This window comes from Microbulbifer maximicatervae (SeqCode), assembly GCF_052467305.1.
In genome coordinates this window covers 1,499,649-1,614,991 of the sequence record NZ_CP174306.1, presented here as the reverse complement: position 1 = coordinate 1,614,991, position 115,343 = coordinate 1,499,649, and the positions used below count along the sequence as shown (strand labels likewise).

General features: G+C 47.9%; 74 protein-coding genes and 1 pseudogene (2 of these 75 cut by a window edge). 20 read left to right on the top strand and 55 right to left on the bottom strand.

Translation table 11 applies throughout. The features are described 5' to 3' along the window. A protein-coding gene (locus ACJJI4_RS07275) for an aconitase family protein (protein WP_444927578.1) crosses the window boundary here: on the bottom strand, positions 1-459 show its 5' portion. 261 nt of this gene lie to the left of the window's left edge; only the first 459 of its 720 coding nucleotides appear in the window; the start codon lies at positions 457-459; its stop codon lies beyond the left edge, outside the window. Between the two features lie 708 nt (positions 460-1,167). Between ACJJI4_RS07275 and ACJJI4_RS07270 the strand changes: the two genes are divergently transcribed. Together ACJJI4_RS07270 and ACJJI4_RS07265 are read left to right on the top strand one after the other, a co-directional pair. After that, the gene (locus ACJJI4_RS07270; protein WP_444927577.1) at positions 1,168-1,854 is read left to right on the top strand and encodes an alpha/beta fold hydrolase; all 687 of its coding nucleotides are present in this window, start codon (positions 1,168-1,170) and stop codon (positions 1,852-1,854) included. 129 nt (positions 1,855-1,983) lie between these two features. After that, on the top strand, positions 1,984-3,552 hold the full coding sequence (locus ACJJI4_RS07265; protein WP_444927576.1) for a multicopper oxidase family protein: 1,569 nt from the start codon (positions 1,984-1,986) through the stop codon (positions 3,550-3,552). A gap of 53 nt (positions 3,553-3,605) precedes the next feature. Here the strand turns inward: ACJJI4_RS07265 and gad are convergent, their stop codons facing one another. The 11 genes and pseudogenes from gad to ACJJI4_RS07210 all read right to left on the bottom strand — a co-directional run bounded on the left by gad (position 3,606) and on the right by ACJJI4_RS07210 (position 39,025). After that, a complete protein-coding gene (gene gad / locus ACJJI4_RS07260) occupies positions 3,606-4,979 on the bottom strand; it encodes a glutamate decarboxylase (protein WP_444927575.1) in 1,374 nt (457 codons plus the stop codon). Between the two features lie 14 nt (positions 4,980-4,993). Further along, positions 4,994-6,514, bottom strand: a complete 1,521-nt coding sequence (locus ACJJI4_RS07255) for an amino acid permease (RefSeq protein WP_413665489.1) — start codon at positions 6,512-6,514, stop codon at positions 4,994-4,996. Positions 6,515-6,734: 220 nt separating this feature from the next. After that, positions 6,735-7,538 (bottom strand): class I SAM-dependent methyltransferase, encoded by an 804-nt coding sequence (locus ACJJI4_RS07250; protein WP_444905541.1) that lies wholly within the window; start codon positions 7,536-7,538, stop codon positions 6,735-6,737. 36 nt (positions 7,539-7,574) lie between these two features. Then, entirely contained in the window at positions 7,575-7,943 is a 369-nt protein-coding gene (locus ACJJI4_RS07245; RefSeq protein WP_413665487.1) for a SpoIIAA family protein, read from the bottom strand. Between the two features lie 81 nt (positions 7,944-8,024). After that, on the bottom strand, positions 8,025-8,591 hold the full coding sequence (locus ACJJI4_RS07240) for a hypothetical protein (RefSeq protein ID WP_444897586.1): 567 nt from the start codon (positions 8,589-8,591) through the stop codon (positions 8,025-8,027). Positions 8,592-8,900: 309 nt separating this feature from the next. After that, positions 8,901-9,365 carry a netrin-like domain-containing protein gene (locus ACJJI4_RS07235; protein ID WP_444927574.1) on the bottom strand — a complete coding sequence of 155 codons (465 nt, stop codon included), beginning with the start codon at positions 9,363-9,365 and terminating at the stop codon, positions 8,901-8,903. Between the two features lie 199 nt (positions 9,366-9,564). After that, a complete protein-coding gene (locus tag ACJJI4_RS07230) occupies positions 9,565-10,650 on the bottom strand; it encodes a PQQ-dependent sugar dehydrogenase (RefSeq protein WP_444927573.1) in 1,086 nt (361 codons plus the stop codon). 150 nt (positions 10,651-10,800) lie between these two features. Next, positions 10,801-11,814: a GlxA family transcriptional regulator gene (locus tag ACJJI4_RS07225; protein ID WP_444927572.1), complete on the bottom strand. Its 1,014-nt coding sequence runs from the start codon at positions 11,812-11,814 to the stop codon at positions 10,801-10,803. Between the two features lie 1,049 nt (positions 11,815-12,863). After that, the gene (locus tag ACJJI4_RS07220) at positions 12,864-14,606 is read right to left on the bottom strand and encodes a hypothetical protein (RefSeq protein ID WP_444927571.1); all 1,743 of its coding nucleotides are present in this window, start codon (positions 14,604-14,606) and stop codon (positions 12,864-12,866) included. A gap of 1,056 nt (positions 14,607-15,662) precedes the next feature. Continuing rightward, positions 15,663-16,061 (bottom strand): annotated as a pseudogene (gene tnpA / locus ACJJI4_RS07215) (IS200/IS605 family transposase). 485 nt (positions 16,062-16,546) lie between these two features. Beyond that, positions 16,547-39,025 (bottom strand): hypothetical protein, encoded by a 22,479-nt coding sequence (locus ACJJI4_RS07210; RefSeq protein ID WP_444927570.1) that lies wholly within the window; start codon positions 39,023-39,025, stop codon positions 16,547-16,549. A gap of 357 nt (positions 39,026-39,382) precedes the next feature. Between ACJJI4_RS07210 and ACJJI4_RS07205 the strand changes: the two genes are divergently transcribed. Then, a complete protein-coding gene (locus tag ACJJI4_RS07205; protein ID WP_444927569.1) occupies positions 39,383-39,958 on the top strand; it encodes a tetratricopeptide repeat protein in 576 nt (191 codons plus the stop codon). Next, on the top strand, positions 39,955-40,308 hold the full coding sequence (locus tag ACJJI4_RS07200; protein WP_444927568.1) for a hypothetical protein: 354 nt from the start codon (positions 39,955-39,957) through the stop codon (positions 40,306-40,308). Before ACJJI4_RS07205 ends, ACJJI4_RS07200 begins: the two co-directional genes overlap by 4 nt. A 172-nt stretch (positions 40,309-40,480) precedes the next feature. On the opposite strand, the gene ACJJI4_RS07195 is transcribed toward ACJJI4_RS07200, so the two are convergent. The 3 genes from ACJJI4_RS07195 to ACJJI4_RS07185 form a co-directional block, all read right to left on the bottom strand. After that, complete coding sequence (locus ACJJI4_RS07195) at positions 40,481-41,128, bottom strand: YiaD family glycine zipper/OmpA-like lipoprotein (protein ID WP_444927567.1); 648 nt, start codon at positions 41,126-41,128, stop codon at positions 40,481-40,483. 615 nt (positions 41,129-41,743) lie between these two features. After that, positions 41,744-41,971 (bottom strand): SlyX family protein, encoded by a 228-nt coding sequence (locus ACJJI4_RS07190; protein ID WP_282933169.1) that lies wholly within the window; start codon positions 41,969-41,971, stop codon positions 41,744-41,746. After that, entirely contained in the window at positions 41,971-43,113 is a 1,143-nt protein-coding gene (locus ACJJI4_RS07185) for a serine hydrolase domain-containing protein (RefSeq protein WP_413665481.1), read from the bottom strand. The genes ACJJI4_RS07190 and ACJJI4_RS07185 overlap by 1 nt, the downstream gene beginning before the upstream one ends. Before the next feature lie 110 nt (positions 43,114-43,223). On the opposite strand from ACJJI4_RS07185, the gene ACJJI4_RS07180 reads away from it, so the two are divergent. Beyond that, the gene (locus ACJJI4_RS07180) at positions 43,224-43,688 is read left to right on the top strand and encodes a PaaI family thioesterase (RefSeq protein WP_282933171.1); all 465 of its coding nucleotides are present in this window, start codon (positions 43,224-43,226) and stop codon (positions 43,686-43,688) included. A 63-nt stretch (positions 43,689-43,751) separates the two neighbouring features. Here the strand turns inward: ACJJI4_RS07180 and ACJJI4_RS07175 are convergent, their stop codons facing one another. Then, positions 43,752-44,585 (bottom strand): ion transporter, encoded by an 834-nt coding sequence (locus tag ACJJI4_RS07175; protein WP_413665480.1) that lies wholly within the window; start codon positions 44,583-44,585, stop codon positions 43,752-43,754. Between the two features lie 166 nt (positions 44,586-44,751). Between ACJJI4_RS07175 and yciH the strand changes: the two genes are divergently transcribed. After that, complete coding sequence (gene yciH, locus ACJJI4_RS07170; RefSeq protein ID WP_413665479.1) at positions 44,752-45,075, top strand: stress response translation initiation inhibitor YciH; 324 nt, start codon at positions 44,752-44,754, stop codon at positions 45,073-45,075. On the opposite strand, the gene ACJJI4_RS07165 is transcribed toward yciH, so the two are convergent. Together ACJJI4_RS07165 and ACJJI4_RS07160 are read right to left on the bottom strand one after the other, a co-directional pair. Continuing rightward, positions 45,072-47,615, bottom strand: a complete 2,544-nt coding sequence (locus ACJJI4_RS07165; protein ID WP_444927566.1) for a mevalonate kinase — start codon at positions 47,613-47,615, stop codon at positions 45,072-45,074. The two genes, yciH and ACJJI4_RS07165, sit on opposite strands and share 4 nt — an antisense overlap. A 183-nt stretch (positions 47,616-47,798) precedes the next feature. Then, complete coding sequence (locus ACJJI4_RS07160) at positions 47,799-48,443, bottom strand: TetR/AcrR family transcriptional regulator (RefSeq protein WP_444897600.1); 645 nt, start codon at positions 48,441-48,443, stop codon at positions 47,799-47,801. Between the two features lie 202 nt (positions 48,444-48,645). Here ACJJI4_RS07160 and ACJJI4_RS07155 point away from each other — a divergent pair, with 202 nt between their 5' ends. From ACJJI4_RS07155 to ACJJI4_RS07130, 6 genes are all read left to right on the top strand, one after another. After that, on the top strand, positions 48,646-49,539 hold the full coding sequence (locus ACJJI4_RS07155) for an SDR family oxidoreductase (RefSeq protein ID WP_444897601.1): 894 nt from the start codon (positions 48,646-48,648) through the stop codon (positions 49,537-49,539). Further along, on the top strand, positions 49,539-51,146 hold the full coding sequence (locus ACJJI4_RS07150) for an acyl-CoA carboxylase subunit beta (protein ID WP_444927565.1): 1,608 nt from the start codon (positions 49,539-49,541) through the stop codon (positions 51,144-51,146). The genes ACJJI4_RS07155 and ACJJI4_RS07150 overlap by 1 nt, the downstream gene beginning before the upstream one ends. Before the next feature lie 81 nt (positions 51,147-51,227). Beyond that, positions 51,228-52,394, top strand: coding sequence for an acyl-CoA dehydrogenase family protein (locus tag ACJJI4_RS07145; protein ID WP_444897603.1), 1,167 nt, complete (start codon positions 51,228-51,230; stop codon positions 52,392-52,394). Between the two features lie 9 nt (positions 52,395-52,403). Then, entirely contained in the window at positions 52,404-53,207 is an 804-nt protein-coding gene (locus ACJJI4_RS07140) for an enoyl-CoA hydratase/isomerase family protein (protein WP_444927564.1), read from the top strand. After that, positions 53,207-55,231, top strand: a complete 2,025-nt coding sequence (locus ACJJI4_RS07135) for an acetyl/propionyl/methylcrotonyl-CoA carboxylase subunit alpha (RefSeq protein WP_444927563.1) — start codon at positions 53,207-53,209, stop codon at positions 55,229-55,231. Before ACJJI4_RS07140 ends, ACJJI4_RS07135 begins: the two co-directional genes overlap by 1 nt. 11 nt (positions 55,232-55,242) lie before the next feature. Continuing rightward, entirely contained in the window at positions 55,243-56,406 is a 1,164-nt protein-coding gene (locus ACJJI4_RS07130; protein ID WP_444927562.1) for an acyl-CoA dehydrogenase family protein, read from the top strand. A 581-nt stretch (positions 56,407-56,987) separates the two neighbouring features. Here ACJJI4_RS07130 and ACJJI4_RS07125 read toward each other — a convergent pair. Next, a complete protein-coding gene (locus tag ACJJI4_RS07125; protein ID WP_444927561.1) occupies positions 56,988-58,757 on the bottom strand; it encodes a DUF885 domain-containing protein in 1,770 nt (589 codons plus the stop codon). A gap of 533 nt (positions 58,758-59,290) precedes the next feature. Between ACJJI4_RS07125 and ACJJI4_RS07120 the strand changes: the two genes are divergently transcribed. Then, positions 59,291-60,442, top strand: coding sequence for an IS30 family transposase (locus tag ACJJI4_RS07120; RefSeq protein WP_444927560.1), 1,152 nt, complete (start codon positions 59,291-59,293; stop codon positions 60,440-60,442). 291 nt (positions 60,443-60,733) lie between these two features. Here the strand turns inward: ACJJI4_RS07120 and ACJJI4_RS07115 are convergent, their stop codons facing one another. Further along, complete coding sequence (locus ACJJI4_RS07115; RefSeq protein WP_444927559.1) at positions 60,734-62,503, bottom strand: DUF885 domain-containing protein; 1,770 nt, start codon at positions 62,501-62,503, stop codon at positions 60,734-60,736. A 350-nt stretch (positions 62,504-62,853) separates the two neighbouring features. Next, positions 62,854-64,671, bottom strand: a complete 1,818-nt coding sequence (locus ACJJI4_RS07110; protein ID WP_444913523.1) for a haloalkane dehalogenase — start codon at positions 64,669-64,671, stop codon at positions 62,854-62,856. A gap of 394 nt (positions 64,672-65,065) precedes the next feature. Here ACJJI4_RS07110 and ACJJI4_RS07105 point away from each other — a divergent pair, with 394 nt between their 5' ends. After that, entirely contained in the window at positions 65,066-66,091 is a 1,026-nt protein-coding gene (locus ACJJI4_RS07105) for a sensor histidine kinase (RefSeq protein WP_444913522.1), read from the top strand. 7 nt (positions 66,092-66,098) lie between these two features. Further along, positions 66,099-66,875 (top strand): LytR/AlgR family response regulator transcription factor, encoded by a 777-nt coding sequence (locus tag ACJJI4_RS07100; RefSeq protein WP_444905556.1) that lies wholly within the window; start codon positions 66,099-66,101, stop codon positions 66,873-66,875. Between the two features lie 68 nt (positions 66,876-66,943). On the opposite strand, the gene ACJJI4_RS07095 is transcribed toward ACJJI4_RS07100, so the two are convergent. Both ACJJI4_RS07095 and ACJJI4_RS07090 read right to left on the bottom strand, forming a co-directional pair. Next, on the bottom strand, positions 66,944-68,914 hold the full coding sequence (locus tag ACJJI4_RS07095) for an alpha/beta hydrolase family protein (protein ID WP_444927558.1): 1,971 nt from the start codon (positions 68,912-68,914) through the stop codon (positions 66,944-66,946). Continuing rightward, positions 68,911-69,573, bottom strand: coding sequence for a hypothetical protein (locus ACJJI4_RS07090; RefSeq protein ID WP_444927557.1), 663 nt, complete (start codon positions 69,571-69,573; stop codon positions 68,911-68,913). Before ACJJI4_RS07090 ends, ACJJI4_RS07095 begins: the two co-directional genes overlap by 4 nt. Before the next feature lie 110 nt (positions 69,574-69,683). Between ACJJI4_RS07090 and ACJJI4_RS07085 the strand changes: the two genes are divergently transcribed. Beyond that, positions 69,684-71,423 carry a WD40/YVTN/BNR-like repeat-containing protein gene (locus ACJJI4_RS07085; protein ID WP_444927556.1) on the top strand — a complete coding sequence of 580 codons (1,740 nt, stop codon included), beginning with the start codon at positions 69,684-69,686 and terminating at the stop codon, positions 71,421-71,423. A gap of 104 nt (positions 71,424-71,527) precedes the next feature. Here the strand turns inward: ACJJI4_RS07085 and ACJJI4_RS07080 are convergent, their stop codons facing one another. The 8 genes from ACJJI4_RS07080 to ACJJI4_RS07045 form a co-directional block, all read right to left on the bottom strand. Beyond that, positions 71,528-72,925: a tryptophanase gene (locus tag ACJJI4_RS07080; protein ID WP_444927555.1), complete on the bottom strand. Its 1,398-nt coding sequence runs from the start codon at positions 72,923-72,925 to the stop codon at positions 71,528-71,530. Between the two features lie 498 nt (positions 72,926-73,423). Then, positions 73,424-74,923, bottom strand: coding sequence for a vanadium-dependent haloperoxidase (locus ACJJI4_RS07075; protein ID WP_444927554.1), 1,500 nt, complete (start codon positions 74,921-74,923; stop codon positions 73,424-73,426). Between the two features lie 1,068 nt (positions 74,924-75,991). Next, on the bottom strand, positions 75,992-76,237 hold the full coding sequence (locus ACJJI4_RS07070; RefSeq protein WP_444913515.1) for a hypothetical protein: 246 nt from the start codon (positions 76,235-76,237) through the stop codon (positions 75,992-75,994). A gap of 389 nt (positions 76,238-76,626) precedes the next feature. After that, the gene (locus ACJJI4_RS07065; RefSeq protein WP_444927553.1) at positions 76,627-79,098 is read right to left on the bottom strand and encodes an ABC transporter permease; all 2,472 of its coding nucleotides are present in this window, start codon (positions 79,096-79,098) and stop codon (positions 76,627-76,629) included. Then, the gene (locus tag ACJJI4_RS07060) at positions 79,092-79,787 is read right to left on the bottom strand and encodes an ABC transporter ATP-binding protein (protein WP_444927552.1); all 696 of its coding nucleotides are present in this window, start codon (positions 79,785-79,787) and stop codon (positions 79,092-79,094) included. Before ACJJI4_RS07060 ends, ACJJI4_RS07065 begins: the two co-directional genes overlap by 7 nt. Before the next feature lie 272 nt (positions 79,788-80,059). Then, the gene (locus ACJJI4_RS07055; protein ID WP_444927551.1) at positions 80,060-80,419 is read right to left on the bottom strand and encodes a hypothetical protein; all 360 of its coding nucleotides are present in this window, start codon (positions 80,417-80,419) and stop codon (positions 80,060-80,062) included. A 123-nt stretch (positions 80,420-80,542) separates the two neighbouring features. Next, a complete protein-coding gene (ltrA, locus tag ACJJI4_RS07050; RefSeq protein ID WP_444927550.1) occupies positions 80,543-81,805 on the bottom strand; it encodes a group II intron reverse transcriptase/maturase in 1,263 nt (420 codons plus the stop codon). A gap of 1,008 nt (positions 81,806-82,813) precedes the next feature. Next, positions 82,814-83,083: a hypothetical protein gene (locus tag ACJJI4_RS07045; protein ID WP_444913281.1), complete on the bottom strand. Its 270-nt coding sequence runs from the start codon at positions 83,081-83,083 to the stop codon at positions 82,814-82,816. A 338-nt stretch (positions 83,084-83,421) separates the two neighbouring features. On the opposite strand from ACJJI4_RS07045, the gene ACJJI4_RS07040 reads away from it, so the two are divergent. Next, a complete protein-coding gene (locus tag ACJJI4_RS07040) occupies positions 83,422-84,402 on the top strand; it encodes an integron integrase (RefSeq protein ID WP_444927549.1) in 981 nt (326 codons plus the stop codon). A gap of 16 nt (positions 84,403-84,418) precedes the next feature. On the opposite strand, the gene ACJJI4_RS07035 is transcribed toward ACJJI4_RS07040, so the two are convergent. Genes ACJJI4_RS07035 through ACJJI4_RS07025 form a run of 3 tightly spaced genes read right to left on the bottom strand, consistent with a single transcriptional unit; the run spans position 84,419 to position 87,442 of the window. Further along, on the bottom strand, positions 84,419-84,745 hold the full coding sequence (locus ACJJI4_RS07035) for a VOC family protein (RefSeq protein ID WP_444912810.1): 327 nt from the start codon (positions 84,743-84,745) through the stop codon (positions 84,419-84,421). Between the two features lie 42 nt (positions 84,746-84,787). Beyond that, entirely contained in the window at positions 84,788-86,350 is a 1,563-nt protein-coding gene (locus ACJJI4_RS07030; protein ID WP_444927548.1) for an arylsulfatase, read from the bottom strand. Between the two features lie 42 nt (positions 86,351-86,392). Beyond that, positions 86,393-87,442 carry an HAD family hydrolase gene (locus ACJJI4_RS07025; protein ID WP_444927547.1) on the bottom strand — a complete coding sequence of 350 codons (1,050 nt, stop codon included), beginning with the start codon at positions 87,440-87,442 and terminating at the stop codon, positions 86,393-86,395. A 106-nt stretch (positions 87,443-87,548) separates the two neighbouring features. On the opposite strand from ACJJI4_RS07025, the gene ACJJI4_RS07020 reads away from it, so the two are divergent. Then, positions 87,549-89,813 carry a tetratricopeptide repeat protein gene (locus tag ACJJI4_RS07020; RefSeq protein WP_444927546.1) on the top strand — a complete coding sequence of 755 codons (2,265 nt, stop codon included), beginning with the start codon at positions 87,549-87,551 and terminating at the stop codon, positions 89,811-89,813. Here ACJJI4_RS07020 and ACJJI4_RS07015 read toward each other — a convergent pair. The 17 genes from ACJJI4_RS07015 to ACJJI4_RS06935 form a co-directional block, all read right to left on the bottom strand. Beyond that, the gene (locus ACJJI4_RS07015; protein WP_444927545.1) at positions 89,810-91,153 is read right to left on the bottom strand and encodes a hypothetical protein; all 1,344 of its coding nucleotides are present in this window, start codon (positions 91,151-91,153) and stop codon (positions 89,810-89,812) included. The two genes, ACJJI4_RS07020 and ACJJI4_RS07015, sit on opposite strands and share 4 nt — an antisense overlap. A 12-nt stretch (positions 91,154-91,165) precedes the next feature. Further along, positions 91,166-91,918, bottom strand: a complete 753-nt coding sequence (locus ACJJI4_RS07010) for an outer membrane lipoprotein-sorting protein (protein ID WP_444927544.1) — start codon at positions 91,916-91,918, stop codon at positions 91,166-91,168. Between the two features lie 12 nt (positions 91,919-91,930). Further along, entirely contained in the window at positions 91,931-93,160 is a 1,230-nt protein-coding gene (locus tag ACJJI4_RS07005) for an ABC transporter permease (RefSeq protein WP_413665420.1), read from the bottom strand. A 2-nt stretch (positions 93,161-93,162) separates the two neighbouring features. Continuing rightward, entirely contained in the window at positions 93,163-93,882 is a 720-nt protein-coding gene (locus tag ACJJI4_RS07000; protein WP_444927543.1) for a hypothetical protein, read from the bottom strand. Then, complete coding sequence (locus ACJJI4_RS06995) at positions 93,879-94,583, bottom strand: ABC transporter ATP-binding protein (protein WP_444927542.1); 705 nt, start codon at positions 94,581-94,583, stop codon at positions 93,879-93,881. The genes ACJJI4_RS07000 and ACJJI4_RS06995 overlap by 4 nt, the downstream gene beginning before the upstream one ends. Beyond that, complete coding sequence (locus ACJJI4_RS06990; protein ID WP_444927541.1) at positions 94,583-95,317, bottom strand: tetratricopeptide repeat protein; 735 nt, start codon at positions 95,315-95,317, stop codon at positions 94,583-94,585. The genes ACJJI4_RS06995 and ACJJI4_RS06990 overlap by 1 nt, the downstream gene beginning before the upstream one ends. A gap of 19 nt (positions 95,318-95,336) precedes the next feature. Then, positions 95,337-95,591 (bottom strand): acyl carrier protein, encoded by a 255-nt coding sequence (locus ACJJI4_RS06985; protein ID WP_413665416.1) that lies wholly within the window; start codon positions 95,589-95,591, stop codon positions 95,337-95,339. 2 nt (positions 95,592-95,593) lie between these two features. Continuing rightward, positions 95,594-96,724, bottom strand: coding sequence for a hypothetical protein (locus ACJJI4_RS06980; protein ID WP_444927540.1), 1,131 nt, complete (start codon positions 96,722-96,724; stop codon positions 95,594-95,596). Then, positions 96,721-97,635, bottom strand: a complete 915-nt coding sequence (locus ACJJI4_RS06975) for an alpha/beta fold hydrolase (protein ID WP_444916835.1) — start codon at positions 97,633-97,635, stop codon at positions 96,721-96,723. The genes ACJJI4_RS06980 and ACJJI4_RS06975 overlap by 4 nt, the downstream gene beginning before the upstream one ends. Then, a complete protein-coding gene (locus ACJJI4_RS06970) occupies positions 97,632-99,599 on the bottom strand; it encodes an NAD(P)/FAD-dependent oxidoreductase (protein WP_444927539.1) in 1,968 nt (655 codons plus the stop codon). The genes ACJJI4_RS06975 and ACJJI4_RS06970 overlap by 4 nt, the downstream gene beginning before the upstream one ends. Beyond that, a complete protein-coding gene (locus ACJJI4_RS06965; protein ID WP_444927538.1) occupies positions 99,596-101,458 on the bottom strand; it encodes an acyl-CoA dehydrogenase family protein in 1,863 nt (620 codons plus the stop codon). Before ACJJI4_RS06965 ends, ACJJI4_RS06970 begins: the two co-directional genes overlap by 4 nt. Beyond that, positions 101,451-102,470 carry a hypothetical protein gene (locus ACJJI4_RS06960; RefSeq protein WP_444927537.1) on the bottom strand — a complete coding sequence of 340 codons (1,020 nt, stop codon included), beginning with the start codon at positions 102,468-102,470 and terminating at the stop codon, positions 101,451-101,453. The genes ACJJI4_RS06965 and ACJJI4_RS06960 overlap by 8 nt, the downstream gene beginning before the upstream one ends. Before the next feature lie 2 nt (positions 102,471-102,472). Further along, positions 102,473-103,003, bottom strand: coding sequence for a hypothetical protein (locus ACJJI4_RS06955; protein ID WP_444927536.1), 531 nt, complete (start codon positions 103,001-103,003; stop codon positions 102,473-102,475). Then, positions 103,000-103,833, bottom strand: coding sequence for a hypothetical protein (locus ACJJI4_RS06950; protein WP_444927535.1), 834 nt, complete (start codon positions 103,831-103,833; stop codon positions 103,000-103,002). Before ACJJI4_RS06950 ends, ACJJI4_RS06955 begins: the two co-directional genes overlap by 4 nt. Then, positions 103,830-104,870 (bottom strand): hypothetical protein, encoded by a 1,041-nt coding sequence (locus ACJJI4_RS06945; protein ID WP_444927534.1) that lies wholly within the window; start codon positions 104,868-104,870, stop codon positions 103,830-103,832. The genes ACJJI4_RS06950 and ACJJI4_RS06945 overlap by 4 nt, the downstream gene beginning before the upstream one ends. Before the next feature lie 3 nt (positions 104,871-104,873). After that, positions 104,874-106,022 (bottom strand): type III PLP-dependent enzyme domain-containing protein, encoded by a 1,149-nt coding sequence (locus tag ACJJI4_RS06940; protein WP_444927533.1) that lies wholly within the window; start codon positions 106,020-106,022, stop codon positions 104,874-104,876. 92 nt (positions 106,023-106,114) lie between these two features. Then, complete coding sequence (locus ACJJI4_RS06935) at positions 106,115-107,590, bottom strand: class I adenylate-forming enzyme family protein (protein ID WP_444927532.1); 1,476 nt, start codon at positions 107,588-107,590, stop codon at positions 106,115-106,117. A gap of 882 nt (positions 107,591-108,472) precedes the next feature. On the opposite strand from ACJJI4_RS06935, the gene ACJJI4_RS06930 reads away from it, so the two are divergent. Beyond that, positions 108,473-110,005 carry a DUF1254 domain-containing protein gene (locus tag ACJJI4_RS06930; protein ID WP_444927531.1) on the top strand — a complete coding sequence of 511 codons (1,533 nt, stop codon included), beginning with the start codon at positions 108,473-108,475 and terminating at the stop codon, positions 110,003-110,005. A 22-nt stretch (positions 110,006-110,027) separates the two neighbouring features. On the opposite strand, the gene ACJJI4_RS06925 is transcribed toward ACJJI4_RS06930, so the two are convergent. Beyond that, positions 110,028-111,065 carry an AraC family transcriptional regulator gene (locus ACJJI4_RS06925; RefSeq protein ID WP_444927530.1) on the bottom strand — a complete coding sequence of 346 codons (1,038 nt, stop codon included), beginning with the start codon at positions 111,063-111,065 and terminating at the stop codon, positions 110,028-110,030. A gap of 115 nt (positions 111,066-111,180) precedes the next feature. Here ACJJI4_RS06925 and ACJJI4_RS06920 point away from each other — a divergent pair, with 115 nt between their 5' ends. Further along, the gene (locus ACJJI4_RS06920) at positions 111,181-112,710 is read left to right on the top strand and encodes a flavin-containing monooxygenase (RefSeq protein WP_444927529.1); all 1,530 of its coding nucleotides are present in this window, start codon (positions 111,181-111,183) and stop codon (positions 112,708-112,710) included. Between the two features lie 643 nt (positions 112,711-113,353). Here the strand turns inward: ACJJI4_RS06920 and ACJJI4_RS06915 are convergent. The 3 genes from ACJJI4_RS06915 to ACJJI4_RS06905 form a co-directional block, all read right to left on the bottom strand. Next, a complete protein-coding gene (locus ACJJI4_RS06915) occupies positions 113,354-114,328 on the bottom strand; it encodes a DJ-1/PfpI family protein (RefSeq protein WP_444916824.1) in 975 nt (324 codons plus the stop codon). 592 nt (positions 114,329-114,920) lie between these two features. Then, on the bottom strand, positions 114,921-115,304 hold the full coding sequence (locus tag ACJJI4_RS06910; protein WP_444916823.1) for a hypothetical protein: 384 nt from the start codon (positions 115,302-115,304) through the stop codon (positions 114,921-114,923). Continuing rightward, positions 115,305-115,343, bottom strand: the 3' end of a protein-coding gene (locus ACJJI4_RS06905; protein ID WP_444927528.1) for an RHS repeat-associated core domain-containing protein. The gene runs 4,884 nt beyond the window's last position; the window shows 39 of its 4,923 coding nt (coding positions 4,885-4,923); its start codon lies beyond the right edge, outside the window; the stop codon is at positions 115,305-115,307. It abuts the gene before it with no gap.

Here is a 115,343-nt window from a genome sequence, read left to right as displayed (position 1 = left end):
CAAAATAACATCTTTAGCGCTTACCCATGGCTGTAGCTCCCCCTCTAAACGCACCCCCAAAATAGTTGGCATTACCAGAGAAAGCGGAAATCCCATCATTGCAAGCGCAACCTCAATTCCTCCGGCTCCTATTCCTAACATACCTAACGAGCCAGCAGCACATGAGTGGCTATCCCCACCTAAAAGGGTTTTACCGGGGATACCAAAACAAGCCATATGGACAGGATGACTAATACCATTTCCTGGTCGCGAGTACCATATCCCGTAGTTTCGACAGGAACTTTGCAGGAACACGTGGTCATCACCATTCTTATGGTCTGCCCTCAATACATTGTGATCAACATACTGAGCGCATATTTCTGCTTTCACCTGCCTCGCCCCCAAAGCTTCAAGCTCCAACATCACTAACGTGCCGGTGGCATCCTCACTGAGGACTTGGGAGCCTCTGAATAACTCCATGATACCTCTGGCATGCAGAGCGGTTCACAATCAAGGCGCGGCTTCGCAGGAATGTCTAGACCTTTCAAGAAGTCGCAACGCGGAGTGTGAATCGCTCTGCAAGCCCCGAAGGGCGGGCCTTGAAGGCCACAGCTGCTGCGTTGCAGCTCTTGCAAAGGGCTACGGCCATTCGCGGCGAGCTGCGCCTAACATCTGCAGCCTTCAAGACCCGCAGAGGCATTACGGAGTTATTCAGAGGCTCCCTTGGTCAATTTTAAGCTCGATAACACTTTGGGGAGCCATATTCCCTTTGACCAAATGACTTTCAATTAACTTTCTAGCTACGTTTAGGCCTGTCATTAAGTTACACTAACGAACTCTAATACTCACCCACCTAGACAACTTATTGGCCTAGCAATTCTGTTTTCGTTATCGACATAACTAGAAATAACGTATTAGTATAAATAAATATCCATTAGAATAATTAAATATATTTAGAAGCTTAAATCAAAGAAACTATTTTTATCTAAAACATGCACACCCAACAGCCTTCACAGCAACTCAAACCGCCTCATACGATAGAAAACTTCACCTTTCGGCACTACCAGATTGCTTGTCCCGTACAAACATCAAGAAGAATTACCCTGGCTGAATGTCATATATAGAGAAATACTCAGCATAAGCATGTTAATATTCAATTAATAGGAAATTCCAGCAGGATATTCGGAATTGAAAGTTTTACTTCTACCAGGACTTGATGGAACAGGAACACTGTTTTCAGGTTTGATTAAGGCACTACCAAAACAATGGACAACCGAAACTATCTGCCTTTCCAAGCTCCCAGGGGATAGTTACCTGGCTCAAGCTCAATCAATCGCCAAGAGCTATCTCAATGAGAAGACTTACATTATTGCTGAATCCTATTCAGGAAGAGTTGCATATGAGCTATCCCTTTTAGCTCCCGAGAAAATTTTAGGCATTACCTTTATAGCTAGCTTTATAAGCTCTCCTTCGCTGCTATCCAAGGCAGCACAACTAGCTCCAATCTCGCTTATAGACTGCCCATCTTTAACCAAAATCACACTAAATTTCTTTGGTTTCAATGGCAAAGGCAGTGACATACTCATTGACAGCACCTATAACGCCTTACTAAATACCAACAGAGGCAAACTAAAGCAAAGGCTTCATAATATCGCCTCTATCTCCAAACCATCCCAAAAATTGGAAATCCCTGCCGTCTATATCCGCCCGGATAGAGATCGACTTGTAAGTAAAAAAGCTGTCATCGATATATCTGCGATATACATCAACCTCAATGTCATTGATATTCCAGGTGGGCACTTTATTGCTCAGGCACACCCCAACAAAGTCGCGGGAATTATTATAAATTTTGCAGAAGGATTATTGCCACCCTAACTTACCTCTCAATTAACGATTATATGGCGAGAAATTCCACAGATAATCTCGCCTTAGAATCTAAACTGATATTCGTTCATAAAGTACCTCTTACCAATCTCGCTTCCCACAAAGTCCTCGGAGTTAATAGTGAGCAATAGAGAGCATATTTCCTTTCTAGAACCAATAAAAAATCCACCCGCTTACTCAATGGATAAAGAAAATAGAAAACTAGAACTTAAACTTGATGTACAGTACGAAAAGAATAACATTTTCAGTTTTTACAAAACCCATGACACACCAACCTGGACCCGTGTATTTTCATCATCAATCACTCAAGAAGCAGGTTTCACACTGACAGGCCCTACCATTGAAATTCGCGCTGATAGCCACCTTACTATCCAGACAAACAACCTGCTGCCAGAGGAAGACCCCCTCAATACACCCGCTACAATAAACTTCCCCCATGAATTCAATACCTACAACTTACATACTCACGGGCTCCACGTCTCCCCAGAATCTCCGGCCGACAATGTCTGCATGAAGATCAAACCAGGGGAAAGTTATACCTACGAATACGACATTCCCAAGGACCAACCCCCAGGACTCTACTGGTACCACCCCCATAAGCACGGCTCTGTCGCTATACAAGTCGGCAGCGGGATGGCAGGCGCCCTAATCGTAAGGGATGAATTTGACGATGAACTTGAGGCAATGGGAGTTAAGGAACATATTCTTGTCTTCCAGAATATTGCCGTAGATGAGCACGGAAAAGTAGAGGATCAACACCAGGTCGCTAAGTTCCCAGATAGTGAATACTGTATTACCGTTAACGGACAATACTGCCCTATCATTCATGCAACGGTGGGTGAGCTTCTCAACCTGAGACTTCTCAATGCTACCACCAGGACATCGATAGATATCGATTGCCCTTGGTTCGCGCAAATGTACATCTACGGGTTTGATGGAAACCCTACTGATGACTACCGCCTACAAGACGGCGTAAGCCTGGGCCCCGCTAATCGAGCCTCCCTTTTCTTAAAAATCAGTGAAGCCGCCACTCCGGGAGCTCATTTTTACATTTACAATAATGCGATTGAGTTCCAACAAATGCCGCATTATAAGTACCATAACAACAGTCCACTTTTTGTTATCGCCATTGCCCAGGGGGAGGAAATCGGAACGGCAATCTATGCCCCCAGCAAACCACCCGCCCGATGTGCACCCCCACCCTTCCCCAGCAGTTTTAAAGTGGACTTACTGAAACCTATTACAGATGATGAGATCACCAATACACGTCGACTCACTTTCCAGGCCAACACGCTTGATGACCCCCAAAAATATTATCGCGGGCTGAATGTCAGTATTGACCATTCACCATTCGAAGGGTGTGAAGTGGTTAATCATTACGTAGAGCTTGATGCAGTAGAGGAGTGGACCTTGGTTAATGAAAGTGAATTCCCCCACCCAATCCATATTCATGTTAATCCGTATTATGTTATCGAGGTGGTTGGAGAAGACCCCATGCACCACACACTCAAACTACCGTTTTGGTGCGACACCTTTCAAGTACCGCCCCATGGACATGTAAAATTCCGTACTCGTTTCAAAGATTTTACCGGAAAGTATCCTCTGCATTGCCACTTACTTTATCATGAGGATGGGGGCATGATGCAGCATGTTAGAGTTGTCAAAGATGCCTCTGAGATTCCAAAATAGCCCACTTATCTATCCAGTCATTGAATGCAAGGATCGTTAAAGCCCCGTAAGAGCTAACACTTACTGGGGGCCACTTTTTGCGGGTCATGTAACTTGGGCGGAGTTGCATTACCACAATGCTTACTCAACCAATCGCAAGCATGGATAATATCCTTTGCAAGGCCACTGATTGCATTCTGATTGAGATGAGGGCGAACAACAATTCTCAGAGAGTTTACAGACTGAGCGTTTGGCGGCATCGAATAGGCAGAAAGAACCCATCCCCGCTCACGTACTTTATTGGATATATCATATTCATTAAAATTCTTATATTTTTTATTCAGGGTCATGGCAACAACTGGGATTCTCTGGGTTTTATTCATTATTTCAAAGTACCCACTGGCCACCAGAAGTTGACGAAGAGTCTGCGCATTCTCCAAGGTGTGCTGCATAATCTGCCTGTAACCCTCATAGCCTAGACGTATAAAGTTGTAATACTGGTAGGCAACCGGCGATGCATTTCGGCTAAAGTTCAATGTGGCTGTAGGCATCTCCCCACCCAGGTAATTAACATAGAACATCAAGTCTTCATCAAAAACTGCTCTTTCACGAAAAATTATCCACCCCAATCCCGGCGGCACCAAGCCAAACTTGTGCCCGGAGGCATTGATAGATTTCACTCTTGGCAAACGAAAATCCCATTTGTAATTCGGATAGAGAAATGGATTAACAAATCCTCCCGACGCCCCATCAATATGCATAGGGATATCGTTTCCTGTTCTCTCTTCATACTTATCCAACCAGTTTTGAATCGCCCTAAATGCATCATCCTCACCGGTAAAGGTTTGCCCGGCGATAGCGACAACAGCGATGGTATTCTCATCGACCAATTCATCCAGATGTTCACTGGTAAAGCGGTAATGACCAGGCTTTAACGGTGCTATGCGCGGCTCCACATCAAAGTAGCGCATAAATTTTTCCCAAACGATCTGCACATTGGCTCCGGTAACCAGGTTAGGTTTTGAGCCGTCTTTGCCGGCTTGCTGCCTCTTCTTACGCCAATTCCACTTGTGCGCCAAACCAGCCAACATGCAGGCCTCTGACGAGCCTATGGTCGCTGCGCCGTATGGCTCTACTCCCTTAGGTCCATTCCAGAGGTTGTGTAACCAGCGAACCATTCGCGCTTCCATCGCAAACAGCTGTGGATACATGTCATGATCAATATAGTTCTTCAGATAATGTTTCTTAGCGACCTCAAATGCTTCTGACTCAGTAAAAGTTGTGACAAACGAAGATAAGTTCATCGCAGGCTTTGCGTCAGCCCAGGTTTCACTGGTTACAATAGCCTCGGCAGCCTCTGCTGAAATACTACACCGGGGAAAGTGCTTTTCTGGAATATCTTCATTGTATTCGTCAAAGAACCTATCAAATGGAGATTGCTCTTTCACTACCTACCTCCGGCTCACTCATCAATATCAGAAAATGACTGCTGTTGATGGCCACCCTCCCCCCGCCAGGAGGGATTGTGAAAATAGAAAATTAACAAGGGAACGGTGATCGCTATAGCAATTCCACCCAGGTTGAGAGCAACATAAGTTACAGGATTTTTTATCGTGAGCTGTTCTGGCGGGAAAAATGAAACTACCAAGGCAAAAACAACGGAAATTAAGCCTATTCCGGCAACAATACAAACCCCTGGCAGCCCTCCCGGGATACGAAAACTTCTGGGTAAGTCTGGTTGCGTGATCCGCAATCGAATAACCGCAGCAAACATCATTATGTACATAATGATGTATAAGCTAATAGCCATCACTGAAATTAAAACAAAAGCTGTAGATACATTATCCATTAAAATGTAAATGGACGAGATTGCTGCTACCACTACAAACTGTGCGAGGAGAATATTTTTTTGTACACCCACCCGGTTTTCTCGCTGAAACCAAGGCGGCAACATCCCATCCTGGGCCGTAGCCAGTAGCCCTCGACTGGGGCCAGCCAACCATGCCAAGGCACCACTTAGTGCACCATAGCCAATTAGCCAGGAAAGTGCTTGCACGGGCCATTGAATCCCAAGTAGCTGCCCAAAAGCTCTTTCGTAAGCTGTAAATAAGCCAGTTTCTACAGATATCTCTTTATAGGGCAAAATTGCAGCAATAGAGAGTGCGCCGAGAGTGAACACCAGGATGGAAATAACGGCGGCGATGGCAATTACAGCTGGATATCCTCGACGGGTATCACGTAGTTCCGACACATGCGTGGCCTGTGCTTCCACTCCAGCAAAGGCAAGTAAAATACCCCCGAGAAAAGCAATTGCCCCCAAACCGTTAATATGGGGAAACCAGCGCGGGTGATCATAACCATCCCGACGCACTGCTACTTCCGGGTCGGTCAAGGTCTCCCAGCCAATAGGATTACCACTCACCACCCACCAAACAGCCAGGACAATCAAAATCAAACAGGGAAATACGATACCCACCAGAAATCCAAACTGTGCCACTTTTACCAGAAAGCGGGTTCCGGTAAGGGCAATCAGTGTCGCTAGCAAATAGGCAAGAATGCAAAACCCACCGATATAGTAGGTATTCTGGGCGATGGTATTATCGCCCACCGCATAAGCCACCGCCGCAGCGGCAAAACCCAACTCCGTGGGATACCAAACAATGCACTCGATCCACTGCAACCATATAGCGACAAAACCCACCTTCGGGGTAAAAGCCTCACCAACCCAGGTATAGACACCCCCAGTGCGCTCTGAAAAGGCGCTGCCAAGTTCTGCCGACACGAGCCCTGCAGGAATCAAGAACAGCAATGCCGCAAAGCCGATATAGAAAAACATCGTCAGCTCTTCTTGCGCCATCATCGGCAGGGTACGCAAGCTGGTAACAACCGTTGCGGCAGTTAGGAGCCCGAGAGCAGCCACAGAAAACATCTTTCTGTTGGCAATATCCGGGGTGCTCGATGCACTGCTCCCTTTTGGTCGCACTGATGGGACCTCCCTGGAGTGCAATATTTTTGCGGCAGTACAAAGAAGCAAAGCCTATCGTGGGAGTCTGCGGGATAGATGGGATAACAGAGGTGCCGCTACCAAGGCATAAGCCGCCCTTTTAGCAACGGACTTATGGAAACATAGAATTCATAGCAAGTCGGTGCCCACACCATCTTTCACCCAAGGAGAAATCGGCTAGGGCAGTGGTATGTGGCAGTTAGCCTGGAACCCCATGTTTGGTGTAGATATCGAAGCGTCCGGATTTCCCCTCCAAGGAAAGGTTGGGCTTCATATCAGCCAAATAGGGGGCAAGCTTAGGGCGCTTAACTACTGTGCGGTAGTAGCAGGCCGCCAAGGCAGGGCTCAATAAGCTATCCGCATCCTCATCAGTCCCAACCAAATGATGGAAGGCAGCCATTTCCTTTTTGACCTTGGCAGCTTTCCCCCGCGCAGGGAACATTGGATCCAGATAAATAACAGGGATGGATTCCTCCGATTGCAGCGCGAGCCACTCTGACGCCGCCGTACAGCAATCCACCAAGCTCATTCGCTCAGAAATTGCAGCCAACTCAGCATCCCCGATAGACGCCTGTCGCAGCCGGCGTATTCCATCTTTCAGCAATTGGAAAACAACCGGGTTGCGCTCCAGCATCTGCACCTCACATCCCAGCGCCGCCAGAACAAAGGCATCTCTACCCAAACCAGCGGTGGCATCGAGGACTTTGGGGTGGAAGCCAGAACGCAGACCAACAGCTTTTGCTACCGGTTGAGCTTTACCGCCGCCATACTTGCGGCGATGAGCAAGTGTTCCAGCAACAAAATCCACCCATACTGGCCCGGCTGCTTTGCGCCCGGTCGCACATAACTGCAGTTGCTCTCCGAGACACAACACTTGGGGAAAGTCGACCACATCAGCAGGAGAAATAGCTCCAAGGAGGGGGTAATCTAACTGAGCGGATAGTTCTTCCGCTGCGGAAACATATTCTGGCGCCGCAGCGACAATAGCCAACGATGGACTCACCTGCCCTCCAGGTAACATTGAAAAAGGGAGGCGATGCTAACCCGGTTTTTGTAACCATTCCAGAGCTTGAGCGGACTCCTCTTCGGGAAAGGGACGCACCTCAGCACTGATGAAGTGACAGGCAAGGTTGGGCATAAAGCGGAGGATAGGATTATCGGTAACCACGGCTATCCGGCGGATATGCCGTTGATGCTCTCGAATAAAGCGAAAATGAGAGATCATTGCGACGAAGCTCTCCCAGCCAGCGAAATCCCCCGCATTGACTAGCAACCCTTCTATACGTCCCCGCTTGCTGATGATCGGATCAACTTGCGCGGCTAGCAACTGGAAGTCCTCAACGGTTAACTTCCCAACTGGTCTAACCTCGAGTATTCGATCACCCTGATGCCAGATATGCTCAATCATATTTTGAGAATGCGGCAGGGCCACACTTCTGTGCGGCCCTGCTTTTCGCTTAGCTCGATGTAGCTGAGTCATTATTATTGGTCAGTTATCATTACTTTCCATTCCCTCATCCTGACCGGTATCTGCCTCTGTATCTGTTTCAGTGCCATCGGCAGAGGCATCCATATCGTTAGTCGCGCCCTCTACAGCATCATTGGCTTCCTTCGTAGCATCATCTACGACCTTATCCGCTTGCTGATTTAGGTCGCCACCCGAGTTATTGCTCGCGTCTGGCATGGCGCTAGAATCATTAGCATCCGGGCTCATGTTGCCATCTGCACCCATATTGTCTGACCCAGACATAGTAGCGTCAGGTGAGCTCCCGTTATCTGAAGACCCCGGAGGAGCGGGATCGGTTGAGTCAGAGTCCTGGGGCATTTGGGAATCGGGATTGCCCATACCATCAGGGGAATCCGAGGTATCTGCTGGGGCCATTGAGCCACCGCTACTTCCTCCACTAGAGGGGGTAGAGGATCCCCTCATCTGTTCACTCTTCTGCTCCTGCTCCATCGAGTTATAGGCTTCTTTAGCCTTATGCTCGCCGCTGCGCGACATAAAATAACCGATGATCAGTAATAAAATGATCAGGGGAATCAGTAACTTCTTCATATCTGGACCTCTCGACCCCAGGCAAACTCAAAAGAAGACATTAATCATTAAAATCGAGCCGGTTACACAGTGCTGGTCGGTGTACTTTCTCGATAACAATCCCAAACCCTGACACTCCAGCCTGTTTACAACGGTGCGCAACTTAATGAGATGCAGCGCCTGTAAAAGAAGGTCGCGCCAATACTGATAAGAATAACCCTCCTTTGGGGTTCTTCAAGGGGGAGAGCCACTTCGTAGCAGGTTGGATTGCTGTAAAGAAAGAACCAGTTACAACTGATAGTTCTAACAGGTCTGCAAGAAAGCAACTTATTAGCCCTGTTTAATAAACTTATTAAGTTGGGCAAGTATCGCGGTGGCGTCTGACTCAGCAATAACCGCCTCACAACTCCTCAGGTGTAACCTTCCGTAGCTATCCAAATTCGCAAAAATCAGATAGTTTTCACCTTGCTCCAGCTTTAAATCGCAGGATTCAAATCCCAGGCGGAAGGTGATCTCTCCACCCATTGGCCCCTTCCAAACCTGGCTGGGAACGGCAGAGTAGATATAGCCTGATATGGCTGTAATTCCCTCCTCAGACAGTGCGCTATCCACATCCCTGTGAACATCAATAATTTCTACTTGCGCCACAACCTCAGCTTGGGCAAAACGTATTTCCAAATGAGCAGTAGATGCCGAAGCTATGTCCTCAGCAGCATGCGCCATGCTACTCACTAGGAGATATAAAATAACACTCACGATTTTGGAAAATGTCTCACAAGATATTTTTTGCGTCACAACCCTCTCCTTACTTATGCTCTTATCGCAGTAGACATAGCACAAGTAATTAGGATCGGCTTACTCTTTTTTACAGAGTCTGAAGGATAGCTAAGAGGTAAGGAAATTTGGCAGAAATTCCTCTAGCGTGAAAATCAATACAGTAGATAACCAAGCGGGCTGCTCGATGAGCAGCCCTGATAGCTATAAAATCGGCCATTTAAATACCGGTATAGGTTAAGCGATAGATTTTATGGGCAAAATCATCAGAAATTAATACGCTGCCATCAGGCATTTCTAAAAATGCAACAGGGCGCCCATAGGTGGTTTCATCCCGCATAAAACCAGTGACCAGCGGCTTGTAATCCGTGACCTCACCATCTTTAACTGTCGCCATCATTACTCGGTAACCTGATTTTTTGCTTCGATTCCAGGACCCGTGCTCAGCAACCAACAAGTTCTGTTGGTATTCCTTGGGAAACTGCCCACCGCGATAAAAGTGAATTCCGAGAGGCGCCACATGGGCATCTAAATTTAATACCGGCTTGGAATAATCAGCGGCCTTCTTACCCTGACCAAATTCCGGATCAGCAATATCGTCACCGTGGAAATAAGGATAGCCAAAATGCTCTCCTGCAAAGCTTACCTTATTGATTTCACAGGGTGGGATATCATCACCCATCATGTCCCGACCATTGTCTGAAAACCACAATTCATTGGTTTGCGGATGAAAATCAAAGCCAACGGAGTTTCTCACTCCATTTGCAATCACTTTTGTTTTCTTAGATTGCAAGTCCAGCGAAAATATTTTTGAGTAATTTTCGTTGGCATCACAGATATTACAGGGCGCGCCGACGGGCACTATCAGCTGCCCTTCACTATCAAAACGCAAAAATTTCCAACCATGATGCCTGTCCGCTGGAAACTGATCGTAAACAACCTCAGACTTCGGTTTGTCAAGATTTTTATCAATCTGGGGAAAGCGAATAATCTTATTGACATCAGCCAGATATAAATCGCCATTTTTATAGGCAATACCTGTCGGCGCTTTTAAATCATCCATCAATAGCCAACGCTGATCACCTACACCATCTTTATCTGTGTCCTTGAAAGCATAAACTTTTTTCGCGCTGAAAGAACCAGAAAATACTGTACCCGACTCAGAACGTGCCAATTGACGAGCCGTCTCAACATCTTCTGCAAAGTAGCTGAGCTTAAAGCCCTCGGGTACCTTGAGGTAATCAAGGTCTATCTCGGCACTTGCAGAAGCTGCAAATAGCAAACTGGCCAAAAGTAAGTATTTCATATTTATATTCTTGCAAAATATAAATATTAACTAAAAGTGAAGATGTTGATCAACTCAGAGGTTCAGACATACATGAGCATTCATGCTTAAACCCTAAAAAGCCGCCCCTCATGTCGAAGATAAGCCAAAAATCAACGAAATCCAGTATTTTCAAGCGAACTGTTTGCGGTATTTACTGGGAAGAATACCTTTCTGCCGAAGAAACGCCCTTCTCATTTGTTCCTGCGACGAAAAGCCACACTGGGTTGCCACTACATCCTGACTAATCCCTGCCTCCAATATTAACTGACAGGCCTTCTCAACTCTAACCTGCTCCAAATACCGAGCCGGAGTTACACCTATTTCGCTTGTGAAGCAGCGAGAAAAATTTCGGGGGCTCATTGCTTGTTTTTTGGCCAAAAAATCAACGCTGAGAGGCTGCTCTAAGTTTAGGTTTATCCATTCCAACAACGGGGAGAACCTATTATTTTTTAATTGTGCCTGTAAATAACTACTGTACTGACTCTGATCACCATCACGCTTCAGGTACAAAATCATTTCCCGAGCAACTAAAAGGGCCAGTTTTCGACCGAAGTCCTCCTCAACCATAGCCAAGGCCAAGTCTATCCCTGCACTTCGCCCTACAGAACTGTAGATTTTCTTATCTCTCACAAAAATCGCTTTGTTATCTACTTCAATATCTTTATATTTTTTTAGATCACCGATGTATTTTTCATGGGTTGTAGCCCGATGCCCTGATAAAACTCCAGCCTTAGCAAGTACCAGTGTACCACTTCCGCTAACCCCTATCCTCTCAACTTCCTTTGCCTTAACTTTCAACCACTCAAGAAACTGACTGTCATCCGTTAAGTCAAGGCAACTTTTCGCAGTACCACCTCCAACTAAAAGAGTATGGATGGAGCCTGCCTCTTCAAAAGACTTATCAGGATGTACTTTTAGACCTGTTGATATTTCCTTGGGCTCTTTGGATGCAGCCAAAAATTCGATATTGTAAAGCTGATTTTCACCGTACCCGAAATCCGCCATTTGCTTATTTGCAAATGAAAAAACCTCTGCTGGGCCAGAAATATCCAAGCATTGAGCGCCGGAGCAAATAACAATGGATACCGTTCTTTTATTTCTTTCCATAAGACCCAGATAGGGCGATGGGGTACTACTTTTCACTGCGAACACCTAAAACTAACTTATCAAACTTAAAGGATTTTTTATGTTGTCTTGCAAAGTTAACCTGACGCAAAAAGACAAAATGACTATTTTGAATTCAGTGACTTTAAGTGAGAATGTACCAGTATTCTATATTCTGTAAAGTATTATTATTATTGCTTTTCGGAATAACGGGTCATCTATTATTTGGGGCCCCTTAACTGGTCAAATTCCACCCTTTTTATCTTCACAAGCCGCCGAAATATTTTTTATCTCCTTATTTGGCACCATTGAACCAACAATTATCTTATTAGGCGGCAAGAGGGGACATTTTTCACCCTCATTAATTTGGCGCTTTTTGCATGCTAATTAGCAGAAAATAGAAGGCTTTCTCTTAGAAGACCATTATTTGAAGCAACATGCTTTGTACCAATTAGCCCCACCAAATAATTTCAATAGTAAAATAAACTCACTACACCTCACGCAATGGCATTACGGAAAAGTAATTATTTGGAATGAGGCAACAATTAGATTTTTCAGGGCATTGTCTTTTTTCTGTAATATTTGACATCGCACCCAAGGGTAGCAGGTTGTATCTCTTCGAAATTAATTGACCTTTAGTGCTTTTGTCCTCACAGCTAACCGAGATTTACTAGCCCCAATATCGTCAAACAAGGATCACAATAAAAACCTAATGAAAGAGAATCAAGTAAAACACATGTAGGGCAATTAAATGATACTTTGGATTAAAATTTTACACACATTAAGAACAACTTCTGCCCATTTTCCCACGTATAGCTTTGGCCTTGTAGTTCGCGACAAGCCGTAAGAACTATATATCAGGCTGCTATTATGTAAACATGGTGTAGAGTGAGACCATATCTACGCACTTATCCCCCGTATAGCTCACTACCTTAACTTCAATAGAATTAAACAGGCAGCCTTTAAGCAATAGAAGGGAATCGACCTCTTGTAGGCACCTTCTTGTAAGAGCCCCCAACCAAAGAGTAGAAAGGGGCTCTATACAGTACTCAATTAGGCGGTACCGGCCATATTACACTTAATGGCAGTTACAGCTTTTCCAGTTTATGGATAAGGCCTCCAGATGAAATACTGCTAACCCCATTCCCAGCCCAGATCTGGCTTTGACTAGGGCTGGTAAATGACTCCACCAAATTCACACCGCCATCGCGACTAAAAGACCCAGAGGTTAATGCAGCAATATCCCAGTAAGTGCTACTATAGAACTGACTGTCCATTGCCGTATTCATACCATCGCCACTAAAGAGGGAAACATCACCTGCTGTTTTACGTTTGAAGGCTGTAACTAATGAAGGGAGTGAAGATCCACTAAAGTCATTAGCTTCCATTGCAGTAATTGTAAAATCAGGGCTTGAATAAAAGTATCCGTACCCGGTTGCTGAAGTAATACCATCTCCACGATAAATTCGGGTTTCATCATCCGACTGGAAGGCCACTGTTAGCTGATCGTGTCCTGCCCCCAAGAAATCACCAGATGCCAACGCGGGGACTTCCCAGTAATCACTGCGGTGTAGAACCCCCATATTTGTCAAGCCTTCAATACCGTCTCCACGATAGATGATCGTTTCACCTGATGGAGCGGTCATAGCCGTGACAATTTCAGAGGCGCCATCGCCATCAAAGTCACCCGATACCATTGCGTCAATGCTCATATCAACGCTATTAAAAAGTTGCCCTTGATCAAATAAGCTTCTAGTGCCGTTACCACGGTAAACTATTGTCTCATTACTCTCTCTATTTGAAAGTACAGTAATAGCCTGGTCCGACTCACCACCACCGTAATTACCGCTCTCTAAATTAGAGACTTTATAATCCGAACTGATATAGACAACGTCCTTAAGGTATTTCCCTTCACCACCAGTAGCCAAAACAACTTTTGTAAAGTCGTTATAGTTTAATGCTACCAATATTTCATCCAGGCCATCTCCATTAAAGTCACCAGCGATGGTGCCCCCAATGCTTTCCTTTACTATTTGATCTCCATGATAGAACTTTTGTTCTCTTTCAATAAAAGTACCAACATCGTCAGACGCAAGAGTAGCTGTAACTTCTATTTTACTACGATCACGATAGGGGAAGGTAATTATGTTGTTTTTCACTAAATTACCAAACGAAGGCTGCTCCCCACCGGCTACATTACGCCAGCTAGAAAGGAAGGCTATCTTTCCAGAGCGATCTGAATAGTTACTGTGTATATTGTTAAAATTACTAGCATCCCTTACCCGAACAGGGTCACCTGATATAGTGTAAAAGTAATTCCCATACACCTCATTCTCACTGCTATTATGAGCAAGATATACTGCATGCATTAACGATGATTGCTCAGGGATATTCTCCGCCTTATGAAAAACATTATTGTAAATCACGTTATATTTTGAATTTACAACGTCAACCACACCATACCCAGCGCAACCTTCTGGGCAGTTACTAACATCAAATAATGTGCCCATTTCCACAAACTTATTATCGTGGATTTTATTACAGCCATTCCAGCTCGATGCTCTATTCTGCCTACCGCCATTAAAAATTATTCCGTAGGTGGCATAGTTGCGCAATGTTAAGCCACTGATCTCAACATTGGTGCACTGACCATCTTGAGCGCTCAGATTAAAAAATGACTTGCTTCCCTGCCCCTCAAATACCGGCTCCTCATCAGCGTAAGGCTTAATAATTAACCGATATACCTTATCAGTCTCAGTCCATTTCACACTTTCAGCGTAATAAGTGCCGCCACGAATAGCAATCGTGGTATCACCATCGCTAAAATCCACTAGCTCCTGTGCCCGGGATAAAGTCTTTACCGGCTCCTCAATATTGATACCGGTATTGGAGTCATCTCCCTCAGAGGACATATAAATTGTCTTTGAAAATCCAGCCGCCGGAAGCATCATCAACATCCAGGCAAAACATTTAAAATTAGACCCAAGTCTCATTTAAAACCTCACAGATAAGTTAGGTGACAAAAATGGGTAATTGTCACGAGGCTTCATCTTAGATTTCCTGACTTTTTTTACAAAGGACAAGCTTCCTGCAAAAGCTCCACTTTTTAGTGTTTGGCGCCACCTTAGTTCACAGTCATAAGAAATTAACACCACACCATACCTGAGATAAAGTATGTAAATATTTACTTCAAAAAATATCCGACAATTAAACCTTAGATTGCCAAACTGAACACTGGGCAACAAATTAATTCACTCTTCATCGAAATCCAGTTTAATTTTATATATCTGCAATTAAATTAATGCAACACTAAGTTAAAGCTATTAAATGTATCGCGCCACGATCTTTATTTGAATCAAAAACACCAAGAAAATAGATACAATTAGAGCTTCACAAAACATTAATTATTATATCTTGGGCTTACCTGAATCCACGAGTATATTTTAGCTTTACCCTATTTATTTTATCGTGGCTGAATACTGTAACAGGAAGGATTGCACAGCTGGAACGCAAAGCACTCTACCGGGTGACTTTTCCAGTATGAGGGGGCTGAAAGATAAAATTAAGGCGTCCATTAAGGTCCACAATTGAGCACCGACGAAACCTTTCAATTGGACCAAAAGCGCCACGAAAATTACTACTTCAATTGAGCCTGTATAAAAAGTGTTAGCGAATTAACCCCATACACCACTATTTGACTGGAATGGCCGGTAACTGCACCTTGAAAAAGCAGCGCTATTGCCGAAGGTATCCCACAAATTCTAGAATGGCAAAATATATCTTCAAGGTACCGGCTCTATTTCAACCATGCCTTTGAAAGCCACTTTAAACGCTCGGAGGAACCCATTGAGAAAGCAGCCAGTTGCATCTGCTCTTGCTGGCTTTCTTCAATCAACCTCTTGATTCTTGATGTACTCTCGAATCATCTGCTCATCAAGACCTACTGTACTCACGCAGTAGTCCCGAGCCTAAAAGTGCCTTCCTGTGAAATTTCTCTGCACATGCTTGTACTTCCGAAATATCTGGATCGCAGATTTCCCTTTCAGAAACCCAACCGTATTGGAAACACTTAACCTTGGAGGAATCATTAACTACATATGAATGTGATCCCTCATTGCGTACCCCTCGACCAACTCAATGTCTTTTTGATGACATAAGTCTCGGAATATTGCTCCAATCTCACGTCTCAATGCTCCAAATAACGTTTTCTTTCGATACTTGGGAACAAATACCACATGGTACCTGCAATAATGTTTCACGTGAGCTTGGCACTGCCAATCTCGCACATGGCCTCCTTAAAGAACTTGCCGGTTCATGGAGGTCATATTTTTACTCTGCACGCCGGAACAGCAGAGCCTTATCAAGTCTCACCGCCTGAGGCGGTGGTTTACCTATTTGTTAATTAAATGGTCCCACGGCATACGCCGTAGAACCATCAACCATTCATTAATTTTACAGCCAAACTCAATAGCGATTTTTACTCTAAGGTTCATTCTTTATCACTCTCAAACTCAACCATAAAATCAACTAACTCAAGACCACTAACAGGGGCTTTGACGTTTGCAACTGATTTAAGGCCGTATGCCTTAAGATCGCCATATTCTCTGGTGTATTTCCTGACCCTACTGGGTAAAGGACTTGCACCTCCAATATTTTACCAATTTATCTCTACGTACTGGGCCCCTCAGAATGTGGACCCAGTGATAGTAAGCAGCAAAAACATAAAACTTTCACATTGCTTCATAAATACGAGTATATAAATAATAAACTATTAATCATCACTCCCTCGTGCCCACATGAATTTATATAATCCAGCAGGCGGTTCACCTCCGAATGGGAGTGGATTGTGAGTCCCTCCAAATAGTCGCTTAGGTATGTTATACCTACCAAATACTTCATGGTGGTAATCAGCCGCCTCTTGAACGCTCAATAACGCATTAGTATCAGCTTTTACTGCTTTCACATGGGCTCGAGCAATATCCAATCCTATTTGCTCCATACTTACTGGAATATTATTCTCAGATATATAGCCTTCCAAACTACTCCAAGTATATTCAGCTCCCCATTTATCGACTACCCCCATAATTCCTGGCGGATTATAGTCGGGGTCCCACCCAAGTCTCCCTACCCTTGACAGCCAATCCCCTGCTGCATATCGTGATTCCCAGAATCCAATCAAATCACGATCATCTAATAAAGCTTCATCTTGCTCAGTAATCACAGAGCACTTCAGGAGTGGGCCTTCCAGCCCTATAATTTCATTCACCCCACCGCCTACAACTTCTACTAGACCTTCAGCAGCCCCTCCAATTATTTCGAGAAACTCAAATCCGGGTTTTTCATACTCTACTTTCTCCCAGCTCGTATCAAGCGGCTTAGTCCACTCAATAACCATATCTAAGTCACCTTCTTGAGTATCTATAAAGTAACCCAACCCAATTTCTGATAACTGCCTACCAAAAAATAAAGAGCTCAATCCCATTGTATTTTCAGCTCTAAATTTAACTTCGTCACCAATTCTCACCGCGTACCCTTTCCATGAGCCAACAGCATGTTCTGCAGAATTCAATGTTCGCGGCGCCCTATCCAACCAAGTAAAAGTGTAATCTACTTTATCCATTCGATCTAAATAGTTTGGAGCTCCATCAAATTTATTATAAAACCGCCACTCAAGTAACTCAGCCCCATGTCCTTCGCTAAAGACCTTAGACATCTCACTATCAGGTCCAAAATAAAGACTGTCTCCGCCCTCACTACTCAACCAGTAATTAACCGTATCAACAAGCGGGCTCAAATCATTTATTTCCTTGAGAGTCATTCCATTCTCGTATACGTAAGCAGATGTCAAACCGTGGCCTTCCTTCCACCAATCGCTTACATCAAAGCCTGTGAGTATCGTATATTCACCACTAAAACCTGTAATTGCTTGTAAATAATCAAAATCCGGCGTCGGAGCAGACGTAAAACCTATCTCCACACGCTGACGGTTTAAAGTCTCTGCAACTACCTCAGCGCTACTTTCGGCCTCAGCCGTATGGACGGCGGCAGTTTGGGCCCGCGAGACGAGTTGCGTTTCGGTTTTAGTTTGCTGGGCCGTTTGAGCTACTTCGACAGCGTGCTGAGGCGCAGGCTCTGTTGCTTGGCCGACAGCCCTATCAGCAACGGGCTCAACGGCGATCGGCGATTGGCGCACCGGGGCAGACAGGGCGTAACTCAGGTGGGAAACCGCAGCATTTTGTGCCACTGACGCGAAGCTGAATTTCTGATTCCATACGCTTGCATTCATCGCTTCAGTAATAGAAGTGGACAGGAGTGTTTTAGTCATCTTCCAGCCATCGGCAGCCTGGATGAAGAAGTCTTCGGCACTATTCAAGTTTGCTGCGCCGTAGTTGCGTGCTGCATAGCTCATCTCATACTCAAAATTGCCATCCATTCCCCCTTGAATTGCACCACTAACCCCTGCCACGGCTACCGCGCCCCAGTTAAAGCTATGCTGGTCATCGAAGGCCATATTGATGCCTTGGCCAATCACATTCTCTGTAATTGCGGCACCCACCTTATTGCCGGAGAGGAATCCTGATGTGCTGCCAATACTGCCCTCCGCACCCGATAAACTCCCCAGGCCCTCCATCACACCAAAAGTCACCATACTGGTCACACCGGCTTTGGCCACCCCACTCCAGTCGAAGCCGCTCTGTAAGCCCACGGCCATACTGGCCACCTGCGTGGTAGCGGCAACGGCGGCTCCAGCGGCAAAGGCACCCGCCGCACCGGCAGCGACAGCACCTGCACCGGCAAGTGCGCCCGATACCGCACCATACACCCAAGGCCCCAAATACATCGAGGCCACCACAGCAACTGCCAGCACAATTACCTGGGCCAAACCACAACCATCGGAATCAACCGGTGGTGGTGGCGGTACATCGGGCAGGGTTGGACTGATATCGCCCAGCTGTAGGCTGCCGTCTACAGGACGGAAGGTGTCGGCATTGTTATGGATATTGGTGACTACGTTGGGCAGTTCCAGGCGCTGTCCCCGGGTCAGTACTTCATCCCCACGCAGACCGTTGGCATCCGCCAGCAGGTACCACAGGCTGGAGTCTCCCCAGATCGTGGCCGCAATAGTTTGCAGGCTTTCACCGCCCTGGGCCTCGTAACTGGTATAGCTGGCGGCCGGGTAACTGGGGTTGATCGGCTGGAAGTTCTGGTCAAAGTCTGCCGATTGCACCGCCTGTACATGGTCGCCGTTGTCGTTTAGGTGGCGGTTGCCGCTACCGTCAGTTTCCGCCAGCGCTTTCACATAGTCATAGCGGCTCGGTACCCGGTCATTACCCACATCCCCCACGGCATGGCCGTTAAAATAGTAGAAGTGGCGCATCTCTCGGCCGAAGGGATTCTCTCCGCTATCGCGAATCTCCTCGCGCACCAAGGTGCGCCCCTCTTTATCGGTGACATAGGCCATGGCGCGCTCACCTTCCACATCGTAGACCCGGCGTATATGGCCGTTGCTGTCATAGGTGTAGTAGGCCTCACCGCTCTCCCACTGGGCGCGCTGCTCCGGGGTGAGATCAGCGTTATCGGCGTTGATCACTACCGACTTAGTTTTGTAGGTGTCCCACTTCTCGTAACTGTTGTGCAAGGTGGTGACCGTGGGCGCTGCACCATCTTCGGGATATGCCCTGGTAATCGAGGTATCCACTGTTGCGCCATCACCGAGGAAGGTGTTGCGCATCCGCGTAACCTCATCGGTCGCCCGACCGCTGTCGTCATAGCGGGTCGTCTGGTAACCCAGTAGGGTGCCATCGGCATTGTGATGATTCTCGGTCACACTAAACAGGGTGCCATCTGAGTCGTACTCGTAAGAGGCGGTCACCTGCCCTGCATGGTTATTGACTCGTTGGGCGCGCAAGACAAAGCCGCTGCCCTGGTCGATATGTACGGTGGTGACACGGCCATTGGCATCATAGGCGTACTGCTCGCGAATGCTGCCATCACTGGCGCGCACAGCTTGATAACGCTGATCCAGGCCGTTGTAACTGATCGCGGTTCCACTCTCTCCCATCACTATCTGGCCGTCCTGGAATTCGCCCAGGGTCAGGGTAAAGCGGTTGTTCTTGTCGTAGGTGTAATAGAACGATTGGGTTTCCCCTTCGATAGTGCCGTCTAAGTTATCCACATAGCGGCCGTTGTAAACACTGCTGACACTGCGGCGATTACTAAAGGCATCGAAGGTGTAGTCGATCTGGTAGGCATTTCCGTATTCGTCGTAGCCCTCAATGCTGACAATACGGCCCTGCTCATCGTATTCAGCGTTGCTGTGCTGATACACCATGCGGTTATTGTTGTTATACAAGTCGTTAGAGCGGTAATAGAGCTCACCGATGCGGTTGCCCGCCTTGTCATAGCGATACTCGGTCACCGCCGGCGCCACCGTATCCCCGACTGCGGCCTGGTCCCCATCGACCAGGCCGTTGTTGCCGTAGTCGAAGGTGCGGAACAGGTTGCCGTTGTGGTAATAGGTGTAGCGAATATCCTGGCTGTTCCGGTCCTCCCACAGGGCGTCGCCGCTCATACCGGTATTGCCTGTCTGACGCGACAGCCAGCCGGCATAGTTATAGGAGTATTCGATGCGGTGACCACCTAAGTCGTCGTGCCAGACCGCTTTGCCAAAGTAGTCGCTGACATCAGTAATCACGTCTTCGCGGGAGCTCTGGCTCCAATTGACCGCGACGGTACCGCCCATACCGGCTCTGGCCACCGAGGTGATATAGCCCCCCAGGCGCACCTGGATGGCGCCGCCCTGGGCCTGCTCGCCGCTGGCGGCGAGCACACTGCGCGTGACATAGTCACTCCAGGCGTAGGCGTAATCCGTCACCTGGCCGCTGTAACTTGTGTACTCCAATACCCGGCCGAGACCGTCGTAGCGATAGGTCTCCTGTCCAACTGTGCCGCTGGCACTGGCATCGCCCGTATTGTCAAAGCTGGAATTGAGCACATAGCGGGTGTCGCCGTAGAGGGCGTTGCGATGGCGAATGCGATTGCCAAACTCGTCGTAGTCCCACTCATCGTAGTAGGCGGAGGCGCCGTAGTTGTAGTCGATCGCCCGGCTGCTGTCCTGGAAGCGGTTCATCCGCACCAGCTGGTTGTTGGCGTCGTAGTGGTAGGCCACCTGATAGTAGAGCGCACCGGTACCGCTGCCGCGCTCGCCGGCCCGGTAGGCCAGCTGGCTGGTCCCCTTGAGGTTGCCGGCCTGGTCGAAGGCCTGGGTATCGTAGTCTCCCACCGCGTCCTGGCTGGCAACCAACAAGCCCGCAGCATAGTCCTGCAAGCTCACCTGCTCGTGCTTGATGTTGTAGTTGTCTACAGCGGTGCGAGTGGCGCTGCTGGCGCCTGCGGCGGCTTGCGCGGCCACTTTTTCCATCACCGTCTCGCCGTAAGCGTTAACGCCGTACACAGTGGCGGTGTGGGCGCGGAAATGGGTCATCTGCTCCGTGTAGACATCCGCCTCTGGTTTCAACTCCTGCACCACATTGCCGCGCTTGTCGTACTGGTACAGGGTGGCATTGCCATTGTTGTCGATAGAGGCCACGGTTTCGCCAAAGGCGTTATAACTGGCGTGGTGGGCAATCAGTGTCTCGTCATTGGCGGCACCAGTCAGTTGCAAGGCAATATTGCGGACTGCCTGGCGGTTATACATGCCCACCTGGGAGTAGAACACCGAGCTATTCGCGTCACCATCGGAACTGGCACTGCGGGAGTAGGTGTTGGAATCTACCTCTTTAATAACACGATTTGTCAGGTCGGAGACCGTGCCTGGTTTACTGTTGTCAAAAGTCCCCTTGGCCTCATTGATCACGGTGCCACTACTATCTTTGACCGTCATGGTGAATGCCAGGCTACTGTCCGCTAACTCTGAAGTATCGATATTGGCCATACCGTTGACGACCTCAGCCACCAACGTAGTAGCTCCAACAGTAAACTCAACGGTTTTAGCCTCATTGGAGAGGTCGAATATCCTCACATATTCATCGGAAGTTAGAGTCGGACCCTCATGCCTAGACGGGATACTGACACTGCCCCACTCCCGGCCAAAGGTATTGATCGACACCTCAATGTCACCACTGGGTTGTTCATACCCACCGGTAGTTTTAACATCGCCATAGAAGGTATAAGTGCCATTGCCGGTAATTTCACTGGTTACCCCATCGACAGTAATCGTCGCTCCCTCAATCACCGGGTAGTTGGAAATCGTGACAGTTACCTGTTCTTGGTAGGTATATCTATAGAGTTGCCCATAATCATCGGGATCCCCCACAGGTTCACTACTTATTATCCCTACAACCGCAACACCGTATTCAACGGTCATCGCCTTGGAATCCACCTCGCCCGGATGGTCGATCGTATCCTGGCCGCCCACGGCCGTATAGCGGGTCTCTTTGGTTTTAAGCGAATCGGAATAACTTAAATCAATACTCTGGCCACTGCCCTGCTTGGACGCCTTATAACCTGCTGAAAGCCAGAAGGTATTCACCTCCGGCAGGTGCTCCAGGCCTACCCCTTCGCCCGGCAGGCCGACACTGCCGTCCTGGGTAGTCGCGCCGCTGCTGTAGAGATCAACGGCATGCAGCACCAGGCCATCTGGGGACAGGAAAGTCAGCGACAGCGAGTGCACTCCGGGTGCCAGGGCAATTTCCATGCCGTCGCTCCAGTCGTACTGGGTGTTATCCATTACCACTGCGCCCTCGGCATTCTTTGCCAGCACCTGCACCTTGGCGGTGCTGCCAAAAACATCGGCCACATCCGCACTGGTGAGACTGAGGGTGTTATCTGCCAGGGCCCAATCCAGGCTGGGCATCAGCGCCAGGGGGTTATTCTGAGCGTCATCCAGGATATCAGCGGCCTCATCATCGCCGGCCTGAAGGAAATTACTGGTGACGTCGTAGTTATAACTCTGGGTGGTCACTACCACTTCGCGCCAGCCGTACTCGACGCCGTCGTGGGACAGGGGTACAAAAACATGCAACTGTTCAATAACCGCTATATGGTCCGTTTCCACGGTGATTGTACGGCCGCTATCCAGAGTCACCTGGCGGCTGGTAACGTACTCCAGAGTATCCCGCTCGATATAACCGCGGCGGGACTGTGTACTACTGCCCTCTAAAAGCCACTCATTGTTACCGAGTAACTCGTCAAGTCCCTGCCGCTGCTCGGCAGTAAGGCCCAGCTCCTCAAAACGAAGCCTGTCATCATTTTCATCCAGGTAAAGAAGCTCATCACTGTTGTCCAACCAGGAGTTGGCACTGTCCACCGCCTCGGCATCGCCGGGGTTGCTGGTATAACCGCGCCCCTCATCGTCGACAAAGTAAATACTGCTGCGCTCGGTTGTTTTACTGCGCGCCGCAGGTAAAGTGAGTACATGACTGGCAGCCACACTAGTGCTTGCCGGCATGTCCCCGCTGCCCAGGTCCACCCACACGGAGCTACTACTGGAGTGGGTGGTCTCCCGATTGCGGGCACCTACGGTCGGTACACTGCCACTGCTCTCGCCATAGCTAACCTCGTTTTGGGTTTCGCTGTCGTCGTTGTCGACATTCCACCCCACATCCAAATCTGGATTGTCATCCGGTGTCGCCAGTGGGGCTTCCACCACGGTGATCAGTTGATCTTCCTGGTCGTAAAGGCTGTATTTCCACTGGGTCTCACTCTGGGTGGTCTCGTTCAGCGCCTGCTGCACGGTGGTGACATCTTCCAGGCCATCGTTATTGATGGCGGAGATTTCCAGCGTGGTGTTGCCGTTTTGGTCATACAAGTAGATGCGCGGGGTGCCATTGCCGCTGTTGGTTTTAAACAGGCGACCCAGCTCGTCGTAGACAAAGTACTCCTGGTACTGGTGCTCTGCGAGGCCCGTGCGGCTGGCGGTGTTGATGCCCTTGCCAACAATCTGCCCGTGGGTGTTGTAGGCGATATCGTGCTGCACCCGGTCACCACTATCGGTCTGATCGGCACTGCTGACGCGGGCGGTCTCGCGGCCCTGGGCGTCGTATTGCAGCCAGGTCACCACCTGGGTCTGCTGGTTGTCGATATCGGTTTGGTAGCTGGTCTGGTAGACCGCATTGCCGAAGGCATCGAAGACAAATTCCGTGGTGCCTTGGTAGTTGGCATCGCCGCGATTCTCCCGCGCATCGCGAGTCTCGGTGCGCACGCCCAGGGCGTTGTAGCGGTGGCTGGTCACCTGGTCGCTGTCGTTGTGCACTGTCTCTGCGGTGCGGTTGCCATACAGGTCGTAGTGATAACTCACCGTGGCGCGCACGCGGTCGCCGCTGTAGTCGGTGTACTCCGCGCCCTGGGTTTGTGCCTGCTGGCCGAGGGCGTTGTAAGACACGCTCTCCGTGCGGCTGTCGCTGGCATTTTCATCCCCGTCGTAGCGCACCGCGGTGTCTTGCAGGCCGGTTTCGCTATAGCCGTAGCGGGTCACCAAATCGCTGCTTACCTGGCTGCGACTCAGGGCGGTGCCCGAGTTGCTGATACGGGAGAAGGATTCGCCTTTGAGGCGCTCCTCCAATAGCAAGCCGCGGCCGCTGTAGACATACTCGGTGGTGCGCAGCTCTTCGTCATATTCCTCAGAAGTGAGGTTGGCAATCAAACCATCGCGATTGTCATTGTAAAGAGACTCCAGCCAGGCGTGGCGCGCCTCATTGTCGGCGGGGGCCCCGAGGCCATCAAAGTTGAGGGCCATGGCATAGCGGGTTTGCGCGATTACTTGGCCGAGACCATCGTAAACAGATTCAGTGACATAGCCGAGGCGGTCTACCATCAGCACTTGGTTGCCGGCGGCATCAAAGAGGGCAAAGCTGGGTTGGTCTTTGCCGTCGATCTGGATAATGCTGTTGCCATTGGCATCGTAACTTACCTGATACCCCTGGGTGCTGCCGTGGCTGAAGCCCTCTTGCAGCTCGCCCTGGTCGCCGCTGGTGGAATCCGGGTCGACCAGGTTGTTGAGGTCAAAGAAGATGCCCTCGTCGCTTTCCGTTCTCACCAACAGGTTGTTGGCGTTGTAGTAGAAGTGCGTGCTGCGCCCGGTGGTAAGTTCGCGATCCTGTAGCGCCAGGGCATCGTGGCGCCAGTGCCCGGAGGCACTGTCGAGATCCAGTGCGGCTGCGCTGCCGTCCCAGGTGCTGCCGTCGATGTGCAGGCGCTGGTCGTAGCGGACTTCCGTGGTGAGGTTCCCGGCGGCGGTATACACGTTAAACGTGAGGCCGCCATCGGCATCCAAAACCAGTACCTGCTGATCCAGGCGATTGTAAACCGAGGCGACAGCTTGGATCTGGCCGTGCTGGGTGCCGGAGACACTGCCGTCGCTGTTGAGTGCGGCTCCACTCAGGCCGCGCTGGCCTTCGTAGACCTGGCGGCCCAGGGCGTCGTAGCGCACTTCGGTAACCTGGCGCAGGGTGACCTGGCCGATCGCGCCATCAAAGTCCGGCGTGTTCAATGCACTGTTGCTGGCGGCGGCAAACTCCGGTCCGATAGAGGTGATCATCCGGCCGCGGTGGTCGTAAGCCATCTCGGTGGTGCGCAGGCCCTGGGAATCGGTTTTCTCACTGGCGGCACTCACATCCCAGTAGCGCCCCTGAGTCATCTCCACCCGGTCAAAGGCGTTGTAGACATATTCGGTAATGGCGCGCACTTCTCTTGTCGCGGTGCTGTGGGCGCTCAGCGCTGCGGCAAACTGCGGTCCAGTTTCCTGGGTAATGCGCCCCTGGGCATCAAACTGGTAGTCGGTGCGGGCGCCGAGGGCGTCGATGGCCGCAGTGCGGTTGCCGGCGGCGTCGTATTCATAGCGGGTCTCACTGGCGATTGCCTGGGACGCAATCAAGTCGTAACCGTATTGCGTCGTCGAGAGTAGCTGACCCCGGTTGTCATAACTGTTGGTGGTGTAGCGGTCGCGCACCACATCCTGTTTGCCACTGAGCAGTGCGTCGAGTGCGGCGGCATCCAGTGCGGCAATATCCACATCGTCAGCAAGCTTCTCGGCGTAGCTGCGCACCGCCGCGGCCTGGCCAAAGGCGTCGTATTCATAGGTCGTTACAGCGCCATTGGGCAATACCTGGTGGGTGAGACGATTGTTGGCATCGTAGATAAAGATGCCGGTATTGCCGTTGGGGTCGGTGGTGGCGACGATATTGCCAAAGGCATCGAGCACCGAGTGGGTGCTGCCACCGCGGGCATCCACCTCAGCCACTTTGCGCCCCAGTTGGTCGTGCTCCTGGGCGCTGACATAGATCTCACCTCTCGGGCTGACCAGGGTCGCCAGCTCATCGAAGTGGTTGTAGCTGAAGTAGGTCGTGGCGATGCGCTCGTGCCGACCGAGGTCAGCTTCACCGAGGGCGGCGCGATTGGCAATGGTGTCACTCTCGGCGTCTGGCAGACCCGCAGTCTCCTCTACCAACCGCCCCAGGGCGTCGAAGCCACGGTAGGTCACCCGCTGCTCGGGCAGCCCCTTGGCCTCGATCGTGAGCCAGGTTTCACCGAAGGCGGTGTAGCGCTGTTCAGTAATCACTCCGGCGCTGTCAATGGTGAGGACCACTTCACCACGGGCCGAATAGGTGTAGCGGGTCGAGCGATCCTGGGCGTGTGCCAGGGCACCGGTATCGATACTACTGGGTTCGCTATTCAGCGGGATCGCCTGGCTGTAATGGGTCTCGGTCAGCACCTGGCCCAGGGCGTCGTAGTTCCAGGTGGACAGGTAGCCCTGAGAGCTATTGCGCGGTACCAGCTGATGGGTCAGTCGACCGGCGGCATCGTAGCTGAGATAGGACTTGTAGCCGAGCTGATCGGTGATCTCAGTGCGGTTGCCCAGAGCGTCGTAGCCGTAGTACTCGGTAAAGCTGCTGAGTCCGCTGCCATTCCAAACTTGCTCAGTGATGCTGGTTTTGCGTCCAGCGCTGTCGTACTGGGTAACGAACACTTGGTCGGTGGCGCTGCTGCTGCCAATAGACAGGTCTCCAGCGCGCAAGCTACCCCAATCGGCGACAGCGGGTACGCTAATTCGGTTGGCATAGCGGATAACCGTCTCGCGGTTATCGCTGTCGCTATAGCGAGTCTCGGTCACATAACCGAGGCTGTCGACACTGTGGGTGCGGCGCCCGCTGGCATCGTAAATAAAGAGGCTGCGGCGATTGTTGGCGGCATTGGGGTCCAGGTCTGCGGTGGTCTCACTGGCCAGGGCAATGGCCCGGGCGTAGGTGATCTCTCCGGCCACTTCGCCACGGGCGGTGTACAGGGTCTCGGTCACATAAGCGTACTGGGCCCCATCCCGCTCAAAGACCTGCAAGCGGTGGGTCTGGCGACCGGCGGCGTCGTATTGGTAGCGGGTCTCCCGATCCAGGCTGGTATCGCGCACCAGGTCGTCGACACTCTCGGTAGACGGATTGATTTTGTGCGCATAGCGGATCTCCGCACTGACGCGCCCGGCAACATCGTAACGGGTCTCGCTCACCTGACCCAGTGAGTCAATGGTGTAGGTGAGCTGGCCGTCGCCATTGTAGATATAGCGGGTGCTGCGCTGGGCCACGCCACTGTCGAGCAGTGCGGCAATCGCCTCGGGGGCGGCGCCACTGGCGATGTTCGCCGGCAGGTCTGCGCTGTCTAGGAACGCACCGTACTGCACCTTGCCAACCAATTCGCTGGCCGCGTTGTACTGGCTCTGCACCAGGGTGTACTGCGGGTTGTCTGGGTTGCCACTGGCGGAGAGGGTGTATACCGCGCGGCCTTCGGCGTCGTATACCGTATAGCTGGTATGGCCGAGGGCATTGGTCACGGCGGTGCGATTGCCATCCCGGTCGTACTGGTAGTGAGTTGCGATGGCCAGCCCATCCGGGTCGACCGTTTCACTTTGCACCCGTCCCAGTTCGTCGTAACTGTACACTCGGGTGCGGGTGTAACTGGCGGTGCCCGCCACGCCGCCACTGAGATAACCCTCGCGCATCTGCAGCAGGTTGCCCTGGCCGTCGTAGTCAAACTCAGTGAGCAGGTTGAGGCCCGAGTTATCGCTGCTGGCATCCACGATCACCCGCACCACGCGGCCGTTGTGATCGAATTCCGTGCGAGTCACGCTGCCACTGGCATCCACCGTCTCTTCAAAGCGGTGGCCGTAGCGTTGGGTCGTGGTGAGGTTGAGTCCACCCACATCCTCGGTGCGGGTCAATACCCGCCCCTGGGGGTCGTAACGCATCTCGGTGCGCACACCGCGCTCATCCAAAGTGGCGGTGAGCTGACCTGCGGCGTTGTATTCACTGCGACGCATCTCACCCAGTCCATCCTCGGTACTGACCAGGTTGCCCTGGGTGTCGTACTCATAGCGCGCCTGGCGGTGCCAGCTGCCATTGGCGTAAAGGGAGACCTCGAAGGTCTCACCGTGAATGGTAAACAGGGTTTCGGTGTGCACCCCCTGTGGGGTGGTCATTTTCTGTGAACGACGCACATCGTCATAGCTATAGATAGTGGTGCGATTGAGCGCGTCGGTGCGGGTCAGGACGCGGCCGTAGGCGTCATAGCTCAGCTGGATGCTCTGCCCCAGCGCATCGCGCTCCTCGACCACCTGCCCCAGGCGATCATAGAAATACGCGCGCTGGTTGCCCCGCGCATCCGCAGTCGCCTGTACTTGGCCGAAGGCGTTGTACTCACTGCTCGTGGTCACCGCTGTATAGGCGCCGTAACTCAGGTGCGTACTACTGGTCAGCACTTCACCGCGGCGGCTATAACTGAAGTCCGTCTGCGCAAAGCGGCTGTTGGCCCGGTCGATGGCCTGGCTGAGGTGGGTGCGCTCGCCGAAGGCGTTGTAGGTAGAGGTGCTGGTAAAACCCTCGCCGTCTGTGCTGCTCATCAGCAGACCGCGCTGGTTGTACTCGCTGCTGGTGACGGTGTCCCCATCGCTGGCGATACCCTCGACCAAGCTGTCCAACTGCGCCGCATTGCCATTCAGGTTCAAGCTGTGCAGCAGGCTGTCGCTGAGGCGATTGGCGTACTGGCGGCTGCGGATCAGTTCGCCGAACACGCTGTAGGCCAGCTGGCTGACCTGCCACTCCAGGGTCTCCGAGCCCGGTTTGAACACCGGCGCAATGGTATATTTCAGTTGCCCGTCTTCGGTGTAGGCATAATAGGTGGTGTAACCGTTGGCATCGGTGCTGGACAAACGCCGCCCGGCGGCATCGTAGCGGTACCCTTTGACCTGCCGCCCCAGGTGATCCCACTCACCGGTCACCCGCCCGTGTACATCGTACTCCCAGTGGGCGTCGCGAGTGGCGCTGTCATTGGCGCTAAAGGTCGCATCGCCCTGGTAGTTGTCCAGGTAATTATCCAGGATCGAGCCGGAAGTTATCGCGAGACCACTGCGGCTGCTCTGCAGCTGGCCGTCGGCGGTATAGGTGAAGTGACTGGTATTGCCGTAGGCATCGGTGCTGTAGGTCACCTGGTTGCGGCTGTCGTAGCGCCACTCAGTCACCTGATCATCATCACTGCTCAGCAACTGCCCGGTGGTCTCTGTAGTGACCTCCAGGGTGCCGATACGACCGCTGCCGCGTACCAGGAACATGCCGATATTGAGCAGTTCCACATCCGGGTCCAGGGAGGCCAGGTCCGCCTGTAAGTCCCGCTCGAAGGCGTGCCAGTTACCATCCAGATAACTGGCATCCAGGGGGAACTTGTAGTAGGTGGTCCCACCAGAAGAAGTATATTTTCTTGGACTGGGCTCTGTAGAGCTGTATTCGATATAGGCTCTGCCCTCAGTAGTCTCCACCCAGAAGAAAATCCGGCTGGGGGCACTGAGGTTCATTTCAACGCGAACTTCAGCCGTGTCCTCAATTCCCCACCAGCTCTGGCCCGCACTCTTTTTCAGCTTGAAGCCGTCTCTGGTGCCCGAGCCGGAAAGCTCAACCACTTCCCGCTGCATACGAACATCGTATACCTTCTCTATCGTGGCACTGCCGGAGATCTGGGCGTAGATACTCCAGCTGTCCAGTCCCTGATCTTCTTCGTTAAAGCGGTGCTGGATAAAATTGAGGCCCTTGAGGGTGAGGCGCGAAGCGTCGCCGTTCACCACATCGAGTGCGTTGTCGAGGCCGTTGAGTGCGCTGGCGTAACGAATGGTTTTCACCCGGTTGCCGGCGACATCGTACTGGTGCTCGGAGAGGTAACCCTCTGCATCAATCTCGGCGACTTCGCGACCCTGGGCGTCGTAAATCCAGTAACTGGTGCGGTCGTTCTGCGCGTCCACCACCGGGCGCAGGGTCTTCAGGGTACCGCTGTTCAGCCTGTGTGCGCTCTCGCTATAGCTGGCCACCCGGTTGGCATAGCGGGTGGTTGCCACCAGTTGGCCGGCGCGATTGTAGCGATACTCAGTGAGATAACCCTCCTGGTCCAGTGTGCCGCTGACCCGTCCCGCCTCATCGTAAAAAGTGCGGCTGATACGGGCATCGGCCAGGTCCACTCCGCTGGCCGTGGCGCTGAGATATTGGGTATAGCTGTCGCCGGGGGCGAGGGTAAAGCGGCCCTCGCCGCTCTTGCTCACAGCGACACCATCCACATCCAGGGTATAAGACAGGCGGTATTCATAGACACCGCTGCCATAGAAGTCCTTGTCCAGCTCCACCGTGCCATTTTCTGCATCCACCGGCAGAGTAACCCACTCACCCTCGGGCAGTGAGCGAATGGATAGCTCCACCCCACTGGCGCTGTAGGACGGGTCCAGGGCCAGGGTTAAACGGGGGTTTTCCACCATTTGCAGCTGCCGCCCCACCTGATGTTGGAAGGGGTCATCCACCAGACTGGTGCCATCGTTGTAGTGGCGGGTCACCTGCACGGTGTAATCGCCGTCGGGCAGCGTGGCGCCCATCAGCAGGTTGAGGCGGCCGGCAAAGGAGCCATCGCGCAGGGTGGCGGGATCGATCCAGGTCTGCACGGGGGCGCCGATGGCCGTGCCGGTGGCATTGTCGATCACCACCGCCTCCATATAGGCGATCGCCGCCGCCTCCTCGGCACTCAGGTAGCCCTCAACGGCATAGCCCTCCGCAGTGCTGCGGTGATAGGTGGGCATTTCCCAGGTGGCCGGGGTAATACCGCTGTCGTTGGCGGCGAAAGCCCCAGACAAACTGCGCAGCAGGCGATCGTTGTCTCCGTAGCGATTGCTGTCCAGGCGATGGGTGCCAATCTCAATGGTGCCGATACGGCCGCTGCCGCGCACCAGGAATCCATGTATTTTTTCTACCTGAACATCGGAATCCAGCAGGGCTACATCGGCAAGAATGTTCCGCTCGAAAGTATGCCAGTTACCGTCTAGATACTTTGCTTCTAGAGGAAACTTGTAATAGCGAGTGACACCATCAGGGGCAAGGTAAACTCCCGGAGCGGAAATCTCTGAACCATACTCCACATAAGCCCACCCAATAGAGGTCTCTATGTGGTAATAGAGTTTAATAGGGCCGGTTAGATTAATCTGCGCGCGCGCGACCACCCCATCACCGATATTCAAGTAATCATGGTCACTGTCGTTATAGATTCTAACGCCGGCATCAATCCCCTCCCCGGAAAACTCGATGACTTCCCTCTGCAAAATGGTGTCATAGACTTTCCCTAAAGACGCATTATCAGAATCGTCTTTATAAATTTTCCAGTGATCCAGATTGAAGTTGTCGGCGCTGTTATAGGTATAACCGGCATAGTCGGTAACACCGTCCCGGTAAGTGACAACCCGATATTCGTAATCGCCGTTGAGGTCATTCCCCAAATTAGCGCTGAAGTGGTCGCCGTTTTGCTGCACCGCAACCCGCTGCCAGGGATTCTCGCCACTGACAGGGGTATCGGTCGTAATTTCTACGGTGCCGATACGGCCGCTGCCACGCAGAATAAATTTGCGGAAAGCCTGTATTTCTTCAGTGGGGTCCAAATAGGCAATATCGGCGAGGATATCCCGCTCGAAGGTATGCCAGTTGCCATCCAGGTATTTATCATCAAGGGGGAAGGTATAATAAATATGGCCGGAAGCCACTAGAATATAGGGCTCTGTGGCCTCTGAATCGTACTTGGCATAGGCGATACCGCTGGCGGCCTTACTGCTGTCCAACTGGTAGTAAATTCGATATTCACCTTCACCAGCATATTGCATCTCAACGCTGGCCTTGACCCCATCGGCAATATCCCAAGAATCCCTATCGGCATTTTTACTGAGCGTAAAGGCATTATTGGCACTATCACCGGAAGTCTCCACCACCTTGCGCTGTAACTGGGTGTCGTACACCTCCGTCACGGTGGCTCCCGCCGGGCTAGAGTCAGAAACCCGCCACTGCTTCATATCTAGGTTATCGCCGTTGTTATAAGAGTGACGTACAACATCACTCCCCCCAACCCGGCGGTACTCCAGATAGGTGACTTCATCGGCTTCACCGAGGGTAATCGCACCGATACGGCCACTGCCGCGCACCAGGAAACGATCGATCTCTAACAACTCAACATCCGGGGCCAGAGTAGCGAGATCCTGGCGCAAGTCACGCTCGAAAGCATGCCAGTTGCCATCCAGGTATTCGGCCTCCAGAGGAAACTGATAGTAGGTAGTCCCCGAACCAGTGACATTCACCCTGGGGCTGGATATTCCAGAGCTGTACTGGATATAAGCACTGCCCGCAGAAGTCTCCACCCAGAAAAAAAGATTTGTTGGCGCACTCAAATTAATTTCGGCGCGGACCTGGGCACTATCGCTGATATTCCATGAGTATTGGTGGGCGCTCTTGTTGAGTTTAAAGCCATCGTCGGCACCCAAACCGGAAAGCTCGACCACATCCCGCTGCAAGAATTCATCGTAAACCTGGGCGACAGTGGCAGTACCAGATGACTGCCTATAAATTTGCCAGTTATTAATATCCAGGTTTTCGCCGCTGTTAAGGACATGGCGTGGAATATTGAGCCCACCTGACTGAGTGGAAAAAACCGAGTCAATTTCTACAGTGCCGATACGGCCACTGCCGCGCACAACCAGCTCTCTAATGCTCTGTATTTTTTCACTGGGGTCAAGGGAGGCGACATCTGCAAGAATATCCCGCTCAAAGGTATGCCAGTTACCGTCCCGATAGCGAGACTCCATAGGGAAGGTGTAATAAATATTGCCACTGGACAAAACCTGAATATAAGGCTCTGTAACTGACGGGCTGGAGCTGTATTTAACATAAGCTGTCCCCGTAGATGCATTGCTACTGGCCAGCTTGTAATACAAGTTAACCGGATCATCAGCGGAAAACTGAACCTGAGCGCGGGCAATACTGCCATCGGTAATATTCCAGGAGGCAAAACCTTCCTGCCTCAGGGTAAAAGCATTATCCGTGCCGCTACCCGAGACTTCTATTACAGAGCGCTGTAGTTGAGGGTCGTAGACTTCCGCAAGCGTTGCCCCGGCAGGGCCGGAGCTGGAAATTTTCCAGTGCTCAGAATCCAAATTATCAGCCGTGTTATAACGATAACGGGAAAAATTCTGTGCACTCAGACCCGCATCGGACCAATTGACAATATCTACTCGACCAATACGACCACTGCCACGCACAAGAAGATTATTAATACTCTGTATTTGTTCATCGGGGTCCAGAGAGGCTACATCCGCAATAATATCCCGCTCAAAGACATGCCAGTTGCCATCCCGGTACTGGGCCTCCAAAGGGAAGTTATAATAGATTGAACCGCTGGTAGCGCTTATGGATATAGAGGGACTGCTAATGCTTGAGGAATAGCAGACATAGGCAACCCCGTTACTTGCCTTACTACTGGTCACTGTATAATAGAGCCGCGTATGCTCTTCACTGGAAAACTGAATTTCAGTGCGAACCACGCGGCCATCGGTGATATTCCAGGAATTCCCGGCTTCATTTATTCCCAGTTTAAATCCATTATCTGTGCCAGTGCCGGATACCTCCACCACTGAACGCTGCAACTGCGAGTCATAAACTTGTGCAACAGTCGCCCCTGCAGGACTAGCGTCATAGATACGCCAGTGATTGATATTAAAACTATCTTCACTGTTAAAGGTATGACGGGAGTAGCTGTGGGAACTCAGATTGGGATCAGACCAGTGTATCACCCGGTCTTGGGCCGGTTGCTCACCGATCTCGACGGTAAAGGGCTCTTTGCCGACGGTGCTGTCATCGTCGTAATACAGGGTTAAGGTGACACGATAAGCCTGGCCCGGGGGCAAGTCACTGCCGACCGATAAATTTACTTCGCCATTATAACTGCCATACAACTGCGGCCAGGTCTCTGCGCTGGAGATCAACTGGTTATTTTGATCGCGCACTTCGGCAACGATTTTTTGCAGGGCTGGGCTGGAACCGATTGTCACCGGGTAACCAATAATCCCCACTCCAGTGTCTTCCTGTAGAGAGACAGTGGTGTACTGGAAATCAAAATTACTGGTTTTCGCGACCCCTTTATCTACGGTGAGTGACGGATCGCCAATCGTTTGCTTTACTGTTTGTCCGTCTTTCTCGTAGCGAATTCGGAAATGGTAGCTCCCCTCAGTGATACTGCCCTCATCCACATCGCCGAGTACGACTTTTAAATCACTCCCTTCGTCATTGACCAAGACACTGCGCCAGTCACCGGGACTATGTTCATACTCAAAAATAACACTGGTGCCTTCGGGGCGCGAGCTGGCAGGCCAGCGGAATTCAGTAGGGTGATACTCGGTTTGGTTACCTACTTCATAGTCAAAGCGATTGGTGCCCGAGGAACGGCCACTCAAATCATAGGTAGTCACCTCCACTTCATAGCGGCCATTGGCCAGCGCGGCACTGCCGGCCAGATTGAGATTACCGTTATAATCACTACCACTGGCATCCAACCAGCTTAAATAATCCGCAGGGTAACTGGAACTGGTTGCCACAAGACTGCCGGTGACCTTATCCAGTACTTTAACATCGGCACGGGAAACTGCGGCGGCCTGGGTACGGTTAAAATAACCGGTGACACTAGAGGAATTTGCTACAGTATTATAGCGAACGGCATCAAACTCGAAGACGCTGGTGAAGTTACTGTTATTGTCGGAAGTACCGCTTTTATTAACCGTAAATTCGCCACTAGAGCGTTTCACTATTTGCCCAGCATCACGGTACTCTATTCGAAATTCATAATCACCATTTTCCAGCACATCGAGAGTCGCCTGGTGATTTTCGCCACTCACTACCGGAGATACACCGGTCCAGCCTCCACTACTTCCCACCAAACGATATTTAAACACTACCGCCGCACCATCGGGCTGGGTTTCCTTGCTCCATTTAACTACGGTTCTATCATAAGAGTGCTGGGTGCCCTGTTCGTAGGTAAATATATAAGGGTCATCATCAGGTGTATTATCTGTTTTAGTAATTGTTAACGTCACCGTATAAACCCCATCGGGGAGTTTATTACCAATACGCAAATTTACCCTACCGTTCCACGACGACATATCCTGTGGGTAGGTATAGGTCGTATACTCAACACCCGTTACATCGTTCACAGACACTGCTTTTATTTGCTTAATGTCTGTCCTGGTCGAATAGCCCGTTAACGCTGAAGAATTGGATACAGATTCCGTCTTCGCCTTAAAATTGGTCGATATTTCCTGACTGGTGCCACCGATCGCAGTAAAGGTATTAGTCCCTTCCTGTTTAGGTGTGCTGCCCGAGAAATACTGTACTTTATATGTGAGACTGCTACTGGGGGGATTATCAATTGCAACGGTATTGCTGTTGCCACTCATGGAGATATTTTGGCTTACCCAGGAGCCACTGCCGTTCCGATAATAGAATTTAGTAGTTTCCCCTATTCCTGTATCGGGGTCATCCCATTTGATGCGGGTGCCAACATTAAAGGATTTTGTTGACATATAACGCGTTAAATACGCTATCGCATCGATACCAATTTCATCATTACTACTAAGCTCAGGGTCTTCAATACTGTCATATCCACCTGGTGGAGGAGTAGGCTGGTATTTGTACACCTCTTCAAGCTTAACTTTAACTTTATAACTTCCTGTTGGTAAATTATCACCATAGTGATCTGTGAGCTTAATACTACCGTCGAAATTACGGCTAGTGGAAGTATAACTAAAAGTATCGGTATAGCCACCGGGGAGGCTCCCACCGTCATTGCGACTAACCTCCACAGTAACCTTAAAATATTGGAAAATTTGAGGATAAGTCGTTCCAGTCAAAGCACTCACACTTGAAAAAGCATCTGCTTTTAATTTGGTGCTACTAGAAGCAGAGTCAACTTTACTACTTTCAGGATAGACCGTGACTTTTTTACTTTGTGTCTCTGCGCCGTCGACATTGCGCACCGCAGTGCCGGAGAGATCCATCCCGGTCGGGGGTTCAGCCGCGCGGCTTGTGTGATTGTTGTAAATATCAATCCTGCGGTTTTCGACCGCCGTATATTCCTCGGCAACAATGGTACTGCTGGCATAGGTATAGGGCTGTACCGGTGCACGGGTATAGGCGGTGGTAATTGCGCTGCCACTGACCGATTCTGTCTGGGTATTTTCCACTCGCTGGTAAACAGTGCCGTACAACGTGTAATCGTTACGGGCCGTGCGTGTGCTGGGACTGCTATCCAGATCGACACTGCCTATATAACTGGCGGTGTCGCGCTGGTTAAACCCTGGGCTATCTGCCTGGGCATAGCTCTGCACCGGCTCCACCCAGTGAGTGGCACTGCGGCTGGCAACCGTGAGACTGGCATCGTTGGAGGCATATTTTGCCTCTAACGAATCCGTCGTTTCTGCGGCGGGATCTTCAATATAAAGATTATATCGGGTGCTGCTCAGCACCTCGCCCTGGGCGGTGTACAGGGTTTCACTCAGGTAGCCCTCTGCATCGACAAAGAAGCGCACCCGGTCGGCATCATCATAGTATTGATAAGTGGCGCGGTCGGCGCTGCTATTGGCCGCCGGACGCAAATCCTCCAGGCTGACACTCTCCTCAATACCGACCAGGGCATCGCCGTCTTTAATCAGCAGGCTCTGCAACTGGGTGCCACTCACCGGGGTGCTATAGTGCGTGGTTTGTATTTGCCGCCCCTCGGCATCGTAGTGGAATTCCGTAATTGCGCCCGAGGCACTGATCACCGCCACCATCTGTCCTTTATCATCGTAAAGGCTGTGGCTGACGGCTCCGGCGGCATCCTGAGTGGCCCGAATGCGCCCGAGGTGATCGTAGAAATACTGGACCTGCCCGCGAGCACTGAGGCCGTCGCGGGTATCGTGATAGACCTCACTAATCAGACTGCCGTTGGTGGCGTAGGTGCGGGTTACCTGTAAACCATTGGCATCGGTACTGATAATCTGCGACTGAGCGTCATTGTAAATACTGGTGCTGGTGTAACCCTTGGCATCGGTACTACTGAGCAAACGACCGAGCCCGTCATAGACATAGCTGGTTTTATAACTGGAGGAATCTGCACCTGTGCCGCGGGGGTCCACGGTGTGCAGCAGTTGGCCACGGGCATCATAAACGGTATAGCTGGTGGATTCAGTACCATCGAGAACGCCGTCCCCATTCACATCCACGGTACTGTAATCAGTAACGCTATAGACCTGACCGCGGAAGTCCAAACGGGTATCACTTCTGCGCGTGGCATTTTCTAGTTCGCTACTGAGTATGTCCGCCTGGGTTTCCTGCGCCCAGGTATTCAGGGCACTGAGACTAAAATCAATATCGTAACTGACGCTTGCCTGGGTGTAGGTATCCACCAAGAACTGATCAAAGTAGCCGTGGTGCAAGTAGGTGATACTGCTGATAGTGCGCGCGGTAGCGGTTGCGTCGTCGTAGCGGGTCTCTTGTACCGTGCCGTCGTGGCCTACCACATAGCGCAGGCGCTGCATGTCGTCGTAAACATAGTGGGTTACCCGGGGGTCTGCTGGCATTTCCTCGCCATCGCCATCGGGGTCCGGTTGCAAGTAGACCGTTTCCTTAATCAGCTGGTTATAACTGTCGTATTCCCGCTCGAGCGTATTGCCCTGCCCGTCGCGCAGCAGGATTTGATTGCCGCGACTGTCATATTCGTAAACCGTGGTATTGCCGCTGTGATCAGTTTTTGAGGTTAAATTACCTTCATCGTCATAACTGTACTGGGTACTCTCGCGCACGCCATTTTGGTCTGCGGGGGCTTTTAATTCGATAACCCGTCCGGCGCCATCAAAAACCAATTCCGTTTGCGGCCCGATCCAGCTGCTGGCATCGGATTCGGGGTTAACCACTTGAGTAATTTTGGTGGTGTTATTTTCCAGGTCATAGCTATAGGTGGTGATACGCCGATCGCTGCCATCCAACTCTTCTGCAAGACCGGAATTAGAGTGGCGACCACTGCGCACTTCACTGACCCGATAATCTCCCAGGCCGTCGACATCGACGTACATAAACACCATGTAGTTGCCATCGCTTTGCTCAATCGTGTGAACGCGATTACTGCTGCCGTCATAGGTGTATTCGGTACGGTATACATTGCCATCGGCAATGCTGTTATCTTGTGGGGTTAAGTCAACGGTTACTGAGTCCAGCCGCCCCTGACTGTCGTAGCTGTAATACAGCCGCTGCTGAGCAGCGCCATCGGTGCTAACACTAACACCGGTAACTTTACTGCCGCTGTAGCTAATGGTGAAACTCTGCCCAGCCGCATCGGTGATGCTATCGACCAAGCCGCTGCTGTTATGACCAAAAACCAGTTGCCGGCCCTCGGCATCCACGCGGGCCACCATTTTCCATTCGCCATTAACCTGACCGTATACTTCTTCACTGCGACTTGAGCCCTCACGCCAGACCCATTGATTGCTGCCACTGTCATAAATGATTTGGTCGTGGGCACCGGCGCCGTCACTTGAAACATAGGCCTGTTGATGGGCATCAAACTGGTAAATTGTTTCTGAGCCATCACCACCGATACGGGTAACCTGGCTACCCGTCTGCCCGGGACTGCCAATCAGGTTGATCAGCTGGTTGGAAAAATTGAAGCGAAAACCGTCGTTGTTATCACCATCAATCTGCCCTTGGCTGTTGTAGGTGCGCAGCATGGACAAGTCGAGGCCAGCTGCCGCTACAAATTCATCTTGTTGGCGCAAAACCAGGTTGCCGGTTGAGGCGTTCACATAAACAGACTCACGCCCTTGACCAAAACTCGCTGAACCGATACCGGTCTTTGTACTATTGAAAAGACCCAGTACGTCTCCGCTGATAATAGCAACCATAGAGATTCCCCAAAAACTATTCCATTTGACTCTGTCGCGGCATCTACCACTGTGGGCCACTTTATCCGCGTCGCTTTAAATACATATCCATCAGATTGGGGGAATCGTGCAGATATTTTTTTATTTTATTCCTAAAAGCTCAAAATACATTGATTTCATGACTTACTAGCTAACTTAACGGACAACCTCCACAAGCAGTGATTTTAATCACATACATCTCAAAGAATGGAACTAATAGGAAGCATAAAAAAAGGGGGATTTAAGACAAAATTGCATACCTAATTGCCATTCAGATAATGCTCCCAGAATATTTTTATGTGAACATGTAAGATAGGCTTGAAAGTGAGGAATCGAGACATGCGACAAGAGATCCATAGCCACTTAGATACTGCCGAGCTCTTACACTGCGCCTTGGAAGCAAGTCGTACAAAAGACCATGACAAAGCTATTGAGCTACTTAAGCGCTGCCTTTTGCTCGAGAAGCAACCGGCAACACATTTACTCCTTGCCGCAGAATATGCTCAGATAAAATTTTTTGATCGCGCCATCGAAGAAATGCAGATGAGTATAGAAATGGCCCCCACTTTATGGGTAGCCCATTTTCAACTGAGCCAAGTTTATTTAGTCACTCAGCAAATTGAGAAAGCTAAGAACATCTGGCAACACTTGGTTATCACGCCGAATACTCCTAAGTACTTTCAACTATTTTCCAATGGATTACTGGCAATAATAGAAGAGCAAACTCAAAGTGGTCTTGATCTGCTAAGGCAAGGAATACAGTCCAACACAGAGAACCCGGCCCTAAATTCTGATATCGAACAAATTATCCAGGTAGTAACGGAAACAGCCAAAGAAGAAAAAAGTGTTGCCGAGAATAGCGATGCAATAAATAAAATGCTCCTATCACAATATGGAGCCGGCCAACCAATATGAAGCTTGACAACAGGTTCAACTACCGAGCTTACCTCGCGGGGAGATCTTCGACACCCAGCAGGCCGGCACCACAAAAAGCAAGCATAGAAAACGTTAGTGACAACCCCACTGAAGCCCCTCAGGGAGTAAAAGCATTTACAACGCAAGAAATTATTGAGCTTCAGCGATTGGGGGGAGACTTGCAAAAGCAAAAAGAGACCATGATCAGTATCATTTTAACTAGAGAGTTTTCCCACAGGGTACCGTCAGAAGTTTTGCAAGAAATGATCCACTCTGCATTTAACAAAGCCGGGGAAAATGAAGCCTATCAATATAAGCTAGAGAAGCTCATATTTGAAATTACACAGTAATTTGTCGCCTCTAATTAAAGCCACATTAAATTTTAAGATACGGTCAGTAAGTCGTGGCCAAGATACAGAAAATTGAGGCCACAAATAGCCCCCCGAAAAATAATCAAGCTGTATAGCACCCAAGATCAGTACCTTGAGCACTAACAGCGGCTTAATTTACAAAACCGACTAATTAAAGCGGTAGCAACTCCAACTCAACCCGGCGGTTAGCCTGACGGCCTGACTCGGAGTCGTTGCTCGCGATAGGATAACGCTCACCATAACCTACAGCTTGAACACGACCAGCGGAAACACCCTGGCCGCTGAAAAAGCTGGCCACAGAGTTAGCACGTTGTTCACTCAAGCTCTGGTTGTACACATCGGAGCCCGTACTATCGGTGTGGCCGCTAACTCGAATTGCAGTTTGGTCGAATTCCTGCAGGACAATAGTGACTGATTCCAGGGTGTCATAGAAGTCTGTACGAATATCTGCGCGGTTAGTACCGAAGGTAATGTTACCCGGCATGATCAGACGAATATTATCACCTTCACGCTCAACACGTACGCCGGTACCTTCCAGGCGCTGACGCAACAACATTTCCTGACGATCCATATAGTAACCAATGCCACCACCGATCGCCGCGCCACCCAGGGCACCGGTCAAGGCTCCCTTACCACGGTCTTTCTTACTGGCAGTAGCGACGCCAACGATCGCTCCAGTTACAGCTCCAATTCCAGCCCCTTTGGCGGCATTACTGGTCTTACTTTCACCTGTGTAAGGGTCCAATGTGGAACAACCAACCATCGAGCCCAGTGCCAGGGCTGCTACCCAATATTTCATTATTGGCTCTCCTAACGCATTTTTAAGTAACGGGTATTGAGCTACACATGTCTTGTGCAATCTCTGTATTGTTCAACACACTATCTGACTGGCGGCTGAACCAACCCAATGAAATTTTCCATAGACTAAAGCGAATTTATTGTCAGTTCTACTGACTAGTCCCCATTACGTACTAACTATTCATAACTACGTACCAATGACGGACAAAGTAGCGAGCAAGAAGTGATCAGCTTCCCAGTCTTCCACAAAATCTGTGGATAAAACTGTGCACTAATAAGCTATCCATGGCGCCAGCTGGCGTAAACTCTCGCCTACAGCGTTTTGCACATTTTTTAAACTCTTCAGTTTTCCTTTTAAAAACAACAAGTTAGAAATCTGCCTTGACGTCCAATAGCGGTGGATATCTTCTTGTTTGAGGGCAAATTTTACCAACTGCGTATGTGGAAAAGTTTGTCAATAGCCTCACGCTCCACTGAGGCAATTTTTTTAGACGCTTTTGCTTTTAAAGTCGCTCCCAAGAGGCAGTGAATACCTCTATGTCTGTCATTTAGTAACAAAAAAAATTTCATGCCAGCCCCTGTGGACTTCTATAAAAACCCTTTTGTAACCACTGAATTAGTAATGCGGAGGTTTTTCATCCAGCGGCTTGCCGGCCCCCTGCATCTCAAAAGCAATCGTCCGATACTTTTCGCCCAACTCGCGCATATGTGCGAGTAGAGTGCGAATATCCGTATCCTGACGAGTAATCACATCATTTAATTGGCTTATAGTGTCTTCCTGGAAAGCCAAACGGCTCTCCAATTCATCGACCCGCTCTACCAGAGCCTTTATTTCTTCAGTCATCACAACAACCCGTAAAGAACATCTACCAGACCGACCGCTCGACGATCCATAAATAAGCTCTGCCCCAAACGAGTTGTCACGTATCCGAAGCCCAGCCCTCTTTCCGGATCAGCAAAGCCGACACTACCACCCGCTCCCGGATGGCCAAAGCCCTGGCTACCCCCAAAGCGCAAGTCCGCCGCGGAACTGCTGCGAATAAAGCCACAACCAAAACTCACCTCAGCCTGCAACACTTTATCGTGGCCATGACTCTGCTCCTTTGCCGCTTCATCTATCAACCGCTTGGGCAAAATAGTCGGCTCGTCACAGGTGAGTTCACCGTAAACCGCTGCCAGGTCTCTCGCACTGAAGTGGCCATTGGCTGCAGGAATTAAAGCACCGCGCCACTCGGAGCTATTGGTACCCATCATCAAGCTCACCGGGTTGCTAAATGCCATCGCAACAGGCCCTTTGCGGTCTTCTTTTATGGCGCGGCCAATGGCATTTTCCCGAAGCTCTGGTAAGGGTTGTTTCAGCGGGCTGACATCGGCAATTCTCTGCGAACGATGTCCATTTGCCCCAAAGCCCCCATCAAGATTGAGGGGTTTGGCTAGCAATTCCCGATAAAGTTCCAACAAGGGTTTTTCGGCAACCCTTTCAATTAATCCACCCAAGCTCCAGCCGTATAAAAATGGGGCGTAACCCTGTGCACTTCCGGGCTTCCACCAAGGCTCGCTGCCAGCCACCTGGTCGCAAGCGGCCTGCCAATCGTAAATCAAACTGTCTTTTACCCGCTCACGGAAAGCGACAAGTCCGCTGCGGTGGCACAGCAATTGGCGTGCGGTGACAGTTTCTTTGCCTGGGGCAAATTCAGGCCAGTAATCCGCTACCGGGCGATCCAAATCCAGTTTGCCTGCGGCAACTTGCTGCATCGCCAAAACTGCAAGAACGCCTTTGGAAGATGAGAAGACATTGGCCAATGTGTCTTCAGTAAATGGCCTCTCTGCACCCCGATCCGCACTTCCCGCCCATAAGGAACAGATTAATTCTCCATGCTGGCGCACGGCAAAGGCCGCTCCTGTATCACCGCACTCGCGAAAATTTCTGGCAAAAGCATCGTAAAGAGCCTCTAAACCAGGGGCACAAAAGCCGTATATGTCCATGTATTTACGTCCAGATAATTCGGATAACTCTGTTGCAAGCCCGCAAGGGTAGTTTCTTCCACTCTGCGGCGCAAATCGGTAGTATTGCGCGCTCATAGCGAGGGATAAATATGACTCAGGAAAGCGCAATTCAAGATCAGATCCAGGGCAATCATTGCTTCGGCTGTGGCCCAGACAATGACCAGGGCCTGCGTATTAAAAGCTACTGGACCGAGAAGGATCAAACCCGCTGCGAGTTCCTTCCCAGCTCCCATCACAATGCTGGACCTGCTCAATATTTAAACGGTGGAATTATCGCTACGGTTATCGACTGCCATACCGTATGCACAGCCATCGCCGATGGTTACCTACAAGCCGGACGAGCTGTCGGCACTGGTGACAAGATCTGGTATGCCACCGGCAAACTGGATATTAGCTATCTGGCACCGGCTGCCATCGATAAACCGGTCATTCTCGAAGCCACTATTGTTCAGCGCTCCTCCAAGAAAACTGTTCTGCACTGCAATCTCACCAGCAATGGACGCCTCTGCGCCAAGGCAGAAGTCATAGCAGTCCGCGTCCCTGATGAATGGTAAAACCATAAGCTGATAAATGGCTGCCGGCCCTGTGTTGGCCGGCAGTGACAAAGTGCGAATAACTTACAGCGCTTCGCTCTCTTCCATATCCTCCAGGCGATGGCCACAGAATTTGCAGTATTCCGCATCTGGGTCATGGGCACTACGGCTGCAGTTATCACAGCGCTGTTGCACTCGCTCCCGATGCATTTCTCCAGCCAATTCCGCCGTTAGAATGCCGGTAGGCACTGCAATAATTGAGTAACCAATCAGCATGGTCATTGCAGCAATGCCCTGCCCCAATGGCGTTTGCGGAGAGATATCGCCATAACCAACGGTTGTGATGGTCACAATGGCCCAATAAACACTCGTGGGAATACTGGTAAATCCGTGGCCTGGCCCCTCCACCACAAACATCAGGGAACCAAAAATAATGCACATAACCAAAACACTGGAGTAAAAGACCAGGATTTTGCGCCGGGCCAGCCCGAGGGCTCGCAACAAGACGTTGGCATCACGTAAGTAGCGAACCAACTTCAGGATTCGGAAGATCCGCAGCACCCGCAACAGGCGAATCACCAAAAGATAAGTGGCGCCGGTATAGAGAAGCGCCAAGTAACTGGGGAGAATTGCGAGCAGATCCACAATCCCATAGAAACTGAAAATATATTTGCGGCGATTCACCGTGCAATATATCCGGGCGATATATTCAATGGTGAAGAGGCCAGTAAATACCCATTCCAGGCCGATGAGTAAGTGCTCATAGCGGTCGCGCACCGTACCTATGGAGGTCAGGAGCACCAAACCCACGCTGATCAGGATCGCCCAGATCAAAAAAACATCAAAATTCCGCCCTGCCCGGGTCTCGGTTCCGAAAATTACCTCATTGAGCAGTTTGCGACGTCCCGTCAACGCCATCTATCACCTCAACTACGCTGCTGTTTCATATTGCGGCAAAATTCTAACCTCTCAAGCCCCAGGGGTCGCCCCATTTTCAACTTCGTTTACAGCGGCTTTAACATCCTGCGCACCTCGGGCACAATTCCCGACATTTTCAGCAAATACCAACGGAGTATTCCCAGCCATGGCTAAGGAGAATCGTCTCGTCTATTCAACTGACCTCGGTCGAATTAAAGAGGAATCCAGGACAGAGAAGCGCCGTGATGGAGATGGCATAGTTCGAATCCAAAGGGAAACCAAGGGCCGCAAAGGAAAAGGGGTGACTTGCGTGCGCGGGCTGCCAGGCACTGACAGCGAACTCAAGCTGCTCCTGGCAGAGCTCAAGAAGCGCTGTGGCTGCGGTGGCGCCCTCAAAGATGGGGTGATTGAGATTCAGGGTGACAAGCGTACTGAGATCAAAATATTCCTGGAATCTCGCAACCACACGGTAAAACTGGCCGGCGGTTAGCCGGCTTTAAGCAGTCGCAGTGGCTTTAACTGCAACTGCTTTTCCCGCTCCAAACACTGACTCAGCAAGGCGGCTAGCTGGATATGATAGTGCTCCAGAATCGCAGCGCGAATGTGTTTGCAACGCGATTCCATAACCTGCAGAGAATCCAGCACTTCCTGTCTCCCTTGTGGCAGCTGCCTGAAAGGCTCCCCCTGAGCTTTCAAATTTATTGCCACCGCCACCCCTTGCTCTCTTAATAGAGCCGAACTCTCCACTGCCGCTACTATGGCATCTATCTCTCGCAAAGACAGCGCCGTATATTTTTGCAGCAGTTCCCTTTCATTCAACTCTGGTGATAGGTGCTGGGCAAATATTGCCAGCGAGTGGCTATAACCGGCGAGCCGATCCAGATGCGGTGCCAAGCTATCGTAGGCGGCCAAATGGCGCAGCTGATTCCTGGCTGTTTGACGCTGATCCGTGGGCATAGTTACCAGGGATAGACACAGGCGCTGATAGAAAACACCATAGATCTGCTGTAATTGCTTGTGTGACTCCTCCAGTTCAGCGCGCTTAACAGCGATCTGCTCTTGAGCTCCTGCAAGGCTGGCCCCCTTCAAGCAAAAGTCTTCAGCGGTAAAAGGGATTTTGCCGCGTATCAGCGCCGCTCCCAGCTGCATTGTAAAAACCCTGATCTGCAAGTCCTCACGGCGTCCACGCAAATCACGCAACTCCACCAGTTTACTGCGCAGCCAATCGATAGTGCCCTGCAGATCCAGCGCCTGCATTTCCGCAGAGGATGGCCTGCGCAGAGGCATCAGGGCCAAGGGTGCCAGGCGATTGAAATACTCGTCCAGTACCTCAGCAGACTCCTCTGACTCCTTACTTGAACTCAGTAAAAGTCGGTTTTCGACCATCTCACAGTCTTTGCCAGCAACTTCAGAGGTCACAGCGGTTGCCAGCCCGGCAAAGTCCACAAACATGGATTGCAGGGGTATCGCAGATCTAACCTGCCCCACAAATTCCCGCTCAATCAACACCGTTACACATTCACTGTCGATCGCCTGCTGAATATCCCAGGGGTCCCTGGCCTGCGTCATAGCAGCCTCAACCACATCGCAGGTATCAACATCCAGGTTCTCCTGCATCCAGCGAACGGCATCGGGAATATTTGCACAACTGCGTCCCAGCGCCTGGGCTTCGCGATTAATTTCTGTCACTAAGAGATCTGCGTGCACTAACCGATGCCACTTCCTAGCGAAGTCTGCCAACGCATCACTACCCATTATCTGCGCCGCAACACCGTCAGCCCTCTCCTGTAGCATTACGGCACTGCCTGCGGTTAAGCGGCAATGCAGTGCCTCCAGGCGCTGCAAGATAGGGAGCAAAATATATCCACCTGTCACTAGCATACGGTGAAATGGCGCGGCCAATGCTCCCGGAGCATTATCCGGGCTAACAACACTGCGCTCATTTTCAAAAGCCCACTGCATCAGTTCCAATCGCTGCACGGTGCCGTAAGTCAACCAACCAAGTGCGCCGAGCAAACGGCCGCGATAAAAGGCGAGCCCCCGGCCCACGAGTGCCAGGACCTCCTTTCCGTTCAATGAGGCGACGCTGGCAAGCCCTACCGTAAGTGGTAAATTCTGCCTAAAAACCTGGAGAAATCCCGGCAGGGAAAGAATATGGGAGTCTGCACTTACAAAGACCTGGCTGATCTTTGGCAGCCCTAACTTATCGACCAATGAATTAATTAACTTCAAGGCCTCCTTACCTTCAGAGGGCAACAGCTGACGGGGCTCCGATGATTCTCGCAAACGGGAGGATAAGCAGAAAAATGGCCAGACAAACAGCAGACCAACAAGCAGGGCGAGAAGTACGGTTAAAATACTCAGCGACACCCCCACCCAAGTAAGTTCTCCCTGCCAAACAGCCATAGGGATTTGCCATAGGGCATATCCACTGGAGAAAACACAAGCGAACAGTACCAACCAGAATATTGAAGGCACGATTACTGCTTTGACCACTCCCCAAACTGCCTTGCCCTGACTCGTGACACTGTCAGCCTGTAATCGGCCTGCATCAGATAAATACCACTCAACCGAATCCTGGGAGCCTTCCGGCTTTATTACTGGATTGCCTGCGGCAGGAGTGGATGAAACGACTTTCTGGGGCTCGTTTGCTTCGAGAGTTTTCTGGCTAACAGGAACAAAAGGGTCAGTACCAGCGCGCGACTTATCCGGCGCATCCACCGATGCAGCATTGACCTGGGCCTTGCGCCGCTGGGCGACTTTTATCTTTGCAATCAGCTCGCGGTTATCAAATCGTCCCGCCGGACAAACCTCCACTCGCAGGCCAATTTTCTGCAGACTGGTGCGAAACTCCAGCGCCTGGTCAGAAACCAACCGATCTTTAATTACCCAGCCTTTTAGTAGCAGCCTGCGCGCCTGGGGCTCCGAGATAGAGAACAACTTCGCCACATCCCGGATAACCGGACCCGGTTCTTTGGCGTGAAGCGTCCTTCCCGTGGAAACCACCTGGTACAAATCCTGGCCCGCCATCTCCCTCTCCTGTCACCAAGTGACGCAAATTGTCACATTTATTACATCTTGCGCGGAGAGTAAAAGATTCAGAGAAAATCAGTTGCGCACCAGTTCTCACCAAGCCAGTTCAAAAACAAAAATGGCAGGAAAGAAGGCAAAGTTCACAGTTTTTCTGGCACGCTTTGCCAATTTAGAAAGAAATCAGGGAGTGAATATCGCTAGAACACGCGCCGCCAGATCTGGAATAGACAACCCCTTATCTCTCGGCTTATACCAACTGTATGTGTGACTCAAGGCACCGACCAGCAAACGCCTTACCAGTGCGGGATCACCACCGGGACATTCGGCGGCCTCAATAGCGTCCAGCCATATCTGCTCATACTCCTCCCTTAGGCGCAAAACCTCCTGCTGACTTTCTTCGGATAGGCTTCTCCATTCCACTACCAGGATAGAAAAACCCGGTACTGCCAACCCATGAATAGCCTCTAATTCACACTGAATACAGGCCTGAAGCCTCTCTTGCGGTGTTCGACTCTGTTCCGCCGCGGTTCGCATTCGCGCACCGGCAAATATCGTCACCTCCCGCATTACTTCACAGAGAATCTGCTCCTTACTGGAGAAATGATGAAAAATACTGCCAGACAAAATACCCACTTCAGCAGCGAGATCCCGCACTGTTGTCCGGGCAAACCCTTTTTGCTCAAACAACCGCGCTGCAGCATTCAGCAAACGTCCACGGGCAGATTCAGGATCTGTTAGCACTCCCTCTGCCACCAAAGCACCTACCAGCTGCTGCGGCGATAACTCTTCGGGAACTCTCACTAAATCCTGCCCACTTTCAATCACGAACCACTCCCCGTATTGATCAATTTGAGTCAAACATCTTAACGGCCCTGAGAATTTTTAATCAAATAGGCGCCAAGTATTGAATACCAAGCGCTTGCTTGGTAGCGTTAAGCTATTCTGCGTTTTCCCACACGCAGGCGCAAGCGCCGACAAGAACAATAAAAACTGAATAAGCCGTAAGGCCGTAAAAAAGGAAACTTTCATGCGCTATCAAAGCCAGCTGCGCTCCGGCAGCTTTAGCGAGCAAACCTATATCGTCACCGGTGGCGGAAGCGGTATTGGACGCTGCATTGCCCACGAACTGGCCAGCCTCGGCGCCCATGTAGTATTGATCGGGCGCAAACTGGACAAGCTGGAAAGGGTTGCCGGCGAGATCCACAACGATGCTGGCGAGTGCAGCTTATTCAGCCTGGACATCCGCGATGAAGAAGGGGTGCAGGAGACAGTGGGGCAAATAGTCCAGGCCCGGGGCCAAATTCACGGATTAGTGAACAATGCCGGTGGCCAGTTCCCCTCACCCCTTGAGCAGATCAACACAAAAGGGTTCGATGCTGTTGTACGCAGTAACCTGCTCGGTGGCTTTTTAATGTCCCGAGAAGTTTTTGTTCAATCTATGAAACAGCACGGCGGCAGTATCGTAAATATCACCGCAGATAACGCCGGCGGTATGCCAATGATGGGCCATTCCGGTGCCGCTCGAGCAGGCATGGAAAATATTACCGAAACCTCCGCATTAGAGTGGGCACCTTTTGGGGTTCGAGTTAATGCTGTAGCGCCAGGCTATATTCTCTCCAGCGGCTTTGATACTTACGACCCCAAATTCCTGCGCGAGCTATTACCGGGCTTCCGAGACAGTATTCCCCTCTATCGATTGGGAGAGGAAGCGGAAATTAGTGGGGCCGTGTGCTTCCTGCTTTCCGATGCCGCCAGCTATATCACCGGACAAACGCTGCGTATCGATGGTGGCTCGAGTCTCAAACATCACTCTCCCCTTTGGCAGCCACAGGCGGCCCGTAACTCTAAGCGCTTCAACGGATTCCATCGCAAACGCCGGCCGCAGGTAGTGGAAGAATTGGAAGCGGAGGGCAAGCTCTAATGCAGCCGATTGATTCCCAGCTCGACAACCGCTCGGCAGAGTTCAATGACAACCAAGCTGCCATGCTGGAACAGATCAACCATTTTCGTGAAGCTGAGCAACGTCCGGTACAGGCAGAGAAAAGTAAGGCTGCGCGCTATCGTGACAGGGGCTGGCTGCTGCCAAGGGAGCGCCTTAATTTATTGCTCGACCCCGGCGCACCTTTTGTTGAGTTGTGCTCCCTTGCTGGCTATAAACTTTTTGACGACCAGGATGGTACCGGTGCGGGTGGCGGAGCCATTTGCGGCATTGGCCAGGTCAGCGGACACCGTTGCATGGTTCGGGTGGATAACTATGCCGTAAAAGGTGGCACCATCTCACCAGCCGGGATGGATAAAGCCCTGCGAATGCAGAGGATCGCTCTGGAGAATCATTTGCCGATTGTCGCCCTGGCACAAAGTGGTGGTGCCAACTTGATGTATGCCAGCGACACTTTCGCTCCCGGCGGGCGGGGGTTTGCTAACCAGGCGCGAATGTCCGCTGCCGGTATTCCGCAAGTAACTGTGGTACATGGCGGCGCTACTGCCGGCGGTGCTTACCAGCCAGGCCTGTCAGATTATGTGGTCATGGTGCGCGGGCAAACCGGCATGTATCTGGCTGGGCCGCCGCTACTGAAAGCAGCCACCGGTGAAATTGCCGATGCGGAAAGCCTCGGTGGAGCGGAAATGCACTGTACCGAATCCGGCAGTGGCGATTACTTAGCTGAGAACGACGCCGATGGTATCCGCATAGCAAGGGAAATTATTGCCACCCTACCCTCACCCATTAAAAGCTCAGTACAAAAAGACTACCGAGACCCATTGCATCCTATCGACGACCTGCTCGGCCTGATTCCAGCAGACAGTAAAAAGCCCTACGACGTGCGCGAAATTCTCGCTCGTGTCGCCGACGGCTCTGCCATGCTGGATTTCAAGCCGGAATTCGATCGACAAACCGTATGTGGCCATATTCGTATCGAAGGCTTCCCTGTGGGAATTATTGGGAATAACGGCCCGATCACCCCCAAGGGGGCCAACAAGGCCGCGCAGTTTATTCAGTTGTGCGGACAGAGTGGCACGCCACTGCTGTTTTTACATAACACCACCGGCTTTATGGTGGGTACCGAGGTGGAGCGCAATGGCATCATCAAGCACGGCGCCAAAATGATTCAGGCCGTGGCCAATGCCAGCGTACCAAAACTCAGTATTGTCGTAGGCGGTTCCTATGGGGCCGGCAACTACGCCATGTGCGGTCGCGGATTCGATCCCCGCTTTATTTTTGCCTGGCCCAATTCCCGCACCGCAGTTATGGGCGCAGCCCAGGCCGGCAAGGTAATGCGCATCGTCACCGAGCAAAAAATGCAACGCAGTGGCAATGTGGATGAGACTGTATTGGACAAATTGGAAAATGACACCAGCGCATTTATGCATGGCAATTCCGATGCTCTCGCCTGCAGTGCACGCCTCTGGGATGACGGCATTATCGATCCCCGCGATACACGCAAACTTTTAGGCATGTTGCTAGAAATTTGCAATGAGGCCGAGCAGAGAAAACTCAATAAAAATACCTTTGGCGTAGCTAGGTTCTAACGAAAAACCGGGGCAACAAGGAAGTGCGGTTGCCCATTAACACAATCACCGGGTTCACACTTCAAGGCAGGGAAAACAATAATGATATTTAGCGATCAACACCGGGAACTGCAGCGCACTGTACAAAACTTTGTACAGCAGGAAATCAATCCCAATGTGGCGGAATGGGAAAAGGCCGGCCGCTTTCCTATCCACGAAATTTTCCAGCAACTGGCCAGCCTGGGCCTGCTGGGCATCAGCAAGTCCACGGACTTCGGTGGTCTGGGTCTCGATTTCAGTTACGAAACCGTTTTCCTGGAAGAGCTGGGCAGCGCTCACTGTGGCGGTGTACCCCTTTCAATTTCAGTGCAAACCTCCATGTGCACCCCGGCTCTGGCTAATTTTGGCAGCCAGGATTTGAAAGAGCAGTTCCTGATTCCCGCTGTGAGTGGCGAGATGATCGGTGCAATTGCCGTTTCCGAACCCGGCGCCGGTTCCGATGTTGCTTCGATTAAGACCACCGCCAAGAGCGATGGCGACGACTATGTGATTAACGGCAGCAAGATGTGGATCACCAACGCCCCTTGCGCCGATTTTTTCTGCACCCTGGTCAATACCAGTGAGGGCAAAGCCCATAGCAACAAATCCCTGGTCATTATTCCGGCGAAAACGCCTGGTGTACGCATCGGCGAAAAACTCGACAAATTAGGCATGCGCTCATCGGAAACCGCTCCCATCTTTTTTGACAATGTACGGGTGCCCAAACATTTCCGTATCGGCGATGAAGGTGCCGGATTCCTATTGCAGATGCTTCAGTTCCAGGAAGAACGCCTCGCCGGCGCCGCGCTGAACTTAAAAGGCCTGGAGCACTGTGTAACCAGCACCATCGACTATGTGCGCGAACGCCATGCCTTTAAAGCACCATTGATCGACAATCAAACTATCCACTTTGCCCTCGCAGAAATGCAGACCGAAGTGGAATGCCTGCGCTCTCTAACCTGGCGCGCGGTGGAAGCTTATGTGGCAGGTGAAGATGTCACTACCCTTGCTTCAATGGCCAAGCTCAAGGCTGGTCGCCTGTCCCGCTCTATTCCCGATCAGTGCCTGCAGTTCTGGGGTGGCATGGGCTATATCGAGGAGACTGTAATCAACCGCGCTTACCGGGATAGCCGTCTCACCGCTATCGGCGGCGGTGCAGATGAAGTAATGCTCGGTATTATCTGTAAGCTGATGGGCATACTGCCCAGCAAACGCAAACCCACCGCGTGAGGTCAGGCCATGGAGACAATTATTGATGAAACCATCGGCATCGCCCGCCATCTCACGCTAAATCGCCCGCAACAGCGCAACGCCATCAGTTTGCAAATGGTAGATGAGCTTCTACAAAAACTCGCAGAAGCGGAAGGAGATCCGCAGGTGCGAGCGTTGGTACTGCGGGGTGCAGAACACAACTTCTGCGCCGGTGGCGATATTGCCGATATGCTCAATGCTCAGCAGGGCGCGAGCGATGGAAATAGTGATGTATTTTTTCACCTAAACCGTCGTTTCGGTGAACTGATGGAACGATTTAATCGCACCCCTTTAATAGTCATTGCCGTACTGGAAGGTGCCGTAATGGGCGGTGGTTTCGGGCTCGCTTGCAGTGCCGATATTGCTATCGCCGATCGCAGTTGCCGCTTTGCCCTTCCGGAAACCCGCCTGGGTTTACCGCCTGCACAAATTGCTCCCTTTGTCGTGGCTCGGGTCGGTCTCTCCCAGGCCCGGCGCCTGGCCCTGAGCGGAGCGAAAGTCAATGCGCAGCAGGCCTTGGAAATTGGGTTAATCCACCAGTTGCTCGATAATTCCGAAGCCCTCGAAGGCGCGCTGCAGGAACACTTGGGCGCGATCAATGCCTGCGCTCCCGGCGCCCTGGCTACGACCAAGCAGATCTTGCTGGATGCAGCGCGGGTGAGCGATGAGACTGCCCTCGGCCAACTGCTCGACGGCGCTGCGCAGCAGTTTTCCCGTGCAATTCAAGGCCATGAAGGACGCGAAGGCGCCCGTGCATTTCTGGAAAAACGATCACCGGAGTGGCAGCACTGATGTCGACAACAGAGACCCTGTTAATCGCCAATCGAGGCGAGATCGCACTGCGAATTATGCGAACTGCTCGGGCGGAAGGCTATCGCACAGTCGCCGTCTACAGCGATGCGGACTGCGATGCACTTCACGCACAGACTGCCGATATCGCCGTAGCCATTGGCGGGCAGACTTCGGCGGAGTCCTATCTGGATATCCAAAAAATTCTCGCCGCAGCTAAAAAATCCGGAGCCACTGCCGTCCACCCTGGCTACGGCTTTCTCGCTGAGAATGCGGAATTTGCCAGCGCTTGCGAAGAGAATGGACTGAGTTTTGTTGGCCCGAGTGCCGAAGTCATAGAACTGATGGGCAACAAACGCAAAGCCAAGGAGTTTGTTGCCGCTGCCGGCGTACCCTGTATTCCCGGCTTCCAGGGTGCCCAAGACGACGACACCCTGATCGCCGAGGCGAGGCGCATTGGATTCCCGTTAATGATCAAAGCCGCCGCAGGCGGTGGTGGGCGCGGCATGCGCCTGGCTCACGAAAACAACGAGCTGGCCTCCCAGTTGCGCGCTGCCCGCAGTGAATCCATGAGTGCATTCGGCAGCGACGAGTTAATTCTGGAAAAGGCACTGGTCAACGCTCGCCATATCGAAATCCAGGTATTTGCGGATCGTCATGGCAACTGTATTCACCTGGGGGAGCGGGATTGCTCCGTACAACGACGCCATCAAAAAGTGGTCGAAGAGTGCCCTTCCCCAGCGGTCGACACCCAGCTGCGAGAAAGAATGGGGCAAGCCGCTGTCGACGCCGCGCGAGCCTGCGGTTATCTAGGCGCGGGCACCGTAGAGTTTCTACTCTGCCCCAACGGCGAATTCTATTTCCTGGAAATGAACACCCGGTTGCAAGTAGAGCACCCGGTAACAGAAATGGTAACCGGTTTTGACCTGGTAGCTTGGCAACTGGCAGTAGCACGCGGCGAAGCCCTATGCGTTTCCCAGCAGAGAGTCACCCAGCAGGGGCACGCCATTGAAGTCCGCCTGTATGCCGAAGACCCGGAACAACAATTCCTGCCCCAGGCCGGAAAAGTACTCCACTGGGTAGCGCCAAAGGGACAGGGAATCCGTATCGACCACGCTTTGAAAAATGGTTGTGAAATTACGCCATTTTACGACCCCATGCTCGGCAAATTGATTGCCTGGGGGCAGGATCGAGAAGAAGCTCGGCGCAAGCTAACCCAAGCCCTGACCCGGCTGGAATTTATCGGCCCCAAAAACAATATCCATTTCCTGCAGAAGATCCTGGCCGAATCACAGTTTATCGCTGGCGATGCCGATACCAGTTTCCTCGACCAAAACAGCACGCTGACATCCGCAGAACTAGTTCCAGCAGTAATTGCAGCCCAAGCCACATTACTTAATCACTTGCACCAAGCCAACCCTCAGGATCAGCGTAGCGGCCGCAGTGACTGGCGCAGTGGCGACAACAGCGTGCCGATCAACTACCGACTGGAAATTGCAGGACAAACCCTAAACTGTGAGCTGCTGGCGTTAGTAGATAATTCTTATCAAATCTCAGTAGGCGACCAGCAGTTCCTGATTCAGTGGGTCCATTTTGAGAAATCACAAAAAGAAACTGGAGTTTATAGCGCTGAACTTCTGCTGGATGGCGTTAGCCAAAAGAGACTGTTCCTAGCCAACCAAAGCAATCTGCATCTCCTGTTAGACGGCAGGCAATTTCATTTTGTCGATATCACCCACGCCCCCGCCAAATCGAGCCTTAACGAAGGCAGTGGCCGCATCACGGCCCCTATGGACGGTTGCCTAGTGCAGGTATTGGTTGAGCCCAATCAAAGAGTTCAGCGGGGAGACACTATCGCCTTAATGGAAGCCATGAAAATGGAGCACGCCCTGCGCGCAGACCGTGACGGTACCGTAATTAAACTGGGCGCCTGTGAAGGAGACCAGGTACGCGGTGGCCAGCTGTTAGTTCAGATCGAAGCCGCTCCCACGGAAACCGCCAAAATCCCCAGCGACGCCACCTCCTAAAGGAGATCAGCATGTACGATATTGATGCCTCCCGTATGGCAAGCCCCTTTTATGACGAAGGCCATCAGGAATGGCGCACCCAGTTGCGCCGCTTTGTCGAACGTGAGATTACTCCCTACATTACTGAATGGGACGAAGACGGCCAGCTACCCGCCGAGCTTTGGAAAAAAGCCGCAGAAGTCGGCCTTCTGCAGATGAGTTATCCGGAAAACTACGGCGGCATCGAAACCGATGTCTTCCATATGATTGTTGCCGCAGAGGAGTTAGCCCGCCCCGGCGCTGGTGGCCTCTACGCCAGCCTAATGGTTCACGGCATTGCCCTGCCCCCATTACTGCACTATGGCAGTGAGGCCCTAAAAGATCAGGTTATTCCCTCGGTATTACGTGGCGAAAAGCATATTTCCCTGGCTGTTACCGAGCCAGGCGCAGGCTCCGATGTAGCCAATCTCCAGTGCCGCGCAGAGCGTGATGGGGATGACTATATCGTTACCGGCGAAAAGACCTATATCACCGGCGGTATGCGCGCTAACTGGTTTACTACTGCCGTGCGCACTGGCGAGGAAGGCTTCGGCGGTATCTCCCTGCTCTTAATCCCGGCGGATGCCGAAGGCGTTAGCCGGCAGCTACTCGATAAAAAGCAGGGCTGGTGGTGCTCTGATACGGCCAGTATCTTTTTTGATCAGGTGCGCGTCCCCGCGAATAATCTAATTGGCGGTGAGAACCAAGGTTTCTTGCCCATAGTGCACAACTTCAATCGCGAGCGCCTGGGCATTGCCGCCTCTTGTGTAGAGTTCAGCCGGGTCTGTTTGCAGGACGCCATTGAGTGGGCCCAGGAGCGCCAGACTTTCGGAAAGCCTCTCGCCAATCACCAGGTGATTCGACACAAATTTGCCCAGATGCTTCAACGTATCAATGCCACCCAAGCCTATCTGGACCTCTGTGCCTGGGCAGAGCAACAACATCAGCTCAAAGTAGCGGATATCGCACTACTCAAAGTCCAAGCCACAGAAACCCTTGAGTTCTGCGCTCGGGAGGCTATGCAGGTGTTGGGTGGCGCAGGCTATATGCGTGGCAGCCGTGTTGAGCGTATATATCGTGAAGTGCGGGTGAATGCGATTGGTGGCGGATCTGAAGAAATTATGCGGGATCTGGCGTCCAGGCAAATGGGGATTTAGTAAGTGTAAGGCCCCCCTGAAAACACCATATTAATAGTTACGAAGCTTTATTTGGGGTAGTTACTTTGACTCAGGCAACAGCAAATTCTTAAGAGAACGATTAACTACCCACTTTATAACCATCTCAATAACTACCAAAGGAATGAAAATATAGAGATAGCGAAAAGAATTGTGTGATATTTAGAAAATTCATCCCAAAAATTCATTTTTCCATATAGTAATTCTGCATAAGGATCACCAAAGATCCAATCCGGCCTCTCCCTTCGAGCCAACTTGTTACATACAACCTGAAAGGCATAAAAGGAAGAGCCCCTCGGCTTGAAAAACAAAGCCATCGGACTTCCATCCCTAAGCCATTTCTCATGGTGCCTCTCAAATTGGTACTTAATCAGATCAGATAACTTTAGGTGACTGATTAAAATCGTAACTGGGAAGGAAAAAACCACTATAGTAAAAAAATTAAACATAGCATGTTCCATTTCCCCTTTTAGAGATGTTATCACTCACTTAGAAATGAATTGAAAACCAGCCATAAATTACAGGCTCGTAATAATACGAGCCCAAGATCAAAATAAACGTAATTACCCCTGTTTCCTATTCTTAATAAACTCTCTTACCTGCTCGTTTAGTACGGCCATCGGGACGTTGCCATTTCTTAGAATAATCTCATGGAAGTCCTTTATATCGAAGTCCTCCCCCAGTTCATTTTGCATCAGTTCTCGTAAGGCGAAAATCTCAAGGGCACCAGAATCATAGGAGGCAAGTTGAGCAGGAATAACTGCCATTCGATCCATTAACGTTCTGGGGTCTTTAGCATATGAAGCACCAGAATCTTGTAAAAACTGTGCTACTTTCTCATCACTCCAACCGAGTACATGCATTGCGGTGTCCGCTACCATACCTCGCGCAGGCCATGCACGTCGTAAAATCTTGGTAGCTCCGTACTGATACATTCCCGCTTCTTCGGCTAGATGTTCAGAGTATCTACCCCAACCTTCGGAAAAAGCAGCGTTAGATAAGGCATCTTCTATTTTGTGGAACTTCTCTTGCCCCTGTACCAGAGCAATCTGCATATGATGGCCCGGATATCCCTCATGAATCGTGATTTTCTCAGCTGAAGCGTATGACTCATCCTTGTAGGTTGTAGGGTCGTATTCAAACCTTGCCTTTCGCCCTTTACCGCCTGGAATATAGTGTGCACCACGACCTGAGCCCTGCTCATGCTCAGGAATACCCTTTACTTCCATTTCAATCAAAGGCATTTCATGGAAAAAGTCTACAGTTAAGTCTCTAGACTTATCTACCAAGCGCTCATAAAATTGATGCATTTCAGCAGCGCTGTTAAATTTCTGAGTTTTATCCTCGCTGGCATTTGCCACTGCCTCGTCAAATGAACTTACTTGGTATAACTCCTCACCTAAGTGAATCACTTCGCTCTTATTAGCATTTACAGCGCTTAAACCCAGCTCAAAAACCTCTTCTGGTGTCCTTTGTAACGTTGTATAAGAACGATACTGAGCCATATAGCATTCACGACCATTTGGAATCGCATGAATACCTAGCTCAGCTCTAGCTTCTGGCAAATAGGTAGATTCTAAAAAGTTCCTGTAATTGGTCATAGAAGGGATAATGTGATCTGAGAGCACCTGCTTAAATGCAGCCTCGAACTCAGGGTCCTCAGCTTTCTTCGCTAACCCCAAGAACGGGTGCTCTTCAATAGGTACTTGGATCAAGCCGTCAATTTGCTGAAGTACTCGCTTAACCACACTCTGAGGTGCAGAATAACCTTGTTCTAGCCCACGGCTCAGATTATCTATTTCCTGTTCATAGTAACGAGCCGCATCAAGCCAGCGCTCAATCGCATCGGCCTTGTCTTGGGTAGATTCGACAGGCTGAGCTTCGACCAAAAACCCAAGTATGTTATGGGCGCCAAACATATGATCAATAGACCAAAGTTCAGTTTTACAGATCCTTAAACCCACATTCGATTCAAGTCTTTCTTTTAATTTGAAGTAGAATACCTTCTCGTGATCACTTTTTAGTTCGCTTAGGTCTATTTCTTCGAGCTTACTAAGTATTTTGTCTTCAGACGAAGCTTGAGCGACAGAGCTGTTCGGGGAGTTACTTAAGAAAAGGTTATGTCTGTCCAGCTCGATATCAAAGAAGTAAGCGTATGGCTGGGAGTTCTCTAAATAAACTTCAGCATATTGATCTGCTAAATGATGCAGCACCTCGGAATCGTCCACGGCCTCTTTGCCCGTCATGCTTGTTTTGTTATCCGTAACAGAGCATCCCATCAGGACCGATGAGACAGCCAATATACCCAAACCCACTTTTTTTATATTAATCATTCTGATCATCCCACAATATAAAACTAACTAAAGTAGTTTTAATGAAGAAGAACTCAATTCTCTACTCTACAATAAGCACTGGAATGGATTGAGTTTCAATATATCAATTACAAAGTATCGGCGAAACGAAGACATTAGTAGATAAAACTCAGAACTACGGTAAATAATTTGTAGTGATCTATTACTTATGGGCACTTCGTTAAGATGGTAAAACTACCAAGCGAGGTGAAGTATGGCAACAAACGGCTCAAGCCGGAGTTCAAGAGAGACGCCGTAACCCTAGTCTCTGAATAAGGATTTTCGACTTCTAAGGCCGCAGAGGCCGTTGAAGCCACTGCCAACAACTTGTGACGCTGGATAAGAGAGCTCAGTGCGGAAAAAGTCTTGATGCCGGCGAGCGTGCAGAATTGAATCGGCTACGACGCGAAATCAAGCAGTTACGGATGGAGAAGGAGATCCTAAAAAGGCCAGTGTAGATTCAATTGATCAGTGCAACGCCCCTGTAGGAATATGGCCTATCGGGGGATCATTGAATGAAGCGCATATTTACAGCAGAAGAAAAAGAGTGGATTTTCAACGCTTGGAAAAAGGGCATTGGCTTTAGTGAAATTGCCAATGCCATAGATTCTAAGCCAGGAACCATTTTTACTGTTTTGAGAGATACTGGCGGAATTAAACCAATACCCAGAAAGCCATCTCCTCAACACCTCACATTAGCCGAACGCGAGGAAATACGTGCAGGTCTTTCTGCAAAACAAAGTATTCGAGCAATCGCTCGCTCCTTGAATCGGAATCCATCCACAATCTCGCGTGAGATTCAGAGAAATCGGGGGCGACGATACTATAAAGCTGTAGATGCAAACAACCGTGCAAAACGGATGGCAAGGCGCCCCAAGCCGTATTTGCTTGAGCAAACCCCGGGGCTAAAGAAGCTTGTTTTGGAAAAATTAGAGTTGAAGTGGTCTCCAGAGCAGATATCGGGTTGGTTATGGAAGACACATCAGGCTGATGAATCAATACAGATATCAGCAGAGACTATCTATAAAACACTGTACTTCCGTGAGCGTTCAGCACTTCATCATAAGCTAGTAAAGCATTTGCGTCGATCTCACAGTCTTCATCACAGCAAACAACATTCACGTAAAGGCAAGCGCGGTACTATCAACATCGTCAACGGTACATCGATAAGGGAGCGTCTTCAGGAGATACAAGAACGATGTGTTTTAGGTCATTGGGAGGGTGACTTAGTGTCAGGTTTAAACAACACTCATATCGCCACGCTTGTGGATCGAAAATCGAGGTATACGATCATTCTTAAATTGAAAGGGAAAGATGCGACTTCTGTGAACCAGGCGCTTGTTGCTAGGTTTAAAAAACTGCCAAAAGAGCTTCGCCAATCACTGACATGGGACCGAGGAATGGAGCTGGCGAAGCACGCTGAATTTACGGAAAAGACAGGTGTTCCTGTCTTCTTCTGCGATCCTCAGAGCCCTTGGCAAAGGGGAACGAATGAAAATACCAACAGCTTAATCCGTCAGTACTTTCGAAAAAAGACATGCTTGGCACAGCATACTCAGAGGAAACTCAATCAAGTTGCTAACGAGCTTAATAGCAGGCCAAGAAAAACACTGAACTGTGCGACACCAAAGCAGGTTATTAAAAAGGGTGTTGCCTTGACAGGTTGAACCTACAAGTGCCTTATTTGCGAGAGAAATGAAATAAAGTACAGCTTCATTGAAGAGCAACAGAGCAGCTTCCCTGTTAGGGTGCTTTGTCGAGTAATGCAGGTAAATAAGAATAGCTCTTACGAGTGGTGTCGTCGTAGTGACTACTCAATAGATATTCAGACATGGAAACTATGCCATCGTTTGAAGACCTTATTTTCAAAATCTCGACAGAGAATAGCTCAATTCGGGAACCCAGCTATGTAGCTCAGGCTCGCAATAACACGAGCCCGAGATCAGACTTAAACGCAGCTACCCTTGCTTCTTGTCCTGAATGAAATCCCTTACCTGCTCACTTAGTACGGCCATAGGAACATTGCCATTTCTCAGAATGATTTCATGGAAGTCCTTAATATCGAAGTCTTCACCAAGTTCATTTTGCATCAGTTCTCGCAAGGCGAAAATCTCGAGGGCACCAGAATCATAAGAGGTAAGCTGCGCAGGCATAACCGCCATTCGGTCCATCAGAGTCCTCGGGCCTTTTGCAAATGAAGCGCCAGAATCCTGCAAAAACTCCGCAACCTTTTCATCACTCCAACCGAGTACATGCATTGCGGTGTCCGCTACCATACCTCGCGCAGGCCATGCTCTCCTTAGGATCTTGGTTGACCCATACTGATACATTCCCGCTTCCTCCGCTAGATGTTCAGAGTACCTACCCCAACCTTCAGCAAAAGCAGAGTTAGACAAAGCATCTTCTATTTTGTGAAACTTTTCTTGCTCTTGTACGAGAGCAATTTGCATATGATGGCCCGGGTACCCTTCGTGGATAGTAACCTTCTCTGCAGAAGCGTAAGACTCATCCTTGTAAGTTGTCGGATCATATCCAAATCTCGCCTTGCGCTCCTTGGTGCCCGGAATATAGTGTGCGCTGCGACCTGATCCCTGTTCATGCTCAGGGATAGCTTTTACTTCCATTTCGATCAAAGGCATTTCATGGAAGAAGTCAACGGTTAAATCTCTAGACTTATCTACCAGGCGCTCATAAAACTGATGCATTTCATCAGCGCTATTAAATTTCTGAGTTTTATCCTCACTGGCCCTTGCCACTGCCTCAGAATAGGAATCTACTTGATAGAACTCCTTGCCTAAGCGAACCACTTCGCTCTTGTTTGAGTTGACAGCCCTTAAACCCAACTCAAAAACTTCTTCAGGTGTTCTCTGCAAAGTCGTATAAGAACGATACTGAGCCATATAACATTTACGGCCATTAGGAATCGCATGGATACCAAGCTCCGCTCTGGCTTCAGGTAAATAGGCAGACTCTAGAAAATTCTTGTAATTCTCCATTGAGGGGATAACGTAATCTGAAAGCACCTGTTTAAATGCAGCTTCAAACTCAGGGTCCCCAGCTTTCTTCGCTAACCCCAAGAACGGGTGCTCATCGATAGGTACTTGGGTCAAGCCATCAACTTGCTGAATGACTCGCTTAACCACACTCTGAGGTGCGGAGTAACCTTGCTCTAACCCCCGGTGGAGATTGGCTATTTCTTGCTCATAGTAACGAGCCGCGTCAAGCCAACGTTCAATCGCATCTGCCTTTTCTTGGGCTGTTTCAACCGGCTGAACCTCGGTCAAAAAGCCAAGAATGATATGAGGCCCAAACATATGATCAACAGACCAGAGTTCAGTCTTACACACCCTTAGGCCAACATTGGACTCTAATCGCTCTTTTAGTTTGAAGTAGAATACCTTCTCTTGATCACTTTTTAGACCATTAAGATCTATCTCTGCCAATTTATTGAGTATTCTGTCCTCAGATGCCGCTAGAGAGGCAGCGTTACTGGGGGAGTTACTTAAAAAAAGGTTGTGCCTGTCCAGCTCCATATCTGAGAAGTAAGCGTACGGCTGGAAGTTTTCTAAATAAGCTTCAGCATATTGATCCGCTAGATCATGGAGTAGCGCCGAGTTGTCAATAGCTTCCCTACCGGCCACATCAGTTTGGTTATCAGTAACTGAGCACCCCATTAGGACCGATGAAACTACCAATACACCTAAACCCGCTCTTTTTACATTAATCATTCTTATAAGACCGCAACATAAAACTCATTAAAAAGGTTTCTATAAAGAAAACTTCAATTTCCTATTTTATAGTAGGCACTGTAACAAAATGAGTTTCAACACCTCAAATGCGGAATATCGGCGAAGCGAGGATATTTATAGATAAATCCCAGGGATAGAGCGTGAAACTCGTTTAATTGGCAGAGTCACAAGTAACAAGCGCTAGCAACTTGACATAGAGACCACCTAAGCCTCCATTAACCTATGCACTTGAAGGGTATGGCGATGCATAAGAAGCCCACTTTAATAAAAATGGGCTTCTTAAAGAACAGTAATTCCTTATAACACCGATGAATGTTACTTCATTTATATTACGGCACTAACTGGTAGCTATTACCTAAGTCGTCTTGTACAACCTCAGCAATACCATTGATGGCGGAGACTTCTAATGGCTCACTTAGAATGCGACTTCTAAATGTCCAGCCTTCTGGCAGATTGAGGCGACTTCCCAGGTCTTTTAAATCGTCAAACTGAAGATCAGAGACCTCAATACGACTAAATGATTGCATAATATACACCTGCCCATTGATATCAGTTAGCTCATAAACACGGCGACCTTCATAAAACAACCAAGTATTATTCCTTAGTACTTGTCCAGGAATATAGGAAACACTCTCTCCGAGATCTGAACTATAATTCATGGTAGTCAATAAGCGCATTTCTAAGTCACCAAAAAAACGGTATTCATCATCCGGACTGGGTGAGACAATATCGCCACCTAAAATTTCATCCACCACAAAAAAACGCGGCCCATTAGGGATTGCAAAAAGCGCACCATACTCAATTTCTATATCGTTGAAGTTGATAGCATCCCACTGACTTTGGGGACAAAAATTAACACCCGGGGTACCCCAAATCTCTGTTGACTCCTCAGCTCCGTCTAGATAAGACAGTAATATCTCACAATAGCGAAAATTAAAGAGTGGACCGCCAGCTTGCAATGGTTCCTCAACCGTAGTATTTCGCAAGAAATCTAAAAAGTGTATGGCCAATTCCTCGCCTACATCGTCTTGAATAAAGTGGCCTGCAGCAAAGCGCCTATGATCACCATCATCCGAACCTGGTACATGCTCCACCCACTTCTGTTGCGTTTCAATACTCCCCAAGTTGATATCATACTCACCGGCATTAAACATAAATGGGTTATGAAAAGCTCCAAGTGTTTTCCAGGCAGAAAAATTCTGCATTTCAATGCCTACCATCATCGCAGGAAATGCTCGTATTGCCGCTTTATACTCAATATTTGGGTAGGGGGCGTTATACGCAAGTACTTCCTCATCACTTAGCAGGTTAATAGTCAATGTTTGTACCACATCTCCAGCAATTAATTCCGGTACACTAGAAGCATAGTTAATCCATTGTTGGAATCCCTCCACCCTGTCAGTCGATTTTGAAGTAAAGAATGTTTCTGCATCACCCAGTGATTCATCAATCTCAAAAGTCGGGTATATATAAGGATTTCCCCCCAATGGAATCACCGGAAGGTCACCATTCGCGACAACTAGCCTTCCGATAACTTGTGGCATATCACCTGCAATACGAAGACCAATAACACTTCCCCAATCTTGTACAAATAGATTAATATCAGTTAAATTTAACTTATCAATAAACGCCTTAGTCCAAGCAACATGTTGTTCATATTGATGAACTGTGACGTCGATCGGCTTGTCTGACCTTCCCATTCCAATATTATCTGGTGCAATCACTCGGTAACCGGCATCAGCAAGGATCGGGATCATTTTTCGGTATAAATAGGACCAGCTGGGTTGGCCATGTAGTAACAATATAACTTCGCCATTATCAGGCCCAACATCCACGTAATGCATATTTAAGCCGTCAATTTCTACGTAACTTGGCTCAAATTCATATCCTGAAAGGGAGTCAAAACAGGCATCGGGAGTAACAATATATTCCAAACCCGTAGCGGTTGCATATATTTCACTTTCAGACAATTTACAAGCATCGCTATTTGGACCTGTAACTAAGGGAATCTCTGTCCCTGAGACATCTTCAGAGTCATCCGAGTCACAAGCAACCAATAGGGAACCCAAAAAGCAGATACCGAACAGGCACCGGAATAGAGAGATATATTGGGGAGTTATAGATATAGAGACAAAAGAATAATTCATAATATAAACCTTCCTTTTACATTAAATATAAATTCCTTTAACTGGAGAGGATATTCATATCACCATCAGATCATCCACCTATAACAGAATTGTGCGGATGGTGAAAATCTCCGCACGACCAGAACTGTTGGAAGTTTTACCATTAATTAAACAGGGAAAACTCTATAAAAAAGCACATGACTAACTTCCGCCAATTTAAAAACCAGAGATACATAAACTTATGCTTAGATACTTAAAAATCTGCTTGCAATCGAGAATGTTTTGTATGAACGGTGCATATTTCAAGCTCAATGGAGCAAATGGCAAGTTTCTTTCATATAAGATTACCTATATCATTCACTGTTGATATTCTGATATATAAAATCGATATTGAATGCAATATAGGCAAGGAACCTTGTTTGAATTTCGCAAAATAAATAAGATCCAAGCATGGATATTTCTTCTAATTTGGCCATGGGTGAATATCTTTATCGTCTCTGCTACACTTTATTCACTTGAGTCACTAACTCCCCACCTCTTCCTGTTGGCTACAGCTAAAATATGGGGAACATTTATTTTTTGTCACCTTCTTTTCATTTTTATTGAAAATCTTCCCAACAGCCCTCTACGATTATTAAAAGAAAAACATACCTACTTACTTAGACCAATTGTAGTCATTTTTCTATTTATAAGCATTGCACCGATCGTAGAACCCCCATTAACTTTTAAAGTACCTGATATTAAAATATTACCATTGGCGATAATACTACTTGAATCCACAGTTTATATTTTTGCCATATATATATTTCAACAGCAAAGTTTCTTCTATCGCTCGCAGCTTCATGCACAACAGGCAGAGCTACAAATACTTAAAATGCAATCTAATCCTCACTTTCTATTTAACACCCTAAATTTGATTGCATCAGAAGTCATTCAGCACCCATCAAAAGCTAAAGAGCTCATTTACAGCCTTTCCGATTTATTGCGCGACACAATCAACTTAACCAAAACCCAATGGATAACTATTGAGGAAGAACTAAGATTAATCGAGTTATACCTCTTGCTGCAGCAAAAGCGCTTTGAGGATCGATTCACCTTTGATATTGACTGCCCACAAAATTTGAATGGAATGAATATACCGTCATTACTACTAATGCCAGCTGTGGAAAATGCCATAAAGTACGGTATTGCACCCTACGCTAAAAGTGGTCATGTGAGTGTAAATGTCGAACTAAATAATAGCTACATAGAAGTGGAAGTTCAGGATACAGGGGCATGCTTTGATGACAAGAACATTACCTATGGTGAAGGATTACGTATTCTAACTCAAACATTAAGAGTCAACTTCAGTGACAACCACGCCCTCAAGTTAAATTCAAGCGGTGAAGGAGCAAGTTTGAAAATTCGCTTCCCACAAGTAAATTCATCCATAACCCCGTAGATTGAAAATGGCGAAAATGAATACTAAAAAAGTAATTATTGTCGATGATGAACCTGCAGCAAGATCCAATCTAATAGAAGTAATTAACACCTTCGATGAATTGAAAGTTGTGGCGCAAGTAACTGATGGAAAGTCAGCAATAAAGCAGATCGTAACCAAAAGCCCTGATATCGTTTTCCTTGATATTGAAATGCCAGAGGTGAATGGCTTTGATGTGGCCAATGCAACTCAACATATAAACTATCAACTTGTCTTTCTAACAGCCTATCAGCACTATGCCCTGCGTGCGTTCGACACAAATGCAATCGACTATTTGACAAAGCCTGCTCATCCAGAATTAATAAAGAAAAGCATTCGCAAGATATTACGGCAAGAGATGTATGCCTTAGGGCAACAGACGTCTTCGACAAGCGGAAACCGATTGGTTTTGAGTGATTACAATCAAATGAAGATATTTGAATATGACCAAATTAACTATATCGACAGTATCGGTCGTTATCGTCGCATCCACCTTACCGAGACAGGAGTTAAATCCCACAATACAAATACCATTATTTCAGATATGACACTTGACAGTTTCAGTGAGCAGCTACCTAAGGAAACTTTTTACCGATTACATCGAAGCTACATCATTAACAGCCATAGAATCCTTGAATTAAAGTTACAGTCACGACGCCATTTTGTCCGACTTTCCGGAACAGATACACTTATCCCAGTATCTCGCAGTTTTCTTTCCATCTTAAAGGAGAGTATTAAAGTCTCAGCTAGCTCTCTAATTGGGTAATAGATGGCTCTAAGTAATCCCACAAATACTGCTATGAAATTACTCCGAGCCTCCATAATCCCAGAAACCTACATGTTCTTTTTAAGGAAACTGATGATCGACCCAAAAATAGCTCTATGGTGCTCACTATCAGTAGGGCCATGAGCCATATCTGGATATAGTTTCCACTCATAGTCCTTATCAAACTTACTTAACATCATATTCATGCGGTACATATGTTCAACATCAACAGTTTCATCCTTCTCACCATGAATAATAAATACAGGCCTTTGAAGGTTTTGTGCCAGATATACCGGTGAAATGTCCTTCAGTTTGCCATAGTCTTTAACAGTATCTCCAACATTCTCCTGCATCCACTTACTTTGAGCCTCAGTTGCATAGGGTGAGTTCAGGTAGAGGTTAACATCTGTGACACCGGCCACACTGACTGCACAGCGGAACAATTGCTGGTGTTTGATAGCCATCATTAGTGCAGCATATCCACCATAACTCATTCCAACAGAACAAATTTCCGAAGACAAAATATCGCTTCGGTCACTTACCACCTTTGTTGCTTGAAATATATCTTCAAGCATTAAGTTACCCCACTGGTGAACACCCGCTTCCTCCAGCTCAGTTGAATAACCACTCGACCCTCGATAATTCACCCTTAAAACGGCATAATTATTCGCCACAAAGAACTGTGTATAGTAGTCAAAATACTGATGGTCAAAAACGCCAAGAGGACCACCATGTGGCATAACTATAAGAGGGAATGGCCCGTTACCTTTTGGCATGGTCAATATATAGGGAATATCCAATCCCTCCACTTTAACCTGCTCGTGGTATTGGCGACTCTCAAGCTGATCATTTAAATGTGGAAATTTTGAGGCCACTAGCTGGTCAATTTTCTGGTTTTTCCTGCTAATGAAATAACGTCCTGGCTGGCCGTGGCTCTCACTATAGTAAAGTTCTATAGTACTATCGAGGCTTCTTCCTACTGTTGTTTTTAGTAGACTCGCCATGCCATTTTTTTCTTGTCTATCCTCATCAATATATTGATATTCTAACCGTCCATTATGAACGACTTTTACACCAATCAACTCCCCTGTCGATTGCTCTATTACCAGATCGATAATATCGTAGCTATCAGATCGATAAGCTATGCTCTGTTCTCCACTAGTGAAATTGCAGTGGTAAACTACCCGATCTTTCTCCGAATTAGTATCTAAACAAAAGTAAGTTCCAGGCTCTGAACTTATAGACACCGGAATAAGGACTCCATGCTCTGCTCCGGGAGCGGGCTCCTCTTCCAACTCTTCTTCAGACCAACTCTTTATTGGGGCGGTAGAGTTTCCATCAACAACTTTACTCAGATGAAGCTTGCTGTCATTGAAAAACAAAACGGACTTTGGCTGGCCTGATGGATCAAAAAACCAGCGTATCGCATACCCTTCAACCGACGCCACTTCATTCTGAACTGTAAACTGGCCTCCATCTTTTCGTAAAAGTTTACTTGCTTTCTGTTTAAATCGGTTAAGCTTAGATACGTCAATACTGTATACCTTGGAGTAAATCCCACTTTTTGCATACAGAAAATGGCCCGGCCTGTTTGGCAACGCATGGACCAACCAACCCGGCGTTTTTACCTCAAATATTTCTGGAGGCTGGCCTTCGGAGCCTGATACATCAAGCACTAATAGTCGATAAGCTGGCTTGGTATCTAGTAAATTTTTAACACCCTTCTTGACTTCCTTAAACTGGGCAACAAGATACTTTGGGCCAACCCAACGGATAAATTGAATTGATGCATCCCTGGAAGTCAATGTTTCGAGATCAATTAGGGTATGACTAGATCCATCTTTACGACTCCAAATATCTAACTTTTGACTAGCGTCACTCTGCTTAATGGACGCTACCAACCTTCCATCTGGACTAACCTGTGCTGTTATAGTATCAACCGATTTAAAGTAGCTTTCTGCTGGCATTGCTACTACTGGACCAATTTTCACCAGAATGCATAACAAAACCAATAAAGCCCCTCGAAAAAAAACAATCATTGATTTATCTCCAGAGGACTTAACCAACTTTGCAAGAATTCATCTTGCACTCCCGCACCAGATACCAGAGGATACAACTCAGTTAATGAGTTTAAGGCTTCTTGAACTCCATCTAAATCTGTTGCTATTCGATTTTTGAAATAGACCTCTACCGTATCTGACTTTCTTTGCTTACCTATAAACAAGCTGCCAATATAATTTGTTTTTCCAGCTTCCACATGAAAACGCCATGTGCGCCGCTTAGCAGTATCTAGTTTGTAGGGAAGATTGAAGTAAGGTGCATTTATTTGGGTAATTTGGTACAGGCCAGCAGGGACTGTCATCAGGTAAAAGCCTTCGGACTTATCCTTGAGGCTGACTTTATAACGACCTTTCTTTCGCAGTTTATATTTTTGCCCACTCAGCAGGTATTTATTTCCATTAGCGTACATCTTAGCAAACTCTATTGAGGGCGCAGTACCTCCTACATCGAGCTTTACCAAAACATACCCACGCCCGCCCTCTAACTCAGGCGGACTATCATAGGGTACCAATGACAGCGTCCGAGCAATTACTGATTCAGACACAAGGATTGCCGCAAATATTATGCCTTTAAGAAGAGTATCTACTCCACTTACCTGATAGCCTACCGGCATCACGCTTCTAAAATTTAGTGTCAAAATAACACTTCCATATGTTTATTTATAAATGAGTGACAACGTTTTGAATACTATCTCAGAGCCAAATGCAATACAATTGGCAGGCTTTGGTCCAAATTATGGAGAATAATATGTCAGGGATGAACCCTCTCAGGTACGTTAAGTCTTGCCCACTTCTTTTAGCGGTCTGTTTATTATTTCTACAAGGTTGTGCGGGGCAAGTTAATATGCTACCAACATTAAAAGAAGACGCCCCTATTAGCGAACAAGATGGAATTGTTGTCGCTCGAATCATTAACGCCTCTGGAGTTGCCCTGCCGTTTAATCAACTCACAATTAACCCGGAAAACTTGAACGAGTCTAAATCTATAAAACCCGAACGTCTCCTTGCGGATCGACCAAAGCTAAATGGTACAACGGTATTTGCCTCTTCTGTCAAACCAGGGAATTACTCTATTAGTAGCATTCGGGCGTTCTATTCAAACGGTAATGGATGGTACAGCCGTTTCGTAAGTGCAGATGAGAAGCTGGGGACCTTTTCAGTTACGCAGGGTGAGGTCACTGATCTTGGTACTTTGATCTATTATCCAAAGCCACAAGGTGATAGATACCTTGACCTTTTGATTCGCGCGCCTGAATCAAAAGAAGGAGAGGTAATTGCAAAGCACTTTCCATTCATAAAATACGATCCTCAATCAATCAACGGGTGGCATATCGATGAAAATGATGAAGAGCGAGAGTCAGCTTATATATCCATTGCACAGAATCCTCTGACATACACCGAAGAGTATATTTCTCCTGATAATTCCATCTACTTTCTTGGAAAGGTCGGCGTATTTATGAAACGTACTCCCGACGGGGACTGGGAGCTTGATGCTGTTGACACCAATCATGAATTAACGGCTATCGCACAAAACAATCATGGTGATCTAGTAGTCGGGGGGAGTGAAGGCGCCCTATTCTGGCGCTCTGCTAAAGGGGACTGGCTAGACATATCATTGGAGCATAATACTCACATTGAAAACCTGAAACTTCTAGATACAGGAGAGATAGAACTTCTAGTTACTCGCGACTTTGAAGTGAATATTTATAGGGGAGTAGTAGCAAATTCACAAGTAAAGTGGAAACTTTTGAATCAATACTCCTCAAGATCAGGTCAAGGATGGAAGCATATTGCGGAAGTAAAAATAGGGGAAATGAAAGCCCACACCAAAAGTGACCAACATATATACAATACAACTATTTTTGAATTCAACGGCCAGAATTACATAACTGTCCGTGAGCAATCAACGTATGGAAGTATTATATTTTCGCCAATCAATAGCGAAATCTTCATCTATGATCCTGAAAGTTGGATGATCGAAAAAACAGTAGATGATTTTGACCTAAATGCAATTGTTGACGCAGGCGCAGTTCAGTTAGGTGTCGAGGAAGCTGGCTTCTGGTCCTGGACAGGAAAGCCAACCTATTACAAAATTGATAAAAATGGCAACCAAGATAAAATAACTACATATATTAAAGAATGTAAAGAGAGTAAATCTTCCAGAAATCGCTGTATAAATAGAAATTTCACATTTCGATCCGTTCCCTGGTTCTCAACTGACAATGAAGCCGTTGCGATTGTTGGTTTTTCACAAAGTAACTTTTCCGGTAGGAATCGTGAAACAGAAACCAGAATCTTAACAACAACGGATGGCGGAAAAAGCTGGATATCTACAGGCAATAAACCACCTACAGACTATTGTACCTCTATAGTTCCTCTTGTTGCCGATCGTTTATTAGTTTCCTGCGATGGTGCCAATGGTGATTTCTACGAGTCGACCGACTTAGGGGCCAGCTGGAACCAGGTAAGACAACAAGATAATTTTTAGAAAAAATAAGGTGGATACAAACATCCAATGTATCCACCTTATTTTAGTTGTAAAATATACTAAAGAATGGTTTTACTATAATAGAAAGAATAGTTATTTATAGCTCAAATCTTTGTAAATCTAGCAGTAAAATGTCGTAGAACTTGTGGCTCATACTCGAAAGCTAACCCTCGCAATTCATTGGCCCGCGAGCTAAGTTCGATAATCGCATCTGCTACATAATCCATATGATCATTTGTATAGACTCTACGTGGAATAGTAAGCCGCATTAATTCTAGATCTGCTTTCTTTTGTTCACCGGTATCCGGGTCCCGCCCAAGAAGTAAAGAACCAATTTCCACAGCCCTGATGCCCGCTTCTAGATACAGCGCATTGGTTAACACCTGTGCTGGAAACTGCTCCGATGGAATATGGGGAAGAATCTTCGATGCATCTACAAAAACCGCATGCCCGCCTGTGGGATATTGAATGGGTACTCCAGCAGATCTCAATCGCTCTCCCAGATAGGCCACTTGGCCAATTCGGTAGTTCAAATAGCTCTCATCGGCAGCCTCATAGAGCCCCCGGGCCAGCGCTTCCATATCGCGACCAGCCATCCCTCCGTAGGTTACAAAACCCTCCATAGGGACGCAGCGGGTTTGTACGGCTTGAAACAGTTCCTCATTGTTTCGAATACAACAAAGGCCACCAATATTTACCATAGGGTCTTTTTTTGCGGACATTGTCAACATGTCCCCATATTGATACATCTCGCGAATAATTTCTAAAATCGATTTTTCTTGATACCCCTCTTCCCTTTGCTTTATAAAGTAAGCATTCTCGCAATATCGAGCCGAATCAATTACCACTGGGATATCATACTTAGTAGCAATTTCATAAACTGCCTGCATATTTTTCATGGACACAGGCTGACCACCAGAACTGTTACAGGTCACAGTAGTTATAATCGCACAGACATTGCGGCTTCCGTGCTCCTCAATAGTGGAAACCAGGCGTTGTAAATCAAAGTTACCTTTCCAGTCGTATGCTGTCGTGGTATCAAAAGCACGTTTATCCACCACATTAATTGCTTTTCCGCCATTTAACTCTATATGCCCTGCAGTAGTATCAAAATGATAATTTGAAATAAATACAGGCTCCGTCCCTCCACGCACTTGACGCATACGCTCAATCAGAGCAGGAAACAAAATTTGTTCTGCTCCACGCCCCTGATGGGTAGGAACAACCAATTTATACCCAAAAAAATGCTCTACTGCATTGCACAAATTGTAGTAGTTTCGGCTACCGGCATAGGACTCATCACCAAGCATCAAACCCGCCCATTGATTATCACTCATTGCACCAGTGCCTGAATCTGTCAATAGGTCAATATAGACATCATCACTGCGCAGTAAAAACGGATTTAATCCAGCCTTATTGAGTGCAACCTCCCTATCTTTATAGGTTGTCATCTTGATCGGCTCAACCATTTTTATACGGAAGGGTTCAGGGATTCGCTTCATCACAATTATCCTAACAATACCTGCCATACTGCAGGCAATAACAATCCAATTATTATAAGTAAAGTAATTAGTATAAGAGAAACAGGACCGAATTATATTTTAATTAAAGTTAAGCCCTGTAAAACATCTAAAAACTGCAGAAATACTTCAACGGGATATTGTCCCCTACTGAGATTCAGACTCCTCTGTCAAAAATGATTGTCAAGTATTTCACTTCTTAACTTATGGTACAATAGGCTGCATTATCTATATGACCTTTTCAGTCACTTGAGTGAACTTATTATCGGGTTCTTAGCTTCACATTTTTTGTGACCGGAAGCCACTCTAGATTTCCCAAGTATCGAGATAAAAGATTATCTAATGACAACTTGGCTCACATTTTAAACACTGATGAACAGAGGTCCCAGAATAGAAACATCTAACTTATAAATGAGGCAGAAGATACTTATTGGATCCGAGCTTATCAATTAGTGATTCTTCTGCCCCACGTCACCTCTCTTAGTTACCTTCTAATTTTGAGAGGTAAAACTGAAAAGCACGATGTGCCACTTGATGACCTATCGCCTGCCCTGCAGGTACTGAAGGCTCAAAGTGTACACCTCCCCATACACGACTGTTACCACAGTCCTCTTCAAATGAAGTCCAGGTAGGGAAATATAGATTCAAGTCAGTTTGTGGTGTTACACCAGGTTCAATCTGAGAGCTGCCAGACAGCGCAGTTACAGAATATCCCAAAGTATCGCCTTGAGGTAAAAACAAGCGGCTTGTCTCGGCATGCGCAGCACAAAAGCTAGCTGATGCGGAGGGATACTCGGGATGATCAGCTACAGGCAGATAGCTAGTCCACTGACTGGCGCGCAAATCATTCACGGTTCCCTTTCCAGCACCACCCCAAGCCGTTACAGGTTCATCCTTATAAATATACCGAACAGCAGAAAAAGGTCTTACTGAGTTATGGCGACGCTTTTCCTTCCAGATAGCAATAGCAGTATCAAAAGCTGCCATATTAGTCAGGAAGTCATAGTGTATGAAATCCATCAGGGATAAACCTTGAGATTCAGATGCAAAAACGGCAGCGAAGCCTAAGCTGAATATCTTCATATCAAATAGCTCAGCTTTCATCTTCTGCTCATCAGTTAAATTCGCTGATGTAGCCAATACATCATTTACTTGCGCTACGTAACTGGGGTAGTTCCAAATTTTGGACTTAATTGGTATCGGTGAAGTAAACTCATCAGGAGATTCGTAGCTGTAGGGCGTAGTCAATGCAATTTGAGGAGTTACGAACTGCTGAACACGAAATACGCCTGGTCGCTCCATTAAAACTGCCGGCTGCCATTTTGATGGAAAACGCAGCTTGTAGGCAGAATTAGCAGGTTTAAAGTCAGTATAATCAGCATAAGGCAAGCGATGATAAAGCTGGTTACCTTCATTACCTAACTGATTCATCCCATCATTGACACGTCCTTCCAGAACTTTTCTACCAGCATAATTTCCTATACCAATTGGTGTCGTCGTATCTTCTGAAATATTTTCAGGATCTAGCCCTAGCTCAATTAGCATGTCATCCCATTCAGATACCAAATGGGGAAATAAACCACTTAGTACTTTGTGGGAAGCATAGGTCAATGCAATATTTAACTCAGTATTATCTGTCGGCTCTGTCATTCGACTAATATCTGAGTAAACGCCCTTTGCTGTCGGATGATAAGGCGCTGTTGCATCAAACCAGGAGTTAGTGATAAGCGTTGTAAAACGGAGTACCAACGTCGCATCATTTGCAGCCGGAGACACTTCGAAGATTGCACAGGCTGCAGCTGGGATTATATTTTGTACCGCAACATTACAAGTTCCTAGCTCTTCAGAGCTACATTTTGGAGGCAATGAAACGTCCTCTAACTGAGGACAACTGATGGCCTGCGCTTGCCAACTTGCTGACACAAATACTAATCCTATAATACTTTTTAAAGCTTTTTTATAAGTTACATCTTTTAGCATTGGATTTTCCTTTTTGCTATATCCATGTGACCAATGTAGCATTCTAACTACCGATCACTTTCTAATGATAAACACCTAAAAACACTTTAAAACAGACTGCTCGCCCCCCCATTTCAATTGTAAATGACCATAATTCCTGACATTCTTTTAGTGCCGACAGCACTTGTATTATCAGAACCTAAAATTCAAAACCAACAATTAAGGAAAGCCAATGAAATTACTTGCAAAGTAATTACTTGTAAAGATACCAGCTCACAGAAACAGTAATTTTTTGAGATTCAAATTATTGGCGAGCCCTTTTCAAAAGACAACAATTCATTTTTTCTTTTAACAAACTGCAAAGTCAAAAAAGTTACACCTTAGCGAATATTTTTGGATTAAAAGGGGCGTCACCCCAGCATATATTTTCCATATACACGAGCTAACCCAACACACACAGTGATAAAAGTGCTAATGCGACAGCACTTAATACTATAAATCCGGCAAATTCCCATTCAATTACCTGAATTACACTTCCTGCTGATATCGGATTTATTTGTCTTATTTTATGAGCATCCAAATAATTAAAGCCCCCTTAACCTAAATACGGATAGCGTGGAGCTGCCATCATTGCCATATATAACAGCACCAGCTATTTTATTTTATTCTACTAGAATTGTATTCACTAGGAAATTACAGGAACTTACCTGACGTTTCTTGAACAAGCACACTGAGTCGATCTGAACAACAAACTATCCCCTCAAAGGGAGTAAAAATAATTAGCGAGAAGAGCTTTGTGAACGACAGCCTCATACTTTAGTGTCATCCCTGGCAGCACAATGTACTGTTAAACGAAGCCATAAAGGTGAAAATACTACATACACATCTGAAAGGCTCTGGAATAATCGCTTATAGCAATTTCCAGAAATAAGCCAACCAACAGTGGATTGGATTCAGCTTTATCAAGAAATATTATCTTTCGAGTGCGGGCAGCGTTAAATCTAGGAAAAATAATTTCACTCTAATTTGAAATACTTAACATCTTTTCGACACACCACAACTTTTATACCAACTTAAAATAACAAACATTTAAAATGCTCTTCCAAGAGCTGTGTACCAATTTTTACCTGCAAGCATCTTACCCGCCTCCATTAGGTACTGAGCATCTTTAGTATCTATATATTTCTGACAAATATTGCCTATTTCACTATTTTTCAATTCATCTGAAAGCTTATCCCAATCACTTGGATCATTGTGAACCAGGGAGTAAAAAGCAAATGCTATTGTTCGCCAGTCTTCTCTATTATCTATTAGCTGATCAAGGCTCTTTTTCATGAATAATTCTTTTAGTAAATACTAAAATCATGTGTAGATTTAACTATAGCGATAATTATCTTCACACTTTTTACTCGCTTATATCACCGTAAACGGCGATGCACACTGTGCCGAACACAGTGCGCCCAGACGCATGGAACACTCTTTATAGGTATCGCAACACACATTTTTACAATTTACACACCATTAATATGCAACCTCCATCGTTAAGCAACTCTATATCTTCGCCTGTATTGTTCAGAAGACCATGCTGCCCCCCGGATGATCAAAGTTCATGTCTTCCCCTGAGACAGTTAGCGCGATCTACCGACGGACCTTTTGGCTCAAAATATTCTGTGATATTAATGGCCAAATCCTGTTGATCTTCCACCACCAAATTGAAATGTTATTCACCCTGCGCTCCTTAACAAGGTCCCAACGGAAAACTTTAAACTGCTGCGATTGGCAATCATACCAGCGCTGCACACCACCAATGCACTGACGAGTAAAGTAGCAATGATCCATAACCAATCAGGCTTGTAATTGATGCCAAATTGAGACCGATAGATCAATTGAGCCGTAAGGTGAGTACCTAAAATGGCCCCCACGCTAGCAATTAAAGAAGTCAACAACCACTCAAACAGGCTTAGTTTACAGCATGCAAGGCGTGATTGACCAAAGCTGATCAGTAAAGCGTTCTTTTTACGCTCATCAGCTTCATAGCCTTTGACCGATGCACTGATCACCAACAGTGCCAGCAAAATAATCATCAAACTAAATCCAGATACCAGCTTAATGACCATCGACAAAGTATCATCAAAGCGTTGCGTTAATTCGCGAACCGAGATTAACCGCAAAGTTGGATGACGCAGCCAAAGCTCTGCCAACTGCCCCCAAGCAGTGTCGGCAAGCTCAAGGCTACCCATATAAAGAGGCGGTATTTGAAGCTGGTCCATGGTGCTTTGCGGCACATTAAACCAATAGGTGATGGAACCTTTGCCTGGTACATATTTATGACTAGCTTTGATTTCAAAGTTCAAAGATTGCCCCGCAACTTCAAACCGCAATTGGTCGCCGAGCTTCAACCCCATATCAGTCATAACTTCTTGCTCCACCGATACTTGTTGCCAGTCAGCATCCCGATCTTGCCAGCGTTGGCCAATCACGGTTTGGTTGTTGTTTGCTTGCTTAATACTGAAATGCAAACGGATAGGCTTTTGTAAGCTAGCCAAACTTTCGCTGGGGCTGGTGGCGAATTCCACCAAGGACTGACCATTGATATGGCTTAACTGTCCGTACCAAAATGGCTTTAATTGGCGAATCTCACTACCAGTTTGCGCACTCCATTGGCGAATGTCTTGCACCTGTTGTTCATTGGCCAGGGTGATCATCAGATTACCATCGTGCTCGCGGGTATAACCTTCCATGGTTTGACCAATGTCTTTCATCAAACTTAAGGTGAACAGCAACAGAGTGGCACACATGCCAACACCCAGAATTTGAATGGATTTGCTGAGCAAACGCTGTTTCATCATATAAAAACCAAAAGCCATGATGCCCGTTGTACGGCTCGTCACCGTATAGCCCAACCTCAATACCAACCAAGTCAATACCACCATCAATATCAAGGTAGCCGCCATAGCGGATAGAGTCATGGCCGTAAGCAGACCGTTATCGGAGTAAACAAAGGCCACCACAGCCACACCGATTAAAGCAAATCCATATCGAGGCAATAAGTGATTTGGACTCGCCATTTGGCGAATCAACTGCGCCGGGGTTACTTTGGCCATCACTAGCCAATTGGGAATTTGGAATATCGCCAATAGGGCTAATAACAGCGCGTAACTGCTGAATAAATCCGTCCATACCCGGGTGGCGGTTAGGTCTGCAAACTGTATCTGCATTTGCTGCAAAATTAGGTATTCCGCCCCCCATGCCAAGGCGGTTGCCGGAATTAGCCCTGCAATGACTGTTAGTAGCCATTGACCAAATGATAAAGCAAACACTTGGGATTTATTGCTGCCCATGGCTAAACACACCGCAGTAAAGCGCTGCTGGGATAACAACTGACGTCGACCGGCTTGGTCGATGGCAATTGCAGCCATCAAAAACAACAGTACAGATGCTAAACCCACAAAATTCTCAACCCGTTGCCAAAACATCGCCAGCGGATGGCCACTGTGTTTATCATAAAACTGTGCAGTCACTAGCTCAGTAGTGGCCCACTGTTTGAGGGTGTTCAGTTCGCTTTCATCCCCCGTAAGTAAATAGCGAAAGCGGGCATTGTCTGCTTGTATCAGTGAAAGATCATCCAGGTGCACCAATGCACGCATCGCTACGGAATGGCCTTCGAGTAGACGGTCGGGTTCGTGTTGCACCAAACCTGTGAGCTTCAATTGTCCATGTCCGATGTCTAAGGATTGGCCAAGGGTGAGCTGCAGCGAAGCAAACAATCGGCTATCGACCCAGATTTCACCGGATTTGGGCCCATGGCTCAGGGATTGCCCTTGTCCATCCGTCGCAAATGCCACTTGCACTGTGCCTTGCACTGGATAAAGATCATCCACTGCTTTTAATTGAACCGCTTGCCAATGGTGATCATTGGTCAAGGTTACATTTACCAGCTGGCTCACGCTCAACTGCTGCGCATACTGGTGCAACTTGCTTAATTGTGCGTCGGTTAGCGCTTGATTCTGAGAAATCACCAAATCGCTACCAAGCATTTGCTGCAAATTATTGGCTAAATAAGTTTGAATAGAACTGCTGGTTAAGCTGAGTGTTAGAATGAAAAACATCAAAGTTGCTTGAGTCCAGCGAATTAAGCGCACATCCGCTTGGTGATATTGCTGGCGGAATAATTGCCACGCTAATAAAATTAGCATAATGGGCCCGCCATAGCCGCAGCTTTGTTGCGCGCCTTGACTGCTAATTTGCCTTGACTCAATTGCAGTAAAGTATCGGCCTGCTGCGCTAATTCCATCGAGTGAGTGACCAGTACCAGCCCCACGCCGTTTTGCTGACAGCAATCAAACATCAATTGCGCGACATGCTGCGCGGTATTCTCATCTAGGTTGCCCGTAGGCTCATCGGCAAAAATAAATTGCGGCTGCATTACAAAAGCACGGGCAATGGCCACCCGTTGTTGCTCACCACCACTGAGTTGCTGTGGTTTATGATACATTCGCTCAGATAACCCTACCTTGTCGAGCCATAATTCAGCTGTGGATAATGCGTGTTTGTCACCTTTTAGTTTTAAAGGCAGAGCGACGTTATTTAAGGCATCAAGTTCGGGTAACAAATGAAACTGCTGAAAAATAAAACCTGAGTTTTGACGTAAGTTCTTTAATAATTGTGGCTCACCGTTTTTCTGAAATTGCACCTCGCCAGAAACCGGACGTTCAAGGCACGCCATTAACAGCAATAAGCTTGATTTACCTACTCCAGAGGGCCCCACAATGGCGTAAGAATGGCCACTGTGCAGTTCAATATTTAAACCCTCAAACAGGCTGACCTGTTGTTTATCCAAAGTAAAATAATGGTCAATTTGCTTTAAGTGAATGCTACTCGACATAGTTAGTTTCTTTAAATAACTGGTTGAGTAGCACTTTAAAGAAGGAAAGGTGAAATGAAGGTGAAATCAGTTGAAACAAGTTGCTAAACTGTCAGAGCACGGATAAGGAGACTTCATGTTTTTGATAGCGCAGCACTCTGCAACAATTTTTAAGCACAACGAAAAAATTATCCTACAGCCACAACGCTTTGCTAAGGGGCAGTCAAAACACAGTATAGGCAGTCCCACGAAGGCCGCGCTTTTTTGCGACCGTAGTGTACTTGAGCAACTTGTTATGAGTTGCACACCTCAACACCTTCTTGTCTTAGATATTTAATAAGATGATGGTTATACATCTCCGCATATACTGGTGCTATAGTCTGATACTTTCTCTCAGCATAGCTATCTATTACATCATCTATTTTCAAATACCTGACATTACTTCCGTACTCACAGCTTTTATCCATTAATGGCACTTCGCTGAGAAACATGCCTGAAAGACCAATTAGTCGTAAATCCCCATTACTGGCAGAAAGGATAGCATCTTCTTTTTGATCAGCGACTAAAATCCAGTCGAATTCGGTTTCAGAGTTTTCAGAAACTGAGCAAGACGAAGCCAATAAAGAAATTACTATTACGCGAATAATGCTCATTTTCTTAAGACTCAGTAGTGGTAGGACAGCCGGTTACCCTAACTGCCCCCACGCAGATCCGGACGTGCGGAACTACCGCATCCGGCTCTTCAGTAATATATTCGCTCGTGTAAAGCACGAACCCTAATACCAGTCCACAAGTATACTGCGTTTGTATACTCGCGGTGGCTTTAGACCATTCCAGTTGTAACTCTTGCGCTGACTCCGCCGGTTGAGCCATTTGTGTATGCTGTGTAAAACATAGCTGTACAAACGGGACAAGCTTCGACTGTTGTCTGGTAGACCGAAGTAGTTCTGGAACCCCTGTAGCTTGCGCTTCAGTGTGGGCAGCCATTCTCTCAGACGCTCACTGCGCTTGGCTTTGATCCAGTGGTAGAGCGCTTCCATTGCGCCCTTCTGTTTCTGTGCGGCAGTCCAGCGCCTGAGCCTGGGGCGTTTGTTGACGTCCAAGCTCCAGTAGAACTCAAAACCCAGAAACTGGAACTGCCGTTTTCGGCCCGGATGGAAGCGGCTAAAGCGCTTCAGGTGCGTTTTCTCGGGGGCTAACTGCAGGCCAAACTTGTTCAGCCGTTGCGGTAGTACCCGGTAAAAGCGCTCTGCATCCGTTTTCAATTGGAAAGCCACTACATAATCATCGGCGTACCGGATTAGCATGGCTCTGCCACGCATACGCGGCTTAACTTTCTTCTCGAACCACAAATCCAGGACGTAGTGCAGATAGATGTTCGCCAGTACCGGACTGACCACACCTCCTTGCGGGGTGCCTGCTGCCGCTTTACTGAACTTACCATCTGGAGTTTGCACGCGTACTTTCAGCCACTGCTTAATCAGTGTCAGCAGGGCTTTGTCGTCGATACGAAGGGCTAGCATCCGCAGTAACCAGTCGTGATCCAGCTGATCAAAGAAGCCTTTAATATCGGCTTCAACGATGTAGCCGTAGCCTTTGAATTGCAGATTTAAGCCAAGACTGTGTACGGCTTGGTGGGCGCTTTTCCTGGGACGGTAACCGTAGCTGAAGGGCAGAAAATCCTGCTCCCAGATACTTTGCAGTAGCTGCGCTACGCTCTGCTGCACCAGTTTGTCTTCCACCGTAGGCAGCCCCAGTGGGCGCTGCTTGCCGTTGCCTTTGGGAATCAATACCCGCTTAATCGCCTGGGTGCGGTAGCGTTTGTCACACAGCCGTTGATGTAGGCATTGAATATTTTGCGGCAGTCTTTGCCGGTAAACTTCGGTAGTTACTCCGTCGATACCGGGGCGGGCCTGCTTATTGAGCTGGCCCCAGCTTTGATACAGCAGGTTGGAATTTAGCAGTCCGTATAAATTCTGAAACCTGTGTCTGGGGTGGCTCTGTGCTTTAAATGCGATGGCGTGCAAGGCGGTTGTCATAGTGTCTCCAGCCCTACTTTGTCCGGACTATGTTTCTGTTGCACACCGATATTACTGTCAGCCCCTTCGCCATGTAAGCGGCTTTCCCGCTCTCGGACTACTATGAGCTGATCCGACTTCCGAGTGGTCTTCGTTGGTTTCGCCATTAGGCTTAACGTCTCTACCTGCTCCTTCAGGAACCTGCTCGGATCTCTCAAGTTCTCAATACTTCTCTTTCTACATGCCACGGCTTAATAACCCCGCCGATCCGCAACAACCTTACCATTACGGTTGCATTGCCTGGACTTCGATGGCGTTACACATCTCGTCAATCGGAGCTCACTTTATTATCGGAGCGATACCAGCACTTCAGGATCACGATAATCCCTATGGCCTATAGAATTCTCTGTGTACGCTTCACATAGTTTGTTCACAGTTGAAAAAAAAGATAATTATATTTTCTTTCCCTTCTGTTCCGCCCTACGCGCAACACTCGATACAGGTGGCTGGTTAGGCCTTACCCGACAGGGACTTCCACCCTGCAAGAAGCATCAAGCTTAGCTTGACGCACTAACGTTGCCAGCAAGGGCAGCCGAAGCTAAGCGTAGGCTGTCCAGCCCAGCCTCCGGCTGGGCGATCTTGTCTGGCCTGGTTATAGCTGGCGCGCACAGAACAACCTACTTGCTCTTTGCCAGCCAACGTTGGCTGGCCACCGCTCGATAAATTTACTGAAAAAAATACCATACTTTCCCCACCGGTTAACTAACTGACTGGCACCCCACAATGCTGCAGCGAGCTTGCAGAACTTGTTGGCTTTAAACGAAGGCACTTGAACGGAACTGCGGTACCAACTTGCAGGAAAACTCTCTGGAGAAATGTGCTCAGGAAGAGATTGGTGCTTGCAGCAACTTCAAACTATCTAAAAAAAGACCGCCACAATAACGCCGTGCTAAACGGCGCGCGCTTTTTGCGCGTCCAGTGGAGGCCGCTTTCGGCCGGAACGGTGTTTGAGCACCTTGTTATAGGCCTTCAGTCTGCAGCCCTACCTACAATTTTAAGCTGTATACCACTAGCTATTTCTATGATTGAAGAAAGACTTACTTGAAACCAATACTCATCTCCAGCTTGGTCATAAAAGCTAAAGCAGAACTCCTGTTCATCTGCATCAAAGCCACCACGAAAAGAATCTGAGTGAAACATATCATCGGATTCGATTTCAGACCACTGGGAGATTGAATACGATTTGGCTTTAATTTGCTTACAGATTTTTACGAATTCTTGGGATATAGGTACTTCCATTACTCGAACCCTGCTGCTCTATAACATTTATATAGTAATCATTCTGATCACTATTATCCTGATTACTATCCTGGAATCAATCTAACGAAAAAAACACACAAAGCCCAAGTAAAATCAATATATTATTCATGATTCAGAACCATTGTACCAAATGGAAAAACGATCACTTTGACTACTATCCCCATTTTATACGAGCTCCCTAACCCATTGAAATAAAATAGGTTTTCAAACATTCCGGACCTAGGCCAAAAATAACGGTCAAACTGATCGAAAATCCTGATGACTCCCAGTCAAATGTTCATTAAACTGTTAATCCATACAGTATCCGGACTGTAAAAATGGACGACATCCCTATTCCGCTACCCCAGCGACCATCCCGCTTTATGGACCGTGTTAGGGCTTTTATACGGTCTCGCTATTTGGCATACAAAACAGAAAAGACATACTGCTTTTGGATGAAGGACTTTATACGCTTTCATGGGATGCAACATCCGCAGGAGCTCGGAAAAGCTGAAATAGATAAGTGGTTAAGTCACCTTGCTACTAATCGTAATGTGTCAGCCAATACTCAAAAAACCGCTTTAAATGCAATTGTCTTTCTCTATAAGCAGTTTCTGGATATTGAATTAGGGCAACTACAGTTCGAAAAAAGCCATCGGCCTAAGCGATTGCCTGTTACTTTTAGCCATGAAGAAGCAACCTCCATATTAGAGCACCTTAGCGGTCCAAATAAGCTTGCTGCTTCATTAATGTATGGTTCGGGCCTTAGAGTTATGGAAGCTGTGCGGCTTAGGGTACAGGACATTGATTTTAGTGATCAATGCTTGATAGTACGGGAGTCCAAGGGTGAGAAGTGGCGAAGAACACTACTGCCTCGGTCTCTGGTTAGGCCCCTCAAGGTGCAGATAGCACATGCGCTTTCTCTACACGAGCAGGATTTGGCTGAGGGCTATGGGTATGTCTATTTGCCTTTCGCTCTGGCGAAAAAGTACCCACAAGCAGCGACGAGTGCTGCTTGGCAGTATGTATTCCCCGCTCGATTTCTATCGCAAGACCCTCGCAGCGATATGATGCGACGGCATCATATTGGTGAGCAGCAAGTTAGGCGGGCCGTTGCCAAGGCCGTTTCGGCCCTCAATATTCGTAAGAAGGCGAGCTGCCATACATTTCGCCATTCGTTTGCCACCAACCTTCTGCGGGCTGGTACTGATATACGCAATATTCAGGAGCTACTCGGCCACAACGATATCAGTACAACCATGATTTACACCCATGTTATAGGCGTACATGAGCGCGGTGTTACCAGCCCTCTTGACTAATTTCGGCCCCCGGCAGCTATGCCTTTGGGTGGTAGCTGGCTTTAGGCCAAGCCTTGTTGATTTCATCTGCCTGAAGCTCTGCATTAAAGTGTTCCCAGGTAATGCCATTAATGTCAGTTTCTGCGGTAAATTTATCGGCACCATCTGATTCCCATCCTAGATGCCTAAGCGTTCCGCTTTCACAATTTGGATCATGGCGAATCGATAGGTTAACAGTGGCAGTTCGCCATAAAGCATATTCATTGGGCACATGCACGCAGGGAGCAGTATTTAACCTTCTACTATAGTCGGCAACTGACTCTTCTATCTGATTAGTCGACAGTGCTATATGAATTTTATCCATGGGCCCTACCTTTATTAATACTTGTTTTGATATCTATATTTTTTAATTACTACCACTCGCCCCAGCTTCCAGCTGCTTCTGTACCTTATCCAAATTAAAAGATCCGGGTACCTGGCTGGGTGGATACTCTTTCATCGTTTGCAAAAATTTTGATGCGAGTTGCTGCATGGGAACCAAGACAAAAGCTCTGTCTATAAACCAGTCGTTATAGGTGTTCGAGTTGTGTTGGGCTTTTTCGAAAGGATCTTGCCTCAAATTGAACAGCAGTGGCACTCGTAATTCAGTAAAGGGCTCTCGCCAGACTTCAAAACCCCGCCCGCGATTTTCCAGGAAAATAGCTTTCCAGGGTTCGTAGCGCATAGCTACAATTTGGCCGTCATCATTTACGTAGATAAATTCTTTTCTTGGAGAAAGTTTTGCTTTACCGGTGAAGTAATCCATCATGTTGTAGCCATCAACATAATTTCTGTACTCGCGCCCATTCAGCTCGACCCCTTCCTTGAGCTGTTCCTTGATATTCGGATTCCCCCCGGCCGCAGCGAGAGTCGGCAGCCAGTCTTCATGGGAGACAATACCTGTCAGCGTAGTGCCCGCTGGAAATTTGCCCGGCCAGCGCACGAAAGCTGGCACCCTATAAGCTCCTTCCCAATTGGAATTTTTCTCACTGCGAAATGGCGTAGTTGCAGCATCTGGCCAGGTATTGAAGTGGGGGCCGTTGTCTGTGGAATAAAACACGATGGTATTGTCGGTGATATCCAGGCGGTCAAGCACACTTAGCAGCTTTCCTACCAGGATGTCATGCTCAACCATGCCATCCATATACTCATTGCTGTTGGGGCCCGCAAGGTTTGTGTGCTCCTCTCTGACATGAGTGCGAAAGTGCATCCGGGTGGCATTCCACCAGACAAAGAATGGGGTCTTAGCCGCGTGTGCACGTTCGATAAAGTCGATAGCTGCCGCTAGGGTTTCATCATCGATAGTTTCCATCCGTTTCTTGGTGAGGGGGCCGGTATCTTCGATTGGCCCGCCGGCCTTGGCTTTAATCACTCCTCTGGGGCCAAACTTCTTACGGAATTCTGGGTCTTTGGGATAGTCCCGGTTCTCAGGCTCTTCCTCGGCATTCAAGTGATAGAGATTGCCAAAAAATTCATCAAAACCATGGTTGATGGGCAGGTGTTCGTCCCTATCCCCTTGGTGGTTTTTACCAAACTGGCCAGTGGCATAACCCAGGCTTTTCATTACTGTGGCGATAGTGGCATCACTCTTCTGCCAACCCTCTTTGGCACCTGGAAGCCCCACTTTAGTCATGCCGGTCCGCACTGGGACATTACCCGCTAAAAAAGCCGCGCGGCCTGCTGTACACGACTGCTGGCCGTAGTAATCGGTAAAAGAGAGCCCTTCTACCGCTAGCCGATCAATGTTGGGCGTGGTGTAGCCCATCATGCCACGACTGTTGAAGCTGATATTCCAGATGCCAATATCATCTCCCCAGATCACCAAAATATTGGGTTTGGTCTGCGCGAAGAGGCTACCAGGGGAAAGGAATACAGCAGCCAGTACAACCAAAAGGAACTGTCGGAGACGGGATTGGGAGATCAGGAGCATTACACACCTCGATATTGGCAGGCTCAATACACCGCTTTAAGACTAGTCCCGGTAGGCGGGAACTTGAGGAATCACCGGCCCCTGGCTTGATTGATCCTTCGCTTCTGGCGGAAACACCGTCCGCCAGTCCTTAGCCATATCTACCACCAACCAGCCATTTGCCTTAGCGGCTTGTAGCGCTTTGTCCAGGCGTCCCACTGAGGAGTTCTTATCGTATGCCCATTCTCTTTTGGCATCGGTATGATGAATCAGCATGGCAAAACGCGGCCCCTTAGCGGCGGTGGTCCATTCCAGCATTTGTAAATCACCATCGGAATTGCCTGCGGCAAAAACTGGCCTCCGGCCAATCACGTCATTGATTGCGATAGGCTTCCCCTGTTTATCGGTGAGGAAGGCCAGTTCATCTAATTTCACGATATAGGGATGCCCACCCCCATTTTCATAGCGGGACTTTAGGCGACTGCCGATAACCTGCTCTGGGGGGATTCCATATAACTCCTGGGAAAACACTCGGATAAAATCTGTGCCGCCCCCCGACACAATGTAGGTTTTAAAACCATTTGCTCTTAAGTATTCCAGCAACTCCAGCATGGGCTGGAACACCATCGCACTGTAGTGTTTGCCAGTTTCCGGGTTCTTAGCACTCTTGAGCCATTGGGCAACAGAGCGCTGGAAGGCATCCGTACTCAATCCCGCATGAGTCGCAGTAAGCATTACTTCCAAACCTTCCCTGCCTTGCCCCAACAGGTTTGATAAATTGCCCTTTAGAATCGAAGCGAAGGGCTCTTGGGTTTTCCACTCTGGGTGTTGGGGCGCTAGCCTTTTAACTTCATCAGCGGCATAGAGAAGCTGGAAGTACACGGGCTTCTCAGACCAGAGGGTGCCATCATTATCAAATACCGCTATACGTTCACCGACAGGTATAAAGTCGGCGCTGTCCTTACGGGTAACCTTGTCAACAAAGGCCATAATTTGGGCTTTAACGCCATCTTGCCAGGATGGCAAGGGAGAACTGAGTGCCGGTAAGCTGATTGCCAAAACCAGCAACAGACACCCTCGGCTCAGGGCAACCCTAAATTTCCAATCCAGCATTCTGGCCCTCTCACAAAATGACATTTACGGCACATGAACTAATCTTTTGGCCTAGGGAGCCTCTGAATAACTCCCTAAGATAAGAACTCATCACAATAAAAAAACCGTGATAAATATAGCTGGCACTAGCCTCCTCCAAATCAGCCTTATCTGTCTCGTACTGGTGGCCTGTAGTGACGAAGAGCCGGTTGATACCCAACCTCTCAAGCGCCAGGATGAAGCAATCAGCTCAGAAGCCACTTTCGTGGGCTCCGCGCAATGCGCCCTATGCCACAAAGAAGAGGCCGGTGCCTGGCAAGGTTCCCACCACCAGCTAGCAATGCAGGCCGCCAATAGCGACAGCGTTCTAGGTGATTTCTCCGGGGTGGCATTTGAATATCAGGGGCAGAAATCTCACTTCTATCAAAAGGAAGGGCGCTATTACGTACGCACTGATGGGCCCAATGGAGCCCTCCAGGACTATCCCCTTGCCTATACATTTGGTGTCCACCCTTTACAGCAATACTTAATTGACTTGGGAGGCGGACGTCTTCAGGCACTGAGTATCGCTTGGGATAGCCGGGACAAATCTGCCGGTGGTCAGCGCTGGTTCCATCTCTATCCCGATCAAGCGATAGATCATCAACATCCCCTGCACTGGACCGGCATAAACCAGAATTGGAACTTTATGTGTTCCGACTGCCATTCCACCAATCTGCAAAAAGCCTATAACCTACAAACCGATAGCTACCAGACATCCTGGTCAGAGATCAGTGTCGGTTGCGAATCCTGTCATGGCCCGGGATCGAGACACCTTCAGTGGGCAAAAACACAGAATGAGGCATTGCCGAATAAAGGGCTTGATCCCCATCTTATTGACCCAACCCAACAGCTCCGAGGAATGGATCTGCAAACGGGGATAGCCAAGCTTGCGCCATCGGCAGCCATCCAGCGTGAAATAACAACTTGCGCCCAGTGCCATTCTCGGCGGAGTACCCATTTACCGGGAGCGCAGGCTAACAGCGAATTACTGGATCATTTCAACCTCACACTTCTGCAAGAGCCTCTCTACCACGCAGATGGCCAGGCCGATGGCGAGGTATTTGTGTACGGATCATTTCTGCAAAGCAAAATGTACGCAGCAGGTGTTACCTGTGGCCACTGTCATAACCCCCACAGCCTACAACTGAGAGCAGCTGGTGATGCAGTTTGTGCCCAGTGCCATATGCCGGAGCGATTTGCCCGTACTGATCACCATCTGCACCCAACTCAAAGCCCCGGTGCCCGCTGCACAAACTGCCATATGCCGAAGAAAAATTTTATGCAGGTGGATGGACGCCGGGATCACAGTTTCCGCATTCCCCGGCCTGACCTTTCCGAGGCGCTGGGCACCCCCAATACTTGCAACAGCTGCCATCAAGATAAATCGAGCCAGTGGGCGGCGAAGATATTGGAAGACAAATACGGCTCACCTCCCCCTCACTACGGGCAGACAGTACACGCAGCTATGCGCGGGGATAGCGAGGCCGATAAGATGTTAATGAACCTTATTCAGGACGACAGTCAACCGGAGATTGTTCGGGCCAGCGCAATCCGTTTGTTACCGCGCTACCTGACGATAAATTCCGCTCAGTTACTCCAACAAATTGCCCAGAGCGAAGAACCCTTATTAAACCTGGCCCTTGCGCAGTCTCTGGATGAACTACCGGAGCAATTGCGACTGATGATCGGTGTACCGCTGCTTTTCAGTGAAATGGCCGTGACCAGGTCGCTGGCTGCCAATGGCGTGACCGATGCTCAGATCGGGACTATGCCCGCGCAAGTACAGCAGCAATACTCAAAGGCCCTTAAAACCTATACCACCTCAGAATTATTCAACAGCGACCGGCCGGAATCTCTGGTAAACCTGGGCAACTTCCATTTCCGGAGAGGAAACACGCAACAAGCGGAAGCCTTCTATCGCCGGGCAATAACCAAGGCCTCCTACTACACACCCGCCTATATCAACTTGGCCGACCTTTACCGGGCAAGTGGACGTGAAACCGACGCGGAATTATTACTCAGAGGAGCACTATCGAAGAGTGAGGATATCGCCGTAATCCAACATGCCTTAGGCCTTTCCCTGGTTCGTCAGAACCGCCACCAGGAGGCAATGGGTTTTCTAAAGGCGGCGGCTGAGCATGAGCAAACCCAGAGTCGCTATCTCTACGTATATGCCATAGCCGTTCACTCGGAAGGCAACAGCGAACTCGCCCTGGATATTCTAGAAGACGGCTATCACCAGTTTCCGCAGGACCTGGATATTTTGCGGGCATTAATTTCTATTAGCAGGGAATCCGGCAAGCGGGAAATCGCACAAAAATATGAAGCACTTTTAGCCAGCAAACGCTAAAAATCATAATAGAGGCTTAACCTAAGAAGCCTTTCAGTAGGCAGCAGACCAAATTCACAGGACTCACAGCCCCTGAAAAACTGGGCTTGCAGTCGAGTACTAAAATGCTCAGTCCAGTTCTGAATCAATTCCAGGTTGTGGTACTGGCTCTTGTCATCCAAGTTGTATTGCACACTCTGACGATATTGAAACTTCTTATCCAGCCGGGTGTTACCCCACATCAAGAACAAATACTCTTGCCGTAGTTGTCCGGTAGATAAAAGGTTAAAACTTTCGGAAAGAAAAGCAATCGCCTCATAAACCCGCGCGCTGTTCAATCCGTTCTTTGCACTATCTACCTGCGTTTGAACCAAACCCCACTCGTCATCATCGAATCCATGCTGGTTATACAGATACTCCGCAGTAACATCCCATCCCTGGTTGAAGCTGAGCTGAGTACCAAGTACCAGCTTCAAATAACCATCGTCCTCTGCTGGAAAATAGGAGAGTTCGCCCGGCTGCGGTAACTCCCGCTGATGTTCCCAAGCCCCCTCCAACCTGAGTGTGGCACTGTCTCCAGCCAAAGTACTCAACCCGAAAGCGACATTGGTTGCCTCCCCCTCTATCTGATGTAGTACCAAGCGGGTATCCAAGTCACCTTCACGATTCACTACGAGTGCGTACTGAAACTCATGGTCATTTACGCTAGTGTCAAAGTGACCATCCAGCTCATCCTCAACCTGAGCCATATAAATGCCGGTGTTCCAGCGACCATAGCGGAAATCGAAATGGGCCATATCCCAGCCCAGTTGCTGGGTAAGTTCATCGGCATCCAAATTGGGCCGATCAAAAGTGGCTTTTAAAAGATTTGCCGGAGACCAGTTGTAACCGTTGCTCCACTGAGGTTTTATCCGACCGACATTAATACCAAACCTTCGGTTGTCAGTGTAAGAAGAGAAATATCCCTCTAGCAGATGGGATTCTGTCTCTTTTTCAGATGTTCCAGCCTCATTAGACCGATAGTGCTCTATCGCCGCAAACCGCGAGTAAACTGAGAAGTGTGCTCCCAGGGAGAACTGGCCACTGAGATCCAGAGCAAGCAAAGACTCTTGCTCATCAAAGACAAACAGACCCGGATCGAAATAGAGGTCATCCCGAACTTCATTCTGCTGGTGATACCCGAGTAGCGAAGCATCAACATCCCAAACAACTCGAGAAACCCCTTTCTCAGTGCTCACTTCATCAAAAAGTTCCGAGTTGGTCTCGAAAGGATCTTGATAGTCTTCGGCACTGGCAACTTTTTCAGCAAAAGCGAGAGGAAGGAATATAAATGGGAGAATTGTCCTGATTCTGATAACCATTACCGACTCACCTCAATTCAGCCTGCCAAGGGAGCCTTTTTGGAAAATTGCCGGGTCCAGGCTCTCAAGACGATAGTCATCGAACTTCATCCAGGTATAACTCTCGTCAATGAGTGCATCCACCAAGAGTAATTTATGCAGTTTCAGCTCGCCTTCAAACTGCTTGAACTCTTTATAGTGCGCTGTTTTAAGGAGGCGCCCGGAGCGGGTATAAAACTCCCCCTTTAAAGGCAGGTTTCCCTCACCCTGTGCCATCCATATTTTTACTTTGTCATAGGCAACACCAGAAGATTTTGCCGATAAATACAGCACCCAGTAAGCTTCCCCATCAACAGTTTCCTGCCCTTGCAGCTCTGCGGTGTAATCCCTGGAGAAATTTGCCCCCACTACATCACCGTTACTGGTCTCACCAATTAATCGCTGTGAGGGTGCAATCCGGATAACCCTGCGCGTGCCGGGAATATAGAGCCACATATTGGCGCTCTCTTTTAGCATTGCCCTGCCCTTTTCCCGGGCGGGTGCCAAAAACTGGATCAGTGATTGCTCATTAAACACTTTGACACTGAGCTTATTGGTGCGGGGCTCCTTATCCTTTTTATAGCTGATATTGGTGATATCAAAGCTAAAGCCCTGATCCCTAAACCCGCGAAAGTCATCCAGCTTATTAACCAGTGACTCAGCCGAAACCGATGCATAACTTGAGTAGCTAAACAGCAAGCAGGCTATCGCCAACACCCACCCATAAAAAGAATTCAACTTATACATAGAAGACCCAAATCAAGTAAACCTAAGTGCTTTTACTACCGGCAGCCGGGATGCTTTTATCGCTGGATAGAGGCTGGAAACAAGTGAAATACAAAAACCCAACAGGAATGTTTTCAATAAGATATCCGGCACGACAAACACACGGATAGGATAGTCCTGGGTGCTGCCCGGTGGCCGGGGCATCATCCATTCAGCATAGGTAATTCCCTTGGCTGCCAGTGCACCAATCAGTAGCCCCAGCAAACTTCCGATTAAACCGAGAAATACCGATTCCAGTAAAATCAGGTTTACAACCTGGCGAGGAGTGCCGCCCATTGCCCGGATAGTACCCAGCTCACGGGTACGCTCCATTACTGCCATCAACATGGTATTGGAAATACTCAACGCGACGATTACCAACACAATGACGGTAATAAAACCAAAAACCCCGTTAAACAGGCCAACAACCTGATGATAATAACCCGCCAGTTCTTCCCAGCTTTTTATTTCTAGGTTCAAATTGTTCTGCTCAAAGACACTGGCCAGAGTCGCAATTGAGGTAGATGTAAGTTCGGTCTCCTCCAATAAAACCACTAGCCGCGTAATATCTGACGTATAGAGCAGTTCCTGGGCCAGAGGCAAATTCACCCTGAGCAAGCGATCATCCAGTTCCTTAACACCGGTTGTGATTACCCCCATCACCTGTACATCGACAGCATTGATTGCCCCATCCTGGGTGCTTGCCAACAGGGTCAAGTAGTCCCCAATCTGAACATCCAGAGCATTGAACAAGCCTTCTCCAAGGTGTGCAGCAGAAATATCCTCTGGAAATAGATCGTCCCCTTGAACAATCTGAATTGCAGAGGAAAGCATCACTTCTTTCTCCGCATCAATACCAATTCCAGTGATGGCTATCGATTGCTTGCCATCACTAAGTAGGCCATTGAAATTAAGGCGAGGCGCTACCACCAACGTATCGGTTTCGTTTTCTACCAGCTCGGAAATCTTTTTGAGATCCCCATCAGCAATCAGGTATTTTTCCGGTTCCGCTTTGCCAAACTGGTTGTAGCCTTTGGCATAGATTTGTATATGACCAAGCTGCGAGCGGATCATACTCTCCCGCATCCCCTCATACATCGACTGTACAAAACCGCCAAAAATAATCAGGCTGGTACAACCGAAAACGATCGCAGCCAAGGTAATCAGGCTGCGGCGCCCGTTACGCATAATATTCAGCAGTGCAACTTTCCAACCCAAGCCCATGACTAAATACTCCGAAGCGCCAGCTTGGCTTTAGCGGACCAGTCGGTATCCGACTCGGCCACCTTTCCCCAAAGAACCCGGGCATCATCGGGCTGTTTGTTGCGCTCGTAAGCCTGGGCAAGGTAGAACTCTACAAAGCCGAGAAATTCTTTACCGAACCGATTGCCCACCTGTTCCCTAACCAGCTCCAGGTCTTCAACAGCGTAGCGCGCTCTTTTTAGAAAGGCCGGCATATTGGCACAGCTGATTCCCCGCTGAAGGCGGGCGCCCAGATTGAATGGAGATTGTTTAACAGCCCGATCCATCATGCGATTGCCTCGTCTGGAGAACAGCGATAGTTTTGCCAATCGATCAAGATAGAAGCTGGATTTAAAGGAAGTTGTCGATCCCAATGCAGCATTGAGTTCGGGGTCATCCGGGAGACTCTCCACCAGTGACTGCATCAGAGCCTCTAACTCCTCAACATCCTGCAACTCCGCATCTTCCATCGATGTAAGGCGCGCAAGCTGAGCCAAGTAGGCCTGCTTTTTTTGTTCACTGGTCGTTTCTCCACTGACAGCAGCAAACAGCGCTTCCCTTTCGCTATTGGTGAATGGAATCGGAGTTGGAAAGACGAAGTCTTCAGCCAAAGCCGGTGCAGAAATTAAGAATGCAACTGAAATAGCCAAAGCCGCTCTAGTTAGCGGGCCCCTAGCCAGCAACATTTTTACGATTGCTGTCATGCAAAAGCCTCCTGAACAATACTTTGAGGCGAAGCTGTATCCTCTACCAAATGACCATCTCGGACCGTGATAACACGAGATGCCAAGCTGGTTACATAATCATCATGGGTGGCTACGATAAAAGTGACACCCTGCTCCCGGTTGAGCTGCTTCATAAGGCTCATAATGCTCTCCGACGTGCGCGAATCCAGATTGGCTGTAGGTTCGTCCGCAAGCACCAGATCTGGCTTACTGACAATTGCCCTGGCAATCGCCACTCGCTGCATCTGCCCTCCCGAAAGCTGGGTAGGACGCTGATTAACCAACTTGGCAAGCCCTACTGCTTCCAGGGCTTCTAACGCTAATTGCCTGGCATTGTTAGCCCCCCGCAGTGTCAGCGGGTACATCACATTCTCAAGTGCTGTAAGCACGGGAATCAGGTTAAAAGACTGGAAAACAATCCCAATATGACGACCTCGGAACAGGGAGCGCTGATGCTCCCCCAAACTCCCAAGATTAACGCCATCAATATGAACTGATCCGGAATCACACTGATCCAATGCGGATAGAAGATTCAATAATGTACTCTTACCACTACCGCTGGGCCCTTTTACAGCCAGAAACTCACCTCGATCGATGGCAAGATCTATATCCCGCAAGGCGTCGACCCAGAGATCGCCCAATCGATAGCGCTTTGAAACACGCTTAAGCTCAACCAACATTAACTTTTACCCAGGGTGACTGCCATTTGCCCCAGTTGCTCACAAGAGGTTTGCATCGTGGCAGGACAAGGAGCCATTGCTATTGCTTTTTGGTAGTAATCCCTGGCCACTGCCAAATCCTCAGTACCCTCTCCAGCTTTCACCCAGTAGGCATTAGCTAAAGACAAATACACCACCTGCTGCATAGCAGCCGGCAATAGATCGGGCTCTGAATCCATCAGATTCTTAAACCAGGCTTCATCTTCGAACACCCGCTCAAAGTGGCCGCTTACTTCTCCTACATAAGAAAAAGTAATCAGCCGTATCAAGCGCACATTAAAGTCTGAATCGGCACTGAGACCCGCTTGATCCACCTCATCCATCGCATGGCGTAGACGGTAGAGCTTGTAAAGACCCATCGCAGGATCAAACATTGCACCTGCGCGCTTGCCCTCATTAGAGTAATACGCTGCACGTATCAACATGTCGTCTGGACGCTGTTGATACGCGGCTTCCAGCAAGTGTGCAGCCTTTTCAAGCTCGTTATGGTGACTAAATAACTGCCCAAGCTCCAACATCAAGTCGGAGTCTGTACTATTTTCACCAATCTCCTGCTGGAGAAACTCCACCTGCTCCATCTCGCCTTCTGAATAGGCAATCTTGCCAAACTCGATGGGAGCAGCACCTGAAAACCAGGCAACAACATTTCCAATAAAAAAACTACTGATAAGAATGGTAAGTACTTTTTTAAACATTGACTGCTCCCGAAGTACGCTAGACTTCTTCCGAGTTTTCAAGTAGTTGACCATCCATTTCCCTTAGGGTGGTATGTTCGTCGAAAACAAGATTTTCAGGGCTCATCACACCAGGGTACAACTGCTCGCAAATTAGAATCACCTCGACAATATTCAGGGAATCTACCCCGAGTTCTGCAATGGGTGTATCTGCATCGACAGCATCAACATTCAGCATAAGAGCTATTTGCTCACATAGCTCTTGTACATTGCTTTCTACAACTGCTGTAGACATATTTACTCTCCGGTAACATTTCCTATTTTTAAGTTATTAAATCGCAGCAAGTAGTCCAACGTTAAAGTAAAAACACAAACATGCTGCTCTCGTGCTGAGTATTTTTGCTGCTGTTTTATGGCAGCAGAACTGATCATGGGCGGTATATAGAACCAGACTTTTGCAAGCCAATGGTGTCCATAAAAAAACACCCGCTGAAAAGATTCGTAAACATTACAGATAGGTTTATCACTTATTGAAAGTGCCGGGGGTATTACACCCTCATCTCCCGAACCACCAACAATCTCCACCATCTTGCTGGTATTCATTGCCAGTATATTGAGTAAAAACTGGGCAAAAGGCAGATAGAATGTCTGGAAGATATAATGTTCCCTATCGATACTTGATTCTGAGTCCTGCCAGGCTCGATCCAACTCTTCCTGTACCATATCGGTGTAACTTTGTAGATCGATCCCTTCTACGACTCTATTTTTATGAGCCGTATTAAAGATCTTTGCCCGCTTTTCCTGATAGCCCACCGTTAAAGGCAGGCTTTGCCTCCCCACTTTTAATTTGGAGTCGTTTGACTCAGCCAAACAATTGGCAATATGAGCATAAAAAGTGGTATCAACAGGCGAGAAAAGCTTAGAGGTTACCTCAGGTAAACTGTTGAAGAGTTTATCGGTAGCTTCTTCAGGAGTCACCAGGGCTGCATCAAATGACCCAGATTGATGATGTTCAGCAGAGAGCCAAATAAGCTCTCTGGCTGATATAACAACATCATCCTCTGGAAAGAGCATTTTAACATTCTGCAAAAGGCTCTTTCTTTCTATGGAGAAACCAAAATACTCAATTTCAATTAAGTAGTGGCAATCTACCGTATCGGCACCAACAGCAGGAAATAGTGATAAATCCTGACCAACAAATAGACGATCGTCCTTCAGGTAATAATAAAGGGGAAATCGAAACGCCTTGCCAACTTGCAAGTGAAAAGTGTTTTTATCACTTCTCTTTATAGTTCCTAAAGATGTCCAATCTTCGCCATGCCCTGCTCCCCAATCGGCATCACTTAAAAATGAACTCAGTGAAACCTCTGCACCGACGGGCAACATTTTTTCTCTCATCAGGGGAGTTTTGCCTTTGCTAGGTCTCATGCAACAGCCTCCTCAGGTTGCCGCATCAAAGTTGTCAACCAGTTGGAAATAGGTTTTGCCGAAGCAGAAATAGCTGACATATGAGTAGCTCTGGGCAACTCAGTGAGTCCAGCCTTAATACTGGGCGAGAGATACCAGCTCAATACAGTGTGGAGCACATGGGTATCAAGTACTTCGTCCTTCTCACCGACAAAAAAGTGGCAGGGTACATTTAAACTCGCAAAGAGATCCGCGTATCTCTTTACGTTATAGGCACTGAGTAAGTTAAACGTGCAGTCCAGAACTCGCCCTTGATTTCCCGCTGCTGATCCCACCGGGGGAAAGCTCAGCACTGATAACTTCCTCAATGGGGGGAACAAAAGTGCCAGCCAATATTTCAGCATTTTTATTTTTGGCAGATTCTGATCACCAGCCGATGCCCTAGGCCGCGTATAGTGACGTTTCCTTCCGTAACGAATGTAATACTCAAAGCCAGATGCGGGAATATCGTACTTTCTTGTTTCCTCTGACTGAGTCAGAGGCGGTGCTATCGCAAAAAAACCTGCAATATCTTTACTGCCATATAGGTGCAGATATTTAAGTGCAACCAATGATCCCGCGCTGTGCCCCCCAAGAACAAAGGCCTTAGCCCCTCTTTTTTTGAGGTGTTTTAATAGATCGGCAAGATCGTCTTGCAATTGATCGGAATAATCGAGATCCCCCGGAACACCTTCACTCTTACCATGGCCTCGCCAGTCTGGCAGACACACACTAATACCGTTTCGGTGTACCATCCGTCCAAACATTAAATACCACTGGCTACTGAACGTGCTCCCGTGCATGCAGACAAGCACCAAGTCAGATTCATCGCACGGCAACCAGCGAAAGGAGAGTTTTTTTCCATCCCGCGCCTGAAAGAACTCCTGAATCACACAACCTCCGAATCCGCATGAGCAGAGTCTAATTCAGCTGTGCGCATAGCTTCACGCTGGTCAATGACCGAATCCATTATGCTATCCGGCTGACTGCGTGCAAAAGCAAGAAATACAGGAACCATACTAGGGATCGCAATATACTCCTGAGTCTGCACCCAGATAGATTTTGCTTTCTTGTTAACCTCAGCAAGTTCTTTATTGGAGTAGCTACCCGCAAGATCCATAACTTCAATCGTATCTGTGTGGAAGGACTCTTCCGATACAATAACGCTCACTGGATCTGCTATATCCTCATTGACTAGATCTGTAAGCTTGATAGATAACTTCTCAAGCAGCCAATTGAGGTCAGCCCCATTCATATTTGGCTTTTGTAAAAGATCAGGCAGGGTGATAGCCTGCTGAACAACCATGCGGTTTGCCAGTTTAGGGAGGTCGAGTCGCGCCTGGACAACACTCAGGAAAACTTCAACCCAAAGTTTGACCCGCAGATCGATTCGCCAACCATCCCGGCCCTGGGTTCCCATCAAATATACAAAGTACTTATAGTGATCGGCACCGGACTCAAAGAAACCTTCACTATTTCTGCGAAAATATCGATTCTGAGCTTTAAGCTCTTTTGCCGTTTCAACTAACAGGCGTTGCAGGATTAATTCAAGGGCCATATATCCACGGCGCAGGTAACTCTTGCGTAGCCAGTACTCCTGATCCAGATAATTACCTGACATATAATCCCAGGCACTCTCCAGGAAATAAGCAGCGGTATTATAGGCAAGCAGAGGAGAACACAGTTCAGCAGAGTCAATAACCGGGTATACATTTGCTACATGGGCATAGAGGCCCTGGTAAAATTCTGTAACCACTTGATTCGCGATCTGCAATTCTTTTGCAAGCCGCTGCTGAGCTTCATCACGATTACTATCTGAGATATCGGCAACAATATATTTACAAATATGGTCATTAAACAGGGCTATCATGTCGCCCCCACCACTAAACAGAGGATCAAGGAACATCGAGGAAAATCCGGAGGTAGCCCAGCGGTCCTCAAAGATAAACTCATCCGCTCTATAGGCAAGCTGTCCCCAAGCCTCGAAATCAATAAGCTCGGCGCCTTCCAGAAGCTCCGAAATAGCTCTATAAGCCAACAGAAAATCTAGGAAATCTTGCTTCTTTGTGGGCGGCTTGTCGAATTTACTATTCTCGCCAACGATACCTACACTGGTATAGCCACCACTTAAGGGTATAAACCAAACCCAGTAACCATCTCCAGAAAAATGATTCGTTGAAAGAAAGCGTCCAAAGGCCTTCTTTCTCCAATTCATATCTCCCATGGAGTCGATATCCTGTATGTTCTTAAACCGACCCCAGGCAGAGAAGTGTTTAGGGACATTCTCAACACGGGTAAGCTTCTTATGCTTCTTAGCAACCCGATTTCGACCACTGCAATCTACTAACCAGCGGGCGTTAACCACTCCGCTAGCGCCATCTTCCATAAGCTCTATAGAATGGAGTTCATCACCTGGTTGTATGTTGAGATTTTTTGCTTTTACGCCCTGAATAACCTCTATGCCATTCGCCCTATTCATATCGACAAGGTCGGATTCCAATCTGGCCCGGTCAATTTGAAAAGCTGGATGAGGCGGAATACTGGTGGTTCCGTGCTCACTCATCTCTGTTAATGACAGTGTATGCTCGGGATTATCATAAAAAAAACGCAGACCATTTTTAGGCAAGTGATTCCTATAGAGATAATTCACCAAGCCCAACTGCTTCATAAAGTAGTGGCCGGTCATCTCCACTGTCGCTTCACCAACTTTGGCCTTAAACTCAGTATTTGCCTCAACAACCAATATGGTTAAAGCATCATTATTGAGTTTAAGCTGACGGGCCAGGGTTAAGCCAGCCCATCCACCACCGATAATCACTACATCGTAATTGGATTCCAGCTGATCAAGCTTGTTCATGAGACAGCCTCCACATTTGACAATAATGAATTCCAGGAGGAAGCGTCCATTTCACAAAAAGAGTCCTGATCCTGAAGGATATCCAGCACCAGCTTGGTACGGGGTAACTCATTGCGAATAAAGAATTTAGCACTGACAATTTTCGAGCGATAGAACTCCTCGTCAGTGTCGTTCAGGTCCTGACTCAACTTATCTGATGACGCACATGCAGCCTCCAATAAAAGCCAGGCCAAGGTTATATCACCAAGCATATGTAGAATACGTGTGCTATAGGCAGGGATTTTGAACATTTCTTTTGTCTTCACCCATACCTGCACAGCTTTCAGTGCCGCCTCGAAATGTCCAAACGAGGTCTTTAAGCGCTCAAATTCAATCTCAAACTGAGGGTAGTCCGTGGCCCGATTGAGGAAATTGTCAATTTCTGCCTGGTAGAATTGGAATAGCTTACTGGAATTACCCAATCCTAACTTATCCCGGATCAAGTCCTGGCTCTGGATATAATTCGTTCCCTCCCAGATTGCCAGCACTTTAATATCCCGGGCATATTGCTCTATACCCAGATCCTTGAGATAACCCTGACCACCACAGGTTTGAATCGCCAATTCACAGATACGCCAAGCCTGGTCGCTGATATAGGCTTTAACAACTGGAGTTAGCAGGTTCATTAAACCCTGATAGTGAGCAATGCGATCCTTTTTGTCTTCCTGCCCCTGGTAGATTTTGACTAAGCTCTCTGACAATGTCAGTTTAGCAATCAGTGCTCTACAGCCCTCTACCTTGGATTTCATTTCCAACAACATACGCTGGACATCGGTATGCTCAACGATATTGACCCGGCTTGCGGTAGAGCTAAAGCTCTCGTGAAATCTCTTGCCCTGTAAGCGCTTTGTCGAATAGGAAAGTGCATTGTAGTAGGCTGAGGAAGCCATACCCAAGGCATAAACACCTGTGCTGATTCGTGCCTGATTCATCAAGGTAAGAAACTGCAACAAGCCTACATTCTCACGATTCCCCAGTAGGTAAGCTCTACAGGGGCCATTGTCTCCAAACCGAAGGTGAGTGTTTGCACACCCTTTAAAGCCCATTTTCTCGGCTAGAGAAATGCATTCGATATTATTAAACTCGCCGAGACTCCCATCCTCTTCAACCCAGTACTTAGGCACAATAAAGCAGGACAATCCGTAGGTGCCCGAGCCGCTTTTTTCGCCACGACCCATAACGAAATAAACGGTGTTTTCTGTCAGGTCGTGCATACCGGCACTGATCAGGTATTTTTCGCCCGTTAACAAATAAGTGCCATCTTCCTGTTTCGCAGCGCGAGTCTCTACAAGTGATACATCACTTCCCGCCTGGGGTTCAGTGAGACAGAGACAAGATGTCCACTCTGAGGTGGCTAATTTGTCCCTGAACAGGTCTTTTTGCAGATCGGTTCCATATTTTTCCACCAAGGTGGAGGACGGCAAGCAAAAACCACCATAAGTCATAAAACTTGGATTTGCCCCCATAAACATTTCCAGGAGCATTTGCATTACAAAGGGCGGAATAGTTGTATTTTGTTCGCCCTCAAATGAGGAGATATTCCCCCAGTCATCCTTAAACCTCTGCCACATCTCAGGGAATGCGCTCGGGAGCTTCACTCTCCCATTCTCTAACTGGCATCCCTCTCGATCTGAATCCTGGTATCCCGGCCCGAGAACCTCATAAGAGAATTTTTTAGCCCGAACTAAAATTTCATGGAGAATCTCTGGTGAGCACCCTTTAAACATCTGGTTGCTGAACAGAGTTTTAGCTTCATGGAACTGTTCTTCAATAAGGAATTGAAATTCTCTTATATCAGTTTTATAAATATTATTATCCATGTCTTGCTCCTTGATATTCCAACAGCGTACGCCAACTACCTGCACCTAATACCCAGTCAAATATCTGGTTGTGTCTTCCACGGTAAATCCTCTTGGGATACCTTAATGCCTCACGAATATGCGAAAGGTAATCCTGGCCTAGAGTGTCACCCAGATGCTGGGCGGAACTAAAATCTATATAGGCGTCTTCCAACACCAATTTCTCAACATTTACCAGTCTTGAAAGAAAGCCCTGAAAATTGGGCGAAGGAATGTCTATTTTCAAGCAACCTACCCTGCCGCCACCCCCTAGAGTTAACAGCCATAGATCAGTCACCTTTTCCTCAATGTAATAACTGATCAATTCAGAGAGAGGTTTAATACTCAAATAGTGCCAGCCGTCCTCTTCAATACTGGGTAACCATGAGGCCTTGTCGCTGTGCGAAAACCCTTTCAGGAGCCCCTTGGCCCATTTCGAGCGGATATCAAAGGATACTACTCGAGTATCATCACTAGAGCTGGTTGAGATTACCTGCTTAATACTCTTTACTAAATCTGGTGCGCCAGATAAAGATGGCGCTTGAGAGAGAATATCGCAGCTGGATATTTGACAGAGATGTGTTTCACAATACTCTCGACAGATCCAGGTAGCCGCCACACCTACAAGAACATCTAAGCCATCTTGATCAGGTCCAACTCCAATTCCCAATGAATCCAGGCACTCTTGTTGCCGCTCTTTGCCCAGTTCGAGATTTAAGATCAAAGCTTCGGCTTCACTACACTTTGAAAAACTCAATACTGCAGCATGGAAGCTGGTGCAGGCGCTACCCACAAATCGGATATTATGCCCACCATCTTCAAGGTCTGCTATAAACTCTACAACCCGACTATCCTGTAGAACATTAGCCTCTCCCGCAGAAACCACATAGATAAGCTCTGGTAACAAATCATATTGATCCAGGTGTCCTCTCAAGGCATCAAGTAATCGATCAACCTGCCCGCCACTGTCTACCCATAGGTTTTTAATAAACATCTTTATGCTGTCCCGTCCATGGTATTTATTGTTATATCACCGAAACCGCACTCGATAAGTAATTTAGAAAGCCCCTCCATTAAGAGATCATGGCAATCAACATCCACTGCCAACCTGATTTTCAGCTGGTTTGTTCCCGCTTCAAATGGGTGGCGAACCAAGCTATCTTCAATAGCTATATATCGTTTTCCTTCTCTAACCAATATTGCTTCTTCACCAGCCAGGTCATGAAGCATTAAAACGGTGTCTTGTAATAGAGCAGTTGGCATACGCCCACCAGCGGGCATCTGCATTTTTATCAAGATTAAGTCTATATCCAGTTCAGAGTCTTCAAAGTATCGCAGAATATCCAGCAGTAATTGATAGTGCTCCGAATGATTCAGTAGCACCGGGCTGGAATTAACTGGTAGACTGGATAATGCAAGATAGTCCTGCTCAGTACTCAACGGCAGCATTTGTGCTAAGCAGGATTTCAATGTGTCCGGATAGGGGTTACGTTCGAGACACGTTGATAGCTCAACAGTCTTCATCACGCGGCCTCCATTAGATAGAAGTGACTTTGTTCATCAACGGTAACTTCTACAGTGCAATAATAGCCATTCAATGCAATCGAACAGGCCAGAAAATTTTCTTGCTTGTCAAAGCCTTTTTCAGCGCCTTGGCAAATAATATTCAGCCAGGGATCACTACCAAAACAATGCCCCCATCGATCGTGCAAGTCTGATAACTTTTGATTGGCCGACAACAATTTGGAGAAAATCTGGCGAATATTCTCTGGAAAGAACGGCAAAGATAAAGTCAGGTCATCTCGTCCAACAGCCATTTTTCGGATGACAGTGGCAAATTCCGGAGTTGTATTATAAGTAATCGTGCAGGATGCATTAAGGTTTACACTGTCAAGATCCCGCACTTCAAACAACAGTGTACAGAGACCAAAACCACTATCGCCCCAATTTTCATTTTTTCGCCAAAACGTTAGATCTAAAACATTGGCGTCAAGAATACTAACCAGTAAGTAGCGCGATTCCGGATTTTGTGTCAGGTAATGCCGAAGGCTATAACCCCAAGATGCACATTCATAGGTATTAACAAAACTAGTAACTGGCGCTCTTGCATTATCACCGTAATTGAAGTCCTGCTCACTAATCGCCGATGAACTCAAAGGAAGTTCAATCATGGTAGAGCATAAAAAATGGCGATCTATTTGCGAATCTTTTATCTCTGGAGCAGCATCTAATACACTATCTGTCTGTCTTCGGATAATCCTGGCAATATCACCAAAGGCAGTTGATACATCACTACTGGATGAGACAGTGATACCTTCTATAGGGATAAAAGCTGCAGATCGTAAATACAGGCTCATACCCGCAGCCCCTTAAATTTGCTATATATCTCAAAGAAGCACCGATATGAACTGCCTTCCATTTTTGTGAAAGCCAACAGATCGCGCTGTCGATTCACGGATTTGATCTTTCCTGACAAGACCAGGTTCAGCAAAAGCTCATTGCTGGTAAATTTCGTTGCCAGAACACGGTTTACGCTGTGCATAGAGAAAGTGGTTGCAGCTACCTGCTCATTACACAAATAAATTAGATACTCTATATGAGCCTGATCTTCGCTGGTTAAATGAGCTTCTTTACAGTCATGTAGCCAAAGCACAAAGTGCATTAGTGATTTGACAAAGCGCGGGCGAACCAGTGTTAAAAATCGATTGACGCTACCCAACCCACCTTTGCTCAATAACATATCTTTGGTAATTGATACTTTACCCTTGCAATTTCCCAGCTGTAAGGTGCCATTTAAAAACGGCTCTCCTACAGTACTCTGCCGTAGTTGGTTACAGAGTTCTGGCGGCAACATCACTGTCAGGGGAAAAGGCCTTCCCGGTTGCTTGGTAACTACCATGGCAAAGCCAAGCTTATGTGCTTCAATGCCGTGGACCTTGTCGACATTCAGCAGCATGTCGCTATCAGCTTCAACCAGCTCTGTCTTCCAACCCATAAGGCTCGGGCCGCCGGGATCTGTCATAAGGAAGTGGCCGAAAATCCCCTGCTCCACCCATTTATTGACCTGGGCAAGCTGATCATCTGTAGCAGTCAGGCTCAACATAATCGAGCCAAATAGCCCGATCATATTGTGAAAGTGATTATCTAGTCCTTCATCCCGGACAGTGTCAATAATTTGATCAATAACAAAGGTCTGCTCAAACTGCTCTAATGGCTGCTGAACCGAAGCGTCCCTAAGTGGTGCAAGCTCTGTCAAAGGATCTTCGATAATCATTGATGCATCGAATAGCCGAGCACAAGAATTTTCTAACAGCGATTTCAATGTGCTGGGCACTGGTGAAATACTGGATAATTGATTGAGAACAAAACCACCTACAACCGATTGCATTTCCATGATCTACTCCACCAGATAAGAGTTCGGAGCCGGCAACTTGAGGAAAGGTGCTACGGTATAACTTGCGTTATAGGCACCACATCCATCAAATATGACTAAGTCCCCTTCTCGAAGGTCAATGTTGTTGACTTCCCCAATCACATCTTCCTTATTGCAAGAAGTGCCCACTAACAGGACTTTCTGCCCCTCATCATTCTCTTTTAGAGGAGTCCCGTTACGCAAAACATGAGGTTGCTGGAATCGTTTAAAGGTACTTTCCGTTTTTGCCAACAGGAAATTTTGGGCCATTCCCCCGTCACATACGGCGTACTTGTCACCGTTAATGGACTTTTTATAGCGAACTTTTGTGACGAAATAACCGGCTGAGCCCATAATTGCTCGACCACTCTCGTGAACCACTTTGATATGTTCAGGAAATTCAGCAATCAAATTTCTATATTGCTCAAAATCAAACTCCTGCTCCTGCCAATTGGGGTCAAACCCACCACCTAGATTGGCCAATGACAGCGAGTATCCCAGTACTTTTTCAAACTCATAAACAACTTGTAAGGCCACTTTGGCAGTGTCGAAAGCACCTTTATTAAAGGAATATGACCCCCTGAACAAATGAAAACCTAAAACTGGAATCTCATGTTTCTTACAAAACCCCAAAGCCTCAAGACAGCCCTTCCAATCGAAACCAAAATGATCTTTTTTTAGTCCCTTTTGATTCCCATCAAAATGACTCAAGATAGAGGGGTTAAGTCTTAAAACGACAGGGTTTACTGGTCGCCTTGCCTTCAATTCCTCAACCAAAGTTAATTGATTGAGGTTGTCGATAATTAAATGGCACTTACTCGCAATGGCAGCGCGTATAAAGGCCTTATCTGCCGATGGGTTATTGACAAATCGGGGGCTATTCCCTTTGGGAAGTAGATTTAGTTCGCCTATAGATGCAATCTCAATACCGTCTTCAAAGATATGCCCACAACGGAGTATTAAGTCAAGACAGCTATTGGCTTTCAGAGAGTATATCAATCCCGTGCCCAGCGCTTCCTTCAGCTGCTTATAGTTATCGTGAGCAGTTTTAACGGAATAGATATAACAAGGTGTAGATAGCTGTTTTTTATTTTGGCCCAACAATTGAACCAGCGCATCTGGCAGTGCACCCATAACTCCCCCAAGAGTTAAACGTATCGTTTATATTTTTAGTAGTTTAAGCTTTTATGTTTTAGGCGGGATCTAGCCTAAATAAACTTAGATCATTAGGCATAGACTTGTAAATCCTGCTCCAATTGCTTCCTATCGACTTTGCTATTAGCAGTTAATTGAATTCCATCAACAAACCTGATATCTCTCGGCATGTAGTCAGTATCTATGTTCGCCTTCAGCCAAGTGCGAAACTGCTTCTGATTGTCAGCGGTATTCTCATGAAGCTCCACAACACAAGTAGCCACTTCATTCTCGAGCTTATCTTTAGTGCCGATGACTGCATTGATATGCACCAATGGGCACATCTCAATATGATTTTCCAAGTCCTTTGGAAACAGGCAAAATCCACCTTGTTTTATTAAGTCTTTTGAACGCCCTTTAAAATAGAAAAAGCCATCCTGATCACGGGTAAAAAGGTCTCCCGTCGCCAACCAGTTGTCGTCCCGATATCTGCCCGAAAAGATTTCTGCACCACCTTGAGCGGCCGGGTTATAGTAGCCTTGCATCACTGCCGCCCCACGAACATAAAGCTCACCAACTTCATCTGCTTTTGCTTCTCTAAATTTACTGACCTCTGAGTGAGGGATAAATATACGTGCATCCAGACCAGGGATCGGCTTACCAACTGAACCCATCTTTTCTTCCCAAAGCTCTGGTTCCAAATACAAAGCTCGCTTGCACTCAGTCAAACCATACATAGAGAAAACATTTAGACTTGGGCAGTACTCCTTCCAGGCGCGAATCATGTACTCAGATAAGTGGCCCCCAGTATTGGTGATACTGCGCAGATTGCTGAGGTCAGCTTTAACCAAGCCCACCAGTTTCACTAGGGCAGCCCCCATTGCTGGCACGATCGGAAGAACAGATATATCCCGCTCTGAAATCGTTTTAAGGGCTTGTATGGGGTTAAATGGTTTGTCGTAGAGGATGGTTGTACAGTTGCTATATAGCGCAAATAATACCTGATAAAGACCGTAATCAAATGATAAAGGGGATAAGCACAAAATTCTGTCCTGTGCTGTCAGGCCCAAATATTGGGATATTGAGGCCAAGGAGGTCAGAACATTTTGATGAGTAAGCATAATGCCTTTTGGCTTACCAGTACTTCCTGAGGTATAGATCACCAGAGCCAGATCTACGCCTGTGACCATTGGAGTAGAAAACACTTCAAACTCTGAGCATTCCTGCTGGTAATCGGGCAAGGCTTCAATTTTTCCAGCACGCCATATCGCCTTGGCATTGCAGTCTGAAGCGATCATTTTAATTGAAGAATGACTCAGATCCCCCTTTGCAGGTACAACCACCAATCCCATCTTCCACGCCGCCAACATAATGGCGACCGCCTCTATTTCAGACTGAGCACACACTAAAATGCGGTCGCCAGCACTGAAACAAACGTCTTCATTTGTAAGTGAGAGCCACGCATCCTCACAGTGAGCCGCGGTCAAAACCTCGCCATCCAGATTTTCCAGACGACCTTGCCAACATTTTTCCACAACTTTCTCGAACAGGCTGGCAAGAGAAAACATTTTTAGTCCATTTATTATTCTAAGATTTTTGATCTAGTCCGAATAAGCCAAAAAAAAACTATTCAAACCGGCTACATGGGACGATCATTTTATAAATCGGATGACCCAATAATGACAAGCATTTTCTGTAAAGCTTATGACAACCTCTTTATCAATCCATGAAAAGTCTCATACTCTTAGAAGTTATTCGATCTGACTAAACATTACAAACATTCCAAAAGACAAATGAATCAAGAAGTTAATAAACCCTTTTTCCGATCTCGCACCACTACCAAGTAAAAAATAGGCAATGAAAAACCAATTTATTCAGGATTTAATTCCACTAAACTACCAAAAAAAAGAAAATAATTTTTTTGGTAGTAAAACCCTATAAAGCCCAGAAAATTTGAACCGAATGGTCACGAAATAGAATGGGCAAATATTAAAAATTACTCAAACTTATTTTCTGAAGGTGGTTTTTGAGAACCATGAAACCTTGAGAGATTTCTTTTACAAGTGATCGGCTACCGGCACTGAAAGCCAGATAAATATTTGAATGCAAATTAATGCAATAATTTCGATTACAGGAGAGTCAGATTAGTAGCGGCGTGAAATTACTGACTTCAAGTAAACCTTTAAATCCAGGTCTGCCAAACAAAACACAGGCGCCAACTTAAATACTACAGACCAATAATTACAATAAAAGTGTCCTTTTGAACCACTGGTCTCACCAGATCAAAACTAAGCCAAACTTAGTGCTGAAGATACCCAAGTTACGCATGGGGATAGCCATCTTTATAATTCGGCAGTTAACACAAAAAATTGGCACGAAATAACCCCAATAGAGGAAGCAATACCACACACTTACGTATCACGCACGCCTTGCATATAGAGGTAGCTATTTTGATTCGATTACTTCAGTACGCATTTGGGTCTGTCGGAATTTTTCTTCTGTTAACCAGCTCTCTGCCTCTTTGCGCCGATTTACATCCAGAGACTCTGAAATCAATCAGTACGCCAGATAAGGTGGACAGTAGTATTGGCACCCTCGAATTCCGCGATGGCGCTCCCTACCCCCAGACCGCAGAAAAGCTCTACGACTATTTGGATCATATGCGTGCGGTGGATAGTTTCCTCAAGGGAATTCAGGGGGCATCAGTACATGCTCTGATGAAAGGGGGAAGAGAGCTTGGCGCTAAGTCTGCCAATGAAGTCTTAATTTTCGATCGATTAATGAACTCTGAGTCTCTTTTTCTTACAGGCAATACTTCGACTATCTATACGCTGGCTTTTTTAGATCTAAAACGAGACGGACCAACTGTGTTTCACTCGCCGCCCGACGTTATGGGCGCGTTTAATGATGCCTGGTTCCGCTTTGTTGAAGATATCGGCTCCTCTGGCCCGGATAAGGGGCGCGGGGGAAAGTTTCTGTTACTGCCACCAGACTATAAAGGCAATATTCCCTTCGGCTACATTCCCATCTACCCTCGCTCCTTCCGACTGTGGGTGTTTATGCGCTCGCCAAGTAACCAGCCTTTGCCGGAGGCCGTGCAAAACATCAAAGACAACTTGAGAATCTACCCCCTGGCTCAAAAAGGTAACCCGCCAAGGATGGTCTTTATCAGTGCGTCTGGAAAGGCTTTCAACACCATCCACCCCAATGACTATCAATTCTATAAGCACCTTAATGAAGTCGTTCAATACGAGTGGGTTGGGATGCTTAACCCAGAAACACGCGGCCTCTTTGCCTCAATAGGCATTGAAAAAGGAAAAGCCTTCAGTCCAGATAAAAGAATGACCAAAATTCTTACGGACGCAGTTGCAATTGGTAATGGTATAGCCCGCTCAATTGTTTGGTACCCACGGACAGACAAATCCCTCTCCGATATCAAAATCTACCCAGGCACAGATAGCGCCTGGGTAATGGCGTTTCCCGGCAAGAACATTTTCTTCAATGGACCCGATGGCAAAACCATTAATAGTGACGCTCGAGTCAGCTACTTCTATCCCTATACCGGTGTCAGCCCAGCAATGACTGCAATTGAACCTGGCAAAGGTTCTGATTACGCCATTGCCTTTGTCGATGAAAATAAAGAGCCCTTTGACGGCTCTAAAAAATACAAATTGCACCTGCCCCCCGATGTACCGGTCAATGCTTTTTGGGCAGTTAATATCTACGACAGCCAAACGCGCTCAATGTTAAAAACCAGCCAGCCCTTTCCCGCAGTAAGCAGCCAGTCGAAAGGGATAAGACAAAACTCCGATGGTTCTTATGACGTTTATTTTGGACCCGAGGCGCCAAAAGGGTTTGAGAAAAACTGGCTGGAGACCCTACCCAACAAAGGTTTCTTCGTAATCCTGAGACTGTATGGACCCTTGGGGCCATGGCTGGAGAAAACCTGGCGCCCTGGAGAGGTGGAGCCTACTGAATATTAAAAGAACCGCCCCCTACAGGCTATTACGGAGATTCCGGCCGCCCCACAATTGCGCTGCCCGCAAGGCGCAAGCGGTGATTCCGGGGAGTCTCCGCAAACCAACGTCGACAAGCTCGCTGAAATGTACTCTGCTCGGAGTACCCCAACAAACCCGTAATCTGCCCCAAGGCCAGATTCGGATCGGATAAGTATCGAGTCGCCAGATCCCGCCGCACGTTATCCAATAGCTCTTCGAACCTAAGCCCTTCCGCAGCCAGGCGGCGCTGTAAAGTTCTGGGGTGGAGCTTGAGCGCCCCTGCCACATTACCAAGCTGAAATCTGCCGCTGGGCAGTATTTCACTGAGTAACTGTCGAATTTCTACAGTTAGAGGAACGGGCAGCGTCGCACTCTGCTCCTCCAAATGGTAAATGGCCAATCGCTCAACCACTGGATCGGCAGACTTCAGTGGTGTATCCAGAAATGCAGCTGGGAAGTCCATCGCGCAATAGCCCGAGCTAAACAGAACCTCACACCCAAAGTAATTGCAGTAGTCACCCTCTGCCATTTGAGGACCATAAGGCAGCAGTACGTTTTGCGGGCAACACTCAGTCTCTACCAACATCCGTATCATCGTCAGCGTATTTCCCAGCACCTGCTCCCGGATCTGGCGATAGCTACTGAGAGCTGGGTCCTGCCAATCAAAAACAATACGTAGTACATCTCCCTCACTTAATGGCTCCAGTTGCATACTGAGGGATGAACTATGAAGAGAAAGAAAGCGCCTAACGGATAGCAAGGCTTGCCGTGGAGTGGCCGCATTGCATGCAACTACACCTATCCCACCTAAGCGGTCCACCCCTTGTCGCGATGCGAGGCACAGCCCCAAATCGGGGCGATCTAACCGGCGTGCTGCAGTTTCCAGCAGGCGCGCGACCTCAACAAATGATACCAAGCGGGAATCCGCCGGGCTGATATCACACGGCATACCGAACTCGGCCAAGAAGGCTTCCCCCCCGCACCCAAGCTGCTCCACGAATTCACTGAAACCGGAAAGAATACTGACTCGTACAAGGCTACCCATAACTTGCTCCCCATCTTTGTGGCGCGGAAAGACAATTATTTGTCGCAATCTAACAATAAATCATGGGCACATCTACCCAGTCTATAAGGCATAGAAATTTGCAGGGATAGGGATTGTGAAATCGACTCATTTCGATGTATTAATTATCGGCGCGGGACTCTCAGGGGTAGGAATGGCTTGTCATTTGAGTCGCGAATGCCCCAGGCGCAGCTTCGCCATTATCGAGCGTCGGGCACAAGTCGGCGGCACCTGGGACCTCTTTAAATACCCGGGCATTCGATCTGATTCCGATATGTACAGCTTCGGCTATGACTTCCAGCCCTGGTCCGGCGAGAAAATACTCGCGGATGGCCCATCTATCCAAAAATATATTGAAACCACCGCAAAGCAATACGACGTTAAAAAGAGAATTCACTTTGGAATAAATTTAACTACGGCGAACTGGTCCAGTACAGACCGAGCTTGGACTCTGGAAGGTCACAACACCGAATCTGGCAGCCCAGCGAGATATACCTGTAGTTTTCTGATTGCCTGTACTGGGTATTACGACCATAAAGAGGGCTACTTGCCGCAATATCCAGGTATAGAAAACTATCAAGGAAAACTGATTCATCCCCAACAGTGGCCAGAAAACCTGGACTACCGCAGCAAGCGTATTATCGTGATCGGCAGCGGTGCTACCGCTGTTACCCTGGTCCCTTCGCTCGCAACCACCGCCCAACATGTCACCATGTTGCAACGCTCCCCAAGCTATATCATTTCAGTTCCATCTATCGATAAAATCTCTCGTGTACTATCAAAATTTCTGCCAGCACCCTGGGTCCACAAGCTAGGACGCTGGCGCAATATCAAATTGCAGCGCTGGATTTTTAAAGCTGCTAAGCGCTGGCCTAACTTTATTAGAAAGTTACTATTAAAAGATGTAAGAAAAAGCCTTCCAGCTAATTACGATCTCAGTCACTTCGATCCCAGTTACAACCCCTGGGATCAACGTCTCTGCGTTGTACCCGATGGAGATCTGTTCTCCTCAATCTGCTCAGGAAGAGCCTCTGTTGCCACCGGTGAAATAGAAACCTTCTCAGATAAAGGTATCCTGCTTAAGTCAGGACAACAATTAGACGCAGACATTGTTATCAGTGCGACCGGATTAAAGTTACAAGTGCTAGGAGGTATCAAGCTTTGTATTGATGGTGCACCGGTAGCAGTCAATCAAAAGCTGACTTACAAAGCAGTGTTAATGGAGGGGGTTCCTAACATCTCATGGGTATTCGGCTACACCAACGCTCCCTGGACTCTTAAAGCCGACATTACTGCTCGCTATATTTGCCGCCTATTAAAATACATGGACGCACATAACTTTCAGGTGTGTACAGCGATAGATAGCGAAGGCTGTTCTGAGCAAGGTTCGGTGATGAGCAGCCTGGACTCTGGCTATGTAAAACGGGCAAATGGAGAACTTCCCAGGCAAGGTAAGCGCTATCCATGGCGCCTGTTAAATAACTATGAAGAGGACTGTAAGATACTCCTTGATTCAGCGATTGAGGATGAATTTTTAACTTTTTTGCCCCACCAATCTGACACCAAGAAAACTCAAAAGGCAAAAGATAAAAACAACACATCCTCTATCGAAGTAAGCAGTATTTAAATTTCAGGCAGCATTAAGAATGCGAGCCTCGGCTCGCTTCTATTTTACCTTTCATCAGGTAGACAGATATAGATACTGCACAAGATCCCTAGCTCCAAGCCCAGACTAAAACCCCAAAGTGAACAACCGCAATCAACATTATTTGACCTAACAGTCCCGCCTCACAAAAAAGTAACAAACACTTCTAATTGATCCGCCACCGATGCCTTCTAGGAATTCGTTACGGGCTTCACGAAACCATATAATCATGGGGTAGCAAATCCGAATATTAGGTCACCAGACAGGATGGCTTATTGTGAGAGCTGTGAGTATTTTTTTAATTTTGTCCTCGCTATCAATAGCTTCAATGGCGTCTTCTGTAAGTATACAACTAGAAAACTGGGACAGAATCTGTCAAATTCAAGTTACCGGCGGAAAAAACCCGTCATTCACAAATTTCCAAACTTTTAATAATATTAAAAGAGGCTGGTCAATTTCCAAGCCCTATCAAATATGCTATCGCCGGAATGAAGAACCTTCCCAATGTAATTCAAAAATGACGATGTGGCGGTGCAAACGGTATGTTCAATCTGAAGACCAGAAAGCAAATAATTTTCCTATATTCTAGGTTTTATCGTCTCCACCTTTAACGAAAGCTACCAAATTATGACGCTTGATCCAATATGCTGAACTTAAGCACCCAAGGATTGATATCAGAGGGAGCAACGAAGTCAACTTGCAATACAGTACGATCATCAGAAAACTGATACACCCATTTATTGTCAATAAACTTACCCTGCCCCTTCCTCCACTCGGGATTTTCTTTCATTTGCTCACCAAACCAGGCTTTTACAGTTTCCACATCACCGGAAAGCTGAAACGCGGTGTACCATTCTTCCAGGCTACCATAGCTATACTCCTTAGAAACAAACTGAATCGATTCAGGCAAGTCACCAAGGTTTGGCATGATTTTATCCGCCATCATCCCCCGGATATAGCCCCCCTCTGGCACCCACAGGTACTCAATCTTCGCTGCGACACTTTTGGCTTTTTCAATCGTATCAACCTTGCTTACCAGATATAAAGCGCCATCTATACCAGATGAAAGGCCAGCTGTAGTAATAAACTTGCCGTTATCAACAAACTTTTTATTTTTTACCAATTCAACATCAGAGAAGTTCTTCTCGAAAGAATCAAATGCTCCACGAATGGTGGTTGCTTTCTTACCATCCAGAAGCCCAGTATTTGCCAGAATAAAGGCACCATTACATACCGATAGAACGTACTGGGCCTGTTTGGACTGATCTTTAATCCAGTGTAATACTTCCGGGCTCTCCATTGCTTCATTAATACTGCCCCCAGGGATAATTACTGCATCAAATTGATTGTCCTGATCGAAGCTGGTATCTGGAGCCACTCTAAGCCCCATAGCTGAAGTAATGGTTCCACCATCTTCCGAAACCGTTGTTAAACGATAATTGGCTTGCCCAAAAACCTCATAGGGCCCGGCATAATCAATGGTTTGTGCACCGTCGTACAATAATATCCCTATATGGAAGGCATCTTTAGATGTAGAGTGGGCCCAGACCATATTGCTAAAAATTAGCGAGCATAGGCCAGCCCAGATTAAAGAACGCATGACTATTTCCTTTTTGTTTTTTGTGAGTATAGATACATGCTTAAGCGCTTATCGGGCATCTGATACAAAGCCCAAACCTATAAACAAGATATCTTTTGGGGGTACAGCTGGAAGTGTAAGCTAGTGAATCTGGTCGCAAATGACATAAAGTCGACAAATTCAGACATAGATGTTTGGGTATGAGAAATATATATCTCATTGATAATATTTAATCTGAATATTGATACATGTTTGTATACTTTCTTACTGTATTATATTTCTTCGTGGCAAGGCATGTTACCTAAACAAGTAATAGGGCAAGGTTGCTCCCTACTAAATAGCGGTTGAACACATGGGATATACGGCTAATATTACTATCTTTACGCTACTAACTGAAACCCCAAAGCTATTCTACTTGGCCGACAAACCATCACACACTATTTATTCTACCCCTACGTCATACTTGCCTAAACATGACTGAATGTATTTAAGCTCCCTTTCACTCCTGTAAAACTCCTCGTTAAGCGGAGTCCAAAGATTTATTGTTCAATCCCCAACCTACGGGTGTCGAATAGTGCACTTCCTACAATCTATATTTCTATCGGGGACATAATTATTGCTTAAGTATTTCTTTATAATTTCTCTCTGTGTATATAGTTTCAAATGAATCATCAAGAACTAAATTCCACCGTTCCATAGCTTTCTCAGCTATTTTAGCCACAAGATCCATAGACCCAGGACTCTTTCCAACTGTCAATTCGAAAAAACTACATGCATCTGCACCGAGTGCCTTCTTCCATGCATCAATTTCATCTTCATCGCTTTCATCAAGAACAGAACCGCCTAGAAAATTTATCCAGACACAAGCCCTCTCGTTTAAAAATTGACCAGATATTTTTTGACTATCTATATCAATCGAACCTATATCAATAATGAAACCTAAAGCATCCTGGTTAGATATAATATCACTGCTAACTAAATATACCGAGGTTGACACCTATGGACCTCCATTCTTTTTCATATATTCATTCAACTC

What these genes read in the sequence shown, in the direction of transcription:
- ACJJI4_RS06925 (WP_444927530.1), bottom strand. Translation starts at nt 111,065, where the DNA reads ATGGGTAGCCTTGTACGAGTCAGTATTCTTTCCGGTTTCAGTGAATTC.
- ACJJI4_RS07150 (WP_444927565.1), top strand. Translation starts at nt 49,539, where the DNA reads ATGCAGCCGATTGATTCCCAGCTCGACAACCGCTCGGCAGAGTTCAAT.
- ACJJI4_RS07195 (WP_444927567.1), bottom strand. Translation starts at nt 41,128, where the DNA reads ATGAAATATTGGGTAGCAGCCCTGGCACTGGGCTCGATGGTTGGTTGT.
- ACJJI4_RS07075 (WP_444927554.1), bottom strand. Translation starts at nt 74,923, where the DNA reads ATGCTAAAAGATGTAACTTATAAAAAAGCTTTAAAAAGTATTATAGGA.
- ACJJI4_RS06950 (WP_444927535.1), bottom strand. Translation starts at nt 103,833, where the DNA reads ATGAGCCTGTATTTACGATCTGCAGCTTTTATCCCTATAGAAGGTATC.
- ACJJI4_RS06990 (WP_444927541.1), bottom strand. Translation starts at nt 95,317, where the DNA reads ATGTTTAAAAAAGTACTTACCATTCTTATCAGTAGTTTTTTTATTGGA.
- ACJJI4_RS07005 (WP_413665420.1), bottom strand. Translation starts at nt 93,160, where the DNA reads ATGGGCTTGGGTTGGAAAGTTGCACTGCTGAATATTATGCGTAACGGG.
- ACJJI4_RS07025 (WP_444927547.1), bottom strand. Translation starts at nt 87,442, where the DNA reads ATGCTGGATTGGAAATTTAGGGTTGCCCTGAGCCGAGGGTGTCTGTTG.
- ACJJI4_RS07030 (WP_444927548.1), bottom strand. Translation starts at nt 86,350, where the DNA reads ATGCTCCTGATCTCCCAATCCCGTCTCCGACAGTTCCTTTTGGTTGTA.
- ACJJI4_RS06940 (WP_444927533.1), bottom strand. Translation starts at nt 106,022, where the DNA reads ATGGGTGCACTGCCAGATGCGCTGGTTCAATTGTTGGGCCAAAATAAA.
- ACJJI4_RS06965 (WP_444927538.1), bottom strand. Translation starts at nt 101,458, where the DNA reads ATGGATAATAATATTTATAAAACTGATATAAGAGAATTTCAATTCCTT.
- ACJJI4_RS07175 (WP_413665480.1), bottom strand. Translation starts at nt 44,585, where the DNA reads ATGGCGTTGACGGGACGTCGCAAACTGCTCAATGAGGTAATTTTCGGA.
- ACJJI4_RS07085 (WP_444927556.1), top strand. Translation starts at nt 69,684, where the DNA reads ATGTCAGGGATGAACCCTCTCAGGTACGTTAAGTCTTGCCCACTTCTT.
- ACJJI4_RS06970 (WP_444927539.1), bottom strand. Translation starts at nt 99,599, where the DNA reads ATGAACAAGCTTGATCAGCTGGAATCCAATTACGATGTAGTGATTATC.
- ACJJI4_RS06915 (WP_444916824.1), bottom strand. Translation starts at nt 114,328, where the DNA reads ATGCGTTCTTTAATCTGGGCTGGCCTATGCTCGCTAATTTTTAGCAAT.
- ACJJI4_RS07205 (WP_444927569.1), top strand. Translation starts at nt 39,383, where the DNA reads ATGCGACAAGAGATCCATAGCCACTTAGATACTGCCGAGCTCTTACAC.
- ACJJI4_RS07145 (WP_444897603.1), top strand. Translation starts at nt 51,228, where the DNA reads ATGATATTTAGCGATCAACACCGGGAACTGCAGCGCACTGTACAAAAC.
- ACJJI4_RS07155 (WP_444897601.1), top strand. Translation starts at nt 48,646, where the DNA reads ATGCGCTATCAAAGCCAGCTGCGCTCCGGCAGCTTTAGCGAGCAAACC.
- ACJJI4_RS07245 (WP_413665487.1), bottom strand. Translation starts at nt 7,943, where the DNA reads ATGATTGAGCATATCTGGCATCAGGGTGATCGAATACTCGAGGTTAGA.
- ACJJI4_RS07190 (WP_282933169.1), bottom strand. Translation starts at nt 41,971, where the DNA reads ATGACTGAAGAAATAAAGGCTCTGGTAGAGCGGGTCGATGAATTGGAG.
- ltrA (WP_444927550.1), bottom strand. Translation starts at nt 81,805, where the DNA reads ATGACAACCGCCTTGCACGCCATCGCATTTAAAGCACAGAGCCACCCC.
- ACJJI4_RS07040 (WP_444927549.1), top strand. Translation starts at nt 83,422, where the DNA reads ATGGACGACATCCCTATTCCGCTACCCCAGCGACCATCCCGCTTTATG.
- ACJJI4_RS07015 (WP_444927545.1), bottom strand. Translation starts at nt 91,153, where the DNA reads ATGGTTATCAGAATCAGGACAATTCTCCCATTTATATTCCTTCCTCTC.
- ACJJI4_RS07130 (WP_444927562.1), top strand. Translation starts at nt 55,243, where the DNA reads ATGTACGATATTGATGCCTCCCGTATGGCAAGCCCCTTTTATGACGAA.
- ACJJI4_RS07060 (WP_444927552.1), bottom strand. Translation starts at nt 79,787, where the DNA reads ATGTCGAGTAGCATTCACTTAAAGCAAATTGACCATTATTTTACTTTG.
- ACJJI4_RS07230 (WP_444927573.1), bottom strand. Translation starts at nt 10,650, where the DNA reads ATGAAATACTTACTTTTGGCCAGTTTGCTATTTGCAGCTTCTGCAAGT.
- ACJJI4_RS07055 (WP_444927551.1), bottom strand. Translation starts at nt 80,419, where the DNA reads ATGAGCATTATTCGCGTAATAGTAATTTCTTTATTGGCTTCGTCTTGC.
- ACJJI4_RS07180 (WP_282933171.1), top strand. Translation starts at nt 43,224, where the DNA reads ATGACTCAGGAAAGCGCAATTCAAGATCAGATCCAGGGCAATCATTGC.
- ACJJI4_RS07185 (WP_413665481.1), bottom strand. Translation starts at nt 43,113, where the DNA reads ATGGACATATACGGCTTTTGTGCCCCTGGTTTAGAGGCTCTTTACGAT.
- ACJJI4_RS06980 (WP_444927540.1), bottom strand. Translation starts at nt 96,724, where the DNA reads ATGAGACCTAGCAAAGGCAAAACTCCCCTGATGAGAGAAAAAATGTTG.
- ACJJI4_RS07125 (WP_444927561.1), bottom strand. Translation starts at nt 58,757, where the DNA reads ATGATTAATATAAAAAAAGTGGGTTTGGGTATATTGGCTGTCTCATCG.
- ACJJI4_RS07115 (WP_444927559.1), bottom strand. Translation starts at nt 62,503, where the DNA reads ATGATTAATGTAAAAAGAGCGGGTTTAGGTGTATTGGTAGTTTCATCG.
- ACJJI4_RS07070 (WP_444913515.1), bottom strand. Translation starts at nt 76,237, where the DNA reads ATGAAAAAGAGCCTTGATCAGCTAATAGATAATAGAGAAGACTGGCGA.
- ACJJI4_RS07045 (WP_444913281.1), bottom strand. Translation starts at nt 83,083, where the DNA reads ATGGAAGTACCTATATCCCAAGAATTCGTAAAAATCTGTAAGCAAATT.
- ACJJI4_RS06985 (WP_413665416.1), bottom strand. Translation starts at nt 95,591, where the DNA reads ATGTCTACAGCAGTTGTAGAAAGCAATGTACAAGAGCTATGTGAGCAA.
- ACJJI4_RS07065 (WP_444927553.1), bottom strand. Translation starts at nt 79,098, where the DNA reads ATGCTAATTTTATTAGCGTGGCAATTATTCCGCCAGCAATATCACCAA.
- ACJJI4_RS07095 (WP_444927558.1), bottom strand. Translation starts at nt 68,914, where the DNA reads ATGATTGTTTTTTTTCGAGGGGCTTTATTGGTTTTGTTATGCATTCTG.
- ACJJI4_RS07120 (WP_444927560.1), top strand. Translation starts at nt 59,291, where the DNA reads ATGAAGCGCATATTTACAGCAGAAGAAAAAGAGTGGATTTTCAACGCT.
- ACJJI4_RS07165 (WP_444927566.1), bottom strand. Translation starts at nt 47,615, where the DNA reads ATGGCGGGCCAGGATTTGTACCAGGTGGTTTCCACGGGAAGGACGCTT.
- ACJJI4_RS07240 (WP_444897586.1), bottom strand. Translation starts at nt 8,591, where the DNA reads ATGAAGAAGTTACTGATTCCCCTGATCATTTTATTACTGATCATCGGT.
- ACJJI4_RS07210 (WP_444927570.1), bottom strand. Translation starts at nt 39,025, where the DNA reads ATGGTTGCTATTATCAGCGGAGACGTACTGGGTCTTTTCAATAGTACA.
- ACJJI4_RS06995 (WP_444927542.1), bottom strand. Translation starts at nt 94,583, where the DNA reads ATGTTGGTTGAGCTTAAGCGTGTTTCAAAGCGCTATCGATTGGGCGAT.
- ACJJI4_RS07140 (WP_444927564.1), top strand. Translation starts at nt 52,404, where the DNA reads ATGGAGACAATTATTGATGAAACCATCGGCATCGCCCGCCATCTCACG.
- ACJJI4_RS07110 (WP_444913523.1), bottom strand. Translation starts at nt 64,671, where the DNA reads ATGAATTATTCTTTTGTCTCTATATCTATAACTCCCCAATATATCTCT.
- ACJJI4_RS06935 (WP_444927532.1), bottom strand. Translation starts at nt 107,590, where the DNA reads ATGTTTTCTCTTGCCAGCCTGTTCGAGAAAGTTGTGGAAAAATGTTGG.
- ACJJI4_RS07010 (WP_444927544.1), bottom strand. Translation starts at nt 91,918, where the DNA reads ATGTATAAGTTGAATTCTTTTTATGGGTGGGTGTTGGCGATAGCCTGC.
- ACJJI4_RS07035 (WP_444912810.1), bottom strand. Translation starts at nt 84,745, where the DNA reads ATGGATAAAATTCATATAGCACTGTCGACTAATCAGATAGAAGAGTCA.
- ACJJI4_RS07135 (WP_444927563.1), top strand. Translation starts at nt 53,207, where the DNA reads ATGTCGACAACAGAGACCCTGTTAATCGCCAATCGAGGCGAGATCGCA.
- ACJJI4_RS07080 (WP_444927555.1), bottom strand. Translation starts at nt 72,925, where the DNA reads ATGAAGCGAATCCCTGAACCCTTCCGTATAAAAATGGTTGAGCCGATC.
- ACJJI4_RS06945 (WP_444927534.1), bottom strand. Translation starts at nt 104,870, where the DNA reads ATGGAAATGCAATCGGTTGTAGGTGGTTTTGTTCTCAATCAATTATCC.
- ACJJI4_RS07200 (WP_444927568.1), top strand. Translation starts at nt 39,955, where the DNA reads ATGAAGCTTGACAACAGGTTCAACTACCGAGCTTACCTCGCGGGGAGA.
- yciH (WP_413665479.1), top strand. Translation starts at nt 44,752, where the DNA reads ATGGCTAAGGAGAATCGTCTCGTCTATTCAACTGACCTCGGTCGAATT.
- ACJJI4_RS07000 (WP_444927543.1), bottom strand. Translation starts at nt 93,882, where the DNA reads ATGACAGCAATCGTAAAAATGTTGCTGGCTAGGGGCCCGCTAACTAGA.
- ACJJI4_RS07100 (WP_444905556.1), top strand. Translation starts at nt 66,099, where the DNA reads ATGGCGAAAATGAATACTAAAAAAGTAATTATTGTCGATGATGAACCT.
- ACJJI4_RS06960 (WP_444927537.1), bottom strand. Translation starts at nt 102,470, where the DNA reads ATGTTTATTAAAAACCTATGGGTAGACAGTGGCGGGCAGGTTGATCGA.